The organism is Streptomyces sp. NPDC054770 (assembly GCF_053611985.1).
Window position 1 is genome coordinate 1 of the sequence record NZ_JBSHBL010000024.1, and the last position, 111,135, is coordinate 111,135.

General features: G+C 71.6%; 104 protein-coding genes and 2 pseudogenes (1 of these 106 only partly in view). 52 read left to right on the top strand and 54 right to left on the bottom strand.

Going from position 1 to position 111,135, the window contains the following annotated elements:
• The coding region (locus ACWGKQ_RS21660; protein WP_453293563.1) for a DnaJ C-terminal domain-containing protein at positions 1-201 on the top strand (201 nt) is incomplete at its 5' end.
• A 127-nt stretch (positions 202-328) separates the two neighbouring features.
• On the opposite strand, the gene ACWGKQ_RS21665 is transcribed toward ACWGKQ_RS21660, so the two are convergent.
• Together ACWGKQ_RS21665 and ACWGKQ_RS21670 are read right to left on the bottom strand one after the other, a co-directional pair.
• Positions 329-2,545, bottom strand: a complete 2,217-nt coding sequence (locus ACWGKQ_RS21665; RefSeq protein ID WP_453293564.1) for a transglycosylase domain-containing protein — start codon at positions 2,543-2,545, stop codon at positions 329-331.
• A gap of 472 nt (positions 2,546-3,017) precedes the next feature.
• Positions 3,018-4,223: a COG4705 family protein gene (locus tag ACWGKQ_RS21670; RefSeq protein WP_453293565.1), complete on the bottom strand. Its 1,206-nt coding sequence runs from the start codon at positions 4,221-4,223 to the stop codon at positions 3,018-3,020.
• A gap of 161 nt (positions 4,224-4,384) precedes the next feature.
• Here ACWGKQ_RS21670 and ACWGKQ_RS21675 point away from each other — a divergent pair, with 161 nt between their 5' ends.
• On the top strand, positions 4,385-4,603 hold the full coding sequence (locus ACWGKQ_RS21675; RefSeq protein ID WP_453293566.1) for a hypothetical protein: 219 nt from the start codon (positions 4,385-4,387) through the stop codon (positions 4,601-4,603).
• 107 nt (positions 4,604-4,710) lie between these two features.
• The gene (locus ACWGKQ_RS21680; RefSeq protein ID WP_453293567.1) at positions 4,711-5,325 is read left to right on the top strand and encodes a dihydrofolate reductase family protein; all 615 of its coding nucleotides are present in this window, start codon (positions 4,711-4,713) and stop codon (positions 5,323-5,325) included.
• 33 nt (positions 5,326-5,358) lie between these two features.
• Here ACWGKQ_RS21680 and ACWGKQ_RS21685 read toward each other — a convergent pair whose 3' ends face one another.
• From ACWGKQ_RS21685 to ACWGKQ_RS21700, 4 genes are read right to left on the bottom strand one after another with little or no spacing between them, the layout of a single operon-like run.
• Positions 5,359-6,738, bottom strand: a complete 1,380-nt coding sequence (locus ACWGKQ_RS21685) for an MFS transporter (RefSeq protein WP_453293568.1) — start codon at positions 6,736-6,738, stop codon at positions 5,359-5,361.
• The gene (locus ACWGKQ_RS21690) at positions 6,735-7,946 is read right to left on the bottom strand and encodes a type III PLP-dependent enzyme (RefSeq protein WP_453293569.1); all 1,212 of its coding nucleotides are present in this window, start codon (positions 7,944-7,946) and stop codon (positions 6,735-6,737) included. Before ACWGKQ_RS21690 ends, ACWGKQ_RS21685 begins: the two co-directional genes overlap by 4 nt.
• Positions 7,943-9,658, bottom strand: coding sequence for an IucA/IucC family protein (locus ACWGKQ_RS21695; RefSeq protein WP_453293570.1), 1,716 nt, complete (start codon positions 9,656-9,658; stop codon positions 7,943-7,945). Before ACWGKQ_RS21695 ends, ACWGKQ_RS21690 begins: the two co-directional genes overlap by 4 nt.
• 16 nt (positions 9,659-9,674) lie before the next feature.
• Positions 9,675-11,297 (bottom strand): IucA/IucC family protein, encoded by a 1,623-nt coding sequence (locus tag ACWGKQ_RS21700; protein WP_453293571.1) that lies wholly within the window; start codon positions 11,295-11,297, stop codon positions 9,675-9,677.
• A gap of 596 nt (positions 11,298-11,893) precedes the next feature.
• Here ACWGKQ_RS21700 and ACWGKQ_RS21705 point away from each other — a divergent pair.
• The 6 genes from ACWGKQ_RS21705 to ACWGKQ_RS21730 all read left to right on the top strand — a co-directional run bounded on the left by ACWGKQ_RS21705 (position 11,894) and on the right by ACWGKQ_RS21730 (position 17,806).
• Positions 11,894-12,655: a response regulator transcription factor gene (locus ACWGKQ_RS21705; protein ID WP_453293572.1), complete on the top strand. Its 762-nt coding sequence runs from the start codon at positions 11,894-11,896 to the stop codon at positions 12,653-12,655.
• Complete coding sequence (locus ACWGKQ_RS21710; protein WP_453293573.1) at positions 12,652-14,145, top strand: sensor histidine kinase; 1,494 nt, start codon at positions 12,652-12,654, stop codon at positions 14,143-14,145. Before ACWGKQ_RS21705 ends, ACWGKQ_RS21710 begins: the two co-directional genes overlap by 4 nt.
• A gap of 276 nt (positions 14,146-14,421) precedes the next feature.
• Complete coding sequence (locus ACWGKQ_RS21715) at positions 14,422-15,090, top strand: DedA family protein (RefSeq protein WP_453293574.1); 669 nt, start codon at positions 14,422-14,424, stop codon at positions 15,088-15,090.
• Positions 15,087-15,692 (top strand): phosphatase PAP2 family protein, encoded by a 606-nt coding sequence (locus tag ACWGKQ_RS21720; protein ID WP_453293575.1) that lies wholly within the window; start codon positions 15,087-15,089, stop codon positions 15,690-15,692. The genes ACWGKQ_RS21715 and ACWGKQ_RS21720 overlap by 4 nt, the downstream gene beginning before the upstream one ends.
• Before the next feature lie 75 nt (positions 15,693-15,767).
• Positions 15,768-16,430 (top strand): response regulator transcription factor, encoded by a 663-nt coding sequence (locus ACWGKQ_RS21725; RefSeq protein ID WP_453293576.1) that lies wholly within the window; start codon positions 15,768-15,770, stop codon positions 16,428-16,430.
• Positions 16,427-17,806, top strand: a complete 1,380-nt coding sequence (locus ACWGKQ_RS21730; protein ID WP_453293577.1) for a sensor histidine kinase — start codon at positions 16,427-16,429, stop codon at positions 17,804-17,806. The genes ACWGKQ_RS21725 and ACWGKQ_RS21730 overlap by 4 nt, the downstream gene beginning before the upstream one ends.
• Positions 17,807-17,896: 90 nt before the next feature.
• Here ACWGKQ_RS21730 and ACWGKQ_RS21735 read toward each other — a convergent pair whose 3' ends face one another.
• On the bottom strand, positions 17,897-18,733 hold the full coding sequence (locus tag ACWGKQ_RS21735; RefSeq protein ID WP_453293578.1) for a COG4705 family protein: 837 nt from the start codon (positions 18,731-18,733) through the stop codon (positions 17,897-17,899).
• A gap of 40 nt (positions 18,734-18,773) precedes the next feature.
• Positions 18,774-19,775, bottom strand: coding sequence for a hypothetical protein (locus tag ACWGKQ_RS21740; RefSeq protein WP_453293579.1), 1,002 nt, complete (start codon positions 19,773-19,775; stop codon positions 18,774-18,776).
• 82 nt (positions 19,776-19,857) lie between these two features.
• Here ACWGKQ_RS21740 and ACWGKQ_RS21745 point away from each other — a divergent pair, with 82 nt between their 5' ends.
• The 3 genes from ACWGKQ_RS21745 to ACWGKQ_RS21755 all read left to right on the top strand — a co-directional run bounded on the left by ACWGKQ_RS21745 (position 19,858) and on the right by ACWGKQ_RS21755 (position 21,763).
• Positions 19,858-20,169, top strand: a complete 312-nt coding sequence (locus ACWGKQ_RS21745; RefSeq protein ID WP_453293580.1) for a helix-turn-helix transcriptional regulator — start codon at positions 19,858-19,860, stop codon at positions 20,167-20,169.
• Complete coding sequence (locus ACWGKQ_RS21750; RefSeq protein WP_453293581.1) at positions 20,166-20,930, top strand: hypothetical protein; 765 nt, start codon at positions 20,166-20,168, stop codon at positions 20,928-20,930. Before ACWGKQ_RS21745 ends, ACWGKQ_RS21750 begins: the two co-directional genes overlap by 4 nt.
• Positions 20,931-21,016: 86 nt before the next feature.
• Positions 21,017-21,763 carry a polyprenol monophosphomannose synthase gene (locus ACWGKQ_RS21755; protein ID WP_453293582.1) on the top strand — a complete coding sequence of 249 codons (747 nt, stop codon included), beginning with the start codon at positions 21,017-21,019 and terminating at the stop codon, positions 21,761-21,763.
• 66 nt (positions 21,764-21,829) lie between these two features.
• Here ACWGKQ_RS21755 and ACWGKQ_RS21760 read toward each other — a convergent pair whose 3' ends face one another.
• On the bottom strand, positions 21,830-22,492 hold the full coding sequence (locus ACWGKQ_RS21760; protein WP_453293583.1) for a response regulator: 663 nt from the start codon (positions 22,490-22,492) through the stop codon (positions 21,830-21,832).
• Positions 22,489-23,652 (bottom strand): sensor histidine kinase, encoded by a 1,164-nt coding sequence (locus tag ACWGKQ_RS21765; RefSeq protein ID WP_453293584.1) that lies wholly within the window; start codon positions 23,650-23,652, stop codon positions 22,489-22,491. The genes ACWGKQ_RS21760 and ACWGKQ_RS21765 overlap by 4 nt, the downstream gene beginning before the upstream one ends.
• Before the next feature lie 204 nt (positions 23,653-23,856).
• On the opposite strand from ACWGKQ_RS21765, the gene ACWGKQ_RS21770 reads away from it, so the two are divergent.
• Positions 23,857-24,603: a COG4705 family protein gene (locus tag ACWGKQ_RS21770; RefSeq protein ID WP_453293585.1), complete on the top strand. Its 747-nt coding sequence runs from the start codon at positions 23,857-23,859 to the stop codon at positions 24,601-24,603.
• A gap of 6 nt (positions 24,604-24,609) precedes the next feature.
• Here the strand turns inward: ACWGKQ_RS21770 and ACWGKQ_RS21775 are convergent, their stop codons facing one another.
• Together ACWGKQ_RS21775 and ACWGKQ_RS21780 are read right to left on the bottom strand one after the other, a co-directional pair.
• Positions 24,610-25,299 (bottom strand): response regulator, encoded by a 690-nt coding sequence (locus ACWGKQ_RS21775; protein ID WP_453293586.1) that lies wholly within the window; start codon positions 25,297-25,299, stop codon positions 24,610-24,612.
• Positions 25,296-26,990, bottom strand: coding sequence for an ATP-binding protein (locus ACWGKQ_RS21780; protein WP_453293587.1), 1,695 nt, complete (start codon positions 26,988-26,990; stop codon positions 25,296-25,298). The genes ACWGKQ_RS21775 and ACWGKQ_RS21780 overlap by 4 nt, the downstream gene beginning before the upstream one ends.
• A 258-nt stretch (positions 26,991-27,248) precedes the next feature.
• On the opposite strand from ACWGKQ_RS21780, the gene ACWGKQ_RS21785 reads away from it, so the two are divergent.
• The 3 genes from ACWGKQ_RS21785 to ACWGKQ_RS21795 all read left to right on the top strand — a co-directional run bounded on the left by ACWGKQ_RS21785 (position 27,249) and on the right by ACWGKQ_RS21795 (position 30,143).
• Positions 27,249-28,109, top strand: coding sequence for an ABC transporter ATP-binding protein (locus ACWGKQ_RS21785; protein ID WP_453293588.1), 861 nt, complete (start codon positions 27,249-27,251; stop codon positions 28,107-28,109).
• A complete protein-coding gene (locus ACWGKQ_RS21790; RefSeq protein ID WP_453293589.1) occupies positions 28,106-28,987 on the top strand; it encodes an ABC transporter permease in 882 nt (293 codons plus the stop codon). The genes ACWGKQ_RS21785 and ACWGKQ_RS21790 overlap by 4 nt, the downstream gene beginning before the upstream one ends.
• 61 nt (positions 28,988-29,048) lie before the next feature.
• Positions 29,049-30,143: an ABC transporter substrate-binding protein gene (locus ACWGKQ_RS21795; protein WP_453293590.1), complete on the top strand. Its 1,095-nt coding sequence runs from the start codon at positions 29,049-29,051 to the stop codon at positions 30,141-30,143.
• Between the two features lie 58 nt (positions 30,144-30,201).
• Here ACWGKQ_RS21795 and ACWGKQ_RS21800 read toward each other — a convergent pair whose 3' ends face one another.
• Positions 30,202-31,524, bottom strand: coding sequence for a HAMP domain-containing sensor histidine kinase (locus tag ACWGKQ_RS21800; protein WP_453293591.1), 1,323 nt, complete (start codon positions 31,522-31,524; stop codon positions 30,202-30,204).
• Positions 31,525-31,677: 153 nt separating this feature from the next.
• On the opposite strand from ACWGKQ_RS21800, the gene ACWGKQ_RS21805 reads away from it, so the two are divergent.
• The 5 genes from ACWGKQ_RS21805 (at position 31,678) to ACWGKQ_RS21825 (ending at position 37,229) form a co-directional block, all read left to right on the top strand.
• On the top strand, positions 31,678-32,313 hold the full coding sequence (locus ACWGKQ_RS21805; RefSeq protein WP_453293592.1) for a hypothetical protein: 636 nt from the start codon (positions 31,678-31,680) through the stop codon (positions 32,311-32,313).
• Between the two features lie 7 nt (positions 32,314-32,320).
• Positions 32,321-33,058, top strand: a complete 738-nt coding sequence (locus ACWGKQ_RS21810) for an ABC transporter ATP-binding protein (protein ID WP_453293593.1) — start codon at positions 32,321-32,323, stop codon at positions 33,056-33,058.
• Positions 33,045-33,707 (top strand): ABC transporter ATP-binding protein, encoded by a 663-nt coding sequence (locus tag ACWGKQ_RS21815; protein ID WP_453293594.1) that lies wholly within the window; start codon positions 33,045-33,047, stop codon positions 33,705-33,707. The genes ACWGKQ_RS21810 and ACWGKQ_RS21815 overlap by 14 nt, the downstream gene beginning before the upstream one ends.
• A gap of 67 nt (positions 33,708-33,774) precedes the next feature.
• On the top strand, positions 33,775-36,426 hold the full coding sequence (locus ACWGKQ_RS21820) for an FtsX-like permease family protein (RefSeq protein ID WP_453293595.1): 2,652 nt from the start codon (positions 33,775-33,777) through the stop codon (positions 36,424-36,426).
• Positions 36,427-36,482: 56 nt separating this feature from the next.
• Positions 36,483-37,229, top strand: coding sequence for a response regulator transcription factor (locus tag ACWGKQ_RS21825; protein ID WP_453293596.1), 747 nt, complete (start codon positions 36,483-36,485; stop codon positions 37,227-37,229).
• Positions 37,230-37,274: 45 nt separating this feature from the next.
• Here the strand turns inward: ACWGKQ_RS21825 and ACWGKQ_RS21830 are convergent, their stop codons facing one another.
• Both ACWGKQ_RS21830 and ACWGKQ_RS21835 read right to left on the bottom strand, forming a co-directional pair.
• Positions 37,275-38,213: a lysylphosphatidylglycerol synthase transmembrane domain-containing protein gene (locus ACWGKQ_RS21830; protein ID WP_453293597.1), complete on the bottom strand. Its 939-nt coding sequence runs from the start codon at positions 38,211-38,213 to the stop codon at positions 37,275-37,277.
• A gap of 35 nt (positions 38,214-38,248) precedes the next feature.
• Positions 38,249-38,755 (bottom strand): annotated as a pseudogene (locus tag ACWGKQ_RS21835) (hypothetical protein); the annotation flags it as partial.
• Between the two features lie 368 nt (positions 38,756-39,123).
• On the opposite strand from ACWGKQ_RS21835, the gene dhaK reads away from it, so the two are divergent.
• From dhaK to ACWGKQ_RS21850, 3 genes are read left to right on the top strand one after another with little or no spacing between them, the layout of a single operon-like run.
• Positions 39,124-40,116 (top strand): dihydroxyacetone kinase subunit DhaK, encoded by a 993-nt coding sequence (dhaK, locus tag ACWGKQ_RS21840; protein ID WP_453293598.1) that lies wholly within the window; start codon positions 39,124-39,126, stop codon positions 40,114-40,116.
• Positions 40,117-40,165: 49 nt separating this feature from the next.
• Positions 40,166-40,765: a dihydroxyacetone kinase subunit DhaL gene (dhaL, locus tag ACWGKQ_RS21845; RefSeq protein ID WP_453293599.1), complete on the top strand. Its 600-nt coding sequence runs from the start codon at positions 40,166-40,168 to the stop codon at positions 40,763-40,765.
• Complete coding sequence (locus ACWGKQ_RS21850) at positions 40,758-41,168, top strand: PTS-dependent dihydroxyacetone kinase phosphotransferase subunit DhaM (RefSeq protein ID WP_453293600.1); 411 nt, start codon at positions 40,758-40,760, stop codon at positions 41,166-41,168. The genes dhaL and ACWGKQ_RS21850 overlap by 8 nt, the downstream gene beginning before the upstream one ends.
• 49 nt (positions 41,169-41,217) lie before the next feature.
• Here ACWGKQ_RS21850 and ACWGKQ_RS21855 read toward each other — a convergent pair whose 3' ends face one another.
• Positions 41,218-41,904 carry a glycoside hydrolase family 75 protein gene (locus ACWGKQ_RS21855; protein WP_453293601.1) on the bottom strand — a complete coding sequence of 229 codons (687 nt, stop codon included), beginning with the start codon at positions 41,902-41,904 and terminating at the stop codon, positions 41,218-41,220.
• Between the two features lie 395 nt (positions 41,905-42,299).
• Between ACWGKQ_RS21855 and ACWGKQ_RS21860 the strand changes: the two genes are divergently transcribed.
• A complete protein-coding gene (locus ACWGKQ_RS21860; RefSeq protein ID WP_453293602.1) occupies positions 42,300-43,262 on the top strand; it encodes a fibronectin type III domain-containing protein in 963 nt (320 codons plus the stop codon).
• Positions 43,263-43,432: 170 nt separating this feature from the next.
• Entirely contained in the window at positions 43,433-43,993 is a 561-nt protein-coding gene (locus tag ACWGKQ_RS21865; protein WP_453293603.1) for a hypothetical protein, read from the top strand.
• Here ACWGKQ_RS21865 and ACWGKQ_RS21870 read toward each other — a convergent pair.
• The 4 genes from ACWGKQ_RS21870 to ACWGKQ_RS21885 form a co-directional block, all read right to left on the bottom strand.
• A complete protein-coding gene (locus ACWGKQ_RS21870; RefSeq protein ID WP_453293604.1) occupies positions 43,990-44,535 on the bottom strand; it encodes a PadR family transcriptional regulator in 546 nt (181 codons plus the stop codon). The genes ACWGKQ_RS21865 and ACWGKQ_RS21870 overlap by 4 nt on opposite strands.
• 22 nt (positions 44,536-44,557) lie before the next feature.
• Positions 44,558-46,573, bottom strand: coding sequence for an FAD-dependent oxidoreductase (locus ACWGKQ_RS21875; RefSeq protein WP_453293605.1), 2,016 nt, complete (start codon positions 46,571-46,573; stop codon positions 44,558-44,560).
• A gap of 105 nt (positions 46,574-46,678) precedes the next feature.
• Complete coding sequence (locus ACWGKQ_RS21880; protein WP_453293606.1) at positions 46,679-47,047, bottom strand: hypothetical protein; 369 nt, start codon at positions 47,045-47,047, stop codon at positions 46,679-46,681.
• Between the two features lie 123 nt (positions 47,048-47,170).
• Positions 47,171-48,043, bottom strand: a complete 873-nt coding sequence (locus tag ACWGKQ_RS21885; protein WP_453293607.1) for a hypothetical protein — start codon at positions 48,041-48,043, stop codon at positions 47,171-47,173.
• Between the two features lie 275 nt (positions 48,044-48,318).
• On the opposite strand from ACWGKQ_RS21885, the gene ACWGKQ_RS21890 reads away from it, so the two are divergent.
• The 3 genes from ACWGKQ_RS21890 to ACWGKQ_RS21900 all read left to right on the top strand — a co-directional run bounded on the left by ACWGKQ_RS21890 (position 48,319) and on the right by ACWGKQ_RS21900 (position 52,078).
• Positions 48,319-50,397: a SpoIIE family protein phosphatase gene (locus tag ACWGKQ_RS21890; protein WP_453293608.1), complete on the top strand. Its 2,079-nt coding sequence runs from the start codon at positions 48,319-48,321 to the stop codon at positions 50,395-50,397.
• Positions 50,398-50,589: 192 nt separating this feature from the next.
• Positions 50,590-51,273 carry a hypothetical protein gene (locus ACWGKQ_RS21895; protein ID WP_453293609.1) on the top strand — a complete coding sequence of 228 codons (684 nt, stop codon included), beginning with the start codon at positions 50,590-50,592 and terminating at the stop codon, positions 51,271-51,273.
• A 226-nt stretch (positions 51,274-51,499) separates the two neighbouring features.
• Positions 51,500-52,078, top strand: a complete 579-nt coding sequence (locus ACWGKQ_RS21900; RefSeq protein WP_453293610.1) for a hypothetical protein — start codon at positions 51,500-51,502, stop codon at positions 52,076-52,078.
• A 165-nt stretch (positions 52,079-52,243) separates the two neighbouring features.
• On the opposite strand, the gene ACWGKQ_RS21905 is transcribed toward ACWGKQ_RS21900, so the two are convergent.
• The gene (locus ACWGKQ_RS21905; protein ID WP_453293611.1) at positions 52,244-53,680 is read right to left on the bottom strand and encodes an MFS transporter; all 1,437 of its coding nucleotides are present in this window, start codon (positions 53,678-53,680) and stop codon (positions 52,244-52,246) included.
• 209 nt (positions 53,681-53,889) lie between these two features.
• Here ACWGKQ_RS21905 and ACWGKQ_RS21910 point away from each other — a divergent pair, with 209 nt between their 5' ends.
• Together ACWGKQ_RS21910 and ACWGKQ_RS21915 are read left to right on the top strand one after the other, a co-directional pair.
• Positions 53,890-54,621: an MgtC/SapB family protein gene (locus ACWGKQ_RS21910; RefSeq protein ID WP_453293612.1), complete on the top strand. Its 732-nt coding sequence runs from the start codon at positions 53,890-53,892 to the stop codon at positions 54,619-54,621.
• A gap of 160 nt (positions 54,622-54,781) precedes the next feature.
• Entirely contained in the window at positions 54,782-55,396 is a 615-nt protein-coding gene (locus ACWGKQ_RS21915; RefSeq protein WP_453293613.1) for a TetR/AcrR family transcriptional regulator, read from the top strand.
• A 66-nt stretch (positions 55,397-55,462) separates the two neighbouring features.
• Here the strand turns inward: ACWGKQ_RS21915 and ACWGKQ_RS21920 are convergent, their stop codons facing one another.
• On the bottom strand, positions 55,463-56,803 hold the full coding sequence (locus ACWGKQ_RS21920; protein ID WP_453293614.1) for an FAD-dependent oxidoreductase: 1,341 nt from the start codon (positions 56,801-56,803) through the stop codon (positions 55,463-55,465).
• 69 nt (positions 56,804-56,872) lie between these two features.
• Complete coding sequence (locus tag ACWGKQ_RS21925; RefSeq protein WP_453293615.1) at positions 56,873-57,862, bottom strand: ornithine cyclodeaminase family protein; 990 nt, start codon at positions 57,860-57,862, stop codon at positions 56,873-56,875.
• A 196-nt stretch (positions 57,863-58,058) separates the two neighbouring features.
• Here ACWGKQ_RS21925 and ACWGKQ_RS21930 point away from each other — a divergent pair, with 196 nt between their 5' ends.
• A complete protein-coding gene (locus ACWGKQ_RS21930; protein WP_453293616.1) occupies positions 58,059-58,709 on the top strand; it encodes a DUF3566 domain-containing protein in 651 nt (216 codons plus the stop codon).
• Positions 58,710-58,765: 56 nt separating this feature from the next.
• Complete coding sequence (locus tag ACWGKQ_RS21935; RefSeq protein WP_453293617.1) at positions 58,766-59,515, top strand: hypothetical protein; 750 nt, start codon at positions 58,766-58,768, stop codon at positions 59,513-59,515.
• Between the two features lie 67 nt (positions 59,516-59,582).
• Here the strand turns inward: ACWGKQ_RS21935 and ACWGKQ_RS21940 are convergent, their stop codons facing one another.
• From ACWGKQ_RS21940 to ACWGKQ_RS21950, 3 genes are all read right to left on the bottom strand, one after another.
• Complete coding sequence (locus tag ACWGKQ_RS21940; RefSeq protein WP_453293618.1) at positions 59,583-60,509, bottom strand: aminoglycoside phosphotransferase family protein; 927 nt, start codon at positions 60,507-60,509, stop codon at positions 59,583-59,585.
• 38 nt (positions 60,510-60,547) lie between these two features.
• Positions 60,548-61,342: a putative protein N(5)-glutamine methyltransferase gene (locus ACWGKQ_RS21945; protein ID WP_453293619.1), complete on the bottom strand. Its 795-nt coding sequence runs from the start codon at positions 61,340-61,342 to the stop codon at positions 60,548-60,550.
• A 137-nt stretch (positions 61,343-61,479) separates the two neighbouring features.
• Positions 61,480-62,526, bottom strand: coding sequence for a hypothetical protein (locus tag ACWGKQ_RS21950; protein ID WP_453293620.1), 1,047 nt, complete (start codon positions 62,524-62,526; stop codon positions 61,480-61,482).
• A gap of 184 nt (positions 62,527-62,710) precedes the next feature.
• Here ACWGKQ_RS21950 and ACWGKQ_RS21955 point away from each other — a divergent pair, with 184 nt between their 5' ends.
• The gene (locus ACWGKQ_RS21955; RefSeq protein ID WP_453293679.1) at positions 62,711-63,112 is read left to right on the top strand and encodes a MarR family winged helix-turn-helix transcriptional regulator; all 402 of its coding nucleotides are present in this window, start codon (positions 62,711-62,713) and stop codon (positions 63,110-63,112) included.
• Here ACWGKQ_RS21955 and ACWGKQ_RS21960 read toward each other — a convergent pair.
• Together ACWGKQ_RS21960 and ACWGKQ_RS21965 are read right to left on the bottom strand one after the other, a co-directional pair.
• Positions 63,073-63,831 carry a GNAT family N-acetyltransferase gene (locus ACWGKQ_RS21960; RefSeq protein WP_453293621.1) on the bottom strand — a complete coding sequence of 253 codons (759 nt, stop codon included), beginning with the start codon at positions 63,829-63,831 and terminating at the stop codon, positions 63,073-63,075. The genes ACWGKQ_RS21955 and ACWGKQ_RS21960 overlap by 40 nt on opposite strands.
• On the bottom strand, positions 63,828-64,751 hold the full coding sequence (locus ACWGKQ_RS21965) for an NADP-dependent oxidoreductase (RefSeq protein ID WP_453293622.1): 924 nt from the start codon (positions 64,749-64,751) through the stop codon (positions 63,828-63,830). Before ACWGKQ_RS21965 ends, ACWGKQ_RS21960 begins: the two co-directional genes overlap by 4 nt.
• Positions 64,752-64,951: 200 nt before the next feature.
• Here ACWGKQ_RS21965 and ACWGKQ_RS21970 point away from each other — a divergent pair, with 200 nt between their 5' ends.
• Together ACWGKQ_RS21970 and ACWGKQ_RS21975 are read left to right on the top strand one after the other, a co-directional pair.
• Positions 64,952-65,509: a hypothetical protein gene (locus ACWGKQ_RS21970; protein ID WP_453293623.1), complete on the top strand. Its 558-nt coding sequence runs from the start codon at positions 64,952-64,954 to the stop codon at positions 65,507-65,509.
• A gap of 190 nt (positions 65,510-65,699) precedes the next feature.
• Complete coding sequence (locus ACWGKQ_RS21975; protein ID WP_453293624.1) at positions 65,700-66,287, top strand: Rv1733c family protein; 588 nt, start codon at positions 65,700-65,702, stop codon at positions 66,285-66,287.
• Between the two features lie 6 nt (positions 66,288-66,293).
• Here the strand turns inward: ACWGKQ_RS21975 and ACWGKQ_RS21980 are convergent, their stop codons facing one another.
• Positions 66,294-67,652 carry an 8-oxoguanine deaminase gene (locus ACWGKQ_RS21980; RefSeq protein WP_453293625.1) on the bottom strand — a complete coding sequence of 453 codons (1,359 nt, stop codon included), beginning with the start codon at positions 67,650-67,652 and terminating at the stop codon, positions 66,294-66,296.
• Between the two features lie 103 nt (positions 67,653-67,755).
• Here ACWGKQ_RS21980 and ACWGKQ_RS21985 point away from each other — a divergent pair, with 103 nt between their 5' ends.
• The 4 genes from ACWGKQ_RS21985 (at position 67,756) to ACWGKQ_RS22000 (ending at position 71,262) form a co-directional block, all read left to right on the top strand.
• Positions 67,756-68,724: an acetylxylan esterase gene (locus ACWGKQ_RS21985; RefSeq protein WP_453293626.1), complete on the top strand. Its 969-nt coding sequence runs from the start codon at positions 67,756-67,758 to the stop codon at positions 68,722-68,724.
• 13 nt (positions 68,725-68,737) lie between these two features.
• Entirely contained in the window at positions 68,738-69,142 is a 405-nt protein-coding gene (locus ACWGKQ_RS21990) for a nuclear transport factor 2 family protein (RefSeq protein ID WP_453293627.1), read from the top strand.
• Positions 69,143-69,231: 89 nt separating this feature from the next.
• Positions 69,232-70,398 carry a serine hydrolase domain-containing protein gene (locus tag ACWGKQ_RS21995; RefSeq protein WP_453293628.1) on the top strand — a complete coding sequence of 389 codons (1,167 nt, stop codon included), beginning with the start codon at positions 69,232-69,234 and terminating at the stop codon, positions 70,396-70,398.
• 120 nt (positions 70,399-70,518) lie between these two features.
• Entirely contained in the window at positions 70,519-71,262 is a 744-nt protein-coding gene (locus ACWGKQ_RS22000; protein ID WP_453293629.1) for a GntR family transcriptional regulator, read from the top strand.
• Here the strand turns inward: ACWGKQ_RS22000 and ACWGKQ_RS22005 are convergent.
• The 6 genes from ACWGKQ_RS22005 to ACWGKQ_RS22030 all read right to left on the bottom strand — a co-directional run bounded on the left by ACWGKQ_RS22005 (position 71,240) and on the right by ACWGKQ_RS22030 (position 78,275).
• The gene (locus ACWGKQ_RS22005) at positions 71,240-71,995 is read right to left on the bottom strand and encodes a class I SAM-dependent methyltransferase (protein WP_453293630.1); all 756 of its coding nucleotides are present in this window, start codon (positions 71,993-71,995) and stop codon (positions 71,240-71,242) included. The two genes, ACWGKQ_RS22000 and ACWGKQ_RS22005, sit on opposite strands and share 23 nt — an antisense overlap.
• A gap of 100 nt (positions 71,996-72,095) precedes the next feature.
• Positions 72,096-74,003: a hypothetical protein gene (locus tag ACWGKQ_RS22010; protein WP_453293631.1), complete on the bottom strand. Its 1,908-nt coding sequence runs from the start codon at positions 74,001-74,003 to the stop codon at positions 72,096-72,098.
• A 282-nt stretch (positions 74,004-74,285) separates the two neighbouring features.
• Positions 74,286-75,047: an SDR family NAD(P)-dependent oxidoreductase gene (locus ACWGKQ_RS22015; protein ID WP_453293632.1), complete on the bottom strand. Its 762-nt coding sequence runs from the start codon at positions 75,045-75,047 to the stop codon at positions 74,286-74,288.
• Positions 75,044-76,345 (bottom strand): histidinol dehydrogenase, encoded by a 1,302-nt coding sequence (gene hisD / locus ACWGKQ_RS22020; RefSeq protein ID WP_453293633.1) that lies wholly within the window; start codon positions 76,343-76,345, stop codon positions 75,044-75,046. The genes ACWGKQ_RS22015 and hisD overlap by 4 nt, the downstream gene beginning before the upstream one ends.
• 29 nt (positions 76,346-76,374) lie before the next feature.
• Positions 76,375-77,310, bottom strand: coding sequence for a VOC family protein (locus ACWGKQ_RS22025; protein WP_453293634.1), 936 nt, complete (start codon positions 77,308-77,310; stop codon positions 76,375-76,377).
• A complete protein-coding gene (locus tag ACWGKQ_RS22030; protein WP_453293635.1) occupies positions 77,307-78,275 on the bottom strand; it encodes a fumarylacetoacetate hydrolase family protein in 969 nt (322 codons plus the stop codon). Before ACWGKQ_RS22030 ends, ACWGKQ_RS22025 begins: the two co-directional genes overlap by 4 nt.
• A gap of 268 nt (positions 78,276-78,543) precedes the next feature.
• On the opposite strand from ACWGKQ_RS22030, the gene ACWGKQ_RS22035 reads away from it, so the two are divergent.
• From ACWGKQ_RS22035 to ACWGKQ_RS22070, 8 genes are all read left to right on the top strand, one after another.
• Positions 78,544-78,849 carry an antibiotic biosynthesis monooxygenase family protein gene (locus ACWGKQ_RS22035; RefSeq protein WP_453293636.1) on the top strand — a complete coding sequence of 102 codons (306 nt, stop codon included), beginning with the start codon at positions 78,544-78,546 and terminating at the stop codon, positions 78,847-78,849.
• 49 nt (positions 78,850-78,898) lie between these two features.
• The gene (locus ACWGKQ_RS22040; RefSeq protein ID WP_453293637.1) at positions 78,899-80,023 is read left to right on the top strand and encodes an FAD-dependent monooxygenase; all 1,125 of its coding nucleotides are present in this window, start codon (positions 78,899-78,901) and stop codon (positions 80,021-80,023) included.
• Positions 80,020-81,024: an amidohydrolase family protein gene (locus ACWGKQ_RS22045; protein WP_453293638.1), complete on the top strand. Its 1,005-nt coding sequence runs from the start codon at positions 80,020-80,022 to the stop codon at positions 81,022-81,024. The genes ACWGKQ_RS22040 and ACWGKQ_RS22045 overlap by 4 nt, the downstream gene beginning before the upstream one ends.
• Positions 81,021-81,890, top strand: coding sequence for a cyclase family protein (locus ACWGKQ_RS22050; RefSeq protein ID WP_453293639.1), 870 nt, complete (start codon positions 81,021-81,023; stop codon positions 81,888-81,890). The genes ACWGKQ_RS22045 and ACWGKQ_RS22050 overlap by 4 nt, the downstream gene beginning before the upstream one ends.
• 8 nt (positions 81,891-81,898) lie before the next feature.
• Positions 81,899-83,305, top strand: a complete 1,407-nt coding sequence (locus tag ACWGKQ_RS22055) for an FAD-binding oxidoreductase (protein WP_453293640.1) — start codon at positions 81,899-81,901, stop codon at positions 83,303-83,305.
• Between the two features lie 3 nt (positions 83,306-83,308).
• Positions 83,309-84,265, top strand: coding sequence for a fumarylacetoacetate hydrolase family protein (locus tag ACWGKQ_RS22060; RefSeq protein ID WP_453293641.1), 957 nt, complete (start codon positions 83,309-83,311; stop codon positions 84,263-84,265).
• Between the two features lie 184 nt (positions 84,266-84,449).
• On the top strand, positions 84,450-85,478 hold the full coding sequence (locus tag ACWGKQ_RS22065; protein ID WP_453293642.1) for a LysR family transcriptional regulator: 1,029 nt from the start codon (positions 84,450-84,452) through the stop codon (positions 85,476-85,478).
• Between the two features lie 42 nt (positions 85,479-85,520).
• The gene (locus ACWGKQ_RS22070) at positions 85,521-86,291 is read left to right on the top strand and encodes an SDR family NAD(P)-dependent oxidoreductase (protein WP_453293643.1); all 771 of its coding nucleotides are present in this window, start codon (positions 85,521-85,523) and stop codon (positions 86,289-86,291) included.
• Positions 86,292-86,294: 3 nt separating this feature from the next.
• Here the strand turns inward: ACWGKQ_RS22070 and ACWGKQ_RS22075 are convergent, their stop codons facing one another.
• From ACWGKQ_RS22075 to ACWGKQ_RS22090, 4 genes are all read right to left on the bottom strand, one after another.
• On the bottom strand, positions 86,295-87,227 hold the full coding sequence (locus ACWGKQ_RS22075) for a hypothetical protein (protein ID WP_453293644.1): 933 nt from the start codon (positions 87,225-87,227) through the stop codon (positions 86,295-86,297).
• 255 nt (positions 87,228-87,482) lie between these two features.
• Complete coding sequence (locus ACWGKQ_RS22080; protein ID WP_453293645.1) at positions 87,483-89,000, bottom strand: MFS transporter; 1,518 nt, start codon at positions 88,998-89,000, stop codon at positions 87,483-87,485.
• Positions 89,001-89,013: 13 nt separating this feature from the next.
• Positions 89,014-89,436, bottom strand: a complete 423-nt coding sequence (locus tag ACWGKQ_RS22085; protein ID WP_453293646.1) for a VOC family protein — start codon at positions 89,434-89,436, stop codon at positions 89,014-89,016.
• 6 nt (positions 89,437-89,442) lie between these two features.
• Positions 89,443-90,213, bottom strand: coding sequence for an SDR family NAD(P)-dependent oxidoreductase (locus ACWGKQ_RS22090; RefSeq protein WP_453293647.1), 771 nt, complete (start codon positions 90,211-90,213; stop codon positions 89,443-89,445).
• Positions 90,214-90,731: 518 nt separating this feature from the next.
• Here ACWGKQ_RS22090 and rho point away from each other — a divergent pair.
• Both rho and ACWGKQ_RS22100 read left to right on the top strand, forming a co-directional pair.
• Positions 90,732-91,880, top strand: coding sequence for a transcription termination factor Rho (rho, locus tag ACWGKQ_RS22095; RefSeq protein WP_453293648.1), 1,149 nt, complete (start codon positions 90,732-90,734; stop codon positions 91,878-91,880).
• 126 nt (positions 91,881-92,006) lie between these two features.
• A pseudogene (locus ACWGKQ_RS22100) lies at positions 92,007-92,852 on the top strand (D-alanyl-D-alanine carboxypeptidase family protein); the annotation flags it as partial.
• Between the two features lie 89 nt (positions 92,853-92,941).
• Here ACWGKQ_RS22100 and ACWGKQ_RS22105 read toward each other — a convergent pair.
• The gene (locus tag ACWGKQ_RS22105; protein ID WP_453293649.1) at positions 92,942-94,294 is read right to left on the bottom strand and encodes a glycosyltransferase 87 family protein; all 1,353 of its coding nucleotides are present in this window, start codon (positions 94,292-94,294) and stop codon (positions 92,942-92,944) included.
• The gene (gene mptB, locus ACWGKQ_RS22110; RefSeq protein WP_453293650.1) at positions 94,291-95,685 is read right to left on the bottom strand and encodes a polyprenol phosphomannose-dependent alpha 1,6 mannosyltransferase MptB; all 1,395 of its coding nucleotides are present in this window, start codon (positions 95,683-95,685) and stop codon (positions 94,291-94,293) included. The genes ACWGKQ_RS22105 and mptB overlap by 4 nt, the downstream gene beginning before the upstream one ends.
• Before the next feature lie 295 nt (positions 95,686-95,980).
• Between mptB and ACWGKQ_RS22115 the strand changes: the two genes are divergently transcribed.
• Positions 95,981-97,180 carry a cysteine desulfurase-like protein gene (locus tag ACWGKQ_RS22115; RefSeq protein ID WP_453293651.1) on the top strand — a complete coding sequence of 400 codons (1,200 nt, stop codon included), beginning with the start codon at positions 95,981-95,983 and terminating at the stop codon, positions 97,178-97,180.
• A gap of 80 nt (positions 97,181-97,260) precedes the next feature.
• On the opposite strand, the gene ACWGKQ_RS22120 is transcribed toward ACWGKQ_RS22115, so the two are convergent.
• The 13 genes from ACWGKQ_RS22120 to ACWGKQ_RS22180 form a co-directional block, all read right to left on the bottom strand.
• Complete coding sequence (locus ACWGKQ_RS22120) at positions 97,261-98,199, bottom strand: glutaminase (RefSeq protein ID WP_453293652.1); 939 nt, start codon at positions 98,197-98,199, stop codon at positions 97,261-97,263.
• A 36-nt stretch (positions 98,200-98,235) separates the two neighbouring features.
• Complete coding sequence (aspA, locus tag ACWGKQ_RS22125; RefSeq protein WP_453293653.1) at positions 98,236-99,651, bottom strand: aspartate ammonia-lyase; 1,416 nt, start codon at positions 99,649-99,651, stop codon at positions 98,236-98,238.
• 135 nt (positions 99,652-99,786) lie between these two features.
• On the bottom strand, positions 99,787-100,797 hold the full coding sequence (locus ACWGKQ_RS22130) for an asparaginase (RefSeq protein WP_453293654.1): 1,011 nt from the start codon (positions 100,795-100,797) through the stop codon (positions 99,787-99,789).
• A gap of 43 nt (positions 100,798-100,840) precedes the next feature.
• Positions 100,841-102,280 (bottom strand): amino acid permease, encoded by a 1,440-nt coding sequence (locus ACWGKQ_RS22135; protein ID WP_453293655.1) that lies wholly within the window; start codon positions 102,278-102,280, stop codon positions 100,841-100,843.
• A complete protein-coding gene (locus tag ACWGKQ_RS22140; protein WP_453293680.1) occupies positions 102,277-102,954 on the bottom strand; it encodes a FadR/GntR family transcriptional regulator in 678 nt (225 codons plus the stop codon). Before ACWGKQ_RS22140 ends, ACWGKQ_RS22135 begins: the two co-directional genes overlap by 4 nt.
• Positions 102,955-103,137: 183 nt before the next feature.
• Complete coding sequence (locus ACWGKQ_RS22145; protein WP_453293656.1) at positions 103,138-103,974, bottom strand: undecaprenyl-diphosphate phosphatase; 837 nt, start codon at positions 103,972-103,974, stop codon at positions 103,138-103,140.
• A gap of 72 nt (positions 103,975-104,046) precedes the next feature.
• Positions 104,047-104,421: a fluoride efflux transporter CrcB gene (crcB, locus tag ACWGKQ_RS22150; RefSeq protein WP_453293657.1), complete on the bottom strand. Its 375-nt coding sequence runs from the start codon at positions 104,419-104,421 to the stop codon at positions 104,047-104,049.
• The gene (locus tag ACWGKQ_RS22155; protein ID WP_453293658.1) at positions 104,418-104,798 is read right to left on the bottom strand and encodes a DUF190 domain-containing protein; all 381 of its coding nucleotides are present in this window, start codon (positions 104,796-104,798) and stop codon (positions 104,418-104,420) included. Before ACWGKQ_RS22155 ends, crcB (ACWGKQ_RS22150) begins: the two co-directional genes overlap by 4 nt.
• Positions 104,795-105,256 (bottom strand): fluoride efflux transporter CrcB, encoded by a 462-nt coding sequence (crcB, locus tag ACWGKQ_RS22160; RefSeq protein ID WP_453293659.1) that lies wholly within the window; start codon positions 105,254-105,256, stop codon positions 104,795-104,797. Before crcB (ACWGKQ_RS22160) ends, ACWGKQ_RS22155 begins: the two co-directional genes overlap by 4 nt.
• Positions 105,257-105,325: 69 nt before the next feature.
• A complete protein-coding gene (locus ACWGKQ_RS22165; RefSeq protein ID WP_453293660.1) occupies positions 105,326-106,279 on the bottom strand; it encodes an SMP-30/gluconolactonase/LRE family protein in 954 nt (317 codons plus the stop codon).
• A gap of 29 nt (positions 106,280-106,308) precedes the next feature.
• Entirely contained in the window at positions 106,309-106,581 is a 273-nt protein-coding gene (locus ACWGKQ_RS22170) for an ArsR family transcriptional regulator (RefSeq protein WP_453293661.1), read from the bottom strand.
• Positions 106,582-106,804: 223 nt separating this feature from the next.
• A complete protein-coding gene (locus ACWGKQ_RS22175) occupies positions 106,805-108,364 on the bottom strand; it encodes a glycosyl hydrolase 53 family protein (RefSeq protein WP_453293681.1) in 1,560 nt (519 codons plus the stop codon).
• A 132-nt stretch (positions 108,365-108,496) separates the two neighbouring features.
• Positions 108,497-110,518: a beta-galactosidase gene (locus ACWGKQ_RS22180; RefSeq protein WP_453293662.1), complete on the bottom strand. Its 2,022-nt coding sequence runs from the start codon at positions 110,516-110,518 to the stop codon at positions 108,497-108,499.
• A 249-nt stretch (positions 110,519-110,767) separates the two neighbouring features.
• Here ACWGKQ_RS22180 and ACWGKQ_RS22185 point away from each other — a divergent pair, with 249 nt between their 5' ends.
• A protein-coding gene (locus ACWGKQ_RS22185) for an ABC transporter substrate-binding protein (protein ID WP_453293663.1) crosses the window boundary here: on the top strand, positions 110,768-111,135 show its 5' end (the start). Its footprint extends 952 nt past the window's final position; the window shows 368 of its 1,320 coding nt (coding positions 1-368); it begins with the start codon at positions 110,768-110,770; the stop codon falls past the right edge of the window.

Genomic DNA, 111,135 nt, shown 5'->3' on the forward strand with positions numbered 1-111,135 from the left:
CTGCAGATGCCCGGCGGCAAGCCGCTGACCGTGCGCACCCCGATCGGCGTCAAGGACGGACAGAAGATCCGACTGGCCGGCAAGGGCAAGCAGAGCCCGAACGGCGGCGATCCCGGTGACGTCCAGCCCCGTTCGACGAACTCCGCGAAGACGTACTCGAAGTGGGGGAGGCGACCGCGACGAGGCGATCGCAACCACTGACCTTGGCAGCGTCAGCCTGAACGGATCCTGAACGGCCGCCGCGTGCCTGTTCAGACCGCGTGGCGCGCGGTCTGCCGCGGCCGCCCCTTGCGCGGGAACAAGGTGCCCGAGGCCACCGTGACGCGGCTCAACGCCCTGGGCGGGTACCGGCCGGGGCCGATGAGCTGGTCGTCGGTGAGGGTGAGATGTTTCCGCCGGTTGTGCCGCCGAGCAGCCCGCCGCCGGTGCCGGCGGTGGTGCCGGTGGTGTCGGTCGGACTCGGGCTGACGCAGTGCCTCCTGTGCCGGTGGCACGGTGTGGTGGTGGGGGTCGGGGAGGCCGGTGCGGTCGGGGTGGCCGTGGGGGTGCTCTGGGGTGCGGTGGCGGAGGGGGTGGGCGAGGGTGCGCCGTATTCGTCCGTGCCCTCGCCCAGCTGGGGTGCGGGCGGGAACTGCTGGACGGGTTGTCCCTGGAGGGCGGCGGTCATGTAGCCGGTCCACACCTCGGTGGGCATGTCGGCGCCGAAGACCTTGGCGTAGCCGCCGACGCCCTGCATGGACTGCAGGCCGGCGTTCTTCGAGTCCTCCTTGAACATGCTCACCGCCGTGGTCAGCTGCGGGGTGTAGCCGATGAACCAGGCGGACTTGTAGTCGTCGGTCGTACCGGTCTTGCCGGCCACCGGGCGGCCCAGGGCCTGGGCGTTGGTGCCGGTGCCGTTCTTGACGACGCCGCGCAGGACGTCGGTGACGGTGTCGGCGGTCTCGGCGGGCATGGCCACGGTGCCCTTGGGTTTGTCGAAGCCGGGCAGCTGCTGGCCGTCGGCGACGACCTTGGTGACCGAGTACGGCTCGTGCTGGATCCCGCCGTCGTCGAAGGTGGCGTACGCGTCCGCCATGCGGATCGCCGACGGTGTGGAGGTACCGATGTAGAAGCCCGGGGTGTCGTACTGCAGGGTCGTGCGCAGGAGCCCCGCTTTCAGGGCCTCGCTCTCCACGTTGTCGTAGCCGACGTACTCGCCGAGTTGGACGTAGGGGGTGTTGACCGACTGCTCCATCGCCTTGCGCAGGGTGATGTATCCCCACTTCGTGGAGACGTCGTTGCGCTGGTGCAGGAGTCCTGTGGGGTCGTTCGAGTCCGGCAGTTCCTGGCCCTGCTGGTTCTTGATGGTGATGCCGTCGTCGCCGTTGAACTTCGAGGCGGGGGTGATCGGTGAGGCCGGCTGCCCCGGGGAGAGGACGGCGCCGTGGTCGAGGGCGGCGGCCAGGTCGATGGGTTTGAAGGTGGAGCCGACCGGCACACCGGTCGCGTCCGCGTTGTCCGTCCAGTGGCCCTTGTTCCAGCCGGCCCCGCCGTACAGCGCCACGATCGCCCCGGTGGACGGACTGATCGACGCCGCGCCGACCTGGACGTCCTTGTCGGCCGAGCGGTGCTGCGGGTCGAGGTGCCGGTGCTCCATGGCCGCGACGGACGCCGACAGCGCGTTCACCTTCTTCTTGTCGAAGGTCGTGTAGATCTGGTAGCCGCCACGCTCCAGCTGCTGGTCCGTGAGGGAGGTGTGGGCTTCGACGTACTTCGCCGCGGCCTGCATCAGGTAACCGGTCTGCCCGGACGTTCCCGCCGACGGCGCGTACGGCTTGGGCGTGGGGAACCCCTGCGCCAGGTAGCGCTGTTCCTGCGCGCCGGTGATCTCGTGGATCTTGGCCATCCGGTCCAGCACGTACTTCCAGCGTGCCTTGGCCTGGGCCTTGGCCTGCGGATCGGTGTCGGCGTGCATCAGCAGGCTCGGCTCGTTGACCGTGGCGGCGATGAATGCCCCCTGGCTGACGTTCAGCTGGAAGGCATGCACGTGGTAGTAGGTACGGGCCGCCGCTTCGATCCCGTAGGCGTCCCGGCCGTAGAAGCAGGTGTTGAGGTAGCCCTGCAGTATCTCCTGCTTGGACATCTGGCCACCGATCTTCAGGGAGATCATGATCTCCCTGAGCTTGCGGCTGACCGACTGGTCCTGGCTGAGGTAGGTGTTCTTCACGAACTGCTGGGTGATGGTGGACCCCGACTGCACCTCACCGCCCGTGGCCATGTGGTAGACGGCGCGGAGCATGCCCTGCGTGTCGACGCCCGGATCGGAGTAGAAGGTCGCGTTCTCCGCGGCGAGGAAGTCCCACTGGACCAGTTTCGGGACCTGCGCGAGATCGACGTTCTGCCGGTTGGTCGACCCCTGGGTGGCCATCACCGAGCCGTCCGACCAGTAGTAGGTGTTGCTCTGCGCCTGCGTACTGGGGTTCGCGCCGGGGATCGTCGTCGTGGCGTAGGCATAGCCGAACAGGCCCAGCACGCCGCCGACGAACAGCAGGAAGGTGCCGGACACCAGCTTCCACGAAGGCAGCCACCGCCGGACGCCGCGCCTGCCCGCCCGCGGGTAGTCGATGAGACGGCGCCGACCTGAACGTCCGGCGTCCGTACCCCGCGGGCCCCCCGCGCGGCGGGCGCGGCCGCCCCGGGCCTGGGCAGCCCTGCGTGCCGCGGCCCGGCCGCCGGCCGGCACACCGCCAGAGCCGGATGGTATGCCGGACGGTGCGGTCCTCCCCGACGATCGGCGCCGGTGTTCGCTCATTCTCGCCACTCCTCAGCCAAGGACACGGCCCCGCAATCGCCGCGAGACCGTCCACCGGGTGCCTCATGGGGGTCTGCCCTGGACACGCCGACACCCTCCCCGGAAACTCCTACAAGTCGTAAGAGTAAGTCGCACTCGCAAAAGGCAGGCAACCGCCCACCCGAAGAACGGACGCTCACTGCCCCGGCGCCTGGGATGCGTCGGGGCAGTGCGTCGTCCTGGTCGGTCAGCCGAGTGAGGTGAGGAGGGTGTTGAGTGCCTTGACCTCGGTGGCCTTGTCGGGGCTCTGGGCGCGTAGCGCCGTCAGGACCTGGTCGATCTCGCTGTCGAGGAAGTGCCAGGACTGCTCGCTCTTGGGCTCAAGGGCGGACTGGTCCTTGTCCCAGGAGGTCTCGAGGTCGGTCACTCGGGCGGTCGCGGCTGACTGGTTGCCCGCATTGAGCTTCGCCAGGGTGTCGGCGGCGATCGTGCGGAACTTCGCGATCTCAGCCGGAGGGAACGGCGACGTCGCCTGCTTCGGGGTGAGATGGGTGGTCACGGGCGCGGGGGCGTCGTCCTCGCCGGCCGCGGCCGCGTGGGGCTGGTGGTGCGCCCAGACGAGAAGCGCCGCGGTTGCGACCGCTACGACGGCGTAGTAACCGAGCATGATCCGCTCACGCGCCGGGTTCAGCGCTCGCGGGGCATGGGAGAGATCGTGGGTCTCGATGACATCGCTGCGGCTGACCGTGAGGTACACCACCGTGGCGAGGATCGCGCCCAGGAAGATCACGCTGGTCATCGCGGTGCCGAGACCCAGGCCGCCGTCGCCGCTGGGCGAGCCGAGCCAGTCGCCGAGGTTGGCACCGAGCGGGCGGGTGAGGATGTAGGCGAGCCAGAAGGAGAGCACCGCGCCCGCGCCGAGGCGCCATCCCAGGACGATCGCGACGATCAACCCGAGCGGCAGGAACACGGAGACACCCGGCGTCCAGCCGGTCAGTTCCAGGGTCCAGTCGCCGGTCGCGGTGCCGAGGGCGAAAGTGACCAGGACCGCGAGCCAGTAGAAGAGTTCACGGGGACGGGTGGTGATCGTGTGGACCGACAGGGTCCGCTCGCGGGCGTACCAGATCCCGAAGACGACGGCCAGCAGGCCGGCGAACACGCTGCTGCTCAACGCGAGGGGAACGCCCTGGCTGTCGGTGAGGATGTCGGTGTAGAGGGTGCCGGTCACACTCACCACCACGACGGTGAGCCAGTACACGAACGGGACGTAGCGCTTGGTGGTGAGCTGCCAGCCCATGACGCCCGCCAGAACCACGGTGAAGATCAATGCCGTGTTGATCAGGCCGACGCCGAGGTTCATATTGATCCAGTCGGCGAAGCTCTCACCGACCGTGGTGCACAGGATCTTGATGATCCAGAACCAGATCGTGACCTCGGGAACCTTGTTCAGCATCTGCCTGGCAGACGTCCGAAGGCCCTCGGTCGTCGTCTCTGTTGTCATGAAACCCTCGCATGGAACGAGTGACAGCACGGAGGGGCGACCCTCACGTCTGCGGGACGGTAATTATCTGGAAATGCATTGCCAAGGGTTCTAATTCTCTTGGAGGCAATACGATGGCGATGACGCCGCTGGTGGGAGCAGCCGAGGTGAAGAGACTCGATGCCGTGGTCACCAGCATGCGAGCACAGACAGCGCCCATGCCGGTCGACCGGAAAGGCTCCTATTTCCTGGCCGGCTCAGTGAAACCGTGGAGTAAATTCCAACCCTGGTCAGCAGACGTTTCATCGCTCATGCTGCCCGACTGTGCCAGCTGGAACCTGAACATATCCTGACTGCCACCGTGCGTATCACTCGCTCTACTCGGCCCTGGGGGGCATCCGGCACGCACGCGCCTGATTCTGAGCGATGAGTTCTGCGGGCGGATCGGGTCGGCCCTGGCATGACACGCATCATCGCTGACATCTCGGTCTCCCTCGACGGCTTCGTCACCGGGCCCGACCCCGGCCCGGACAACGGTCTGGGCACCGGCGGCGAGGCCCTGCACACCTGGGCGTTCTCCGACGACCCCGAGGATCACCGGATCCTGCGGGAGGGGACCGTCCGCTCGGGCGCCGTCGTCCTCGGCCGCCGCCTCTTCGACATCGTCGACGGACCGAACGGCTGGGACGGCACGACCGGCTACGGCGCCGGCGAGGTCGGCAAGCCCGCCTTCGTCGTCGTGACGAGCTCACCGCCGCAGTCGGTACGGCTCACCGACCTCGACTGGACGTTCGTCACGACCGGCCTGCGCGACGCCGTCACCGCCGCGCGCGAGCGTGCCGAGGCGGCGGCGTCGGGCAGCGGGCAGGACCTCGACGTCATCCTCATGGGCGGCGGCGCCACGGTCGGCTCGGCGCTCGACGCCGGCCTGGTCGACGTGCTGTCCCTGCACCTCGCGCCCGTCGTGCTGGGCAGTGGGACACCGCTGTTCACCGGCGCAGCGCCGCGCACGCTGGTGCAGCGGAGCGTGACCGCGACATCGACCGCGACACACCTGGTCTACGACGTCCTCTGACGACCCGAACGGTCGGTCCCGCCGTCTCCCCCTTCAGCCCGGCCACGGCCCGCTTCTGCTGCTGCTGCGGCTCCGGGACGGGCTGGTCAGGGCCTCGCCGACGGTGCCGACCGACGTGTCGCGAGCCTCGGCGAGCGGCGGACCGGCCGGGCCCGGCGCCGTCAGCCGCGGATTCGCTCGGTGCCGCTTGGCGGTCCAGGCCGTGAGAGCGAGCGCGGAGGCCGCTGAGATCACGCCGCCGAGGACCAGGGCGGAGCGGGGGCCGAGGGCGTCGGAGGCGACGCCGACGAGGGGGGCGCCGATGGGGGTGCCGCCCAGGAGCACGAGGAAGTAGACGGACAGCACACGGCCACGCAGCTGCGGGTCGACGTGCAGCTGTGTCAGGGCGTTGGCGGTCGTGGTGACGATCACCGCGGCGAGGCCGACGGGGACCAGCAGGGCCGTGAAGGTGCCGTAGCCGGGCATCAGGCCCAGCACCGCCTCCAGTACGCCGAAGGCGACCGTGGCCGTGAGCAGACGTCGTGCGGTGGGCGGTCGCTTCCCGCCGGCTGTGAGGAGCGCGCCGGCGAGGCTGCCCGCGGCGTAGGTGGCGGAGAGGCAGCCGAAGGCCGCCGCGCCGGAGTGGAAGACGGTGATGGCCACGAGGGAGATGGTGACCTGGAAGTTGAGTCCGAAGGTGCCGACGACGGCGACGAGCGTGATCGGCAGGAGGAGTTCCGGAGTGGCGGCGATGTGACGGAAGGCGTCGGACAGCCGCTTGTCGCCGGGTCGGTGTCGGCCGGGGTGGCGGGGTTCACCGGACGGGATCGTGCACAACCCGTACAGGACCGCCAGGTAGGAGACCGTGTTGATCAGGAACACCGGGCCGGTGCCGACGGCGGCCGCGGTCAGGCCCGCGGCGGCGGGACCGAGGATGCGGGCGACGTTGAACTGGGCCGAGTTGAGGCTGACCGCGGCGGCCACCTGCTCGTGGGCGACCAGTTCCGATATCAGGGCGTTGCGGGCGGGACTGTCCACGGCGGTGGCGGTGCCGAGGGCCACGGCCAGGGCGTAGACGGAGGACAGGCTCACCGTGCCCGTGACGGTCAGGACGCCGAGCAGCAGTGACTGCGCCGCCATGGTGGTCTGGGTGATCAGCAGCAGCCGGCGCCTGGGGTAGCGGTCGGCGAGGGCTCCCCCGGTGAGGCCGAACAGGGTCTGGGGCAGGAACTGCAGTGCGGTCACGATGCCGACCGCCCTGCCGCTGTTGCCGGTGAGGTGGAGGACCAGCAGGTCCTGGGCGGCTCGCTGCATCCAGGTGCCGATGTTGGAGGTCAGCTGGCCGAGCAGGTAGCGGCGGAAGGCCCGGACGGTGAGGGCGGCGATCGCCGAACCGTGTTCTCTTTCGCGTGGCGGGCGGCAGTGCATGCTCATGTCGCTCGGCCCGCGTACGCGTCCGCGACGGGCACGTCCAGGTCGTCGATGTGGTGGAAGGTCGGGTGGGGGTGCATGAGAAATGCCTGGTGGGAGATGTTCCACGCATAGGCGCCGGCCATGGCGAACGCGATCCGGTCGCCGGTCCGCAGCCGGTCGACGACGACGCGGCGGGCCAGGACGTCCTTGGGGGTGCAGAGCTGCCCGACCAGTGTCACCGGCTCGCCGTGGACTTCCGGGCGGGTCCAGGAGTGGTGCCAGGACTGGTCGGGGACGATCTCGAAGGGCTGGTCGTGCTGTTTCGCGGCCGGTGTGCGCAGGTGGTGGGTGCCGCCGCGCAGGACGGCGAACGCCTGGCTGCGGCTGCGTTTGAGGTCCAGGACCTGGGTGACGTACCAGCCGCAGTAGGCCGTGACCGAGCGGCCCGGTTCGATCCGCAGCGTGACCCGGGGGTGGCGCTCCAGCGTCCGGCGCAGCCCGACACCGAACGCGGCCCAGTCGAAGACTTCGTGGGGGCGGGCGTAGTCGACGCCCATTCCGCCACCGAGGTTGACCTCGGCGAGCGCGATCTTCTGTTGCTGCGCCCAGCGGTCCGCCCAGCCCATGACCTGGGCGACGAGGGACAGGTGAGCGCGCGCGTCGAGGCCGCTGGCCACGTGGACGTGCAGCCCGCGCAGCCGGATGCGGCCGTCGGCCGAGATGATCTCCAGGCAGCGGTCCAGCTGAGCGGGGTCCAGACCGAAAGGGCTGGGACAACCGCCCATGACCAGTGAGACCGAACGGAGCATCACCGGTACGTTGACACGCAGCAGCACGTCGACCGTGCGGTCGCCCAGCACGGTCGTCAGCGTGCGCAGTTCGTGCTCGCTCTCGACATGCAGGCGCTCCACGCCCGCGTCCAGGGCCTCGGCCAGTTCCCCCGGGGTCTTGCCGGGGCCGCCGAAGGCGATCCGCGCTTCCGGAAAGAGACCGCGGATGTGGCGGATCTCGCCGCCGGAGGCGACCTCGAACCCGTCGACGTGCCCGGCCAGGGTCTGCAGCAGGCGGGGGTCGGAGTTGGCCTTGGCCGCATACAGCAGTTCGACGCGGCGGGGCATCGCGGCCCGGACGGCACGGACGTGCTCGCGCAGGCCGGGCAGGTCGTAGAGGTAGGCGGGCAGGTCGTCGTCGGCCAACCGGCGGACGTGGTGCAGAAGTGCGGGCCTCACGGCGTCACCTCGCGGGGGAAGTCCGCGCCGAGCGGGCTGGGCAGGGGGACGTAGTGGGCGTGCCGGTCGGCCTGGCGTGACCAGCGCAGCAGGAGGTTGGCCTTGGCGGGCAGCGGGACGCCGGAGAGCAGGGCACGCAGGCGGGGCGGTGCACCGGCGGTACGGGCGTAGGCGTCGATGCGGTCACGGACCAGGCCCCACAGCGCGGGTTCCAGCGTCGGCCGAAGGTCGGCCAGGGCGCCGAGCACCTCGGCGACATGGTTGACCAGCAGGCAGTACGCGACCCGGTTCCAGCCGCGTTCGGCGTCGTAGGTCAACGGCCCGCGGACGTCCTCCGGCAGCGTGGACAGAAAGCGCTCGTGATGGCGGGGCAGGAGCTTGGTGCCCTCCAGGTCGCGGAACAGCATCTGCGCGGGCATGCCGTCCGCGCTCACGCCGACGACGACGTTCTGCAGGTGGGGTTCCAGGACGATGCCGTGTTCGAAGTACGCGGCCAGCACGGGTGGCAGCAGCAACCCGAGATACGCCTCCCACCAGGCCAGGAGGTCTCCGCTACCTCGGGTCAGCAGGTGGGAGACGTGGGCCTGGCTGGTGGGGTACTCGTCCGCGATCGCGGCGGCGAGCAGGGGTGTCACGCCCGATCGGAGGTGGGGCCGCAGGCCGGAGCGCACGATGACGCCGAAACCCTCGATCAGGTCGGTGTCGCCGCCGGCGGCGAGTGTGCGGTAGCCGGGCTCGGCGAGCACCGCGCAGCCGGGGAAGCGGTCGGCGAGCCGGGTCATGACGGGCTGGACCAGCCGGTTCAGGGCGACGGCCCCCGACAGTTCGTAACCGGCGTTCTTGCGCAGGCAGTTGGTGATGCGGACGTTCAGGCTGAACTTCAGGAAGGTGTCCGCGTCCGGCTGGTAGAGCGTGCGCACCGACGCGGTGGGCACCCATGCGGGCCCGCTGACGCCCGCGTCCACGACGGCGCCTTCTGCCATCGCCGCACACAGCCCCTCGTGCCCGCGCAGCAAACGGAACTGCCAGGGATGCACCGGGAGCGTCACGTAGTCCGGGTCCACCGGCGGAAACAGGCTGTCCAGCTCGTCCGACTCGCCCTCTTCCCGCACCAGTTCGCGGCGTACGGCCAGATGGCGCAGGCGGATACGGGCTCCGGTCTCCGGTCCGTACGCCAACCAGTCCGCCGGGTCTCCGCTGCGGGCCTTGGGGGTGGGGTGGAAGCGGTGTCCGAACACCAGCGCCTGCTCCGAAGCCAGATAGAGGTCAGGACACAGGTCCGGTTGCGGTGCCGGACGGGCCCGGTGTTCCAGGGTGGTGCGGATCGTCTCGTGGCTGTCGGCCATCTGGTCCAGGAACTCGTCGTTGGCCGTGCCGGTACGCAGTTCCAGTTCCTCCTGGACGTAGCCGGCCAGTTCCCGCCAGTCGACCGTGACCCATGCGTCGTCGTGGAGTCTTTGGACGGGGCCCTGGAAGCGGTGGGCGCCGATCATCGAGACTCGCCGAAGTCGGGCCCGCAGCAGCAGGTCCCGGTGGGGCAGGCGCAGCAGGAGGTGGTCGTGGTCGACGGTCACCTGGTGCTCGGGGGCGGACACCTCGCGGACGAGGCAGTTGAGCAGGGTGTGGGCGGTGACGGCGTCGGCGGTCTCGTCCGAGTGGCCGGTCCGCGCTGCGGTCGTGGTGGTGCTGGACGCGACGGCTGAGGTGGTCACGGGGGGCTCCAGTGCGTCAGAAGGGGCGGTGCCGGGCGAGGGGATTGGGGATCGCAACCCACTGGGCCTTGCCGGGGTCGTCGGCCAGCCGCATCGCGACGGTGGCCTTCAACGGCAGGGTGTCGCCGAAGAAGACGGCCTCGTCCCCGTGGTCCGGCAGGTCGGCGTATGCCCGGCGGCCGGCCTCGGCGACCGTCTCCCACAGCGTCCCGGGGTCGGTGGCACGGGTGCGGGCGACGACGTCGACCAGTTCGCTGAAGACGCCGCTGACCAGCGCGCCGAACAGCTTGGTGCGCAGCGCGTCCAGGTCGTCGCCCGCCCGGGTGCCGGCCAGGGGCGGCAGGGTGAATCCCCAGGAGGCCAGCCTGCGCGGGCTGATGCGGACCCCGTCCAGGTCCCGGTAGAGCACGCGGACCGGTTTCCCGTCCCGGAGGACGACCAGGGTGTTCTGGCCGTGGGCCTCCAGCGCGACTCCCATGGACAGCAGAGCCAACGCGGGCGGCAGTACCAGCGTGGCGAAGTCCCGCAGCCAGCGCACCGGATCGCCCGTCACGACGGCGGCGCCGGTCGCGTGCACCGCCGTCAGCGGGACGGCGATCTCGCCGTCGCCGAGGTGGGAGTCGGTGGACTCCCTGACCATCGCGGCCAGGCTGTCGGAGGCTCGCCCACCTACCCGGACCGCGCCGCCGCCCAGTTCACGGAGCACCCGCAGGCTCGCACCGAACCCGGCTTTGTCGACGACCGCCGAGACCAGATCCGACAGGGCCGGTCCGTCGGCCACCTCTGCCGGCGAGATGGTCCTCCGGTAGTTGGTGACCTGCACATCGAGGGCGGTCTTGATGTGATGGCCGGGCAGGTCGGCCACCGGTGCGAGGGTACGCAGCGACAGCAGCGGCCGGGCCGGGATCGTCTGCCCCGTCACGGCGAGGTCGCGGTGGCGCCTCAGTACGTGGTCCCGCTGCCAGGGGTGGACCGGGACCAGGAACGTATCGCCGTCCCGCAGCTCGGCGGGCCAGGTGCCCGCGCTCTGCCAGCGGTCGGCCGGGACGGGCAGCAGGGCCAGCTCGATCACCGGGTGGTGCTCGGGCGCGTAGGCCAGGACCTCGGCGACGGACATGCCGGTACGGGTACGGCAGCACGGGTGCTGCGGGTGGCCGTCGACCACCGCCTGCTCCGCATCGGCCGAATCCCGCAGCCTGCCGGGCCCATCGGCCGAATCCCGCGCACCGCCGGGCCCTTCGGGATTCGCGGCGCGGGCCAGCGCGAGGTTGACGACGCTGTTGTCCAGCTCGGCGGCGAGCCGCCCTACGGCCGATCCGGACAGCCCCAGCCGGGCGAGGAGTTGCGCCGGCCCGCGAACCGGCCCCGCGGGCCCCGACACGGTGAAGTCCTCGGGCGGCCGGGCGAACCGCTGGGCGCAGGCGTCGGGCGCCGTGAGCCGATCACCGTTCCGCACCGTGACGACCAGCGTGTCCGCCTCGTGCCGCCGGGCGGTCACGCCGGGCAGCGGCTCCCGCGCGAGAGCGCCCCACAGCCGCCCCAGGACGGTGGCCCGCGCTCCGGGGAAGGCTGCCGCGAACGGCTCCACCAGATCCGGGCGCACCCGCCGCAGTTCGCCGATCGTCCTCTCGTCGGGCATCGCATCGCTTCTTCCCTGCGGGAAGGGAGGACTCATGGACATGTGGGGGCTACCTGAGGGCATGGCGGATTCCCGGAAGTCGAGTGGTTTTTCCAGCACGCGGTGCACCTGGCTCAGACCGCACGTCGGACACTACGGGAAGGCGTGTAAGCGCTGATCAAACAGAAATACAGGCAGTTCCCGGAAACCCTGCGGCGAATACCCCGCAGTGCCCGAAGACCAGGGCCGTGCATGAATTTTCCCGCGGACTTCGACGGACGAACGACCAGGCCCCCAGTACGCAGCAGCCATGCCTGTCACATCGCAAGTCGCAGGTCATGGGCCACTCCTGCCTGCCTGCGACACGCACCTCCGCCCCGTCACAGCGAGCCTGCCGTCCTGTTTCCTAACCATTTCCTAACCGTGAGCTGGCAGCACACTGGATGTCCCGGAAAAGACCTCGTCCGCGAGTGCGCCATCCGGCTGCATTCCGCCCGTTCCCATCGATGACCGTGTGCGTGCCGCCGTCACATGGGAAACCCGAGGGGTCACTGATACGAGGGAATGGTGCGGCGGTTGTACAACGCGGTACGGCCGCTGTTTGTGAGCCTGTCGCCATGCATCTGCTGCTGATCGAGGACGACGACCGGGTGGCCGGGCCCCTGCTGGAGGGGCTGGGCCGTTTCGGGTTCACCGTGGAACACGCGCGCACCGGTGCCGACGGCCTGTCCGCCGCGGAGCCGGCGATGGTGCTCCTGGACCTGGGGCTCCCCGACATGGACGGCATCGACGTGTGCCGGGAGCTACGAGCCCGCTCCCCGGTCCCGATCATCATGATCACCGCGCGGGACTCCGAGACCGACCGGGTGCTCGGTCTGGAGCTGGGCGCGGACGACTACGTGTCGAAGCCGTTCGGCGTCCGGGAGTTGGTGGCGCGGATCCGGGCGGTGGCCCGCCGGACCCGGGCCGTGCCCGGCGACGCGGGCGATACGGTCACCGGAGCCTCCGGCAGCCGGGACCTGGCCGGTGCGGCCGGCGCCCAGCGGATCGGCCCGCTCAGCGTCGACCGCCGGACCCGTCGGGTCCACGTGGGCCGGGTGCCGATCGCCCTGGCTCCCAAGGAGTTCTCCCTGCTCGTCTGCCTCGCCGAGGATCCCGGAGCCGTCTTCTCACGCCAGCAGATCCTCGACACGGTATGGGAGCCGGACTATTTCGGTCCCACGAAGACCCTCGATGTGCACATCGCCGCCCTGCGCCGCAAACTCGGGGACCCCGCCTGGATCGAGAACATCCGCGGCATCGGGTTCCGTCTTGTTCCGCCCACCGGCCCGGATACGTCCCCGATGGCACCGGATCAGCCGCGCAGAGGCGCCCGATGACCCGCCGTCTGCTGCTCAGCTACCTCAGCCTCATGGCTCTCGTCCTGCTGGCCCTGGAGGTTCCGTTCGGCTTCGTCTACGCCCGCAACGAGCTGAACCGCTTCTCCCACACCGCGGAGCTGGGCGCGGTGACGCTCGCCTCCGTGTGCGAGGAGAAACTCGAGCACGGGCGGGCGTCGGACCTGCCGGAGTTCGCCCGCGACTACGCCCGACGCACCGGCAGCAGTGTGGTCATCACCGACCGGGGTGGCACGGTCCTCGCCGACTCCGCCGACGCCACCGCCGTGGGCAGCAACCTCTCCTCCCAGTCGGACATCGCCACCGCCCTCCACGACCGGCCCGCCACCGGGATCCGCGACGACCTCGTCCCGGGCGTCAAGGTCCTGTTCGCGACCGTGCCGGGCGGGTCCGGCGACGCTGTCCCGTGCGCCGTCCGGACCCTCTACCCGCTGGCCCCGATCGCCGAGAAGGTGCATGCCACCTGGGTCGCGCTCGGCGTCGTCGGCCTGGGCGTGCTGGCGGTGGTCGCGCTGATCGGTTTCGCGCTCGCCCGCTGGATCACCCGCCCGCTCCGGGCTCTGGAGCGGGCCACGACGCAACTTGCCGACGGCCGCCTGACCGACCCTCCGGCCACCGACCGCGGGCCGCCCGAACTACGCCGGGTGACGGCCTCGTTCACCCGCACGGCAACCCGGCTCCAGCACCTGCTGCATGCCCAGCAAGCCTTCGCCTCCGAGGCGTCGCACCAGCTCAAGACCCCTCTGACCTCGCTGCGCCTGCGTCTGGAGAACTTCGAACCCCACCTCGCCGCCTGCGCCCAGGACAGTCTCGGCGACGCGATCGACGAAGTCGCCCGCCTCAGCCGCATGGTCCAGGGGCTGCTCGCCCTCGCCCGGCTGGAGAACTCGGCGACCACCCCGGAGATCGTGGACCTCGACGCCGTCGTCGCCGACCGCGCCGCCATCTGGACGGCGTTCGCCGGCGATCAGCGCGTCGGCATCGCGGTGGGCGGCCCGAAAGCCGGCCAGGTGTGGGCGGTCGCGGGCGCACTCGAACAGATCCTCGACAATCTGCTGTCCAATGCCCTGAACGTCTCCCCGCCCGGCAGCACCATCACCCTGGCGACCACCACCACGACGACAGAAGACGGTTGCACGGTCGAACTACATGTGATCGACGAGGGCCCTGGCATGACCGAAACCGACCGGCAACGGGCCTTCGACCGCTTCTGGCGTGCCGCCGACGCCCACCACGACGGCACCGGCCTGGGCCTTTCCATGGTTCAGCGGCTCACCCAGGCCGGCGGCGGGGACGTCTCCCTGAACGCGGCGCCGGGCGGCGGCCTGGACGCCGTCGTCAAGCTGCGGCCCGCGCCGGCAGTCCGCGCCCGGATCCATTCCGCGGCCCACCGCAGGATCCCACCGCTGCGCACCAACGGAGCGACAGGCAACCGGCCGATCACCGAGACCGTCTCGGGCGGAGACCCGTGATTGCCGGTAACGCGGCCACGGAGAGGCTCGTGCGGGGCACGTCCCCCGACGCCCCGGCACGCCAGCGCGACGAACTCGCGCCGACGCCGGCCGACCGCGTGACCACGGATGGCCCGGTCACACCGGGGAGCAGGACATTCACCCTGCCGGTGGCAGTGCTTCAGATCACTGATCGCCGTTAGGCCCCGCAGGAACGCTCCTCGCTCGCCGTTCGTCTACAGTTCACGGAGCATCCGTCTACAAGACTGTAGTCATTCTCAGAAAGGCCCGCGGCCTATGACCACACCCCTGCACCTCGCCTCGCAACTGGCCGTCAACGTCCTGGACGCCCGGTCGCTGCTGGCCGCGTTCGGCGTCCTGGGGGTGGGTGTGGTGATGTTCGCGGAGACGGGGCTGCTGGTCGGGTTCTTCCTTCCCGGGGACTCGCTGCTGTTCACGGCGGGTCTGCTGGGCGCGGGCCCGGCCGGCCAGGCCGTCCACCTCTCGCTGGGGCCGTTGCTGGTCGCGGCAGCCTTCGGAGCTCTGGCCGGTGCGCAGTGCGGCTACCTGCTCGGCCGGAAGGCCGGCGGGGCGCTCCTCGCGCGCAGCCGCTCCACGCGGCTGCGGGAGGGGGCACAGCGGGCGGAGGAACTGCTGGAGCGCTACGGATACGCGAAGGCCGTCGTCCTGGCCCGCTTCGTGCCGGTGGTCCGTACGGTGCTCAATCCGATGGCGGGCGCGCTCGGCGTGCCGGTCCGGACGTTCACCGTGTGGCAGGTGGCCGGCGGGCTGGTGTGGAGTCTCGGCCTGACGCTCGCCGGTTACGCACTCGGCTCCTCGATCCCGAACGTCGACCGCTACCTGCTGCCGCTGGTCGCGTTGATCGTCGTCGTGTCACTGATCCCCCTGCTGGTCGAGCTCCTTCGCTCCCGCCGTGCCGCCGGTGCGTCTCAGGAGCGCGCATGACCTCGGCCTTCGACGGGTCCTCGATCGACGGATCCGGCTACCTCGACGTGGTGCGTCTGGCCCAGCACTCGCCGGGCTGGCTGGACGACCTGGTGCTGTTCTGGTCGACGTACGGACTCGCGTTCTTCGCCGTCCTCGCTGCGGTCGGCTGGTGGCGGGCCCGGCGGACAGGACCCGCGGCCGCGATGGAGGCGCTGGCGGTACCGGCGGTCGTCGTCGCCGCGTACGGTGTCGACTCCGTGCTGAAGCTGGTGGTGCGTGAGGACCGCCCGTGCCAGAGCCTGCACGTGAGAGTACTGGAGGCGTGCCCGGCACCCGGCGACTGGTCCTTCCCCAGCAACCACGCGGCGATCGCGGCCGCCGCCGCGGCGGCGCTGCTGTTCGTGTCACGGCGACTGGGTGCGATCGGGGCAGCGGCCGCCCTGGTCATGGCCGTCGCACGGGTCTGGGTCGGCGCGCACTACCCGCACGACATCGTCGCCGGGCTCGCCGTCGGCGCCCTCACCGGACTGTCGCTGATGACGGTCGTGCGCGGACGGTCGGAAGCCCTGGCCCGGTGGATCGCATCCGGACGACTGCGCCCCCTGCTCGTTGCCCACTGATGCCCGTTGCCCCCTGAACCAATCGACCGTCGCAGGGCCCAGGCCGCCGCGTCGCCGAGGAGTCGCCGGAAGATCATGCGCAAGAAGATCCTGGTCGTCGAGGACGACAACGCTCTGCGCGATGTGCTGCGCCGTGGCCTGGCCGAGGACGGCTTCGACCCCGTCCTCGCCGCCGACGGCGCGACAGCCCTGCGGCTGGCCACCACCGACTGCGCGGCAGCGGTTCTGGACATCGGGCTGCCCGACGCCGACGGCCGGGACGTGTGCCAGGCCATACGCGCCAACGGCTTCGTCGCTCCCGTGATCTTCCTGACCGCCCGGCACGGGCTCACGGACCGGCTGTCCGGCTTCTCCGCAGGCGGCGACGACTACCTGCCCAAGCCCTTCCACCTCGCCGAGCTCACCGCACGCCTGCGAGCGGCCCTCAGACGAGCCGCGCCGGCTCCGACAGCCACGGCCGGGGACCTTGTCCTGGACCCGGTCGGGCACACCGTCACCGTGCGCGGGGATCGCGTCGCGCTGACTCCGACCGAGTTCCGGCTGCTCGCGGCGCTCGGCACCGCGGCAGGCTCCACCGTGCCCCGCCGCGAGCTGATCAGGGCGGCCTGGCCCGAAGGCGCGCGCGTGAGCGACAACACCCTGGACCAGTATCTGACGCGGCTGCGTCGCAAGCTGCGCGAGGCCGGGAGCACGGTGACGATCGGCACGGCACGAGGGATCGGACACCACCTGTCATGACGTTCGACCGTGTCCTTCGCCGTCCGGCGCCCCGCACCCTGCGCGGCCGGCTCTCTCTCGTGGCACTGACCACCGCCGCCCTGTTGATCACCGTCCTGACCGTGGCGTTCAACGTGGTGATGGACCGGCATCTGCAGCATCAGGCCGACGACGAACTGCGCACCCGGGCCGCCGCCGTCGCCACGACCGTCGACACGAGCGGCCCCCGGGTGCGCGTTCTGGAGACCTCCAACGACGGTCTCCTCGATGCGAACGTGTGGATCTACTCGGGCACCCGACTGCTCGAACACCCTCCGTCGGCCACGGCCGGCGGACGGCTGACGCAGACCGCGGACCGGCTGGCCGCACGGCGCGGGCCGGCCTGCACGACCACCCGGGCCCACGACCGGCCCGTCCGGCTCTGCTCCCGGCCCCTGACCGGCCGTCACGCCACCGCGACGGTCGTCACCGCCCTGGACCTCGGCCCCTACCGCAGTTCGGCCAAGACCCTGCTGCTGGCATCTCTGGTCCTGGACGCGGTCATGCTCGCATGCACCTATGTGCTCACGCGTCTCGCGGTCGGCCGGGCACTGCGCCCGGTACGGACGATGACCGACCAGGCCACCCAGTGGAGTGCGGTGGGCTCCGACGAGCGCTTCGGCGCCGAGGAACACCCGGCCGAGCTGGCCCGCCTGGGCGCCTCCCTGGACGAGCTCCTGGACCGCATCCGCACCGTGCTGCGCCACGAACGACAGCTCACCGGCGAGCTGTCCCACGAACTGCGCACCCCCCTCACCCGGATCGTCATGGAACTCGACTGGTGGCAGGGCCGCTCCCGCTCGGAAGCCGAGACCCGCGCCACCCACGAAGTGATCGCCGAGGCCACCCGGTCCATGCGCACGATCTGCGACACGCTCCTGACCGACGCCCGTGACAACGCCCTGAACCCGCCCACGGCCCCCGGAACGACCGACGTCCTTCCCGTGCTGGATCGGATGATCCAGGGTCTCGACACCCCGGGCCAGGTGAAGGCCACGGTCGAGAGCGAGACCGAGGTCCTGGAGGCAGGGGTGGCGCCCGCTCTCCTCGAACGCATCGTCAGTCCCCTTCTGACCAACGCCGCCCGTTACGCCCGCTCCACCGTGACCGTGTCCACGCAGCGCGTCCAGGGCGCCGTGCGGATCGACGTCGTCGACGACGGTCCCGGCGTGCCGGAGGGATTCACCGGCGAACTGTTCCAGCCCGGCAGACGTGCCGACGACGGCGACGGCCATGACGGCGCGGGCCTCGGGCTGCCGCTCGCGCGACGCCTCGCCCGGGCCGTCGGCGGCGACGTCTCACACGACCCCGCGCACCACCCGGGTGCACGGTTCACGGTCAGCCTGCCTGCCGGATGACCACCAGAGCGGACGGGCGGCGCGTCGCGTCCTGGGCGCCAGTTTCCCCCGTGGTCCGATCGATGCGTCGGACCGTCGGGGAGTCGCAGGTCAGACGGCGGATACCGCTGCGCGCTCCGGTTCTGTGACGTCCCTGCGGGTGGCGGCCAGGTAGACGACCAGACCGAGGATGACCGCCAGGAACGCGGCGCTGGTCACGACGGTGCCGAGGCCCAGGCCGCCGTCGCGGGTGGGCTGGGAGAGGTAGTCGCCGATGGAGGCGCCGAGGGGGCGGGTGAGGATGTAGGCGATCCAGAAGCTCCACACCGCGTCCAGGCCCAGCGCGAAGTGTGCGATGGCCACGGCGGCGATGGTCGCCGCGAACAGCAGGGCGGACAGCCAGTACCCGAGGTCCAGGCGCTCGGACACCAGGTCACCGGCAGCGGTGCCGAGGGCGAAGGTGAACAACACCGCCAGCCAGTAGAAGGACTCGCGGCTGATGGTGTCGATGTGATGGACGGACAGGGTTCGCTCGCGCCGGTACCAGACCACGAACACGACCGCGAGGACGATCGCGAAGACGGTGGTGCTGGTCTCCAGCGGGACGCCCATGTTGTCGGTGAGGTTGTCGCTGATCAGTGTGCCGACGACGCTGATCAGGGCGACGGCCGTCCAGTACACGCCCGCCCGGTAGGCGCTCGTGCGGAACTGGACCACCAGGACGACGGCCAGCAGGACGCTCATCAGCGCCGAGACACCGGTCAGCCCGAGGCCGGCCCTCTCGTTCAGCAGGTCGGCGGCGGTCTCGCCGACCGTCGTACACAGGACCTTGATGATCCAGAAGTAGACGGTGAGTTCGGGCACCTTGTTCCAGCGCGGGCGCCGACCCGAAGCGGCTGACTGGCCGGCCTCCGGAACCACCTGGCTCTCAGACGTTTCGTAGGTCACGCTGCCCGACGATGCCAGCCCGTTCCTGAACACATCCTGACTACCGCCGCGCATCACCCGCCCTGCGGCGGCCCGATCGGGAGGGGTCGTGCGGGAAGCACGCGAGCAGGAGAGCTGCCGTGACCACGGACATGGCCGGACCGGCGCCGAGCGTGAGGGAAGCCACGGCCGGAACGGACGTCAGTGATCCTGTCCCGAACACCGGCCACAGTGCGTCACGGAACGCCGTCGCCGCACTGATCGCGACGCATCCGGCCACCACCGACACCTCGGTGATGCGACGGGTCCGGGTGCGCGGCGGCCGGGCGATGAATCCGGCGACCGCGTTGCTGATCACGCAGAACGCGAGATCGGAGGTCGCCGCGACGATCAGAAACCAGGCGATGAGCAGCGGATCCGTCCAGCCTTCGCCGACGGCCTGTGCACCGGTGACGGCCGCCGCGGCCAGCGTGCTCAGCGTGACGAACACGGTCATCGCGCGACGGCGTACCCAGGCTGCGGCAGCCGGACCGGCCCAGCGCCGCAGTACGGGAATCCGCCGGCAGACGAAGAGGGCGTCGCCGAGCCAGTCGTAGCGCCACCTGCCGGACGGGCCCCGCCGGCGCCGCCATCGCACGAGCAGCACCGCTGACACCGCGGTGAGTATCGAAGTGGCGGCCAGCCCGGTGACCAGCACTGATGGCCAGGCCCCCGACACCGGGGCCGGCACCTCGGCGATGACCGCGGCCCACTCGGACGCCACAGTGAGCCCGACCAGCGCGGTCATCGCTGCCACGGCACGCACGGTCTGCCGCGCCCGGTCCGCACCGCCTGGCGCCTGCCACGCGAACAGCCGCAACACGATCACCAAGGCGAGCATGGGCACCGTGAACCGGGTCAGGGAGACCACCACGTCATACGGATCGTCCTGCCAGGGGCTGACCGCCCTGACCGTCTTGTCCTGCGTCGCCAGCAGGGTCAACGCCTCGAAGACTCCGGCCGTGCCGAGACTCACCAGAACCACGGCCGACGTGGCCCGGCCGTTCTCCTCCGCATGTTCCATGGGGCGCCATAGTACGCGTCTCGTACTACGTGACAAGTAGTATCACGCCTCGTAGTATGCGGATCTGGAGGCAAGGAGACCCATGCACAGCAACGACGCCCAGATGCTCGTGCTCACCGTCCTCGCGGACGGCCCTCTGCACGGATACGCCATCAACACCGCGATCGAAGAGCTCACGGGCCGCAAACTCGGCCCCGGCAGTCTCTACGGAGCGCTGTCCCGGCTGGAGGCACGCGAGCTGATCCGGCCTGCGGACGAGGCGGCCGAGACCCAGGAACGCCACCGCACCATGCAGATCACCGACGCGGGCCGCGACCAACTGCGCACCGAACTCCAGCAGATGGCCCGCATCTCCGCAGCCGGCCTGCGCGCGCTCGGGATCACCCCGGCATGAACGCGGCCGCACTCCTGACCCGCCTGTACCCACCGGCCATTCGCGAGCGATGGGGCGACGACATCAGCCACGAGGTGTCCGCATCGGGCATCCGCTCATGGCCCGACACGCTTGTGGGGGCCGCGCGGCTCTGGCTCCACCCCGGCGACTGGCCCGAGACGGCGACCGGCCAGACCCGCCGCGTCCTGACCGTCGCACTGTTCGCGCTCACCGCGAACACCGGGCTGCTGCTGCGCTCGGCCGAGCCCTCCACCGCCCTGACGGCCGACATCCGTCAGCCCGCCACCAGCCTCTGGCTCGCCCCCCTCCTGCTCGGCATCGCCCTCGCCGCGCCGCTTCCCCCGCTTCGAGGCGAAGCCCTCCGCCGCCTGACCGCCGCGGCGGTCCGCATCCTGGCGGCCCCTGCCGCCGCGGTCGCGGCCCTGTGCCTGATCGCATGGAGCGGCATGACCGACCACCTCACCGGCTTCGCCGACGCCGCCGCGGTCCTCTACTACTGGCTCACGCTCGGATTCGTCGCGCTGCGCCTGTGCACCGTCGTCGCCCGCGTCACCCGGACCGCTCCCCTGCCGTCCACACGTCGGCTGTCCGTGGCCTTGCTGCACATCGGGACGGCACTGGCCCTCGCGGCAGGCCAGAACCTCTTCGCCGTCCTCCGGACCGTCCCTCGCCCGGGCTCCCTCACCGAGACCCTGGCGCTGGGCCTCCTGGCCGCCGCGGCCATCAGCGCCGGCCACGACCTGCGGCGCAGGAGGGCATAGCCCCAGCAGGAACGCAAGGGTGCTGTTCGACCGCCGGGCGACCGGCACCGCTGATCCTTTCCTACCCCCTCCCGAGGAAATCGCCGATGGCTGTCTCGTCCCCGAAGGTTGTTGTCGTCGTACCGACCTACAACGAGAGCGACAACCTGCCCGTCCTCGCCGGCCTGCTCGCGGACCTGCCGGTGCCCAACCTGCATCTGCTCGTGGTCGACGACAACTCACCCGACGGCACGGGGGAAGTCGCCGACAGCCTGGCAGCCGAGTCGCCGGACAGTGTGGGCGTGCTGCACCGCACCGCGAAGGACGGGCTAGGCCGCGCCTACCTCGCCGGAATGACCCGTGCGCTGGATGAAGGCGCCGACGTCGTGCTCCAGATGGACGCCGATCTCTCCCACCCGGCCTCGGTGATCCCTGCCATGGTCGACACCCTGCTGACGAGGAACGCCGCCGTCGTCATCGGCTCCCGCTACGTGGCCGGCGGCTCGACCGCCACCGAATGGCCGTGGCACCGCAAGGCCCTGTCGGCCTGGGCCAACTGGTACGTCAACGCCATCCTGCGCCTGGGTGTGAAGGACTCCACCGCAGGATTCAAGGCATGGCGAGCCGAGGCACTGCGCGCGATCGACCTGCCGTCGGTCCACAGCAACGGGTACTCCTTCCAGGTCGAGATGAACCACCGCACCGTCAAGCGCGGGCTGACCATCCTCGAAGTACCGATCCAGTTCGAAGAACGAGCGAAAGGAACCTCGAAGATGAGCCTCCATGTACAGCTCGAATCCGCACTCACCCCGTGGCAGCTGCGCTTCGGCAGGCAGGACCGCCACCGCCTGTGAGCGGTTTTCTGCCTACGACGGCGAAGGGATCCCGGGAGGAACCCTCACTCTTGCGGGCGCGACCGGTCAGGCTCCGTGCGGGCGCAGTCGGTGCTCGTAGGCGAAGATCACGACCTGCACCCGGTCCCGGAGCTGCAGCTTGGCCAGGATGCGTGTGATGTGGGTCTTGACCGTGGCCTCGGTGAGGTGGAGGCGCTGGGCGATCTCCGCGTTCGTCAGGCCGGTGGCGATGAGGTGGAAGACGTCCCGTTCCCTGGCCGTCAGCTGGGCGAACAGCGCGCCGGCCGCCTCGTCACGGGGCCAGGGCGCGGCCTTGGCGAAGCGGTCGACGAGGTCGCGGGTGATGCGCGGGGTGAGTACCGCGTCACCGCCGGCCACGGCCCGGATCGCCTCGTGCAGCACGGCCGGGACGACGTCCTTGAGGAGGAATCCGCAGGCTCCCGCCCGTAGCCCCTCGAACGCGTACTCGTCGAGGTCGAAGGTGGTCAGGATGAGGACGCGGCACGGCGAGGCGCTCGTGATCCGGCGGGTCGCCTCGATGCCGTCCATCATGGGCATGCGGACGTCCATAAGGACCACGTCCGGTGCCGTCCGCCGGACGAGGTCGACGGCCTCCCGGCCGTCGGCGGCCTCCGCGACGACCGTGATGTCGGGCATCGTGCCGAGCAGGCTGCGGAACGCCATGCGGACTAGCGCCTGGTCGTCGGCGAGGAGGACCTTGATGGTCATCGCGGCTCGCTCAGCCTCAGTTCACCGGAGACCGTCCAGCCCGTGGCGGTGGGTCCCACGGTCAGGTCGCCGTCGAACAGGGCGACCCGCTCCCGCATCCCGGTCAGACCGTTGCCGGTGGAGCCGCCTGGGCGGGGGCCGGGGGCCGGTCTGCCGTCGTCGGTGACGGTGAACGCGACCCGGTGGGGATCGCGGTCCAGGACGATGTCGACCTTCGACGCCTCCGTCGCGTGCTTGACGACGTTCGTGAGTGACTCCTGCACGATCCGGTAGAGGGTGGTCTGCACCTCGGCGTCCAACTGCTGCTCGGTGCCGGTCTCGGTCAGCCGAACGTCCAGGCCGGTGCGGCGGGTCTCGTCCACCAGGGTCTTGAGCGAGCCCAGGTCCGGCTGCGGTGCCCGGTCGGCCCCGTCCTCCGCCCGCAGTACGCCGAGCAGGCGGCGCATGCCGGTCAGGGACTGCCGGCCGGTCGAGGCGGCCTGGAGCATCTGGTAGCGGGCGCCGTCCGGATCGCTCGCCGTCGTGGCCGCGGCGGCCTCGGCGAGGGCGACCACGACGACCAGCCCGTGGGCGACGATGTCATGCATCTCCCGTGCGATACGGGTGCGTTCGGCCGCCGCGGCGAGCCGGGACTGCTGGGCGCGCTCCTGCTCCAGCCGCTGGGCGCGGTCTTCCACGGAGAGCAGGTAGCGGCTCTGCGCCCGCACCGTCGTACCCAGGAAGAAGGCCGCCGCGGCCAGGCCGGTGAGCACCACCACGACGTCGTTCACGCTGCCCGGCGGCCCGAACCGCACCGCCACCACCCCGGCACCGGCCGCGACGGCGACCGCCGCGCTCAGCGAGTACCGGAGGCCGCGCTCGGCGGCGACGGTGTACAGGGCGACGAGGACGGCCAGCTCGGCGAGCGACACGGTGCCCAGGGCCCAGGTCAGCACAGCCACCACCCAGCAGCACCAGAAGACGGCGACCGGGGCCCGGCGGCGCAGCACCAGCGGCGCGATCACCGCCGCCGCCAGTGTCCAGTCCACCGCGCCGGCCCTGTTGTAGAGCAGTTCGTGGACCGCGAGGGCGGCGCAGACCAGGGGCGGCCCGAACACCAGCAGAGGCGCGAGGGCCGGCCGGCGCACACGCTCCAGGAATTCCGGGCCGATCGAAATCACGCTCCCGAGGCTACGGGACACCGGCGCACGGGACATCAACCGAAGGTCGTACACCTGCGGAAAGTAGCGACCATCGACTGACGCGCCGTTCCCACCCGCATTTCTAACCTCACCGGAAGGACACCCCGAGTACGACACAGATAAATCACAGAAAGCAGAAGTCGGGAAATGGAAAAGAAATCACCGGCGAATACGCCGACGAAAGTGGCCGAGGCCACCGCGCTCTTCTGGATCGTCAAGGTCCTCACCACCGGCATGGGTGAGGCCACCTCCGACTTTCTCGGTCAGTGGAGCCTGTGGCTGTCCGCCGGGACGAGTGCCGCCGCCCTGGTGGGCGCCTTCTGGTGGCAGTTCCGCTCCTCGCGGTACCACCCCGCGCCGTACTGGTTCACCGTCGCGATGATCGCGGTCTTCGGCACCGCCGCCGCGGACTGCTTCCGCGTCGGACTGCACGTACCCCTGCCGGTCACGACCACCGGGTATGCGATCGCCCTGGCCGGGTGCTTCGCCGCCTGGTACGCGACCGAACACACGCTGTCGATCCACACCGTCACCACGCGCCGTCGCGAGGTCTTCTACTGGCTGACCGTGCTGCTCACCTTCGCCCTGGGCACCGCCGCCGGCGACCTCACCGGCTTCTACCTCGACCTCGGATTCGTGCACTCCGCGCTGCTGTTCGGCGCGGCCATCCTCGTGCCGTGGCTGCTGCACCGCTTCGCCGGGCTCAACGCCGTCGCCGCGTTCTGGTCCTCGTACGTCCTCACCCGCCCCCTCGGTGCCTCACTCGCCGACTGGCTCGGCATGGACAAGCCGCTCGGCGTCGGCGTCGGCTTCGGCACCACGGCGATCCTGGCCGCGCTGGTGTGCGCCGCACTGGTCGGCTACCTCGCCCTGTGCCACCCGCGCGACGACCACGACACCCCGGCGCTCACTCCCGCCGCCCTGCCCTGATCCGGATCAGTGCGCGGCGCGGTAACGGTGCTCGGGGCGTCCGGTGGCTCCGTAACGCAGTTCGAGCCGGACCATGCCCTCCTTGACGAGGTAGGACAGATAGCGCTGAGCGGTGGCACGGGAGACCCCGGTGCGTTCGGCGGCCTCCGCTGCCGACAGGGCGTCGTGGGCGGTGCGCAGGGTCTGGTGCAGCAGGGCCAGCGTCGGGGCGGAGTGGCCCTTGGCGGGGACGCGGGGCACGGCCGGCGGGCGGGCGGCGCTGAACAGGGCGTCCACATCGGCCTGGTGGGTCTCCGGGACCGTACCGAGGGCGTCCATGCGGTGCTGGAGCTCGCGGTAGGCGGTGAGTCGTTCGGCGAGGTCGGGCGCGCCGAAGGGTTTGACCAGGTAGCCGACGGCGCCGAGTTTCATCGCGATCCGCACCGACGTGATGTCCCGGTCGGCGGTGATCATGATGGCGTCGGGGCGGTCGCCGCCCTCGTCCCCGCTCAGCCGGCGCAGCACGTCGAGCCCGCTGCCGTCCGGCAGGAAGATGTCCAGCAGCAGCAGGTCCGGCTGGAGGGTGCGCACCGCGCCGAGCGCCGCGTCCACGGTCGCCGCCTGGCCGACCACCTCGAAGCCCTTGACTCGGGACGCGTAGTCGCAGTGGATGCGGCTGACCCGGAAGTCGTCGTCCACCACCAGGGTCCGGATCACCAGCGGTCACCTCCTGCGATGCCGTCCGGCGCGCCGACCGGCACCGGCGGAGCCGTGGTGAACAGAGCGCCCAGCGGCGCCGGGGCGGTGTCGGGCACGGGCAACGTCACGGTGAAGACCGCACCAGGCCCCTCGCTGACCGTGATCGTGCCGCCGTGCCGCTGCGCCAGCCGGTGGACGAGGGCGAGTCCGAGACCGCGCCGCGCGGTGCCGCGGTCCGGGCGGGTCGACCAGCCGTCCTCGAAGATCGACTCAGCGGTGCCCGGAGTGATGCCCGGCCCGGTGTCGGCCACCTCCACCCGCACCGCGTCGACGGCCTCGATCAACGACAGCCGCACCGCACAGCCGCCCGGCCGCGCCGGTCCGATCGCCGACGCGTCGATCGCGTTGTCCAGGAGGTTGCCGACGATGGTCAGCAGCCGACGCAGATGCGGCGGGTCCTCGCCCAGCGCGGAATCGTCGCTGAGGACGATCCGTACCCCGCGTTCCGCGGCCACCGTGATCTTGGCGACGATCAGTCCCACGAGCAGCGGGTTGCCGATCCGTTCCCGTACGGACTCGGTCAGCGCCTGCTCGGCGCCGGCCGTCTCGACGGCGAACTCGTAGGCGGCGTCGTGATCGCCGATGTCCAGCAGCCCGGCCACCGTGTGCATCCGGTTGGTGAACTCGTGCTGCTGGGCGCGCAGCGCGTCGGTGAGCCCGCGCACCGAGTCCAGTTCGCGCAGCAGCCCGATGAGCTCGGTGCGGTCGCGCACGGTGACCACGGCGCCCAGTTCACGGCCGTGCAGGGCCACCGGCATCCGGTTGACGACCAGGCAGTGGTCGTCGGTGAGCACGCTGACGTCGCTGCCGGTCAGGGTGCCGTCCAGGGCGCGGCGCAGCCGCCCGTCCGGCAGCACCTCCGCCAGCGTGCTGCCGAGGGCGGTGCCGAGGCCGAGCAGGTCGCGGGCCTCGTCGTTGACGACCGTGATCCTGCCGCCGGGGTCGAAGGCGACAACTCCCTCACGGATGCCGTGCAGCATCGCCTCCCGGTCCTGCAGCAACCCGGCGATCTCCTCCAGTTCCAGCCCGAACGTCGTCCGCTTGAGCCGTCCGGCCAGCAGGAACGCGGCAGCCGAGCCGAGCGCGACAGCGATGGCGCTGTACAGGCCGAAGGTCGGCAGCTCGCGCCACAGCTCGCCCAGCACATAGTGCTCCGGGATGCCCGCGGACACCTCGCCGACCAGCTTGCCGGTGGGCCCGTACAGCGGAGCCTTGCCGTTGGCGGAACGCCCGGTCGCGCCCTGGTCGGTACCGACGTGGGGCCTGCCGTCCAGCACCACGATCGGATCGCCCGTCGGGTCGCCGATCAGCGTCGGGTCGGGGTGGGAGTGGCGGATGCCGCGCAGGTCGAGCACGACCACGTACGACGCCCCCGACGCCTTGCGGATCCGTTCGGCCACGGTCTGCACCACGTCGCCGCCGCCCCCGTACTCCATGGCGTGCCGGATCTGCGGTTCGGCGGCCGTGGTCTGCGCGATGTCGAGCGCCCGCTGCTCGTAGGCACGGTCGATCTCGCCCCGCTGCGCGAAGGCGAACAGCACGAAGCCGATCAGCCCGGTCAGCGCCAGGATGGCCAGCTGGTTGGCCAGAATCCGCGCGGAGAGCCGCCCCTTCCCGCCACGGCCGACCGGGATACGGATGGGTTTCAACGGTGTCCCTCGCGTCTCTCGCCTGTCGTACGGCTGCCGGGCTCGGCCCCTGTGCCGTACCCGTGGTGGCGCGATTGTGCCCCCGCCCTCGGCCTTCTGCCCACCCCCGGATCGCTGAGCAGAACGAGCAGAACTCCGGCTTACACGGCTAACGCGGGATACGGATGAAACAGCGACGTAACACCCGGCGGCCTCTAGCGTCTGCCTTCCTCGACCCCCGAGGTTCGACCCCCGAGGTTAGGAAGGAGACGGCCTCAGATGGCTTCGCGAAACGATGCCGCGGTGAGTCCGGTCGCCGACAGGACCGGCCAGGACAGCGCGCGAGTCGAGATCTCCGGGCTCACCAAACGTTTTCTGACCCCTGCCGGTGAGGTGTTCACGGCACTGCGGGACGTTTCGTTCACCGTGGAGCCCGGCCAGTTCTGCGCGGTGGTGGGCCCGACCGGCTGCGGCAAGTCCACGACGCTGGGCATGGTGTCCGGGCTCGACCGGCCCAGCGAGGGCTCGGTCAGGGTCGGCGGCCGTGAGGTGGACGGCGTCACCGACGGCGTCAGCTTCATGTTCCAGGCCGACGCGCTACTGCCCTGGAAGACCGTGCTCGGCAACGTCTTGATGGGCCCCGTCTTCCGTGGGGTGCCCAAGCGGCAGGCCCAGGTCTCGGCGCGCGACTGGCTGCGCCGGGTGGGCCTCGCGGGGTTCGAGGACCGCTATCCGCACCAGCTCTCCGGCGGTATGCGCAAGCGCGTGGCGATGGCCGCGGCGCTGATCAACGAACCCCGGATCCTGATCATGGACGAGCCGTTCGGTGCCCTGGACGTGCAGACCAAGGCGATCATGTCCACCGAACTGCTCGGCCTGTGGGAGCAGATCCGGCCTTCGGTCATATTCATCACCCACGACCTCGACGAGGCCGTGGCGCTCGCCGACCGGGTCGTCGTCATGACGTCCAGCCCCGGGTCGGTCAAGGCGGTCTTCGACATCGATCTGCCGCGCCCGCGCGGCTCGGTCCAGGAGATCCGCTTCCAGCCCCGCTTCATCGAACTTCAGCACCGGATCTGGGACTCGCTGCGCGAGGAGGTGGAGCGCGCCTACGCACGCACCGCAGGAGGTACGGCATGAGCACGACGTCCGCTGTTTCCCCCGCTCCCGTCAGGGGCGGCGCACCGCTCTCGGCCGGGGCGGCCGCCAAGCGCGCCCGCCGGCGCCGCATCGCCCTGGTGTGGGCGGGCCGCATCGGTCTCGCGGTGCTCGTCCTCGGTGGCTGGCAGGCGTTCACCACCTGGGGGATCGTCGACCCGTTCTTCTTCGGGCAGCCCTCGGGCATCGCCAGGCGGCTGGCCGACCTCTTCCGGCACGGCACCGAGTTCGGGTCCTTCTACGCGAACATCTGGACGACGATCCAGGAGGCACTCGTCGGCTTCGCCGTCGGGGCCGTCGCCGGCGTGGTCTTCGGTGTCGCGCTGGGCCAGAGCCGCTTCCTCGCGGACGTCCTCGGCCCCTACATCAAGATGGTCAACGCGATCCCGCGGATCGTCCTCGGCTCGATCTTCATCGTCGCGTTCGGCATCGGCGTGCTGCCGAAGATCCTGCTCGCCGCGGTGCTGGTGTTCTTCATCGTCTTCTTCAACGCCTTCCAGGGCGTGCGCGAGGTCGACCGCAACATCCTCGCCAACGCCAGGGTGCTCGGCGCCTCACAGCTGCAGATCATCCGGCATGTCACCGTGCCCTCCGCGCTCACGTGGATCATCGCCAGCCTGCACAGCGCCTTCGGCTTCGCCATCGTCGGCGCGCTCGTCGGGGAGGTGCTCGGCGCGCAGAGCGGCCTGGGCCTGGTCATCAAGACCGCGCAGAACAACTTCGACCCCAACGGCGTGTTCGCCACGATGCTCGTCATCTCGGTCATCGTGCTCGGTGCCGAGTGGGTGATCGGCAAGCTCGAACGCCGGCTGCTGTCCTGGCGTCCGCCGGCCCCGTCCGAGGCGTCGAACGCCCTCTGACCCGCCCCCTCCCCTCCCTCGCTCTTCCCTGTTCGACCTCAGAAAAGGAATGTGGCCAGCCATGTCCAGACGACCCGCCACCGTCGCCGCGTCTCTCCTCACCGTTCTCGCCCTCGGCGCGGTCAGCGCCTGTTCCGGCAACTCCGGCAGCACCACCGCGACCAGCGGCTCCGGCGGCACACCGACGGTCAAGCTCATGGTCGGCGGTATCGACAAGCAGATCTACCTGCCCTACCAGCTCGCCCAGAACCTCGGCTTCTACAAGAAGTACGGCGTCGACGTCCAGCTCAGCACGGAGCAGGACGGCGGTGTCGGCGCGGAGGAGGCCATGGCCTCGGGGCAGGTGGACATGGCGGGTGCCTGGTACAACCACACGATCGAGTTCCAGGCCAAGGGCAAGGCGGTGGAGGACGTCGTCCAGCTCTCCGGCGCACCGGGCGAGCGGGAGATGTGCACCAGGAAGTCGGGCGTCGCCTCGGGCGCCGACTTCAAGGGCAAGACCCTGGGCGTCACCGACCTGGGCTCGGGCACCGACACGCTCACCCAGTTCCTGGCCGCCAAGAAGGGCGTCAAGACGAGTCAGTTCCACCGGATCGGGGTCGGCGCGGGCTCCACGGCCATCGCCGCCCTGCAGAACGGCAAGGTCGACTGCGTGATGACGACGCAGCCGACGGTCGCCGCGATCCAGAAGAAGGGTGTCGGCACCTCCGCGATCGACCTGGCCACCACGCAGGGCGCCACAGCGGCGATGGGCGGCGCCTACCCCGCGGCCAGTGTGCTCGCCCGCACCGACTGGGTGAACGCGCACAAGGACACGGTGCAGAAGGTCGTCGACGCGCTGGTCGCCACCATGCACTGGATCAACACGCACAGCGCGGCCGACATCGCGAACAAACTGCCGGCGTCGTTCGTCTCGAACCAGCTGGTGACCAAGGCCGACTACATCAGCGCTCTGACCGAGGACAAGGGCCAGTTCCTCCCGGACGGCATCATGCCGGCCGGCGGTCCGAAGACCTCTCTGGCGACGGAGCAGCTGGTCGGCAATGTGAAGGGTTCGGTGGACCTCAGTAAGACGTTCACCAACGAGTTCGCTCTCCAGGCCGACAAGACCGAGGGGTTCAAGACCACCACGACCCCGGCAGGACCGACCGGCTGATCCCCGCCGGACACGGGGCCGCTCCGGTGCCGGCCACCGGGGTGGCCCCGCGGGATGCTCACCCACCTGTCCCCGCCCCTTGTGTCCCGTCGTGGCCGACAGGAAGGAGCAGGGTGAACGTGGCGGGGTGGCGGCTGGTCAGGGAGAGCCTGCCGCCGAGGGAGACGGCCAGGTCGCGGGCGAGGGCCAGGCCGATGCCCGTTCCGTGCCCGTTCCCGGTACGGCCGCGGTCGAAGAGCCGGGACGGCTCGCCCGTCACGGCACCCTCGTCGCTCACGTCGAGCGCGAGGGCGTCCTCCAGGTCCCGCACCGCCACCCGGACCGTGCCGCGCCCGTGCACCCGGGCGTTGTCCAGCAGGATGCCGAGCACCTCCGACACGGACGCGCCCGGAACACGGACGTCGGCAGGCGCGTCCTCGCCGGCGCACTCCAGACGCCTGCCGTCCTGGGCGAAGAGGCCGTGCCACCGCTCCTCCGTCTCCCGCAGCAGCTGTCGTACGCCGATCGTCCCGGCCGTGGGGCGAGCCGTCTTACCGGAGCGGGACAGGCGCAGCACCTCCTCCACCGTGTGATGCAGGCGCTCGGTGGTGGCCAGCGCCTCGGCCAGTACGGGCCGCAGCCGGGCGTCGTCGTCCTGGGCGAGGCCCGCTTCCAGGGTGAGCTGCAGGCCGGTGAGCGGGGTGCGCAGCTGGTGGGAGGCGTTGGCGGTGAAGTCACGTTCACGGCGCAGGAGTTCGGCGAGGCTGTGCAGCATCTCGTTGTGCGTGCGGGCGACCTGGTCGATCTCGGCGACGCTGCTCGGGGCGGCCCGTGCGGTCAGGTCGCCCTCGGTCACCGCCCGGCAGTGCCGGGAGAGGTCCTCCAGCGGCGCGGCCAGCGCCCGGGCCTGGCGGCGGGCGACGAGGACGGCGACGACCAGCGCGATCACGGCCACGCCGAGCAGCAGCGTCCAGGCGGCGACCACCCGGTCGCGTACGGCGTCGGCGGGGGTGGAAGCCCGTACGACGCCGATCACCTTCTCGGCGTGGGAGACGGGCACGGCCACCACCAGGTCGGCCCCCGCCCGGCCCCGTACCGCCGCACCGCCCAGGGCCTGCCGGACCGGGATGTCTCCGGGCCGCGGGCCGCTGCCCGCGCGCAGGCGCAGTCGAGAGTCGTACAGGCCCAGCCGCCCGCCGGCCGGGGGTGCGGGCAGTTCCACCGGGTCGCCGGTCACGAAGTCCGGACTCACCCGTACGGCCGCGGCCAGGGCCGACCGTTCCAGGGTGTCGCGCTGGTCGGCGTACAGGGACGACCTGATCGCCAGGGCCAGCGGGACGGCGAGGAGGACGACGGCGACCAGAGCGGCGGTCAGGGCGACTCGCACCACGCGCTGTCTCATGCCCTCATGATGCGGGCCGCTCACCTGGGCGGATGCGCTGCGCCACACGCTTTTGCCGTCGTCTAACCCTCGGCGGGCGGGGCGTTAACCGGCCGCTTCCTAGCGTCGGTGCCATGACCGTCCGGTCCGAGGCTCCTCTGGAGGGCAGTGGCCATGGCAGCACACACAAGGACGTACGCGGGCGTCGGGCTGGCCCTCGTGGCGGCGGTGACCGCCGGCTGTTCCGGCTCCGGGTCGCACGCCGGCTCCGGTGGCCCGGCTTCCGGGTCGACGACCGTGAGCGGCCGGAACCAGCCGGCGCCCAGCGATTCCAACCCGCCCGGCGACATCCCCGACAACCAGGTGTACGTCCCCTACCGGCCGGCCGGCGGTTCCTTCACCGGCTTCACCCTGAAGGTGCCCGAGGGCTGGGCCCGCACCGGCCAGGGCGGCACCACCGCGTTCACCGACAAGCTCAACACCGTGACGATCACCGCCGCTTCCGCCTCCGGCGCGCCCACGGTCGGCTCGGTCACCAACACGGTCGTACCCCAACTCCGCTCCCAGGTCGCGAAGTTCTCCTCGCCCAAGGTGAGTGAGGTGACCCGGCACGCCGGCCGCGTGGTCCTGCTGACCTATCAGGGCGACTCGGCGAGGGACCCGGTCACCGGCAAGGTGGTGCGGGACGCTTTCGAGCGGTACGCGTTCTACCGCGCGGGACACGAGGTGGCCCTGACCCTGTCGGGGCCGGTCAAGGCCGACAACGTCGACCCGTGGCGCATCGTCAGCGACTCCTTCGCCTGGCGGTGAGTGCGTCATGTCCGACGGCACACAGACGGGGGGCGCCGCCGCCGACGTCGTCCTCACGGCCCGCGAGCTGTACCGCTTCTACCGGGCCGGGGAGGAGGAGACGCTCGCGCTGCGCGGGGTGTCCTTGAAGGTGCGGCACGGTGAGACGGTCGCGGTCGTGGGTCCGTCCGGGGCCGGCAAGTCGACGCTGCTGGCGTGCCTGGCCGGACTCGACGAGCCCTCCGGCGGCGAGGTCCGCGTCGACGGCGTGCGGATCAGCCACCGGCCCGAGACCGAGCGGGCCCGGTTGCGGGCCCGGCACATCGGCGTCCTGTTGCAGTCCCGCAACCTGCTGCCGCACCTGAGCGTGCGGGACAACGTCCGTCTGCCGCAGCGGGCGCGGGGCCGCAGGGCCCCCGTCCCGGCCGGGGAACTGCTGGCCCGGGTGGGGCTGGCCGACCGGGCGCACGCCCTGCCGCGCGAGCTGTCCGGCGGCGAGCTGGCGCGGGCCGGGCTCGCCGTGGCGCTGGCCAACGCGCCCGCCGTGCTGCTCGCCGACGAACCGACCGGCGAACTGGACGGCGAGACCGAGCGGTTGGTGCTGTCGATGCTGCGGGAGCGGGCCGCGGAGGGGTGCGCGGTGCTGATCGTCACGCACAGCCGGGAAGCCGTCCGCATCGCGGACCGGGTGATCACCCTGACGGACGGGAAGGCCACCGAGGCCCCGCGGCCGGATCGCGAGGAGGCGTCCGATGCCGTCGGATGAGGTGCTCGTCAGCTGCGCGGACGCGGCCCTGACCTTCGGTCGGGGACCTCAGGCGGTCGTGGCCGTGCACGGGGCCGACCTGGAGATCCGGGCCGGGGACCGGCTCGCGGTCGTCGGCCCCTCGGGGTCGGGCAAGAGCTCGCTGCTGCACCTGCTCGCCGGACTCGAACAGCCCACCGGCGGGACCGTCACCCGGGCCGCCTCGCTCGGGCCGTACGACATCGGCCTGGTGTTCCAGGGCGACAGCCTGATCCCGGCCCTGGACGTGGCGGAGAACACCGCTCTGCCCCTGGTCCTCGCCGATCGTCCGGAGGGCGAGGCGCGACGGTGCGCGCTCGCGGCACTCGCCCTGGTGGACGCCGCCGACCTGGCCGACCGGCTCCCGGAGGAGATCTCCGGCGGCCAGGCGCAGCGGGTGGCCGCCGCCCGGGTCCTGGCCCAGGCGCCCCGCCTGATCCTGGCCGACGAACCCACCGGCCGCCTCGACCACGCCACCGGCGCCCGCGTCCTGGACGCCCTGCTGACGGCCGCCGATCACACCGGCGCGGCACTCGTCGTCACGACCCACGACCCGGCCGTCGCCGCCCGGCTCACCGTCCGCCGCGGCATGCGCGACGGGCGGCTGCTCGCACCCGAGGAGGTTCCGTGACCACCGCCCGGGCGCGGGGACCGCTCCGGCGCCGCACCGGAACCCTGCCGACCGCGGAGGAGATGCCATGATCGCCGCCTGGGCCCGCGGCCTGGCCCGCCACCGCGCCGGACGGCTCCTGGCCGCCCTGACCGGCATCGCGCTGGCGGTCGCCCTGGTCGCCGCGCTCGGCTCCTTCCTCACCGCGTCGAAGGCGACCATGACCCAGCGCGCCGTGCGCTCGGTCGCCGTGGACTGGCAGGTCCAGGTGCAGCCCGGGGCCGACCCGCACACGATCCTGTCCCTGGTGGCCGGGACCCCGGGCACCCGCGCCGCGCTGCCCGTCGGCTTCGCGCACACCGGCGGCTTCACCGCTCGGGTGCAGGGAAGCACCCAGACCACCGGCCCGGGCATGGCCCTCGGCCTGCCCGACGGCTACCGTGCCCGCTTCCCCGACGCCGTCCGCACGCTCTCCGGCTCGTCCACCGGTGTCCTGCTGGCCCAGCAGACCGCCTCCAACCTGCACGCGGCCCCCGGCGACACCATCGGTGTCCGGTTCCCCGGTGCCGGTCCGCGCCAGGTGAAGGTGGACGGTGTGGTCGACCTGCCCCAGGCCGACTCCCTCTTCCAGACCGTCGGCGCCCCCAGCCAGTCCCAGCCGACGGCGCCCCCGGACAACGTCGTCCTGCTGCCCGCCGCCCGGTTCGCCGACCTCACCCGCGGCGCCACCGGTGTCACCACCCAGATCCACACCGCTCGCGACAACGCCCGGCTGCCCTCCGACCCGGCCTCGGCGTACTCCGCCGTCACCGGCGCCGCCCACCACCTCGAAGCCCGCTCCTCGGGCACCGCCCTGGTCGGCGACAACGTCGGCGCGGCTCTCGACTCGGCCCGCCAGGACGCCCTGTACGCCCAGATCCTCTTCCTCTTCCTCGGGGTGCCGGGCGCGGTGCTGGCCGCCACGCTGACGGCGGCGGTCGCCTCGGCCGGCGGCGAACGGCGCCGCCAGGAACAGGGGCTGCTGCGGCTGCGCGGCCTGCGACCCCGTCAGATCACCGCACTCGCCGGTCTGGAGGCCGCCCTGATCGGCCTCGCGGGAGGGCTGGCCGGGCTGGGCATCGCCGCCCTCACCGGCCGTCTCGCCTTCGGCACCGCCTCCTTCGGAGCGAGCGCTGCGACCTGGTCCGTCTGGTACGCCGTCGCCTTCGTCCTCGGAGCCGCGGTGGCCGCGGGCGCCGTGCTCCTCCCCGCCGTGCGGGACCTGCGCACGGTCACCGTCGCCGACACCCGCAGGCAGGAGGACGTACGATGCTCCCGATCGCCGTGGTGGATGCGGTACGGCCTGGACTTCGCCCTGCTGATCGGCTCCTGGCTCGTCTTCCGCGCCTCCTCCGGCAACCAGTACGCACTCGTCCTCGCGCCCGAGGGCGTCCCCAGCATCTCCGTGTCGTACTGGGCGTTCCTCGGCCCCGCCCTGCTGTGGATCGGCGCGGCCCTGCTGCTGTGGCGCCTCACCCTGCTCGCCCTCGCCCACGGCCGCCCCGCCCTGGCCCGGCTGGTCCGGCCGCTGACCGCGACCCTGGCCGGCACCACCGCCGCCGTCCTGGCCCGGCGCCGCCGCCCGTTCGCCCGGTCGGTGGTGCTGCTCGCCCTCGCCGTCTCCTTCGCGATCTCCACCGCAGTCTTCAACGCCACCTACCGCCAGCAGGCCGAGGTCGACGCCCGGCTGACCAACGGCGCCGACGTCACCGTCACCGAACCACCCGGCGCCCAGCTCCCGCCCACCGCCGGGGCAGCACTGAAGATCCCCGGCGTACGGCACGTCGAGCCCCTCCAGCACCGCTTCGCCTACGTCGGGTCCGACCTCCAGGACCTCTACGGCGTCCGCCCCGGCACCATCGCGCGGGCCACCTCGCTCCAGGACGCCTACTTCGCGGGCGGCACCGCCGACCGGCTGATGCGCCGCCTCGCCCAGCGCCCGGACAACCTCCTCGTCAGCGTCGAGACCGTGAACGACTTCCAGCTCTCCCCCGGCGACACCCTCAACCTGCGCATCCAGGACGCCCGCACCAAGTCCCTGCGCGTCGTCCCCTTCCACTACGCCGGCATCGCCAAGGAGTTCCCCACCGCCCCCAAGGACAGCTTCTTCGTCGCCAACGCCTCCTACATCGCCAGGGCCACCGGGGACGACTCGGCCGGCGCCTTCCTCCTCGACACCGATGGCACGAACCAGCAGCGGATCGCGGCACAGCTGCGCCGACAGCTCGGTACCCGGGCCACCGTCACCGACCTCACCCAGACCCGCGGCACCGTCGGCACCAGTCTGACCTCCGTCGACCTGGCCGGCCTCACCCGCATCGAGCTGGCCTTCGCCGTCCTGCTCGCCGCCGGGGCGGGCGGCCTGGTCCTCGGCCTCGGACTCGCCGAACGCCGCCGCACGTTCGCCATCGCCGGCGTCCTCGGCGCGCGACCGCGCCACCTGCGCGGCATGGTCCTCTCCGAGGCCCTGTTGCTGGCCGCCGGCGGCCTGGCCGGAGGCACCCTGATCGGCTGGGCCCTGTCGGAGATGCTGGTCAAGGTTCTGACCGGCGTCTTCGATCCGCCACCCGCGGTCCTGTCGATCCCCGGCGCCTACCTGGCACTCACCGGGGCGACCGCCGTCGCAGCCGTCCTCGCCGCGGCCCTCAACGGCATCCGCGGCAGCCACCGCCCCGCGGTGGAGGAGCTCCGGGACCTGTGAACTCGGCGTGCGCCGACGACGGGCCTCCTGCTCCGGCGGCTCCTAGGCTGTCGACCATGCGCACGCCTGCCGTACCGGACCGCAGCCGACTGCGCGTCCTCGTCGTCGAGGACGACGACACCATCGGCCGCCACCTGGAAACCGGCCTGCGCGGCCACGACTACGCGCCGACGTGGTGCCGCACCGGAGCGGGCGCACTGACGGAGGCCGGGCGGGCGCCGTACGAGGTACTGCTGCTGGACCTGGGGCTGCCGGACATGGACGGCCTGGACGTCGCCCGGCAGCTGCGCGCCCGCCTCCCCGACCTGTTGATCGTCGTCCTGACGGCACGGACCGACGACATCGACATCATCGCCGGGCTGGACGCCGGGGCCGACGACTACCTGGTCAAGCCGTTCAGTCTGACCGTGCTGCTGGCCCGGCTGCGGGCTCATCTCAGGCGGCACGCGGTGGCCGCGCCGGCCCGGGAGCCGGTGCGGCTGGGCGATCTGGCCGTCGACGTGACGGCCCGGCGCTGCGCCCTGTTCGGTGTCGAAGTCCCGCTGCGGGCCAAGGAGTTCGACCTGCTCGCGGTACTGGCCGAGCGGGTCGGCGAGGCGGTCTCGCGCGAGACTCTGATGGCGGAGGTGTGGGACGAGAACTGGTTCGGCTCCACCAAGACCCTCGACGTGACGCTGGCGGGCCTGCGCCGCAGACTTGCCGAGGCGGCACAGGCGAGCGGGCGGCAGGCCCGGCTGCCCCGCATCACCACGTTGCGGGGGCACGGGTACCGGCTGGAGCAGCAACCTGACCCGCCGGATTGAGGACGTGCGCACGGCACCTCCCGGTGCGGCGAACACCTCGCCGGTTCACAAGGCCGAGCGGCGGGCCAGCAGCGCCAGGACCAGCAGGCCGGGGACCATCGGCAGCCACCCGGTCAGCAGGCGGTAGCCGAGGACCGCCGAGACCGCCGCCGGTCCCGGAGCGCCGGCCGCCGTGAGCGCCAGGGCGAGCGCGGCGTCCAGCGATCCCAGTCCGCCCGGCGTGGGCAGCAGCGCCGCCGCGCCGCTGGCGACCAGGTAGGCCATGACCACCCGGCTCGCGGGGAGGCCCAGACCGATCGCATGGACCACGGCGACGATCACCCCGGCATGCAACAGAGCGAACGCGACCGATCCGCCCCACAGCGCACAGGCCCGCGCCCGGCACCGGTGCACCTCCCGTACGTCGGCGAAGGCCCGGCTCAGCTCTCCTCTGAGGCGGCCGCTGATCGCGACCGCCACGGCGACGGCTCCGGCCGCCACCGGCAGCAGGACCAGCACGTGCGGGATCCGCGCGGAGAGGCGGACCGTGCCGGGCGAGGCGAGGAGCAGGGCCACACCCAGCGCGCACCGGACAGTTCCGCCGACGGCCGCCTTCACCGCCAGCGCGGTCGCCGAGCGCCGGGTGGACAGCCCGCATCGGGTCAGGAACCGCAGGTTGACCAGCGTCGCTCCGGCCCCCGCCGGAAGAAGGTGGTTGGCGGCGCCGGCCGCGAACTGCGCCGCCACCAGCCGCCCCCTGGGCAGCCGTTCGACCACCGCCCCCTGCTGCGCCACGGCCGCGCACACCCAGGTGGCCAGGGCGGCGAGGCAGGCGACCACCAGCCACTCCCCGTCGGCGGCGGCCAGCCGGTCGGTGCCGCTGTCGAGCGTCGCCCGGTGCGCGGCAAGCAGAGCGCCGGCGGCGGCGAGCACCACCAGGGTGATGCCCAACTGGACGTACAGGCTCCTGCCGCCGGTGATCGGCGGGCTGTCGGCCGTGGTCACGGCGGCTACCTCCCCTGCCGTACGTCAGGTCCCAGGCAGCCGGCGCAGGCCAGGGCACCGATGGCGACCCAGTAGTTGGGCATGGCCTGAAGACCGTGGAACAGCGTCACCCACAGGGAGGCGAACAGGCCGCCGGCCAGGGCCAGGACACCGGGACCGAAGTGGCCCCGCCACACACGCACGGCGAGGTAGAGGGCCAGGCCGGAGAGAACGGCCAGGTAGACCCGGAGCAGGACGGTGGAATCGGACCACGACGCGACCGGGGCGACCAGGAACGAGATGCCACGGGAACGGGGCGCGCTGAAGTAGGCGGCGGGAACATGCCCGCTGACCTGGCTGACATAGACGGTCTCGTCCCAGCCGAGACCCAGACCCGGCCGCACGAGGACCAGCTGGGCGAGCGTGAAGGCGACCGCGACCGCCCCGAGCCAGGGCTCGCCCCGCACCCGCCGGGACCGCACGGCCCGCACAGCCCGCACAGCCCGCACCGGGAGACCGGTGCGCGGAACACCGGTCGTCGTGGCGTTCGAGCCGTCGGCCATCTCGCACCTCTCCTCGTCACACGCCACGGAGCCGGAACCTCCTACAGCTCGTAGGAGGACATCCCACCCTACGGTTTGTAGGGTTAGAGGCGAGTGAGAAGACGGCCGTTCCCTTCAGCCCGCCGTTTCCCTTCAGCGCCGCAGCACAGATGACCTTCACTGCCGCAAGGTCGATACTGATGAGCAGGACGCCCGCCCACCCACCCCAAGGGATCCCCGGAGAAACTGATGACCCGTCAGTTCAGTCGGCATCGGTACCGCCGGGACCCGCCGCCAAGCGCCTGAGACCGCCAAGATCAATACCAGGTTACATCTCGCTCGAACAGGAAAAACGCCGGTCAGAGAGCTACGCTTCCGAGGAGACAGGCATGAAGATGCTGATCAACGTTCCCGAGACCGTGGTGGCGGACGCGCTGCGGGGCATGGCGGCGGCCTATCCCGACCTCACCGTGGACGTGGAGAACCGGGTGATCGTACGACGGGACGCCCCCGTCGCCGGGCAGGTCGCGCTGGTCTCGGGCGGCGGCTCCGGGCACGAGCCGCTGCACGGCGGCTTCGTGGGCCCCGGGATGCTGTCGGCCGCCTGCCCCGGCGAGGTGTTCACGTCCCCGGTGCCGGACCAGATGGCCCGGGCCGCCGCGGCGGTGGACAGCGGGGCCGGCGTGCTGTTCATCGTGAAGAACTACACCGGCGACGTGCTCAACTTCGACATGGCCGCGGAACTCGCCGAGGACGAGGGCATCCAGGTGGCGAAGGTGCTCGTCAACGACGACGTGGCCGTCACCGACAGCCTCTACACCGCGGGCCGGCGCGGCACCGGCGCCACCCTGTTCGTGGAGAAGATCGCCGGCGCGGCCGCCGCCGAGGGGCAGCCGCTGGAGCGGGTGGAGGCCGTCGGGCGCCAGGTGAACGAGAACTCCCGCAGCTTCGGTTTCGCGCTGAGCGCCGTCACCACCCCGGCCAAGGGCACCCCGACCTTCGATCTGCCGCCCGGCGAGCTGGAGTTGGGCATCGGCATCCACGGCGAGCCGGGCCGGGAGCGGCGCGCCATGATGACGTCCGGCGAGATCGCCGACTTCGCGGTCAACGCCGTCCTGGAGGACATGCCCCCGCGCAACCCGGTCCTCGTCCTGGTCAACGGCATGGGTGCGACCCCGCTCCTCGAGCTGTACGGGTTCAACGCCGAGGTTCAGCGGGTGCTCGCCGAGCGCGGTGTGATCGTGGCCCGCACACTGGTCGGCAACTACGTCACCTCGCTGGACATGGCCGGCGCCTCGGTCACGCTCTGCCAGGCCGACGAGGAGCTGCTGCGGCTGTGGGACGCACCGGTGAAGACACCGGCGCTCCGCTGGGGCATGTGAGGAAGAGACAGCACCGACCCGCGTCCGTACCGCAACGCAAGGAGATCCAGTGCTCGACGCCGACTTCTTCCGCCGCTGGATGGCGGCGACCGCCGCCTCCGTCGACCGCGAGGCGGAGCGGCTCACCGCCCTCGACTCCCCCATCGGGGACGCCGACCACGGCAGCAACCTCCAGCGCGGGTTCAAGGCGGTGGTGGCCGTGCTGGAGAAGGATGCGCCCGCCACCCCGGGTGCCGTGCTGACGCTCGCCGGGCGTCAGCTGATCTCCACGGTCGGCGGCGCCTCGGGGCCGCTGTACGGCACGCTGCTGCGCAGCACAGGCAAGGCGCTCGGCGACGCGGCCGAGGTCAGCGAGGCGCAGTTCGCCGAGGCGCTGCGGGCGGGGGTGGACAAGGTCATGGCGCTCGGCGGGGCCGCGCCCGGGGACAAGACCATGATCGACGCGCTGGTGCCCGCGGTCGACGCGCTCGGCGAGGGTTTCGGCGCGGCGCGCACCGCGGCCGAGCAGGGCGCCGAGGCGACGATCCCGTTGCAGGCCCGCAAGGGCCGGGCGAGCTATCTCGGCGAGCGCAGCATCGGCCACCAGGACCCGGGCGCCACCTCGTCGGCGCTGCTGGTCGCGGGACTCGCGGAGGCGGCCGGTGAGTGACGACAAGCTGGTCGGGATCGTGCTGGTGTCGCACAGCGCGGAGGTCGCGACGGCCGTCGCGGAGCTGGCCAAGGGGCTGGCGGGCGGCGCCACGGCGGTGCCGCTCGCCCCGGCGGGCGGCACCGAGGGCGGCGGGCTCGGCACCAGCGCCGAGCTGATCGCCGCGGCTGCGGCGTCCGTGGACCGGGGCGCTGGGGTCGCCGTCCTCACCGACCTCGGCAGCGCGGTCCTCACCGTGAAGGCGCTGCTCGCCGAGGGCGACGAACTCCCGGACGGCACCCGCCTGATCGACGCCCCGTTCGTGGAGGGCGCGGTCGCCGCGGTCGTCACGGCGGTCACCGGGGCCGACCTGGACGCGGTGGAGGCGGCTGCCGCCGAGGCGTACACCTACCGCAAGGTCTGAGAACCCCTGGGCGAGGCCCGCCGCCGCCGAGGGCGGCCGACCGGCCCGGTCAGCCGCCCTCGGCGAACTGCGCCGCCAGCCGCTCCCCCTCCGCCTCCGCCGCCGCGCGGTCCTCGATGGGCTGGACCGCGGAGTCCTTGAAGACGATGTAGGTGACGCCGGACGGCACCCCGCCGACCTGCGGGTCGGGGTTCACGCCCAGCGCCTTCGCGGTGGCGTACGAGGCCTCCCCGATGATGTCGCACGGCCCGGTGTCGCCGACGACGGCGAACTGCACCCGGTCCTTGTAGATCACCGCGGCGACCGCGCCGCCCCGGATACCCGACCTCCGGTGGTTCCACCGGCCGCTGGGGCCGGGTACGACGACGTAGGGCAGCTTCTCGGCGTTGAGCTGGCGGCCGTTGGACTGCTGGTAGGCGGTGGCGGCGGAGAACGCCGGGTCGGCGTGGTGGTTGCAGTGGGCGGTGACCTGGCCGTCGCAGTCGATGTCGAGGTCGGCCTTCCAGTAGACGACCTGCCGGTTGCCGCACACGGGGACGGTGGCGGCGGTACCGGCGTCGGAGCGGTAGCGGCCCCTGGAGACCTGGGCGCAGTCCCGCACCCGGGCCAGCAGGTCGGTGGCGGTGATCCGGTGCCGGTCACCGGGGACGGCGAACGAGGCGGCGGGGACGGGCAGGGCGGCAGGGGCGAGCAGGGCGGCGCCGGCCGCGGCCAGCGTCAGCGACTGGACACGCACGATGAGGGACCCTTTTCGTGGGGGACATGGAGTCACCCGGAACAATGTGGTGCGGCTCCGGCGGCCGGGCCAGCACATGGAGTCCGTACAGGGCCGTTCGGCGCAACGAAACTGACACATCGTGAGCGGTGGCCGAAGGCCGGGGCGCTGAGCCGGTGCCGGCCCAGAGCGCCCCGGCCACCCGTGCCGGCGCGGCATCAGCGACGACAGCGTTCCGCGCCACAGGCGCGAACTCCCCCGCTCTCCAGGGAAGTTCGACCGCAGGGCCCTCAGCATACGTAACTCTCCCCCGTCGTCTCCAATACGGCCCTCTTGATGTCCGCATCCCGGGCAGGCCATATTGAATGCGATTGGTCCGGACCATTGCCGTGCTGCCGTCCCGGAGAGGCGGAACCGTGCGCCGAGTTGCCGTCGTCGTCTGCGTCCTGCTGTTCGTGACGTCCTGCGGCTGGGGCGGGGCCGCCGACGGCGACAGCGGCCGGCTGCCCGGTGCCCCGACGGGGGTCACCGCGGCGGCCGGCAGCGCCACCAGCGTGCACGTCATGTGGAACGCGCTGCCGGACGGTTCCGGAATCCGCGGCTACGAGGTGTATCGCGGCACCACGAAGGTCGAGGAAGTGCCCGGGTCCGAGCACATGGTGGACGTGACCAGGCTCAGGCCGTCCACGGCGTATGCGTTCTCCGTGCGGGCCCGCGGCGGGGACGGCAGTCTCGGGCCGCGCAGCCGCTCGGTGCGGGCGACCACACCGGCGATGGTCGCGGCGGACCGCTCGGCGCCGACCCGTCCGGGCCGGCCGGGCGGCCGGGCCGTGGGCAGCCGTGCGGTACAGCTGTCCTGGGGCGCCTCGAAGGACGACCGGGCGGTGGTGTCGTACGACATCTGGCAGGGCGGTGCCAAGATCCACAGTGTGGGCGGAAACCAGACCGCCACCGTGGTCACGGGGCTGCGGCCGGGCACCCGCTATGTCTTCACCGTCCGGGCCCGGGACGCGGCCGACAACCTCTCGCCCGCGAGTACGGCGGTGCGGCTCACCACGCCGGGCACCGACGACGGCCGGGACACCGCGCCGGCCGCGTTCACCGCGAGGACCCACCGGGAGAGCGGGGCCTACTACCTCGATCTGGCCTGGGACCCGCCGCGGGTGGACGGTGTGGTCACGGAGTACCAGATCCTGCTCGACCGCGGTACGACCACCTCCCTGGTGTGGGGAGGCATCCCACCGAAGGGCCGCTCGGCCTACAGCTTCTATGTGGGCCGGGACCATGGTGTCGTGCACCATGTGCGGCTCCGGGCGCGGCTGCCGGACGGCACCTGGGGCGGCTGGTCGGTGGAGCGGACCGTCACCACGGGGGCCTGACACGCATCCGGGCCTGGGCCGGACAGGGGAAGAAGTCACCTGCCCGGTCGCCCTCCGGGTGCGGGACATGCCGGGGCCCCTTTCGCTGAACCTGTGGCAGCACGGGCGTTTCCCGACCCTCGGCGGCGCAAGGGACGTTCCGCCAACCGTGCCGCCGGAGGACACAGCCCATGCGCACTACACGACTTCTCCTCCGCTCCGGCCTGACCCTGGCGGCCGCCGCCGCGTTCCCGACCTGGCTCGCCGGGCCGTCCGCCGCGCTCTCGGGGATCTCGGTGAGCACCATCGGCACCACGGTCTCGGTGGTCACCAGCGCCTGCACCCAGAGCAACGGCAGCTGGGGCAACGCCTCGCTGCTCAACAGCGGTCAGACCGCCTTCGCCCAGGGGCGGCAGGTGGCCCTGGCGGGCACCACCGTGAGCCAGTCCGCGGCCTGGTCGGGGGTGTCGCCGGGCACCTACACGGTGGTCGTCGTCTGCTCCAACGGCGGCACGGCGGGCACCCAGTCGGTGATCGTGTCCGGAGCCAACGCGAACACGGCACCGACGACCTCCTCCACCACCAGATCGGCCGCGCCGGCCGCGCCCTCCCGGGGCGTGCTGGGCGGCCTGGGCGGCGCCGCCCGCGACTACGGCCCGCTCACGCTGGGCATCGGCGCGGCACTGGCCGGCTCGGGCGTCATCGCCACGGGCTGGTACCTGCGCAAGCGCTCGAAGCCGTACCGGCTCTAGGACGGGCCGGGGAGTTCGGCGAACTCCTCCAGGGCGTGGCCGAGCCACTGGGTCCAGAAGGTCTCCAGGTCGATGCCGGCCCGGAGGACCAGGTGCCGCAGCCGGTCCTCGGGGGCGTCCTTGCCCGGTGGGAAGTCGCGGCGCTGGATCTCCTCGTACTCGGCCAACTGCCGCCGGTGCAGCTCCAGATGGCGGCGCAGGTCGGCTTCGAGGCCGTCGGTGCCGACGACCGCGGCCGCGCGCAGCCGCAGCAGGAGCGTGTCCCGCAGCGGCCGGGGGTCCTGGGAGGCGGCGGTCCAGCGGGCCAGTTCGGCGCGGCCCGCGGGCAGGACCTCGTAGCTCTTCTTCTGCCCGCGGGCCGGCTGCTCGGCCGGCAGGGTGCGGATGTAGCCCTCGGCCTCCAGTTTTCCGAGCTCGCGATAGATCTGCTGGTGCGTGGCGGACCAGAAGTACCCGATCGACCTGTCGAACCTGCGGGTCAGCTCAAGCCCCGACGACGGTCTTTCGAGCAGGGCGGTGAGGATCGCGTGCGGGAGTGACATGGGCTCATCCTAGGGACGGCCGCTACAGGGCGGCGGCCAGCTCGGTGCCCTGCTTGATGGCCCGCTTGGCGTCCAGCTCGGCGGCGATGTCGGCACCGCCGATGAGGTGCGCGCTGCACCCGGCCGCGACCAGCTCCTCGTACAGGCCCCGGCGCGGTTCCTGCCCGGTGCACAGCACGACGGTGTCGACCTCCAGGACCGTGCTCTCCCCGTCGACGGTGACGTGCAGTCCGGCGTCGTCGATCAGGTCGTACCGCACGCCCGGGACCATGGTGACGCCGCGGTGCTTGAGTTCGGTGCGGTGGATCCAGCCGGTGGTCTTGCCGAGTCCGGCGCCTACCTTGCCGGTCTTGCGCTGGAGCAGGTGGACGGTGCGCGGAGGCGCCGGGCGCTCGGGGGCGGTCAGCCCGCCGGGGCCCCGGTAGTCCAGGTCGACGCCCCAGTGCCTGAAGTACGTCGACGGGTCCTCGTTCGCCTTGTCGCCGCCGTCGGTGAGGTACTCGGCGACGTCGAAGCCGATGCCGCCGGCGCCGAGGATCGCGACCCGGTCGCCGACGGGGGCGCCGTCGCGCAGCACGTCGAGGTAGCCGAGGACGCGGGGGTGGTCGACGCCGGGGATGTCGGGGGTGCGCGGGGTGACGCCGGTGGCGACCACGACCTCGTCGTAGCCGGTGACGTCCTCGGGCTCGACCGTGGTGTTCAGGCGTACGTCCACGCCGTGGGCGTCGAGCTGGTGGCGGAAGTAGCGCAGGGTCTCGTCGAACTCCTGCTTGCCGGGGACCTTGCGGGCGACGTTCAGCTGGCCGCCGATCTCACTCGCGGCGTCGAACAGGGTGACGTCGTGGCCGCGTTCGGCGGCGGACACCGCGCAGGCGAGGCCGGCCGGTCCTGCGCCGACCACCGCGACGCGCTTCTTCAGCCGGGTCGGGGCGAGGACCAGTTCGGTCTCGTGGCAGGCGCGCGGGTTGACCAGGCAGGAGGTGATCTTGCCGCCGAAGGTGTGGTCGAGGCAGGCCTGGTTGCAGCCGATGCAGGTGTTGATGGCCTCGGGCGTGCCGGCCGCGGCCTTGTTGACGAAGTCGGGGTCCGCGAGCATCGGGCGGGCCATGGAGACCATGTCGGCGTAGCCCTCGGCGAGCAGTTCCTCGGCGACTTCCGGGGTGTTGATGCGGTTGGTGGTGATCAGCGGGACGGACACCGCGCCCATCAGCTTCCTGGTGACCCAGGTGTAGGCGCCGCGCGGCACGGAGGTGGCGATGGTGGGGATGCGGGCCTCGTGCCAGCCGATGCCGGTGTTGATGATGGTCGCCCCGGCCGCCTCGACGGCCTTGGCGAGGGTGATCACCTCGTCCAGCGTCGACCCGCCGGGGACCAGGTCCAGCATGGACAGCCGGTAGACGATGATGAAGTCGTCGCCGACGGCCTCGCGCACCCGGCGGACGATCTCGACGGGGAACCGCATCCGGTTCTCGTACGAGCCGCCCCAGCGGTCGGTGCGCCGGTTGGTCGGGGCGGCGATGAACTCGTTGATGAGGTAGCCCTCGGAGCCCATGATCTCGACGCCGTCGTAGCCGGCCTGCCGGGCCAGGCGGGCGGCGCGGACGTAGTCCTCGATGGTGCGCTCGACGTCGGCGTCGGTCAGCTCGCGGGGCGGGAAGGGGCTGATCGGGGCCTGGAGGGGGCTCGGGGCGACCAGGTCGCGGTGGTAGGCGTACCGGCCGAAGTGCAGGATCTGCATCGCGATCCGGCCGCCCTCGCGGTGCACGGCCTCGGTGACGGCCCGGTGCTGCTCGGCCTCCTCCTCGGTGGTGAGCTTGGCGCCGCCCTCGTACGGCCGACCCTCGTCGTTGGGCGCGATGCCGCCGGTGACGATGAGGCCCACTCCCCCGCGGGCCCGGGCGGCGTAGAACTCCGCCATCCGTTCGAAGCCGCGCTCGGCCTCCTCCAGGCCCACGTGCATGGAGCCCATGAGCACGCGGTTGGGCAGCGTGGTGAAGCCGAGGTCGAGGGGTTGCAGCAGGTGTGGGTAACGGCTCATGGGGGCCTCCGTGCGCGGTGTCGTCACCGTAGTTGTAGAGGACCGCGCACGGATTATGCAACTAGTTGCAGAAAGGCTCCGGTGTGACGTGTCTCAGATCACCTGTCACCGGCTTTCGAGCAGGACGTGCAGTTCCCTCTCCTGGTCGCCCGAGGCGGAGGACAGGTTGCGTACGGCGAACAGGGAGTCGAGGGTCGTATGGAGCCGGCTGATCGCCCAGTAGCCGCCCTGCGCGTCGGCCTCGACCGTGGCCGAGAGCCGGGGCGGCGGGGTGCACTCATGGGTGTCGGTGACCTCGAACGTGCCGAGCCACACCATCGGGCGGGTCTCATGGAGCTGTTGCGGCACGTCCTCGGCGGCGCGGTCGGACTCGAAGCACTGGCGCAGCGCGTCGAACACGATCCGGGCGTCCTCCTTGTTGCATCCGCTGATCTCCAGCGAGACGGGTTCCTCGTGCAGTCGCTCAGGGACCATCGTGATCGCTCCTCTCATGGCGATGGCGCGGTACCACGGGTTCCCCCGCGAACCACGCCATGCCAACAGAAAAGCACCGATTCCCGGGCGGTGCACCACCCGTCGGGAGCAGCCGCGGAGGGGTCAGCTCCGGGTGAACTTGTAGGTCTTGCTGTCCGTGAGGATGCAGATGCTGGGCGACATCACGATGACGCGCAGGGTGCCGGTGCGCCGGTCGTAGTCGATGCCCTCGGCCTCGAAGGTGCCCGAGCAGGAGCTGCGCAGCGGGAGCTGGCGCAGCGCGGTGACATGCCCGGTGACGTCGGCGGAGCCGGGCTGGGCGGACAGGTCGATCTGCAGGAGCGGCTTGGTGTAGCCGAAGAGGCTGCCGTCCGGGTCGTCCGAGGAGCACAGCAGCGTGGTGGCGCTGGAGAAGTCGCAGCCCTGCACGTCGCGCACGGCGTGGTCCAGGTTGACGACGGAGGCGAGCGGGAGGTTCGCGGACGGCGAGGTGCTCCTGTTGGCGCCCGGCGTCGGGAAGACCAGGAAGCGGGTCATCGTGCCGTACTCGCCGGAGAGCATGTACTGGCTGTCGGGCGTGATGGCGGACCAGGAGTTGTTGAGGGCCTCGCCGGGGGCGAGCGTGTGGACGTACTCCGACCAGGTGCCGTCGGGGGCCTGCACCCGGTACATCTTGGCGGTGCCGGAGTCCGCCTGGTAGGGCTCGACGTAGTAGCCGTCGTAGGACTCGTCGGGGTCGCCGACGTGGTTCCAGCCGCGGCTGGAGACGCTGAGGGGGATGGTGCCGATGCCGGTGTACCGGTTGGGGCTGTTGGCCGGGACCTCGACCGAGGTCAGGCCCTGGCTCTCGGTGAGCGCATCGGCGTGGTCGGAGCCGGTCTCGGTCCAGGTGTCGGCGGCGGAGGCCGGGGCGGCGGTCGCGAGGACCATGGTGGTGGCGAGGGCGACCAGGGCGGTCAGGCCTGCGCGACAACGTTGCCGGGTGGACGCGGGCATGGAAGCCTACTCCTCGGTATCAGGGGGGTGGGACGCGCGTGCGCCGGTCAGTCTGGCGTGGGCCCGCCGGACATGTACAGACCAATGACGGGACGGGAAAGTGAACTCACACCCCTGCCGCCCCTCAGGTCGCTTCGCCATACGGATGCCGCCTTGTTGAGAGATGGTGGAAAAGTCGGCGGCGGCGTCGGAGAGTCGGGTGTGAGCGCGGTAGAACAAGGGGAGTCGGCACGGGGGACGACGTGCCGTGCAGAGGTTCGAAGGCGGTGCGTGCGATGAGTCCAGCCGAGGCTTCGGCGCCGGGGGGCCGGGAGCCCGTGCGCGGACCGGTGCGCCCGGGCGGGCTGCTGGACGTCCTGAGCGTGGCCTCGGTGGTGCTGGACGCCAAGGGCCGCATCGTGCTGTGGAGCCCGCAGGCGGAGGAGCTGTTCGGCTACTCGGCGCGGGAGGCGCTGGGCCAGTACGCGGCCCGGCTGATGGTGGACGAGCGCCACATCGAGCTGGTCGGCAAGCTGTTCGCGGACGTGATGAGCACCGGGCGGAGCTGGGCCGGCGGTTTCCCGATCCGGCACAAGGACGGCACCACCCATGTGGTCGAGTTCCGCAACATGCGGCTCATGGACGACAGCGGCGACGTGTTCGCGCTGGGTCTGGCCGCCGACCAGTCCACGGTGCGCCGGCTGGAGCAGGACGTGGCGCTGTCCGAGCGGATCGTGAAGCAGTCGCCGATCGGACTGGCCGTCTTCGACACGGAGCTGCGGTTCGTGTCGGTCAACCCGGCCATGGAACAGATGAACGGCGTCCCGGCCGAGGAGCATGTGGGACGGACGATCCGCGAGGTGCTGCCCTCGCTGGACGCCGACGCCCTGGAATCGGCGTACCTGCAGGTGCTGCGGACCGGTGAGCCGGTCATCGACGAGTCGGCGGTGGGCCGTACCCCGGCCGACCCGGACGAGGAGCACATCTGGTCGGTGTCGGTCTACCGGCTGGAGGACGCGCTGGACAACGTGCTCGGGGTGGCCACGTCGGTGGTGGACATCACCGAGCCGTACCGGGCCGGCGTCGAGGCCGAGAACGCCCGCCGCCGCCTGGCCCTGATCGCCGACGCCTCGGCCCGTATCGGCACCACCCTGGACCTGGACCGCATCGCCCGGGAGCTGGCCGACGTGGCCGTGCCGGAGCTCGCCGACGTGGCGGCCGTGGACCTGCTGGACACGGTGGTCGAGGGCCGGCCCAGCACGCTCGGCCCCGGCGAGCCGGCCGTGCTCCGGCCACTCGCCGTACGCGCGGGACAGGAGTCGGACGCGGTCCAGGCCGCCGACGCGCCCGGCGCCGTCGCCCGGTACGCGCCGGACCACCTGATCACCAAGTGCGTACGGACCGGGGAGGCCGTCGTCGTCCCGCAGGTCAAGGACGAGGACCTGGCGCGGATCGCCCCTTCCGGCGAGGCCGCGGTACTGCTGGGCCGGGCCGGGGTGCACTCGTATCTGGCCGTGCCGCTGATCGCGCGCGGCGAGGTGCTGGGCGCCCTCGACCTCAGGCGCACCCGCAATCCGGCGCCCTTCGACGACGACGATCTGCTGCTGGCCCGGGAACTGGCGGGGCGGGCGGCCGTGCAGATCGACAACGCCCGCTGGTACCAGAGCGCCCGCACCACCGCCCTGACCCTCCAGCGCAGCCTGCTGCCCACGCATCCCCGGGTCACCTTCGGCCTGGAGGTCGCCTCCCGCTACCAGCCGGCCGGCGCCACCGTCGAGGTGGGCGGCGACTGGTTCGACGTCATCCCGCTGGAGGGCGGCAGAACGGCCCTGGTGGTGGGCGACGTGATGGGCAGCGGCATCAACGCGGCCGCGACGATGGGCCGGCTGCGCACCGCGACGACCACCCTGGCCGCGCTCGGCCTCGATCCGGCGGTGCTCCTCGAACACCTGGACAAGACCACCTCGGGCCTCGACCACTCCATCGCGACCTGCGTGTACGCCGTGTACGACCCGCATCTGCGCCGGTGCCGGATCGCCAACGCCGGCCATCTGCCCCCGGCCCGGGTCCGCCCCGGCAGGCCGCCGGAACTCCTCGACCTGCCCACCGGGGTCCCGCTGGGCGTCGGCGGGGTCCCTTTCGCCACCACCACCGTCGACTTCGAACCCGGCGACGAGCTGGTGTTCTACACCGACGGCCTGGTCGAGACCCGCACCCACTCCCTGGACGAACGGCTGGACGAACTGCTGTCCCTGCTCGACGATCCCGCCCGTCCGCTGGAGGAGGCCTGCGACCTGCTGCTGCGGGAGCTGCACCACCCCGACAACCACGACGACGTGGCCCTGCTCATCGCGCGGGCACAGGAGCTGCCGTAACCGGATTCATCGAATTCACAGGAACTGATTACCAGGTTCTTATCGGCGGACTCCCACAATTCACAGAGAGGCATGCATCGCGCGATGCCCCGTGCCGTTCGCCGATGGGAGCGAGCCGTGACGCACGAACCGGAGCAGGAACCCCGCCGTGACGTCGACGGAACCGAACCGTCGATCCCCCCGATCCCTCCGATGCCCGACCGCCCCCCGCAGGCCGCCGCCCCGGAGTGGGAAGCCCCGTCGGAAGTCCTGTCGGGACCGGACCGTGAGCCGGGCGCGCCGCTGCGCGACCTGTGGCGCCGCCAGTCGTTCCGCGTACGCGCGGTGACCGTGGCCTTCGTCGCCGGGGCGCTCGCCCTGGGCGGCACGGTGGCGTTCGCCGCCGGCTCCGGCAGCAGCGGCTCCGCGACGCCCCCGGCCGCCTCCGGTGCGCCGTCGGCGCGGCCCTCGGCGCCGGACGGCCGCGGACCCGGGCACGGCTGGTTCGGCATGGGCGGCGGCATGGGCGTGCACGGCGAGGCCACCGTCAAGGACCCGGACACCGGCAAGTACGTGGTACGGGTCTGGCAGCGGGGCACGGTCCAGAAGGTGGACGGCGACCAGGTCACGGTCAAGAGCGACGACGGCACGTCGTGGACATGGACCGTCGGCTCGGACGTCAAGGTGCGGGGCGACTCCGACGCGCTGAAGAAGGACGCGACGGCCTTCCTGATCGGCACCCGCGGCGACGGCGGCAAGCCGACCGCGTCCGGCGCGTTCTCGGGCGACTTCCCGGGCATGGGCCGCGGCGGCCCACGCGACCACGGCGGCCCGTGGCAGCGCCCCGGAGACCGCTCCCCGTCCCCGAGCCCTTCGGGAAGCGGAGCCACCACGTAGAACTCCTGACGGAACCATCCTTCGCGTCAGGAGCCGATCTCGCACCAGGTGCCCCGCCCACCTGTGACGGTGCAACAGTCCGTACACAGCAACAAGTCGGTGCCGTGAGCCCGGACAAGCGCCCGGTGCCGACGGTCACGTGATGCCTCGTCAGGAGCGCCAGGTCTCCGGCCGTGCGCTGACAACAGCTGGCTCGCGCCGTGTCCCGTGCCTCACAATTCTCGGCGTGGCGGACACGGCACCTACTGAAGAAGAGAAGCCCGACGGGCTGCTGGGCTGGTGCCTGGTGGCCAACGTGGCGCGCGAGACCGCGCACGGCGAGAGCGGCCTCGACATCCAGCGCGGTACGAAGCACTTCCCCGCAGGCGCCCTGCTGTGGATCCCGCCCCTCCGCTGGGGCCCTGGACGCCGGCGCTGGCCCGCGGTGGGCCGGCACCGAGGCAACGGCCGCCGGTACGTCAACATGGTCGTACGCGGGGAGGACCTGGAGAACTTCCGAGTCAAGGGTGTCTACAGCGAAGCTCTCGTCCGCAGTCTGAACGGCTATCTGCACGACCCGGCCGCCCCGCTGACCCTGCAGAACCCGTGGACCCGTGAGCGGGCCCGGAACTGGGCGGACAGCTGGAACCAACCCCGGGAACCCGTCCGCATCGACGGCCGGTCTCACCCGCGGATCTCCGTTTCCAACCCTCCGCCGGCAGAGCTCCAGGTCGACGGTGCAACCCTGCACCTCGCCCACTACGGCACCGGTGGAGCCCACTACAGCCGCACACCTCCTCCCGTGGAACGCGTCCCCGAACTCTGAGCGGGACTGGTCAACGGCACCCCCGAACCAATGAGGGAGACAGCCGAGCAGCCGAGCCGGGGATTGGTGTGGGTCATCGACGATGTTGTCCGCGGTCGACAGCACGTGCTCCAGAGCGAGCAAGGCGGCGTGTTCTGCTTCGGGAGGTCTTGCGACGCCTCGGCATCAGTGATCCGAACGAGGTCCCCCCGTCCTTTTCGGCATCGCCGGCACGCACAGCCACGCGAGACCTGCCGCGGTCAGGTAGGCGAGCGCGCCGATGGCCATGCTGACGCACAGGCCGGTGTTGTAGTCGGTGGCCGTGGCGAGCAGGCTGCCGCCGAGCGCCACACCGGTGGCGCTGCCGATCTGACGGGTGGTGTTGAACAGGGCGGAGGCGGCGCCCGAGTACGCCGAAGGCGCGGCGCCCATCACGGTGGCGGTCGAACCGGTGAGGGCGAAGGAGGTACCGAATCCCGCGGCCATCATCGGGGCCACCAGCAACGGGTAGGCGGGGTCGGCGCCCGCCGCGGCCCAGCCGGCCAGCCCCAGGCCGGCCAGGAGCATGCCGGAGATCACCAGCGGACGATCGCCGGTGCGGCGGGTCAGTCGCCCGGACAGGACGGAGGCGAACATGGTCATCGCCACCGCCGGGAACAGCGCCAGCCCGGTGCCGAGGGCGCTGAAGCCGCGCTGGTGCTGGAATTCCAGACTGGCGGTGAACACCATGCCGTAGAAGCCGAAGTTGAACAGCAGGCCGATGGCGGCTCCACCGCTCATCGCACGGGAGCGCAGCAGGCTCGGCGGCAGGACGGGAGAGCGGGCCAGCCGCTCGCGCACCGCGAACGCCGCGGCGGCCAGCACGGCCAGACCCACCCCGGCGAGAACAGCGGGATCGGACCAGCCCCGTCGTCCGGCCTCGTTGAGCGCCGCGGTCAGCAGCGCCGCTGCCGCCACCACCGCGCACTGCGCCGGCCAGTCCAGGGCCCGGGCGGCGCGCCGGGGCGAGCGTTCCACATGCCGCATCGTCAGGACCAGGCAGGCCACGCCGACGGGCAGGTTGACGAGGAACACCCAGCGCCAGCCCAACGTGGAGACGAGCAGTCCACCCAGCAGCGGGCCGGCAGCGGCCGCGATGCCCGCCATCGAACCCCACAGTCCGAAGGCCCGCGAGCGTGCGGCCGACGCCGGGTAGGCCTGCTGGAGCAGGGCCAGGGAACCCGGCACGATCAGAGCCGCACCGAGCCCCTCCGCCAGCCGGGCCGCAACCAGGAACGGGGTGTTCGGCGCGAGCGCGCACGCGGCCGAGGACAGCGTGAACACCGCGACGCCCGAGCAGAAGATCCGGCGGTTGCCCAGCCGGTCGCCCAGCGCGCCACCGGTCAGCAGGAACCCGGCGAAGACCAGGGTGTACCCATCGGTGATCCATTGGATACCGGTGAGCGATGCCGTCAGTTGCCGGCCGATCACCGGCACGGCGACGTTGATGGCCGTGACGTCCAGGATCACCATGAAATACCCGGCGCACACCGCCAGCAGCGGCGCCCAGGACCGTCGCCCGGGCTCCGGGACCGCACCGGGAGAGGACACCGGCTCGCCCCCGGCCGACTCCGCGAACGCCACGGCCCCAACTCCATCTCATCCGCCGAGAAGCGACTCCAAAAACGCCACAATAATGGACATTAAGACGACTTTTGACGATAGCTCGCGGAGCGATCCGGTTTCCCGGTCGCGGCGAGTCGTACACACGCTTCAGCGGTGGCCGAGGCATCGGTGGCCTGTCGCCGGCATGGCTGCCGTGAGCGGGGTAGAAGCCGTAGCTGGAGGTGTGCATGTCCGCTATGGCGGCTCCGTTGTGGGACACGGGAAACGGGCAAGGGCTGCGTCAGCTGGTCGAGCTGGGGCTCGCCCTGCTGTTGTCGACCCTCATCGGCTGGGAACGCGCGGCGCACCAGAAGAGCGCCGGCCTGCGCACCCATACCCTCGTCGGCATCGCCAGCGCGCTGATGATGGAAGTCTCCCAGCACGGCTTCACCAACGTGCTCGGCCTGGACAACGTCTCCTTCGACCCCTCGCGCGTGGCAGCGCAGATCGTTTCCGGTATCGGCTTCATCGGCGGCGGGCTGATCTTCGTACGACGGGACGCCGTCCGTGGCCTGACCACGGCCGCGACGATCTGGCTCACCTGTGCCGTGGGCATGGCCTGCGGGGGCGGGCTGCCGCTTCTCGCGATGGCCGTCACGGCCCTGCACTTCCTCGTGGTCCGCGGCTATCCCCTGCTCGCCGGCCGCCTCATGCCCGAGGCCACGGCAGCCACCTACGAACTACGCATGACCTACCGCACCGGTACCGCCCTGCTACCCCAGCTCCTGGAGACCTGTACGCGCAGCGGCTTCCGCCTCACCCAGGTCAAGGTCGATCGGCTGCCGGGCGAGACCGACCCGGCCGCACGCGTCCTGCTGTCCCTCGAAGGCACCGCCGACATCAGCCGGCTGACCGCGGAGCTGTTCCGCAACGACGGAGTGACCGGCGTCGACCTGAACGCGTCCACGGACGACGACTAGGGCGGCCCCGCCGGGCGAGCCGGGGCGCACCGTCCTTCGACGCCCTTTCCGCCGCGCCGGCCCCGGTGTCGGCTCCGCGGCCGACCACGAGAGTGCCGCCGCGACCGTTTGGTACGGTACGTTCGCGAGTGAATGTAAGTGCTGGAGAGCGGGAAAACGCATGGGAGACCCACCGGTCAAGGCCCGGCGGACTCAGGTTGAGCGCCGTGCGTACACGCGCGCGACGCTGATCGAGTCGGCGGTGGAGTGCATCAACTGCGTGGGTGCGGCCTCGGTGAGCGCCGCCCAGATCGCCGCCGCGGCCGGTGTGACGCGCGGAGCGGTCCAGCACCACTTCGGTTCGGCCGAAGGGCTCTACCTCGCCGTGGTGACACACGGCTGGGAGGAGATCACGGCCACGTACCGCGAGGCGCCCGGTCCGGATGTCCCGCTGGACCGACGGATCACCGGCTGGGGCAGGACGATGGCCGAGGCGTACACCCGTCCTGCCGCGCTGGCCGGCTACGAGATGCTCGTCCACTACCGCGGCGACGCCGACTTCGTCGCCGCGCACACGCCGGTCGCACTGGCCGCGGAACAGCAGCTTGACGAGGTGTGGGTGGCCGCGTTCACCGACACCGGGCTCAGCCGGCCCAGTCTCGCCGGTGTCCGGCACACGATGCGGACGTTCATGCTCGGCGCCGTGGCCCGCCGCTTCGTGATCCCCGGGACCGACACCCGCCTCCAGGGCGAAACCACCGACCTGCTCCGCGCCTTGCTATCCGCTCGCCGGTAGAGCGGAGGGCGCCGCCCGGCCGAGGCCGGCTGCCACCTTGGGCGTTGAGCGGTGCACAGCCGTCGATCACGATGGACTGCCGGTGGCGTTCGGCTGCGGAGGTCCTGTCGGTTCCTTCGGGAGGTGGGGCGGCTGAGGGGGTGCGACGGGGCGGTGCGGACGGCGCCGGAAGCGGGTGGGCGCGAAGGGGTGCAGCAGCGGCGGCACCGGCGCGCTCCGGGGGCCGGTGGTCAGCTCGGCCACGGCCCGGCCGGTGACCGGTGCGAGGGTGATGCCGAGCATGGCGTGGCCGGTGGCCACGGTCAGGTTCGACCGTTCGGAGGCCGGCCCGATGGCCGGGAGGCCGTCAGGTGTCATCGGGCGCATCCCCGACCACGGCCGTGCGTCAGGAACGGGCTCGAAGGCCGGGAGGTAGTGGCGTGTCGAGGTGACGACGCCCCGGGCCCGGGTGTGGCTGACCGGGCGGTGCGCGCTGCCGAATTCCATGGTCCCGGCGGCACGCAGGCGGCCGGGGAGGGGTGTGAGTGCGACCTTGTGGTCGGTCAGGTAGATCGCCCGTCGGGTGAGCGGTTCGGTGCACTCGACGTCGTACCCGTATCCGCGTCCGCCCTGCATGGGCAGGTCGAGTCCGACCGATCCGGCCAGCCGCGCGGAGTCCAGACCGGCGGCGAGGACGAACCTGTCGCCGCGCCACCGCCGGCTGCCGCGGGCCGCGGTCACCTGGTCGCCGTGGCACTCGAAGTGCGTGATCGTCTCGTCGTCGACGATCTCGACGCCCAAGTCACGGCACTTGAGGACCAGGGCGGCGACGAACCGGCTCGGGTCCAGGTGGCGTTCGTCGGGGCACAGGATGCCGGCCTTGACGTCACCGCTCAGTCGGGGCTCCAGCACCCGGATCCGATCGGCGTCGACGATGCGCGGGGACGGTTTGCCGAACTCCGTCATCGCCTCCAGGTGCGGGATGTACCCGGCCGCGGCGCGAGCGTCGAGGAAGGCGTAGAGGACCCCGTCGCGATGCAGGTCGAAATCGAGTCCGCCGCGCACGAGTTCCTCGTAGGCCGCGCGGGTCTCCTCGTTCAGCCGGGCCGTTGCCCGCAGGCCGTGGTCGAACCGGCCGGGGCGCGATGCCAGCAGCATCCGGCCGAGGAACGCCAGGCAGGAGGGGCTCAGCGAGACTCCCACGTGCAGCGGGCTGTCGGCCTTGAGCAGCCAGCGCAGTGCCTTCGACACGGCGGCGGGTGAGGGCACCGGGTCGCTCATCGTGGGCACCACCCACCCGGCGTTGGTGGTTGACGCGCCTTCCCCGGGTGTCCGGCGGTCCAGAACGGTGACTTCGGCGCCCGCCTTGGCGCAGTAGTACGCACAGCAGAGACCGATCGCGCCGGCGCCGACGATGACGACCTTCATCGGCTCACCCCGTCGGCCATGGCGACGCCGGCGCGGTCCGCGGTCTGGCGGAACCCGTCACAGAACCCGTCACAGGTCAAGGTGCCGCCCCCAGCCCAGCTCGTCGGCACCGGCGATGAGCTCGTCCATCACCGCGGCGTCCTGGAGGCCGATCCCGACGCTGTTGTAGTAGACGATCTCCTCGGCGCTGCTCCTTGCAGGGGTTCGGCCGGCCAGCACCGAGCCCAGTGCGTGGAGGTCGGTGTGTCGGACGGTTCCCTCGGCGAGGGCCTTGACGATCGGCCCGGCCTGAGCGACGGCGGTGGGGATGTCGTCGACGACGAGCCTGGCGGAGGACACGATGTCGCCGCCGATCTCGCACCGGTCGGCGGCGAAGCTGCCGATGCTGATCACGGTGGCGCCCGTTCGCAGCCACGACCGCTCGAGCACCGGAGTCCTGCTGGTGGTGCAGGAGAACACCACGTCGGCACCGCGGACGGCCGCCGCGGCGGAGTCGCTGGTGCGGACCGTGGCGCTTCCGGTGTCGCGAAGGCCGGCGGCGAACTGCTCCAGGTCCGGGTCGTGCGGCGACCAGAGGGTCACCGTCGAGGGTGCCAGGTGCCGGATGGCCCAGGCGGCGTGCAGGCGGCCCTGCCGGCCGCTGCCCAGCACTGCGATGTCCTCCGTGGCGGAGGCCAGCGCGGTGGCGGCCAGGATGCCGGCGGCCACCGTGCGGGCTTCCGTCACGGCTTCGCCGTCGGCGATCGCGCGCGGGCGGCCGGTGACCGGGTCGAGCGCGACCACGATCGCGGAGACCGCCGGCAGTCCCCGGTCCCGGTTGCCGGGGACCACGCTTCCGAACTTGGTCACGGGTGCGGCCGAGGTGTTCATCCGGGCGGCGTAGGAGAAGACGACCGAGTCGCCTTCTCCGGCGAGGATGACGCGGGCACCGAGTTGGGCGGTGCCGTCCTCGAGAGCGAGGAACGCACGTCGTTGGGTGTCGATGACCGCGTCGTCGCCGAGCCGTCGTACGTCGTCGGCACCGAAGATCACGAGCCCGCGGTCGCTGTGTCGAGTCATCGCAACATACAATCACGAATGTATGTATCTGTGAACGGGCGCGAGATGTTTCGTGTCGCGGCCGGGCGGACCGGGCGCCGGCATCCGCCCCGAACGGAGGTCGGCCGGGCTCCCGTTCACTCACCGTCACCGCCGGGGATGCGCGGCCACACACCTCCACATAACGTCGCAGGTGAGGACCAGCCAGGGAGCGGACATGAGCCGAACCAAGCACAGCAGGACCCGCAGCACTGCCCGCAGGCGGACGCCGAGGATCTCGTCACGCATCGTGACGGCACCGACGGCGCCCACCCCGGCGAGACCCGAACCCGGCGCACCGCAGCCGACGCCGACGCGTGATCACACCCTGCCGCACGCTCCACCGGGCGGGCCGAGCCACCTGCGCATATCCGAGACCAACCCCTGGTCGGTCACGGTGATGAGCTTCTTCTTCCTGGCGGGCCTGGGGGTGTGCGTCCTCGGCGCCGCGTTCGCCACGTCGGTGACCCTGGCCGTCGCGGCCCCGGGCGAGTGGCCGACGCCGTGGGAGACGGTGGTCATCGCCACCGGGGTCGTCACGCTGGAGATCGTCCTGGGTACCGCCCTGGCGTGCCTGTGCAGCTTCATGTACAACTACACCGCGCGGTTCAGCGGCGGCGTCGAAGTGGCCCTGACCGACGATCTCAGCGATCCGACACCGGCCGCCCGGGCCCTCCAGCTCATGACGCGGCTGCACGTCCGCGTCCGGCAGCCGCTGCGTGCCCGTCTGCCCGTCAACCCCTTTGCCGGGAAGCGCCTTTACCGCCGGCGTGCCGACAACGCCTCCCCACCCGCTGCCGAGACCGACCACCGACCCCGACAGCCGTAGCCTCGTGAGTACGAGCACTCATGTGCGCGGTCATCAGCATCCTGCATGGTGCGTGCATGCGATCGACATCCCTCCCCAAGCCCGTGCTGGTGGCCGTCCTCGGCTGCCTGCTCCTGTCCGGCTGCGGCACTCGGAACGGCACCACCGATCAGACCCCGGCAGGCGGCGGCGTCTCGGCTGCAACCCCGCCGGCCGCTCCGTCGAGGGTGAGCGAACGGCAGACGCGGTTCCTTGCCCTGCTGACCCGCATCACACACAGCTGCGCTCCCGACGCCCCCGGCGACATCGGCAGCGGTGGCGTGCCCGAGCCCGAGGACCTGCCGGGCTGGGAGGGCGCGAACTCACCGAGATACGGGCCGGGTGAGACCCCGTCGGGTGTTCCGGACGCCGCTGGAGACATACCGGTTCCCGTGGACGGCCCCACGCCGACGCAGCCGGCCCCTGCCCCCACCGAGGCCGAGCCGGTCGAGGAGGTGCCGCTGACCGGTATCGAGAAGTGCACCGGCGGCGAGCACGCGCAGCGCATCAGCGAGGCGTTCAAGGACGCGAGGACGACCGGCTACGAGACCTTGCGCAAGAAGCTGTCGGACCTGGACTACCCGGAGTCGCGGATTCACCGGATGCCGAACAAGGCGGGCGCGCCCCGGGCAAGGCTGGACCTGCGCATGATCGGCAGCCACCTGGCTCTGGAGGTCACCGGGTCCGGCAGCGGGGTGACCGTCGACGCGTTCGGGGCTCCGGAGACGGAGGGCGTGAACGTGACCGATGTGCAGCGGAAGCCGAAGCCGGACGCGCCCACGTCCTGACCGGACCGCACGGGACCCGTGGTCGTCGAACACCTCCCGAACCGGCTTCGGAATGCTGTCCGTTCACCTATACGCGAGAGGGCCGGCCCGAGCCGGATGTCAGAACACGGTCGAGCGCCGCCCGGCCCGCGGGTCCCCATGCCGGCTTGCCGCCGGGAAGGCCCCGGTCTCCGTTCTGGCCCATGAGGATGAGGAAAAGGCTCTTCACGACGGCCAGCCCTCGGGCGCGCCGGATCATCGCGTCGTCCGCATCCGCGTACCCCTCGAAGAACCGGGGGACAGCGTCCGAAGGAAGCAGCACCCATGCGGCGGCGAGGTCCCACGCCGGATCGCCGGCGAACATGGCATCGAAATCGATCACGCCCGCGAGCGTCCCGTCCGCGACGACGACATTCGCGGGATGGAGGTCACCGTGCACCCATACCGGCCGGCCCTCGTACTCGGGGGCCGCAACCGCATCGTCCCAGACGGCCCGAACGGCCGCGACGTCGGCGGCAAACCCGCCGGGGGCGATGGCCTGCAAGAAGTTCTCGAAGCCGTCCGAGTGCTCCTTGGGGTGACCGCCGCGGTCCGAACCGGCCGGTGCGTCGGCGGGAGCCTCCACATGGAGCGCCCTGAGGAAGCCCGCCAGAGTGTCGGCCGCGTGGTCGCCGCGGCTGATCGAGGAGTGGTCCAGCGGCTCGCCGGGGACCCATGTCATCACGGTCCAGTGCTTGGGGAAGCGCTCGGACGGTTCTCCCGACCGCACCGGGGTCGGCACCGGGAGCGGCAGGCGCGGGGCCAGCACGGGCAGCCACCGCCGCTCGTTGAGCTGCAGTTCCGGGGTGGGGTGCATGCGCTGCATACGCACGGCCAACTCGTCCCCGAGGCGCCACATCTGGTTGCCCCAGCCGCCCGCCACCTCGCGGATGGCCAGCTCTGCGAGGTCTGGATGCTGCTCGCGCAGCAGGTCGCGGACCAGGTCTGCGGTGATCTCGATCCCTGAGTCGGTCATGCGGAGCCACAGTACGTGATCAGATGGTCCGGCCGGTCTCAGTCGCGCACGCCCAGCACGACGTTGGCGTACAGCTCCTCGGAGACGGCGAGCCGGGTGGCCAGGCCTGCGTGGCGGAAGGCGGCGACGGCGTGCTCGGCCTGGCGTTCGCTCGTCTCGACCAGGACGCAGCCGCCGGGGGCGAGCCACTCCCGTGCTCCGGCGGCGACCCTGCGCAGCACGTCGAGACCGTCGCCGCCGCCGTCGAGGGCCACCAGCGGCTCGTGCTCGCGGGCCTCGGCGGGCAGCAGCCCGACCTCCTCGCTGGGGACGTAGGGCACGTTGGCCGCGAGGATGCCGGTCCGGCCGCGCAGCGCGGCGGGCAGGGCGTCGAACAGGTCGCCGACGTGGGCGTGGCCGCCGTAGGGGGCGATGTTGCGGCGGGCGCAGCCGACCGCTGCCGGGTCGATGTCGGCGGCGTGCAGTTCGACGTCCCCGAGGGCGGCCGCGAGGGCCGCGCCGACCGCACCGGAGCCGCAGCACAGGTCCACGACGACGGACGCGCCGGGGACCTGGGCCAGAGCCTGGTCGACCAGGAACTCGGTACGGCGCCGGGGCACGAAGACGCCGGGTCCCACGAGGACTCGCAGCCCGTGGAACTCGGCCCAGCCGAGGACGTGTTCGAGGGGCTGTCCGGCGGCGCGCCGGTCCACCAGCGCGGCCAGTTCGTCCGGGGTGCGGGCGGTGGCGAGGATCAGCTCCGCCTCGTCCTCGGCGAAGACGCAACCGGCGGCGCGCAGCGCGGAGACGACCGCGGTGGTGGTGTCGGAATCGGAATCGGAGAGTGAAGTCATCAGCGGGGAGCCTATCCGGACGCGGGGCGCCGGCCGGACGGATTACCGGCGGACGGCCGGACGGTCTACCGCGGCGGACGGCCGGACGGTCTGCCCGGCGGCCGGTCCGCCGGACAGACCGTCCGCCGGTCGGGTGGTCAGACGCCGACCGTCTCCTCGGTCTCCTCCTCGGCCTCCGCGACCAGTTCGGCAGGGGAGTCGGGTACGGCCACGGAGGCGGCCTGGGCCGTCCCGGGCCGCTCGTGGGCCGCGGCGATCGCGGTGACCGCGAGTCCGGCCAGCAGCCAGACCGCGAGGGTCCACACGTTGCGGCTCAGGCCGTCGCTGCCGAAGTACAGCAGGCTGCGGACGCCCTCGACGAAGCCGGCCCCGTTCCAGAAGGCGTGCAGGGTGCCGAAGAAGCCGTTCTGCAACTCGGGGCGGAACAACCCGCCGGAGCTGGTGAAGTTGAGCATCACGAACAGCACCATCATGGTCAGCGTGGTCCACCGCTTGAGGAAGGTGTGCAGGCCGACGCCGATGAAGAGGATGCCGGCGGAGTAGAGCCAGGCCATGCCCCAGACACCGGCCAGGTCGTGGTGGGCGAGGCGGAACACCGGTCCGGCGAGCAGGGCGCCGATGCCGCTGACGACGGCGGAGACGCCGAGCGCCAGCAGGGCGCGTATCCGCATGGGGAGCTCCGCGCCGGCCGCGCCGAGAGCGGCGACCGAGGCGTAGGAGCCGATGCTCAGGGCGATGAGCAGGAAGAAGAGGCCCTGTCCTGTGGGGTCGTCGGCGACCGGCTTCGCCACGTCGGTGACCTTGAGGGCCACGCCCTCCTGGTCGGCGAGCGGGGTGAAGGCCTTCTCGACGGCCGTGGCGCCCATGTCGGAGGCGGCGCTGGCGACGATCAGTTCCGGCGCCTTGGCGCTCGGCACATAGGCGCCGGTCACAGTACGGGACCTGAGCAGGTCGACGGCCGCGGCGCGGGTGGGGACGGTACGGACGCCGAGCTTGTCGCCGGCGGTGTCCTTGATGGTCTGCGCCAACACCTTCGCTTCCGGTCCGGCCCCGACCACGGCCACGGGCAGGTGGTTCGGCTCCGGGTGGACGAACGCACCCATGTAGGCGAGCCCCATGCCCAGGCACATCAGCAGCGGGGTGATCAGGTGCGTGAGCACATGGCGCAGTGCCGGTGACCTCATCGCGTACGACCTCCAGATCCTTGCGGCCAAACTAGTTGGCTTATACAACTCACGGGCAAGTTGTACTATACAACTAGACCGTCGGAGGAGGTATTCCCGTGAGGGCGTTGCGGTGGAAGGCGCGGCCGTCGAAGGTGTTCCCGTGACCGCGGCGGAGACGGCAGTCGAGACGATCCAGCGTGAGATGACGACCTTCGCGCGCCGGGCCCGGGCATCGGCCGGACGTATGCACCCCGAGCTGTCGCTGGTGTCGTACACGCTGCTCGGGCATCTGGAGGAGCGCGGCGGCTGCCGGGCCACCGATCTGGCCGCGCACTACGCGCTGGACAAGTCGACGGTCAGCCGGCAGGTGGCGGCGCTGGAGCAGGCGGGGCTGGTCGAGCGGCGCCTGGACCCGGAGGACCACCGGGTCCAGGTGCTGCATCTGACGGAGGCCGGGCAGGAGATCCTGGCCCAGGTCACGCGGAGCCGCCGGGCCGCCTTCCGGGAGCGGCTGGCGGACTGGCCGGAGGAGGACCTGGTCAGGTTCGCCGGATACCTGGAGCGCTACAACGCCGGGGCCCCGGCGGGCTCCGCCGACGACTGACCCAGCTGCTCGGGCACCCTGACCGCGAGGAAGGCGGTGCGGCGGCGCAGGCGGAAGCCGAGCGACTCGTACAGCCGGATCGCGGTGGTGTTCTCGGCGCCGGTGTGCAGGAAGGGTGTCTCGCCGCGTTCCCGGATGCCGTGCGCGACCGCGCGGATGAGCCGGGTCGCGAGGCCCTCGCCGCGGTGGGCCTGGTCGGTGCAGACCGCGCTGATCTCGGTCCAGCCCGGCGGGTGCAGCCGCTCCCCCGCCATCGCGATCAGCTTGCCGTCGCGGCGGATGCCCAGATAGGTGCCGAGTTCGATGGTGCGGGGCAGGAACGGGCCGGGGCGGGTGCGCGCGACCAGGTCGAGAATCTCCGGTACGTCGGCCGGACCGAGCCGGATCGCCTCCGGCTCCGGAGCCGCCGCCATGCCCTCGTCCACCAGCTGCACGCCCGCGATGTTCATCGTGAGCTCCCAGCCGTCCGGGAGCTCTCCGAGGTAGCCGGCCAGCCCGATCTCCGTGCCGGGGCCGGCCAGGGCGGCGAGATCCGCCCAGTCGTCGGCGTTCGGGGCCTCCGGCAGCGCCAGCCACGGGGAGACGTCGACCGGGTAGCGCAGGATCCGGCCGCGCCGCTCGGCGAAGCGGGCGTGCGGGCCGGTGAGCGAGGCGCGGGCGGCGTTGTCCAGGACGTGCGGGGCGCCCTCGCGGGCCTCGCGGGAGTTCGGGACGCTCATCCGGCGACCTCGATCACGATCTTGCCGAGGGCGTGCCCGTCCTCGACGGTACGCAGCGCCTCGTCGGCCCTGTCCAGCGGGAAGGTCCGCGAGACATGGGGGTCCAGTTCACCGGCGACGACGAGTTCGGCCACCTCGTCCAGGACCGCGGCGGTCCTGGCGCGTTCCACCCGGGCGCCGCCCAGCGCGGCGACGGTCTGCGGCGGGGCACCCGCGGTGATCAGCTTGGTGCGGTCGGCGAGGAGCCCGGCCGCCTCGGTGAGCACCTCGCCGCCGACCAGGTCGTAGACGCCGTCCACGCCCCCGGGCGCGGCCGCCCGCACCCGGTCGGCCCACCCCGGGCCGGAGGGCACGTGCACGGCGCCCAACGACTCCACGACGTCCTTCTTGGCCTCGCTCGCCACGCCCAGCACCCGCAGCCCCCAGGCACGGGCGACCTGGAGGGCCGCCGCGCCGACCCCGCCGCCCGCACCGGTGACCAGCAGGGTCGCGCCCTCGGGCAGGTCGAGCTGGCGTACGCCGTCGTAGGCGGTGGCCGCGGCCACGGGCAGGGTGGCGGCGTCGGTGAAGGACAGCGCGGCGGGCTTGTGCGCCGTCACGGACGCCGTCAGCAGGGCGTACTCGGCGAACGCGCCGCTGGGCGTGTTGCCGAAGACCTCGTCGCCGGCCGCGAACCCGGTCACGCCCGCGCCGGTCTCCTCGACCACACCGGCGGCCTCGCTGCCCAGGACGACCGGGAAGCGCGCCTCCCCCTCGCCGGGGCGGCGGAAGCCGTTGCGCAGCTTCCAGTCGACGGGGTTGACCCCCGCCGCGCGGACCGAGATCAGCAGTTCACCGGGGCCGGGAACGGGCCGGTCGACGTCGGCGAAGGCCTCCGTCTCGGGCCCGCCGTGCCTGGTGTAGACGTACGCCTTGGGCATCGTGTTTCCTCGCTCTCTGGTGCCTCACCGGTGTCCCGGCGGCCGCAATCAGCGCCAAGGACGGGCACGCGGCCGCTATTCCCGCGCGCGTGGATCGTTCATACGGCCGCAATGATCGGGGTCCTGACCTGGGTTCTTCACTCCCCTTCTGCGGCGCCCGGCACTACGATGCGCGGGCTCGCCCGTCGAGGGCAGGGGGGATGATGCAGCCGACGCTGACGCTGAGGTACGTCCCGGAGGCCGACGACCTCCTCGAAGTGCTCACCCGCGCGCCCGTGCTGCGGCGTCTGCGCGGGCGGGCACTGGGCCAGGCGGTCGTCGTTCTCGTGGCCCTGTGGAGCCTGGTGGTGTTGCTGGCCGTCGCCGGACCGGCCTGGCAGTGGTGGATTCCCGCCCTGGTGCTCGCGATGGTTCTGGTCCGCTTCGTCGTCAGGTCGTTCGCCGTCACCTCGCGGCAGAGTCTGCGCCGCAGGGCGCGCGCGATCCGGCGGCGCTCACCGAGAATGCGGCTGGCGCACGAGACGGAGATCGGACCGGACGCCCTGACGATCAGCATGGAGGGGCGGACCGTTGTCCATGCCTGGTCCCAGTTCGGTTCGTTCACGGAATCCGACAGACAGTTCGTCCTCCTGGACCCCGCGGGCCATGCCACCGTCCTCCTGCCCAAACGCGGCCTGTCGGACCCGGCGCTCGCGCCGGTCTGCCGCGACCTCCTCACCCGGTACATCGCAGGCACCTCCGCCTCATCTGGTGCCTGACCGGCGCCCGGCCGGGGCGCGCGGCGGAACCTGTGCTTCAGCCGCTGACGCATCCGGGGACTCCGGGGAGAGCGGGTGCTCCGTTCGGGGTACCACTCCCGTGTGGACGCTCGCATGCGAGCGGGGGCACGCTGGGAGCTGCGGACCGGCTGTCCGGCCCTCCGGCTCTTGTGGCGGCGAGGAGGTCGACATGCGTATCCGGGTGCGTGACTGGCGCTGGCGGCAGAACCCGCTGCGGCGCAAGTCCGACGTGGTGGAGGCGTGGATCGCGCTGGCCGTCGTGGCCCTGCTGTGCGTGGGCGCGCCCCTGGTCGGGGCGGTCGCCGGGTTGTGGGCCCATGAGCAGGCGCGGTCGGTGGCGGCGGCGGAGCGAGCCCAGCGGCACATGGTGAGGGCCGTGGTGGTCGGCGGCACCCCGGAGCAGCTGCCCTCGGTGCAGGGCGGCGACCGGGCGCACGCCTACCAGACGAGTGTCCGCTGGACCGTGCCCGGAACGGGGACGAGGACCGCCCTGGCCCTGGTTCCGGCCGGGACCAGGACCGGTGATGTGGTGGACGTGTGGTTCGACCGGCAGGGGCACGGCGTCGCCCCGCCGCCCGACGACGTCGCCGTCTGGCAGCACACGGTCACCGTGGGCCTGTGCGGGGCGGCCGGCGCGGCGGCCGTGGTGCTGATCGGCCACGGTGTCGTACGCCGGGTGGCCCTGCGCCACCGGCTCGCCGAGTGGGAGCAGGAGTGGGCCCGCACCGGACCGGACTGGACCCGGGGGCGCGCCTGAAATCTCCTAGCCGACCATCTGGATGCGGCGGGCCACGCGCGCGTGGGTGCGCAGTGCGTCGGTGAGTCCGGGCAGGACGGGCTCGCCCGTGTCGACCAGTACCCGGCCGGCCACCACCGTCGTCCACGCCCGTGCGGGTCCGCAGCGCAGCCAGGCCTCGACGGGGTCGGTGAGGGCGCCGGCCAGGGCGACCTCGTGGAGGTCCCAGACGACCAGGTCGGCGCAGGCGCCGGGGCGCAGGTGGCCGAGTTCGTCGGCGCGGCCCAGGCAGCGGGCCGAGCCGCGGGTGGCGATGTCCAGGGCGTCCCGGGCGGTCATGGCGGCGGGTCCGCCCCGGTAGCGGCCGAGCAGCAGGGCGTTGCGGGTCTCCATCCAGAGCGAGGCGTGATCCGTGGAGGCCGAGCCGTCGCAGCCGATCCCGACGGGCAGTCCGAGGTCGCGCATCTCGCGCACCCGGGCGGTGCCGCCGCCGATGAGCATGTTGGAGCTGGGGCAGTGCGCCACGCCGACGCCCGCGGCCGCGAGGCGCCCCAGTTCGGCGTCGTTCGGGTAGATGCAGTGGGCGACCCAGGTGCGGTCGCTCATCCAGCCGCAGTCCTCGAAGTACTCGACGGGACGGCAGCCGTAGGTCTCCAGGCAGTAGGTGTCCTCGTCACGGTCCTCGGCGAGGTGGGTGTGCAGCCGGACGTCGTACCGCTCGGCGAGTTCGGCGGTCGCGGTCATCACCTCCTTGGTCACCGAGAAGGGCGAGCAGGGGGCGAGCGCGACCCGGATCAGGGCACCCGGTTCGGGGTCGTGGTGGGCCTTGACGAGCCGTTCGCTGTCGGCGAGGACCTCGTCGGTGGTCTGGGTGACGCTCCTTGGCGGCAGTCCGCCGTCCTCGACTGAGCGGGTCATCGAACCGCGGGTGGCGTGGAAGCGGAAGCCGATGTCGCGGGCCGCGCGGATCTCGGCGTCGACCAGGCCGGGGCGCGGATGCACATAGAGGTGGTCGGAGGAGGTGGTGCAGCCGCCCATGAGGAGTTCCGCCATGCCTACGTACGCGGAGACGTAGGCGGCCTCCTCGTCGAGGGCCGCCCACAGGGGGTAGAGGGTGGTCAGCCAGTCGAAGAGGGAGCCGCCCACGGCGGGGGCGTAGGAGCGGGTGAGGTTCTGGTAGATGTGGTGGTGGGTGTTGACGAGGCCGGGGGTGACGAGCCGTCCGGAGGCGGAGCGGACCGTACGGGCCTCGGGTTCGGTGCCCGCGGTGCCGACCGCGGTGACCCGACCACCGGCTATGGCCACCCAGCCGCCCGGGATCTCCTGCCCGCCGTCCACGACGAGCAGTCCGGCGTCCCTGACCAGCAGATCAACGGCAGACGGCATGGCCTCATCGTAGGCGCCGGGCGACGCAGAGGCCTGGCGACTCGTCGGACCACCCACGTACGGTGTGATCATCCGCACCTACCCTTCACAAAGGCGGTTGTCGATGGCCCTGTTCGACCTTCCCCTGGACGAGCTCCGCGAACACCGCAGCGAGTCGGTGGCGCCCGACGACTTCGACGCCTTCTGGTCAAAGACGCTCCAGGAGGCCCGCGAACACGATCTCGACGCCCGCTTCGAGCCGGTCGACACCGGGCTGTCCACGGTGGACGTCTACGACGTGACGTTCGCCGGGTTCGGCGGCCACCCGGTCAAGGGCTGGCTGCGGCTGCCGGCCGGTGCCACCGAACCGCTGCCGCTGGTCGTGGAGTTCGTCGGGTACGGCGGCGGCCGCGGGCTGCCGCACGAGAACCTGCTCTGGGCGTCGACGGGACGGGCGCACTTCACCATGGACACCCGCGGCCAGGGCAGCGCCTGGGGCGGCGGGGGCGGCACCGCGGACCCGGTGGGCGGCGCACCGGCGTACCCCGGGTTCATGACCCGGGGCATCGAGGCGCCGGAGAACTACTACTACCGGCGGGTGTTCACGGACGCGGTACGGGCGGTGGAGGCGGCCCGTTCGCACCCGCTGACCGACGCCACGCGGACCGCGGCGCTCGGGGCCAGCCAGGGCGGCGGGATCACCGTGGCCGTCGGCGGTCTGGTCCCGGACCTGGTGGCGGTCGCGCCGGACGTGCCGTTCCTGTGCGACTTCCCGCGCGCCACCACGCTGACGGACCGTCACCCGTACCGGGAGATCGCCCTGTTCCTCAAGACCCATCGCGGCCGCTCGGCGGATGTGCAGCGCACCCTCTCCTACTTCGACGGGGTGCACTTCGCGGCGCGCGGCCGGGCCCCGGCGCTGTTCTCGGCGGGCCTGGAGGACCAGACCTGCCCGCCGTCCACGGTCTTCGCGGCCTTCAACTCCTGGGCGCACGAGGACAAGACGATCGAGGTGTACGACTACAACGACCACGAGGGCGGCGGCCCGTACCAGGAGGCGGCGAAGCTGCGCTGGCTGCGCTCGTACGTCTGAGGAGGCGGCGGAGATGGACACGCGCGAGGCCGCCGAGCGGTTCGTCCGGGTCTGGGAGCGGGGCTGGGCCGCGCACGACGTGGAGGCGCTGCTCGCCCTGTACGCCGAGGACTGCGTGCACCGCTCGATGCCGTTCCGCGAACCGCACCGGGGGCGGGACGCGCTCGCCGCCTATCTGCGCTGGTCGTTCGAGGCCGAGCGGGTGCCGGACGTGAGGTTCTCGGCCCCGCTGGTGGGTCCGGACGGGGTCGCGGCGGCGGAGTTCCGGGTGCGGTCCGAGGAGGGCGGTACGGCGGCCACGCTGGCGGGGTGCGTTTTCGTGCGGTTCGACGCGCGGGGTCTGGCGGTGGAGTCCCGCGACTACTGGCACGGCACCGAGGGGCATCAGGAGCCGGCCGGGCGGCTCTTCCTGCTCTGATCTTCCCTCCGGTCCGACCAGTCGGTACGTTCGGGGTGCCCGGACCGCAGCGTCGCGGTCCGGGTTTTCCGGCGTACGACGGAGGACGCATGTCCGAGCACGAGCCACAGGTCCACGGCCACTGCGCACCGCGTTTCGCGGCGGTGCGGGAGGCGTTCGAGGAGAACTTCCGGGACCGGGAGGAACTGGGCGCCGCCGTCGCGGTGACGGTCGGCGGCGAGACCGTGGTGGACCTCTGGGGCGGCTGGGCGGATCCGGCACACCGCCGGCCGTGGGAGCGCGACACCCTGGTCAACGTCTGGTCCACCACCAAGGGGCCGGTGGCCCTGTGCGCGCACCTCCTCGCCGACCGGGGACTGCTCGACCTCGACGCGCCGGTGGCCGACTACTGGCCCGAGTTCGCGGCGGCCGGCAAGGAGCGGGTGCTGGTCCGCCATCTGCTCTCGCACCGGGCCGGACTGTCCGGCCTGCGCGAGCCGCACTCGCTCCAGGACCTCTACGACTGGGAGCTGACGACCGCGCGGCTGGCGGCGACGGAGCCCTGGTGGGAGCCGGGGACCGGGTCCGGTTACCACGCGCTGACCTACGGCTTCCTGGTCGGCGAGGTGGTGCGGCGGGTGTCGGGGCTGCGCCCGGGCGCCTTCCTGGAGCGGGAGGTCACCAGGCCGCTCGGGATCGACTTCACCGTCGGACTGCCGGAGAAGGAATCGGGCCGGGCGGCCGAACTGGTGCATCCCCGGGTCCTGTCGGACAGTGAACAGGCTGCGATCTTCAGCCAGTTGACGCCCGTCGCCGTCGCCGCGCTGGCCAACCCGGGCGTGGGCGCGAGCGCGGCCAACACCCCCGAGTGGCGGGCGGCCGAGATCCCGGCGGCCAACGGGCACGGCACGGCCCGCGCGGTAGCGGCGCTGTACGGGGTGTTCGCCGGCCGGGGCGAGTACGGCGGCCTGCGCGTGCTGTCCCCGGCGGCCGCCGAGCGGGTGCGGGAGGGCCAGGGCAGCTGCCGTGACCTGGTGCTGGGGGCGGGTTTCGAGCACGACACCGAAATCGGGCTGGGGCTGTGGCTGAGCGGGCGGAACGGCTCGTACGGTCCGAACCCGCGGGCCTTCGGGCACGACGGGTTCGGCGGCTCCTGCGGGTTGGCCGACCCGGAAGCAGGCGTCTCCCTCGGCTACGTCATGAACCGCATGGGACCGCGGATCGCGGACGACCCCCGAAAGACGGCCCTGGTCAACGCCGTTTACGCGAGTCTGTGAGGCCCGCACGGTTTCGGCCGAACCCGTCGGCCGCTCTTCCCTCATGGTTTAGACCAATGCTAGATGTGGTCGCGGAACGAACCCGCACGGCTACTTCTTGTCACCCCCAGGAGGAGCGGCATGGCCCGCACCACCCCGCACGAGCACTCCGAGACCGAAGGGCAGCCCCTGTACTGGCGGATCGCGACACAACTCCTCGGCGAACTGCGCGACGGCACCCTGCCGCCGGGTGAACGGCTTCCCGCGGAACGGCAGTTGGCGCAGCACTTCGGCGTCAGCCGGGAGACCGTCCGGCAGGCGCTGGAGGTGCTGCGGCACAGCGGACTGGTGGCCACCGACCGGCGCGGCAGCCATGCGACCCTGCACGGCCGTCCGGTGGAGAGCCCGGTCTCCCTGGCCTTCCCGGTGGGCGCCGGAGCCATGGAACACGGCGCGGTCGACCGGGCCACGGTGACCTGGGAGGAGCCACCGCCCGAGCACGCGGCGGCGCTGGGGCTGGCCCCGCACCGGCCGACCCTGGTGCACCGCTACGAGTCCGCCTCCCCCGACGGGCACGCCCTGCGCACCGCCGTGACCTCCTTCTCGGCGGTGGCCCTGACCGAGGTCGAGGAACTGGGCCGCTACCGGGACCGGGCCGACGGCAGTGCCGCGGCGCAGCTGCGCCGGGCCTACGACTGGATGCGCAAGGCAGGCCTCACCCTGCACCACCGGGACTCCATCACCCAGGTCGCGGACGCATCCTCGGTCCGGGTGACCCGCCGGGTGCACGACCAGTACGCCCGGCCGCTGGAGATCACCGACCTGGTGGTGGACGCCCAGCAGGACGCGCTGGTCTACGAGTTCACGGTGCCGGCCGCGGGTTGACGGCGTCGGGCTGACGGCGTCGGGCCACGACCAGCCGGGCGCGCGGGCTGCCGTCGTCGCGCTCGCCGAACTCGGGCAGCGCGGACAGTTCCACGGCGAACCCCGCCCGTGCCAACTCCCCCAGTACCAGGCTGAGTCGGAAGGCCCGGTAGTACATGACGAACGGCGGCCGCCACAGGGTGTTGCGCACCCGCATCACGGCGTCGAAGCCCAGCAGCATCCAGAACCCGGGGCGGGTGGGCCGCGGCGGCGCGAGCACCGGGAAGGCGAAGGTGCCGCCCGGCCGCAGTACCGCGTGCACCTGGTCGAAGAGGCCGGGCAGCTCCCGGGGCAGGAAGTGCCCGAACGCCCCGAAGCTGACGACCAGGTCGAAGGCGGGTCCGAACGGCAGGGCCCGGGCGTCGCCGCGCACGTAGGTGACGTCCGGGCCTTCGGGCGGGGCCTGCCGGCGGGCGACCTCCAGCATGCCGGCGCTGAAGTCGACCCCGGTGACGCTGTGCCGGCACACCTGGGCCAGCACGTCGGTGCCGGCTCCGGTCCCGCAGCACAGGTCGAGGCCGTCCTCGAAGGGGCCGAGCGGGGTGAGCGCCTTCGCGACCGCTTCCAGGACCGGGTCGGGGGTCCGGAAGGGGGTGTGGTCGAACTTCGGGGCCAGCAGGTCGTATCCGCGCTCGACGGAGGACAGGGCCTGGACGGTGAGTTCACGGAGGCTCGGGCCTTCGGGGCTGAACATCCGGCCAGCTTACGGGAGCTTCTGCCGCCGGACACGGAGGAGGCGCGGACCGTGGAAGAGACCGCGCCTCCTGTCCGGTGTCACGTTACGGCGCCGGACATCAGGCCACGGTGAGTGTGAGGGCGCCCGTGTAGCTGGAGCCGGCCGTGATCGCCGTTTCGGTGCCGTCGACCGTCAGCTTGACCGACTTGCCGCGCGGTGCCCGCACGGCCGCGTCGGCCGCGAGGGTGAGGCTGGTCAGGTACGACGTCCCGGTGACCGTCCAGGTGGAGCCGCTGTTCAGCTTCACCACCACGCCGTTGTTGACGGCGGCCTGCACGGTGTTGGTGACGATGCCCAGCTCGTAGAAGGTGGACGAGTCGATGGAGGACACCCGGTGCTTGGCCCTGGTCGCCGAGATGACGCCCTCGACGGACGCGTCCTCGAAGGTGAGGACCATGTTCTTGCCGTTGCGCATGCCGTTGTAGAAGTCGCCCTTCAGCCTGATGGAGCTGAAGGTGGCGGCGCCGTCGGTGGCGTGCACGGCGGTGACGTCGAACGAGGAGTTCTTGGTCGGGTCGGTGGTGGGCTCGGTGTAGACGCCGATGTTCATCATCTTGCCGTTGACGGGGACCGGGCCCGGGTCGTCCAGCTCGATCATCTGGAGGATGACGCCGTCCCGCGGGTTGAGCCTGGCGCCCTGCGAGCCGTCGACCGAAATGGTGGTCTGCTGGCCCTTGTTGAGGAAGGTGGCCCGCTCGGAGTTGATGACGGTGCCGCCGTCCAGGGTGAGTTGCCCGGCGCCGAAGAACATGTAGCCGAAGTGACCGGAGTTCACCACCGTGCTTCGTTCCGGGATGCTCCGCAACTCGGCGTTGGACAGGCCCAGTTCCAGCTCGGTGTTGAGGGCGGCGACGGCGTCGCGGGTGCTGTCGCCGTAGTGCACGACGGCGGCCGGCCCGGCGATGATCGTCGCGTAGGAGCCGACGTCGAAGCGGGAGCCGAGGACGCGCACGGTGGCGTCGCCGATGGCGTAGGTGCCGTAGCCGTAGTCACCGGTGTTGCCGACGTGGGAGTTGATCGCGGTCAGCTTCAGGCCGCTGCCGCCCTCGACCGACAGCGCGCCCCAGGTTTCCGAGAACACGGTCGAGTTGAGGTAGGTGGCGATGCTGCCCGCGCCGATCAGGTTGGTGGCGCGGACGTTGCCGTCCAGGCCCAGCATCCAGGGCACCGACTCCATGTACGGGGTCTCGACGGTGGCCTGGTAGTCGGCGGGCAGGACGCCGTTGCGGGCCCGCAGGAAGGAGTCCCTGACGAGGACGTTGGCGCCGCCGTTGGCGATGACGGTGGTGCGGACCACGCCCTTGTTGCTGATCCGGGCGCCGTCCACGACCAGCCTGGTCGCGGAGCCGTCGCCGACCACGGCCGCGCCGTACCCGGCGAAGTCCGAACGGCCGTTGCCGTCGAGGGTGATGGTGGGGCTCTGCAGGGTGTAGCTGCCGCTCTCGACGTAGACGCCGTTGAAGCACTCGCCGGTGGACGCGATCGACACGTTCCGGGCGGCTGTGTCGGTGACCTTGCCGCCGCGTACGGCGGACAGTACGGACTTCGCGGAGTCGACCCCGCCCGAACCGACGTACAGGGCCTGCCGGAACGGGAAGGTGAGGGTCTGGTAGGTGACGTCGTTGGACTCGGCGACCGTGAGGACGACGTCACCGCGGTAGGTGCCGGCCTGGACGAGGGTCCCGGTGGCTCCGGTCGCGGTGAGCAGCTGGCCGGTCTCCACGCCGTCGACGGTGAGGCTGATGTCGTACCCGTCCGGGGCGACGATCCTGCCGCCGTCGCCGATGGTCAACTGGCTGACCTTGGTGGTCGCGGCGAGTTCGTAGGTCTCCCCCGCGGCGACGGAGATCGTGCTGCCCGGCGCCTTCGGCGCTGCGGTGGCGGTGCCGGAGGCGACCGGGACGAGCACGGCCGCTGTCGCGGCGGAACCGGCGATCAGGAACGAGCGTCGGGATGTCAGCGTCATTGCAGGCCTTTCCACGGGTGGAGTGCGCCATCGCGCAGAGTCACTAGTCGCCGGTCGGAACCAGGGCGACGAAGGCACCGGAGGTGCGCAGGTTGGAGTGAATCAGCCGTGGTAAACCCCGGACAGCCATTGCACACACGCATCCCGGAACCCGATGCCTTCGATCGTGCGGCCCACTTCATGGCGCTCACACAGAGTGGCCACAGTCCCGGACTCTGACCACGCACGACGGCGAGGCGGACGGCCCGCGCACCGTCCACCTCGCCGTACTCGGCCCGGTGCCTACGCCGGTGCGATCATCCCCGCCGACAGGTCGATGTCCGCCCCGCACAGTCCGGGCATCGCCAGCATGGCGACGAGTGCCCGCGCGACCTCGTCCTCCTCCACCAGCCGGCCGAGCGCGGCCCGGGAGGCGAAGTCCCGTTCCGCCTCCTCGACGGTGCAGCCGGTGAGTTCGGCGGTGAGCCGGAAGTTGCGGTCCATGCGGGGCCCCCGGACCGGGCCCGGGGAAAGGGAGTTGACCGCGACACCGGACGGGCCCACCTCGCCGGCCAGGGTCCGGGTGAGGCCGATCAGCGCCATCTTGGAGGCGGTGTAGGGCGTGCGGTTGAGCAGCGGGCGCTTGCCGCTGACCGAGGCGACGTTGACGATGTCGCCCCGTCCGGCGGCGAGCATGGGCGGCAGGAACGCCCGGCACATGAGGTAGACGCCGCGTACGTTGGCGGCGAACACGTCGTCCCACTCGTCGGGTTCGATGTCGACGAGCGGCCGCACCGGTCCGGCGACACCCGCGTTGTTGACGAGCAACGACACCTCCTCGTCGGCGAGTCCGGCGGCCAGCGCGCGCACGGCGGCCGGGTCGGAGACGTCGCACACCGCCGTACGGGCCGCTTCGCCGACCTTGGCCGCCGCCTCCGTGAGGGCCTGCTCGTTCCGGCCGACGAGGATCACCCGGGCCCCGGCGTCGGCGAGCGCCAGCGCGAAGGCCCGGCCCAGCGGCCCTCCCCCGCCGGTGACCAGGGCCGTACGGCCGTCCAGGCTCACGCTTCGTTCCACGGCAGCGCGTCGCCCGCGGCCCTCGCGGCCCGTACGTCACCCGAGCGGGCGTGCCCCTCGAACAGCTCGACCCGGGACGCGCGCCCGCACAGCCGCCCGAGCAGGGCCTGCGAGGCGGTGTCGGTGACCTCCTGGTAGGTGACCGTCTTGAGGTACTTCCCCACCCACAGGCCGCCGGTGTAGCGGGCGGCACCACGTGTGGGCAGCACATGGTTGGTGCCGATGACCTTGTCGCCGAACGACACACAGGTGCCCTCGCCGAGGAACAGGGCGCCGTACTGGGTCATCCGCTCCAGCGCGAGGCGCGGTTCGGCGGTCAGTACCTCGACGTGTTCGAAGGCGAACGCGTCGGCGAGTTCGTAGAGTTCGTCGATCGAGCCGACGACGTGCACCTGGCCGTGGTTGCGCCAGGCGGGCTCCGCGTAGTCGCGGGTGGGCATGCCGGGCAGAAGGCGTTCGACCTCGGCGACGGTCCGCTCGGCGATCTCGCGGGAGGTGGTGATAAGGACCGCCGGGGAGTCCGGGCCGTGCTCGGCCTGGGAGAGCAGGTCGACCGCGCAGACGAACGGGTCGGCCCGGTCGTCGGCGAGGACCAGGATCTCGGTGGGTCCGGCGAACAGGTCGATGCCGATCTCGCCGAACAGCTGGCGCTTGGCCTCGGCGACATACGCGTTGCCGGGTCCTGCGATGAGGTTGACCGGCTCCATGGTGTCGGTGCCCACGGCCATCGCGGCCACCGCCTGGACGCCGCCGAGCAGCCAGATCTCGTCGGCACCGGCCAGGTGCATGGCGGCGACGGTGGCGGCGGGGATCTCGCCGTGGATCGGTGGGGTGCAGGCGACCACCCGTGGCACGCCCGCCACCTTGGCGGTGACGATGGTCATGTGGGCGGAGGCGGTGAGCGGGTAACGGCCGCCGGGGATGTAGGCGCCGGCCGCCTGCACGGGGATGTGCTTCTGGCCCAGCCGCACGCCCGGCAGCGTCTCCACCTCGAACTCGCCCATCGAGTCCAGCTGGTGGCGGGCGAAGTTACGGACCTGCTCCTGCACGAACCTGATGTCGTCGATGACCTGCTGCGGCACCGAGGCGACGATCTTCTCGACCTCCTCCGTGCTCAGCCGGAAGGAGTCCGGGCTCCACTTGTCGAACTTCTCGGAGTACGCGCGCACGGCCGCGTCACCGCGCTCGCGGATGTCCGCGATGACGCCGGCGACGGTCTCGCGCACCTGGCCGAGGGAGGCGGCCACCTCGGCCTTGGGCACGGCGTGCTTCAGGATCTCTGCCACAACTGCGGCCTTTCTCGGGAGGATCGGGGTTACACCGGGGGCGCTTCGAAGAGCACGTCGGGGTCGTTGAACTGCTCCTTGGCGACCGACTCGCTCATCGGGTCGGCGGTGCCCCACTGGTCCTGGGTGATCGGGTCGTCCACGTCGTGCCGGCCGGGGTGCCACAGGTCCTCTTCGAGGACGGCGAGCTCGGTGGTGTACTCGACGGTGTTGCCGTGCGGGTCGTGGAAGTAGGAGAAGGTGTTGTCGCCCGCCAGGTGCCGACCGGGGCCCCAGGTGAGCCGGGTCCCGGCGCGCAGCGCCCGCCCGGTGCCGCGCATGTACTCCTCCACCCCCCGCATCTCGAAAGAGGCGTGGTGCAGCGACACATGGGGGCCGCGCGCGATGGCGAAGGAGTGGTGCAGTGGGCTGCACCGCAGGAAGTACATGAGGTCACCCATGTGCGTGGAGTACAGGGTGTCGGTGAGCCGGAAGCCGAGGTTCTGGATGTAGAAGTCTCGCAGTCCCTCCGGGTCCTGGGAGTTGACCACGCAGTGCGAGAGCCGTACCGGGACGGCCTCGCGCTCCTCGATCCTGCGGTGGGTGCGGGTGGCGACGTCGGCCGAGACCTCGACCACCCGTCCGTCGGGGTCGAAGAAGCGCAGCCCGTAGCCGCCGCCGGGGGTGTCCAGTGCCCGCGGCTCGTGGACGATCTGCACTCCGGCCCGCCCCAGCCGGACCGCGAGTTCGTCCACCGCCGCCGGTGAGACCGCGCCGAAGGCGACGAGGTCCATCCGCTTCCGCTCGTCCTCGCGGATGCGCACGATGTACTGCTCGGGGCTGCCCTCGGCGGCGAAGAACGCGATGCCGCTGTCGTTCGCGACCTCGGTCAGGCCCCAGGTGGTGCCGTAGAAGGCCCGCTGGGTGGCGAAGTCCGGTACGGCCAGGTCGACATGGCGCAGATGGGTGATGGGCTGGAAGCTCATGCGTGGCTCCTGACGGTGTTGCTCTGATGACCGAGGCCGGTGATCTCCGCGTCGATCACGTCTCCGGGCCCCAGGAAGACCCCCCAGTGCGCACCGTTACCGGCCGGGGAGCCGGTGAGCAGCAGGTCGCCGGGGCGCAGGGTGGTGGTCGTGGAGGCGTAGGCGATCAGCCGCGGGATGTCGAAGATCATGTCCTTGGTGGACTCGTCCTGCCGGACCACCCCGTTGTGCCGCAGCGTGATCCGCAGGTCGCCGGGGTCGCCGACGAAGTCCGCGGGGACCAGGAACGGCCCGGTCGGCAGGAAGGTGTCGGCGTTCTTCGCGGTGAACCAGTCGGTGCCGATGGCCTTCAGGTCGGGCCGGTAGAGCCGGTCCCGGGTGGTGAGGTCGTTGCTGATCGTGTAGCCGGCGACGTACGACATCGCCTCCGAGGCCGGGATGTCCTTCCCCGACCTGCCGATGACCAGGGCGAGTTCGAGCTCCCAGTCGTGCTGCTCGCCGAGCGCGGGCAGCACGATGTCGTCGTACGGCCCGCACAGGGCGCGCGGAGAGCCGAGGAAGATGTAGGGGACGCCGTCGCGGATCCGCTCGTCCATCATCTTCTCGGCGTCGGCGCGGGCCTCCTCGGGGGTGGCGCCGTGCACGCTCTCCTTCTCGGCGGCGACCAGATCGACCACGTGCTTGCGGTAGTTGGCGCCGCTCTGCAGGATCTGGCCCGGTTCGATCGGCGTCAGGACCCGCAGGCCGGCCAGGTCGTGCCAGGTGCCGTCGGTGGCGGCGGCCAGCTCGTGCAGGCGGGGCAGCCAGGTGTCCCAGTCCTCGACCAGCGCGCGTACCGACGCCACCAGGCCGGAGAGGTCGCGGACCCGGGTGCCGGCGACCAGGCCGGGGAAGGTGGCGGCTGTGCCGCCGCTGAAGGTGCCGAGCGCGAAGGGTCCGGCGTGGGCGGGGGAAGGTTCGGGCACGGGCGGCTCTCCTCGTACGGGTGGGGGCTCGCCTTCGACGCTAGGCATCGTGCCCGGTCGGCGGAAATGGCCGTTCACGATGGCTGCCATCGCTCGCGCACTCCGCCTGGGCCTGCGCCGATGTCCGGCTGCGCCGGGCGGTACCGCCGGGTGGGACCGCCATCGCCGTCGGGGATGGATGACGTCCCCCTTGTCGATGCCTCGATCCGTTGACCCTGCACCTACCGCCGATCAGGCTCGATGCCACCCCGAACCCGAGGAGCACACCGTGGTAGTCGAGCACGCCGAGCTGACCGTCGAGGAAGGCCGGGAGGCGGAATTCGAGGAGGCCTTCGGCAAAGCCCGTGAGGTGCTCGCCGAGGCGGACGGGTTCCGCTGGGCCGAACTGCTGCGCTGCGACGAGCGGCCGCGGACGTTTCTCCTGCTCGTCGGCTGGGAGTCGGTCGAGGCGCACACGGTCGGCTTCCGGGAGTCGGAGCGGTTCGCGCGCTGGCGGTCCCTGATCGGCCCGTTCTTCGCGGCGCCGCCGGCCGTCGAGCACTACCACGAGCTGGGTCCCCGGTTCACCGGCTGAAAGCTGCTGACCCCCACCATCTGACTTTCTACTTTCGCAAGGATCGCCCATGCCCGTGAACAAGGTGCTCGTCGTCGGCGGCGGCATCACCGGAAGCGTGCTGTGTCTCGCTCTCGCCCAGCGCGGGGTCGAGGTGGAGCTCGTCGAGGTCTCGCCCCAGTGGTTCGGGGTGGGCCATGGCATCACCATCCAGGGCAACGCGCTCAAGGCGCTGCGTTCGGTCGGCGTGCTGGACCGGGTGCTGGCCCGGGCGGTGCCGTTCGACCTCATGCGGCTGCGCCGGGCGGACGGCGGTCTGATCACCGAGCTGGAGACCCCGCACACCGGTGGCGCCGATCTGCCGTCCACGGCGGGCGCGCTCCGCTCGGACCTCCAGAACGCGCTGTGCGACGCGGTGTACGCGCACGGCGTCACCGTCCGCCTGGGCCTGAGCGTGCGCGGCCTCGACCAGGCGGCCGGCCATGTGGACGTGACGTTCACCGACGGCTCCGCCGGCCGCTACGACCTGGTGGTCGGCGCGGACGGCATCAACTCGGCCGTGCGCGCGCTCATCGGTATCTCGGTGAAACCGCGCCCCGTCGGTATGTCGATCTTCCGGGTGGTGGCGCGGCGGCCCGCCGAGATGGACTGCGCCGAGGTGTACTACGGCGGTCCCCGCTACAAGGCCGGCTACAGCCCGATCTCCGACGACCGGTGCTACGCCTACCTCCTGGACGAGAACCTGGACGCCGCCCTGATCGGCCCGCGTGCCTCGCTGGACCTGCTGCGCGCGCGTGGCGCCGGGTACGGCGGCACCTGGGGGAGGATACTCGCCTCGCTGCCGGACGACACGCCGGTGGACTACCGCTGGATCGAGGCGGTGCTGGTGGACGAGGACTGGCACCGGGGCCGGGCCATGGTGATCGGCGACGCGGCGCACGCCTGCCCGCCGCTGATCGCGCAAGGTGCCGCGATGTGCATGGAGGACGCGGTGCTGCTGGCCGAGCTGGTCACCGCCGACGAGCCGGTGGACAGGGCGCTGGCACGGTTCATGGCCCGGCGGCTGCCCCGCGTCCGCATGGTGCTGGACAACTCCCTCCAGCTCGCCGAGTGGGAGATCCACCCGGACACCCCGGGCGCCGACCCGGCCCGGATCATGTCGGAGACCCTCGCTTCCCTGACGGTGGCCGCATGAGCGCGCCCGTCGTCGACTTCCACGGGCATCTAGCAGTGCCCGAGGCCGACGCCCTGGTGGCCGGCACCGCGGGCCTCGCGGCCGAGCTGGCCGCCGAGCAGCGCGCCCACTCCCCCGAGTCACTGGCCGCCAACCGGGCCCAACTCCAGCGTCTGGCATGGAAGTTGACGGACGTTGACGTCCGGCTCGCCGACCTCGACGAGATGGGCGTCGACATCCAGGTGGTCGGCCCGATGCCCATGCACCACTACTGGGCCGGCCCCGGACCGGCGGTGCGGCTGGCCCGTACCGTCAACGAGGCGGTGGCCGCGCACTGCGCCGCCGCGCCCGGCCGGCTCTACGGCCTCGGCACGGTACCGCTGCAGCACCCGGACCTCGCGGTCGCCCTGCTGGACCAGGCGGTGACCGAGCTGGGCCTGTACGGCATCAGTGTCTCCACCAGTGTCGAGGGCCGGGAGCTGGCGGATCCCGCGCACGACGACGTGTGGCTGAAGGCCGAGGAGCTGGGCGCGGTCGTCTTCGTGCACCCCTGGGGCTGCTCGCTCGGCGAGCGGCTCGCCTCGAACTACCTGGGCAACACGGTCGGCCAGCCCACCGAGACCACGGTCGCGCTCTCGCATCTGATCTTCACGGGAGTCCTGGACCGTTTCCCGCGTCTGAAGCTGGTGGCCGCGCACGGCGGCGGCTATCTGCCGACGTACATCGGCCGTTCCGACCACGCCTGGCAGGTCAGGCCGGACGCGCGCGGCTGCGCCGAGCCGCCCAGCTCGTATCTGCGGCGGATGTGGTTCGACGCGCTCGTCTACACGCCTCGCGCGCTGCGCCATCTGGTCGAGGAGGTGGGCGCGGACCGGGTGGTGCTCGGCACCGACCACCCCTTCGACATGGGCATGACCGATCCGGTGGCCCGCCTGGACGCGGCCGGCCTCGACCCGGCCGCACGGGACGCGATCGCTGGGGGCAACGCCCTCGATCTGCTGCTGAAAGGACACACCCGATGACCCTGGGTCCCCTTGAGGAAGAGCTGGCCAAGGCCCGTGCCGCCCACCGCAACCGGGGCCGCTGGGGCGAGGACGACGTGCTGGGCACGCTCAACTTCATCGACGACGCGATCCGCGCGCACGCGGCGAGTCTGGTCCGGCGCGGCCGCTCCTTCTCGCTGGCCCAGGGGTTCGACACAGCCGGCGCCCGGGCATCGACGCGGTGGGACGGGTTGGGCCACGGCCACGACACCGAGCAGGCCTGGCACGGCCGTTCGTGCGGCGACGGCGACAGCGACAGCGACAGCGACAGCGACAGCGACAGCGACAGCGATGGTGTGACCGGCGTCGAGCACCTGCGGGACGCCTTCACCGGCCGCGGGGTGCTGCTCGACGTCGGCCGGGCGTTCGGTGACGCGCGGGGTGAACTCCCCGACGGCTACCCGGTATCGGAGGAGCACCTGCGGGACACCGTCGACGCGCAGGGTGCCACCTCCGGTGTGCGCCGGGGCGACATCGTTCTCGTCCGCACCGGACAGCTCCGCCGGGTACGGCGGCTCGGCGCCTGGGACGGGTACGCGGCCGGGGACGCGCCCGGCCTGTCCTTCACCACCCTCGGCTGGCTGCACCGCACGGAGATCGCGGCCGTCGCCACCGACACCTGGGGCCTGGAGGTGCGGCCGTCCGGGTTCGCCGAGCCGGCGACCGAGCCGCTGCACCGGATCGCCGTCCCCCACCTGGGCCTGCCGCTGGGCGAGCTGTGGGACCTGGAGGCCCTCGCGGAGGACTGCGCGGCCGACGGTGTCTACGAGTTCCTGCTGGTCGCGGCCCCCCTGCCGGTGACCGGCGCGGTCGGTACCCCCGTCAACCCCATCGCAGTCAAGTGAGCCGCCCCGTGTCTGCAATCCATCGGGGGACGCCCACCGAACCCCCGAACGAGAACCGATTCTCCGGCACCCTCCACCTCCCGGGTGACGAGGACTTCGAGGAGGCCGTGTACGGCAGGGTCTTCAACGCCCGCCGCCCCGCCGACCGCACCCCCGCCGCCGTACTGAGGGCGGTCTCCGAGCAGGATGTCGTGGAGGGCGTACGGCTCGCCCTGGAGCGCGGCTGGCAGGTCGCCGTCCGCTCCGGCGGGCACAGCTGGGCCGCCTGGTCGGTGCGCCGGGACGCGCTGCTGATCGACCTCGGCGGCTTCCGCGAGATGGCGTACGACGAGACCACCGGGATCGTCACGGCCACCCCCAGCGTCAAGGGCGGCGACGAACTCAACCCGTTTCTTGGCGAGTTCGGGCGGTTCTTCAACGGCGGGCACTGCCCGTCCGTCGGCATCGGCGGCTTCCTGCTCCAGGGCGGGCAGGGCTGGAACGCGCGCGGCTGGGGCTGGGCGGCCGAGAACATCGTGGCGATCGACGTCGTCACGGCCGACGGCGAGCTGGTCCGTGCCGACGAGACGCGGCACAGCGACCTGTTCTGGGCGGCGCGCGGGGCGGGGCCCGGTTTCTTCGGCGTCGTCACCCGCTTCCACCTGCGCACCCGCCCACTCCCTGGGCATCTCGCGCACACCGTGCACGCCTACCCGCTGGACCTCTTCGACGAGGTCATGACCTGGCTGCACGGCATCCACCACACGGTCTCCGACCTGGTGGAGATCGTCGCCCTCACCCAGACCCCGCCCGACCTCGACGAACCGGTGCTGCTGGTCACCGGTGTCTCGATGACCGACACCCCGGAGCAGGCGGCCGAGGCGCTCGCGCCGCTGCACGCCAATCCCCACGCCGACCGGGCCCTGTTCCGCATCGAGGCGCAGCCCACCACGCTCGCCGAGCAGTTGGCCGGACAGCGCACCGCCAACCCGGAAGGCCACCGCTACCTCGTCGACAACGCCTGGCTGACCGGCACCGCCGCGGAGGTCGTCCCGGCGATCCGCAAGGCGTTCACCGAGCACCCGACCCGGCAGACCTTCACCATCTGGTTCTCCATGGCGCCGTTGCGGCAACTGCCCGACATGGCTTTCTCGTTGCAGTCGGAGATCTACTGCGCCAGCTATGTCGTGTACGACGACCCCGGGCGGGACGCGGAGCTGCGCGGCTGGCTGGACGAGGCGATGGCGGCGATGCGGCCGGTGACCGCGGGCCAGTACCTCGGCGACTCCGACTTCACGGTACGGCAGCTGAGGTTCATGGGTGACGAGCAGTGGCGGCGGCTGAACGGGATCAGGGCCGCCCGTGACCCCAAGGGCGTGTTCGCCGGCCATCTGAGCGCCGGCACCGTCACCAACACCAACCACTGGGAGCAGTGAGCCATGCGTTTCGCGACCTACGAGCACGACGGCGAGGAGCGCGCCGGTGTGGTGCGGGACGGGGTGATCCACCCGCTGCCCGACCAAGTGAGCGTCCTGACGCTCGTCGAGGCGGGCGTGCTGTCCGCGGCCGGCCTCGAAGCACTGGAGACACCAAGTCAGTTGACGGTGGATCAGGTCCGGTTGCTGCCGCCGCTGAAGCCGCCGTCCATCCGGGACTTCGTCGGGTTCGAGGCGCACATCGAGGGCGTGTCGAAGTCGCTGGACGGCCTGGAGCACGTCCCGGAGGAGTGGTACCGGGCGCCCAACTTCTATTTCACCAACCCGCACGCTGCCTACGGCGCCCATGACGACGTGCCGGTCCCGGCGGGCTGCTCGGTGCTGGACTTCGAGCTGGAGGTCGGTGCGGTCATCGGCCGCAGCGGCCGGGACCTCACCCCGGAGCAGGCGAGGGACCACATCGTCGGGTACCTGGTCTTCAACGACTGGTCGGCGCGGGATCTCCAGAAGCCGGAGAAGAACCTGGGCCTGGGCTTCTCCAAGGGCAAGGACTTCGCCAACACGCTCGGTCCCTGCCTGGTCACCGCCGACGAGGTCGAGGACCGGCGGGACGCGGACGGTTTCCTGGACCTGGAGATGACGGTCACCCTGAACGGCGAGCTGATCGGCCGGGACACCCTCGCCAACGTCTCCTGGACCTTCGAGGAGATGATCGCCTACGCCAGCCGGGACGCCTGGGTGCGCCCCGGTGACATCCTCGGCTCGGGCACCTGCGGCTGGGGCGCGCTCGCGGAGTTCTGGGGGCGGCTCGGGGAGCGGACCCCGCCCCCGCTGAAGCCCGGCGACGAGGTGACGCTGACCGTGGAGCGGCTGGGCACGCTCGCCAACCGGATCGTGCCGGGGCGGGCGGACGCATACCTTCCGCGGGCCCGCAAGAGGGGTCGTACGCCTCGCCCCTAGCACCCGAAGCTGTGGGGGGCCTGTGGTGCGCGCAGGCCCCCCACCTGCGGGTATCCGGTGCCGGAATGCCTGGCATCGCATCTTCCTGAGAGTCGCCCCGACCCCCTTCCTCGACGGGCGTCCGCTGGTTAACCTCGCGTTTCACCGAAGCTTCAAGGACGTGGCCGGCCGGAAGGGGACACTCGTGGGTCTCGGAGCGATCGATCTCAATCTTCTGGTGGCACTGGAAGCACTCCTGGAGGAGAAGAACGTCACCCACGCCGGTGTACGGCTGTCCACCAGCCAGTCCGCGATGAGCGGCTCGCTGGCCCGGCTGCGCCGGCACTTCAACGACGAGCTGCTGATCAGAGTGGGCCGCGAGTACGAGCTGACGCCGCTCGCGGAGCGGCTGCTGCCGGTCGTCCAGGGCTCGCTGCAGAAGGCCGAGGAGGCGCTGTCGCTGACCCGGCACTTCGATCCGGCCCGCAGCCGCCAGCGGTTCTCCGTGGTCATGTCGGACTACGTGATGACGGTGTTCGTGGAGCCGCTGCTGCGGGTCATCGCGGCCGAGGCGCCGGGGGTGCGGATCGACTTCCACCCGATCGTGGACGGGCAGCTGGAGACGGAGACGCATCTGCGCTGCCACGACCTGATGATCGTGCCGCTCGGCTACCAGCTCCCCGGGGTCAGCGAGGCCGTGATGCACGACCGGTTCGTGTGCATCGTGGACCCGGACAACCCGCGGCTGGTGGACGGCCGGCTCACGCTGCGCGACCTCGCGGAGATGCCGCACGCGGCCTGCGCCATCGGCAAGAGCCACACCCCCGCCGAACGCCAGCTGGAGACCCTCGGGATCACCCCGAAGGTGCAGGTCAGCACGCCCGGCTTCAGTGTGCTGCCGTTCCTGGTGAGCGGTACGGACCTGGTGGCCATGGTCCCGGAGCGGCTGGCCCGCCGCTACGAGGGCTTCGCGCGCTGTGCGGTCGTACCGGCGCCGTTCCCGGACGTGCCGCTGGTGGAGGCCATGTACTGGCACCACAACCGGCACGCGGACCCGGCGCACCGCTGGCTGCGGGACACGGTCCGCAGGGTCGGGGCGGCGCTGGGCGAGGAAGTACAGGACGCGGGGGCACCGGACGAGAGGGCGCTGGGCGACGGGCCGCCGGCGGAGATCGCCGACGTGGATGCCACCCATCCCGAGAGCGCGTTTCCGGAGCTGTCCGCCGCTTCCTAGCGTGGACGGGAGACCCTCTCCCGTACCCCCTTGGAGGATGCCGTGAGCCGCACGCGCCTGGCGGGCCGTACCGTCGTCGTCACCGGAGCAGCGCAGGGCCAGGGCGCCGCGGAGGCGGCCGCGGCCGCCCGGGAGGGCGCGACGGTGATCGCGACGGACGTGCTGGACGAGGCCGGCGAGAAGCTCGCCGCGTCCCTGCGCGCCGACGGCCTCGACGTCCGGTACGTCCGCCTGGACGTGACCTCGCCGGCGGACTGGGCAGCCCTGGCGGCTTCCCTCGACGTGGTGCACGGCCTCGTGAACAACGCCGGCATCCCGATGCGGGCAAGGCTCGGCCACGTCGAACTCGCCGACTGGAACCGGGCGTTCGCCGTGAACACCACCGGCGCCCTGCTCGGTATCCAGGCCCTGGCACCGCTGATGCCGGCCGGTTCCTCGATCGTGAACGTCGGCTCGGTCGCCGGGCTCACCGCGCACCACGCGGTGGCGTACACGACCAGCAAGTGGGCGCTGCGGGGCCTGTCCCGGGTGGCGTCCCTGGAACTGGCCCCGCGCGGCATCCGGACGAACATCGTCCACCCCGGCTTCATCGAGACCCCGCTGATGGCCACCGCCAACCCGGTGTTCGTCGCCGCCCACCTCGCCATGACGCCCCAGGGCCGCCCGGGCACGGTCGACGAGGTGGCGCCGCTGGTCGTCTATCTCCTCTCCGACGAGGCCTCGTACGTCAACGGCGCGGAGATCACCGTCGACGGCGGCTACGCGGCGCACGGACCGGTGAAGGCGATCACCGACGCCCTCGACCAGGACTGAGCGTCAGTCCTTGAGCTGCTCCAGGGTGGACTTGGTGTCGGTCTTCAGCCAGCCGGTCACGGAGTCGAGGGTCGGCGGGTCGGTGTCGCTGTCGTACGAGGAGAAGTACGCGCTGTAGTACATGGTGTAGGTCATCCAGCCGTCCCGCACCGCGAGGGTGGCGTACCGCGAACCGCTGGTGGTGGAGCCGTTGCTGGTGTCCTGGGTGACCAGGTAGGCCTCGTCGCCGATGCCCTGCACGGGCGTCACGTCGTAGTCGGTGTGGCTGTCACCGTAGTTCTTCCAGGTGGCCGTGAACTCCGGTGCCGGGTCGGTCTTCTTGTGCAGGTCGATCTGCATGGTGAGGTAGGCGTCCCCGTAGCTGGTGCTGGTCTTCTTGAGGCTGAGACTGCAGTAGCTCTCGTCCAGCGCCGGGTCCTTCATCGCGTTCTTCGTCGGGGCCGAGTCGGCCACGGGGTACTCGTCCTTGAACGACGAGTAGTCCGCGCTGGAGCAGAGGTTCGCGGGCGCCCGGTAGCCGCGCAGGTCCGCGCTGCCGCCGAAGCCCCCGGTCAGGAAGAGACCGCCCGCCCAGGCCGCGGAGGCGACCACCGCGCCCACGACGGCCCACAGCACGGCTCTCCCGGCCGCGTTCCCGCCGGTCGCCGACGGCGGTACGGCCGGCGGCGGATAGCCGTAACCGGGCTGCACGGCATAGGGGTTGGCCTGCTGCGGCGCGGCGGGCTGGGCGTAGGGGTTCTGCGGGGGCGGGGGCGGCGACTGCGGGTTCGGATACGGGTACGCGGTCGGCTGGGGCGAGACCGCGGGGGGCTGCTGCTGTGGCGGCGGTGCGGGCTGCTGCGGCGGCGTGGGCGCCTGCTGGGCGGCAATGGTGTCCTGCGGAGCGGGCTCTGGTTGCTGTGGAGCGGACGGAGGCTGCTGCGGTGGCGTGGACATGTCGTGAAGATAAGGCATAACCAGGCATCAAGTCCCGTGCTGGTCAGGACCGTTATGGATTGCGGACATCCGTCGCAGACACGGGACTTGCCGCCCAGGGGGCCACGGACTCTTCGTGCGCGAGTGCGGGGCCGCCGTGGCCGGTCGCGCAGTTCCCCGCGCCCCTCAGGGGGCTGCAGCGGTCCCCCTCAAGGAGCACGCGGGGCGTGCGTGAAGGCCGGGGCGTGGGCCCCGGCCTTCACGGTGTGCTGTGGGTCAGGCGGATGCCGGCTGCACCGGCGCCTGGGCCGTCGCCCGTGCGGTGTTCTTGCGGACCAGCAGCAGGGTCACCACCGCGCCGAGCAGCGAGGCGCAGCCGCAGATCACCACGCCCAGGGCCATGCCGTGCGCGAGGGCGTCCTGCGCGGCGGCCCGGGCGCTGTCGCTGCCCGCGTTGACCACCGCGAGCGGTCCGGCCGCGGCCTCCATTCCGGCGTCGGAGCCGCTCAGCTTGCCGACCAGCGCGGAGGAGGCCGCGCTCATCGCGATGGTGCTGATCACGGCCGGGCCGAGGCCCTGGCCGAACTCGCGGACCAGGCTGGTCGCACCGCTCGCCATGCCGGTCATCTCGATCGGCACGGCGTTCACCGCGGCCGAGGTCAGCGAGGAGACCACGCAGATGAAGCCGATGCCGAGCAGCAGCACCGGGCCGATGAAGGCCGCGAGGGAGGTGGTGGTGATGGGCAGCGCGGCGATCCAGAACTGGCCGGCGGCCATCGGCAGCAGACCGCCCATCAGCAGCCAGCGCGGCTCGACGCGGGTGAGCATCCTGCTGAGCACCGGCGCGAGGAGCAGCGGGATCAGCTGGAGGATCACGAACGGCATACCGGCGCGCAGGGCGCTGAGGTGCATCACCGCGCCGAGCCGGATGGAGACGCAGTAGGCGGTGCCGATGAAGCCGAACATACCGGTCAGGGCGACCACCGCGGCCGCCGCGAACGACGGGATCCTCAGCAGCTCCAGGTTGAACATCGGGGACGCGGCGCGCCGCTCCGCCATCACGAAGCCGGCCAGGGCCACCGCGGCGAGGGTCAGCGCGAAGACGATCGAGGGGCTGCTCCAGCCCCGGTCGCCGCCCTCGATGATGCCCCACAGCAGGGCGGTCAGACCGACGGCGATGCTGATCTGTCCCGGCCAGTCCAGGGCGCGGCCCTCGGGCGCCTTGGAGTCGGTGACCAGCGCCCAGCAGGCGAAGCCGACCACGACACCGAGGACGACCGGCGGGACGAACGCCCAGCGGAAGTCGGCGACGGTGGCCAGGATGCCGGAGGAGAGCGGGCCCACGGCGGAGGCGAGGGAAATGCTCAGCGCCCAGATCGAGACCGCCCTGGCGCGGTCCTTCTCCCCGGGCGTCGCAGCCGCGATCACGGCGAGGGAGCTGGGGAAGAGCGCGGCGGCCCCGACGCCGGCGAGGGCCTGGCCGATCCAGAGCATGGTGATGTTCTGGGAGGTGGCGTTGAGGAGTTCACCGATCGCCAGCACGAATCCGCCGAGGACCAGCAGCCGCTTTCGGCCGAACAGGTCGCCCACCACACCGAAATTAAGTTCCAGAATCGCGGTGGGCAGAATGAATGCGGAGGTGACCCAGGCGACCTGCGACCCCGAGGCTCCGAATGCGCTCTGGATTTCCCCGTTGATGGGCGAGGGGACGGTAATGCACAGCTGCGCGGCGGCAACTGCCAGACAGCAGGCTATGAGCGTGCCCACGTCCAGTTTCTTCACAGCGTTGGTCATTCCGTACTCCATCTCACGGGTCAACAGTGGTGCCGCGCTCTATGAGTTCGATGAGATTTCCCTCGGGGTCCTTGACCCAGGCCATCCGCACCCCGGGTTCGGGGGACGGGCCGGGGGCGAGCACCTCGCCCGCCCCGTGCGCCACCAACGCGGTGTACACGGGGTCGAGTTCGGGGGTGGTGACCGCGAAGTGCCCGTACCCCTCGGTGAGGGCGGCGGTCATCGGGTCCGGTGCCCTGAGGCCGGGCGCGGACCCGGGCCTGGCGAGCAGTTCGAGCCGCCAGCCGTGCGGGTGTTCCAGGACGACGCCGGTCAGGCCGGGGCCGTCGAGACGGAACTCGAAGACGGTCTTCAGGCCGAAGGCCGTTCGGTACCAGATGAGTTGCGCGGGCAGGTCGCGTACGTTGACGCCCACGTGGTCTAGTCGTGCGTGCATGCGCGCTCAGCCCGCCATCGCGCTGTCGCCGCCGTCGACCATGAGGTTGGCGCCGTTGACGAAGGCCGCCTCGTCGGAGCAGAGGAAGGCCGCCGCGCGGGCGATGTCCTCGGGCTGTCCGACCCGGCCGACCGGGATCCGCGCCTCCAGCTGCGCCTTCGGGCCGTTCGGGTCGTCGAGGAAGGGTGCGGTGGCAGCGGTGCGGGTCATGCCGGGGGCGATGGTGTTGACCCGGATGCGGTGCGGGGCGCCGGCCGCGCACAGGTGCTTGCTCATGGCCAGGACCCCGCCCTTGGCGGCGCCGTGCGGGACCATCGGCATGAACGGCGCGCCGCGCACGGCGGCCACGGAGGCGACGTTCAGGACGGCTCCGCCACCGCGTGCGATCAGGTGCGGCCAGGCCGCCTGCGTGCAGAAGTAGGGGATGTCCAGCTCGTTCCTGATGGTGAAGTACCAGTCCTCGGCGGGCATCGTCTCGAAGGGACCGTTCCGCAGGGCGGAGGCGTTGTTGTAGAGGATGTCGATCCCGCCGAACTCCGCGATCCCGGCCTCGATCCACTCCCGCGCCCCGGCCTCGGTGGAAAGGTCGACCGGCGCCAGGGAACGCATGACACCGCCGGCTTTCTCGACGAGTTCCACGGTTTCCGCGGCGTTCTTCTCGTCGATGTCGCAGCCGAATACCGTGGCCCCCTCGGCCGCGAACACCTGTGCCGCGGACCGGCCGATTCCAGCCCCCGTTCCACTGATGAAAGCGATTTTTCCGGCCAGTCGACCCATGATTGCCAAGTCCCTTGTCCATGCCCGCCGAAGTGCGGTGGTGGCAGCGTAGGTAGGGCCTTTGGCCAGAACAAGAAATGCGTCAGGGAAACGCCATCGGGGGTTCGTATGGCTGGTATGCGCCGCAGCCGCCGGGCCGTGCCGGGCGCAGGCGCACGCTGCCGCCGACGGAACCGGCCGACCGGACGAGGCTGTCGCCGGGGACGCTGCGGACCGGCGGCGGGGGGAATATCGGCGGCCGGTGCCATGTTGACGATCCGGGAACCCTGGGTATAGTGCGATCAGCACGTGTGAGCGCCCCTCTACCGGGCGCCGAGTGCCGGTTCCACTCCTCCAGCCGTATCGCCCGTCGTTTCCCGACCGGCCGCCGGCTTCTCAGCACCACCTCGTGGCCTGGGTCTTTCCGCCGTTCCCGAGGTGCCGTTCCCCGCCGCACGGAGGCTTGCGCACCCGCCCTCCCGCTCGCGGCCCACTCCCCCCTTCACTCATGTCTTCCGTCCTCGAAAGGACCACCTCTCATGACCACCACACTCGAACCCCCTGTACAGCAGCAGGACCGGCCCGTCGGCCGGTCCGTCACCGGTGTCCTCGACATCGACTCGGGCGGGAAGGGCCGGCTGCGGGCCCCGGACTGCCAGTCCTCCCCCGCCGACCTGCAGGTCTCCCCGGCGCTGATCCGCCGTCACGGCCTGCGCAAGGGCGATCTCGTCGAGGGCGTCCGCGGCGACGGGCGCACGCTGACCGAGATCACGCGCGTCAACGGCCGTACGCCCGAGGAGCTGCGCGACCGCCGGAACTTCCGCGATCTGACCCCGCTGCACCCGCACGAGCGGATCCGCCTCGAACATCCCGCCGCCGGGCTCGCCGGACGGGTCGCCGACCTGTTCTCGCCGGTCGGCAAGGGGCAGCGCGGGCTGATCGTGGCCCCGCCTAAGACCGGCAAGACGGTGCTGCTCCAGCAGTTCGCGGCCGCCGTCGCCGGCAACCACCCGGAGTGCCACCTGATGGTGCTGCTGCTCGACGAGCGCCCCGAGGAAGTCACCGACATGCGGCGCTCGGTGCGCGGCGAGGTGTACGCCTCCACCTTCGACCGGCCCGCCAAGGAACACATCGCCCTCGCCGAACTCGTGGTCGAGCGCGCCAAGCGGCTCGTCGAGGACGGCCAGGACGTCGTCATCCTTCTTGACTCCCTGACCCGGCTGTGCCGGGCCCACAACAACGCGGCCGCCTCCAACGGCCGTACCCTCAGCGGCGGTGTGGACGCCGCCGCGCTGCTCGGCCCCAAGCGGTTCTTCGGTGCCGCCCGCAAGGCCGAGGAAGGCGGCTCGCTCACCATCCTGGCCACCGTCCTGGTGGACACCGGCTCCCGGGCCGACGGCTACTTCTTCGAGGAGCTGAAGAGCACCGGCAACATGGAGCTGCGCCTGGACCGCGAGCTGGCCTCCCGGCGGGTCTTCCCGGCCGTGGACATCGCCCCCTCCGGCACCCGCCGCGAGGAACTCCTGCTCACCCCGGCCGAGTTGACCACCGTCCGCGGACTGCGCCGGGCCCTGCAGAGCCGCGAGGGCACCCCGAGCGGCCTGGAGACGCTCCTGGAGCGGCTGCGGGAGACCTCGGACAACGCCACCTTCCTGCGGCGCGTACAGCCGACCCTGCCGACCGGCTGACACCGGGGCGTCCGGGCCGGCGCGCCGGGACCGGAGCCGGGCGTACGGCAGCCATCCGGGTTGCTCACGTCATCCGACCGGCCCCGGCAGCGCGCTGGACACCGGCCCCATTCCTACGTTGATCATATGACGATCGGATTCCCTGACCGATTCCCTCGGCGAACGGCGGTGACGACCTGCTCCGTCTGCCTGGCAGGCCTGCTGGCGCTGACGCCCGGCACGGCCGCCGCCGGCACCGGGGCACGCGACCCGGCCCCGCCTCCGAGGGCGGTGGTGCCCGGCCCGTCGCTGCTCTACCAGTCCGGCCCGCAGGTGCGGCCGCACCCCGGGGCCCCGGAACTCCCGGACCTCTCCGCGCTCTCCTGGCTGGTCGCCGACGCGGGCACCGGCCAGGTGCTGGCGGCGAACCACGCCCACCTCGGACTGCCGCCGGCGAGCACTCTCAAGACCCTGTTCGCGCTCACCGTGCTGCCGGTCCTGCCCGCGGATCTCCCGCACCGGGTGACGTCCGAGGAGCTGGCGGACGTCGCCGAGGGCAGCAGCCTGGTCGGCGTCGAGGAGGGCCGCACCTACCGGGTGGCCGACCTGTGGCGCGGGGTCTTCCTCAGCTCCGGCAACGACGCCGTGCACGTGCTGGCCGCGCTCGACGGGGGCTGGGACCGCACCGCCACCCGGATGCAGGCCAACGCCCGCTCCCTGGGCGCCCTCGACACCCGCGTCAAGTCCCCCGACGGCTACGACGCGCCGGGCCAGGTCTCCTCCGCGTTCGACCTGGCGGTGTTCGGCCGGGAGGGGCTGCGCAACCCCGACTTCGCCCGGTACTGCTCCACCGCCGAGGCCCGCTTCCCCGACGGCGCCGGCTGGTCGTTCGGCATCGAGAACACCAACCGGCTGCTGACCGGCGAGGACGGCGTGGCCCGGTACCCCGGCCTGATCGGGATCAAGAACGGCTACACCAGCAACGCCGGCAACACGCTCGTGGCCGCCGCCCGGCGCGGCGGGCGCACTCTGCTGGTCACCGTGATGAACCCGCAGGACGGCGGCGTGTACGACGAGGCCCGTCAGCTGCTCGACTGGGGTTTCGCGGCGGCCGGCCGGGTCGACCCGGTCGGCTCGCTGGACGCTCTGCGGGCCAAACCGCGGCCCCGGCCCGGCCCGAGCACCGTACCGATGGCGGCGGCCACCGCACCCGAGGACGACTCCGACTGGTCGCAGACCGCCATCGCCGCGGGCTTCGCGGTACTCGGCGCCGGCGCCGTGAGCCTGGCGCTGCGGCTCAGGGGCGACCGCTCCGGGCGGGGCTGACCGACCGGCAGGCCCAGCAGCAGACCCAGCGTGATCCAGGTGTAGAGGTTGCTGCCGAGGAACCCGTCGATACCGGACGCGTCGTCGAACCACAGCCACACCACGCTGGTGCACATCACCGCGTAGAGGGCCCCCGCGACCCGCGGGCGCCCGGCGCGGGCCAGCAGGACGAACGACGGCAGCACCCACACCAGGTGGTGTACCCAGGTGATCGGGCTGACCAGGCAGGCCGCGAGACCGGTGAGCGCGAAGGCGGACGTCCAGTCACCGGCCGCCACGGCCCGGCGGGTCCGCCACGCCCACACGGCCAGCGTGAGCAGCACCACGATCGCCCACAGCGGCTTGTCCGGATGGCCGAGCCGGGCCAGCACGCCCTGGAGCGACTGGTTGGAGACGTAGTCGAGCCGGCCGACCCTGCCGGTGTCCCAGAGCGCCTCGGTCCAGTAGAAGCGGGACGCCTTCGGATCGGCCCAGGCCGCGAGCGCGGTCGCGGCGAGCGCCACGGCCGTGGCGACACCGGCCGCCCGCCACTTGCGGCCGATCAGCAGCATGCCGATGAACAGCGCGGGCGTGAGCTTGATCGCGGCGGCGAGCCCGATGCCGGCCCCGGCCCAGCGGCCCCGCCCGCTGCGCAGCAGACAGCAGTCCCCGAGCACCAGGGCGAGCAGTATCAGGTTCACCTGGCCGAAGCTGAAGGTGTCCCGCAACGGCTCGAACAGCGCCAGCGCGCACAGCGTCAGCGCCCAGCGGTACCAGCCCCAGCGCCGCCAGCCCGGCCCGGCCAGGACGCGCAGCACGAACGCCAGCGCGGCCAGGTTCAGCAGCAGCGAGGCCGCGATGGCCAGGTGCAGCCCCACCAGCGCCATGGGGAGCATGCCGACGGCGGCGAACGGCGGATACGTGAAGCCGTAGGTCGTCCCGGGCACCCGGTAGTCGTAGATCCGCCCGCCGTGGTGCACCCAGGTGTGCACGGTGCCGTAGTACACGCGCAGGTCGAACCAGTCGCGCAGCAGCGGCACGGTGGCCGTGAAGACGGTCACGGCGGCGACCAGGACCAGGACGAGCAGCAGTCTCCCCCGCTCGGTGCGCGGCCCTCTCGGGTCCCTCATGCCGTATGTCCCACGGCCGGGGCCTGCGCGGCCTGGTGCGCCTGCCACAGCACGACCACGCCGAGCACCCCGCCGGAGACGGCGAGGACCAGCTGGCCGACATCGGCGGGGCCGCCGCTGGGCAGCACGGCGAGCGCGAGCACCCCGGTGACGGCGGCCACCCGGTGCCGTACCGAGGTGCTGGGCGCGGCGGCCGCGATCAGGAACAGGCCCCAGATGGCGTACCAGGGGCGGATCGCCGGCCCGAAGGCGGCGACCGCGGCCAGGCTCAGGCCGAGGGCGTAGACCGGGCGGGGCCGCAGCCGGACCCATATCAGCAGCACGGTCACTCCGGTGAGCACGAGCCCGAACAGGTGCCAGGCCGGGACGGCCAGCGGCGCCAGATCACTGCCGAGGTGTTCGAGGAGTGCGCCCGTGGCCCGGCCGAGCAGGCTGCTGAGCGCCCAGTTGTGCGCGGACACCGGCGTGTCGAGCGCCCTGATCCACCCGTAGCCCGTCCCGGCGACGGCGGTCGCCGCCACCGTCGTCGCCCCCGACGCGACCACCGTCGTCAGGGTGGCCCGCACCGGACTTCGTCCCTTGCGCACCTGTACGACGATCACCGCCAGCAGCCCGAGCGCCGCGGGTGCCTTCACCAGCGCCGCGAGCGTGACCAGTACGGCCCCCAGGACCGGCCAGCGACCGAGCGCCGCGACCAGGCCGAGGCCCAGCAGCCCGAGCATGATCGCGTCGTTGTGGGCGCCGGCGACCAGGTGCAGCAGCACCAGCGGGTTGAGAGCGCCGAGCCAGAGCGCGGCGGCCGGGTCGGCGCCGCTGTGCCGGGCGAGCCGGGGCAGCGCGGCCGCCATCAGACCGACGCCGAGCAGGGCGACCAGGCGCATCCCGAAGAGCCCGGCGGGGAGTTCACCGCGGGTCAGCCCGGACAGCAGCGAGGCCACGGCCATGAACGCGGGGCCGTAGGGGGCGGCGGTGTTCTGCCACACCGGCGCGACCTCGTCGGCCAGCGGGCCGCCGAGCTGGGCGGGTCCCGACGTGTAGACGTCCATGTGCTCGTCGACCATGGCGCCCTGCGCGAGATAGCTGTACACGTCCCGGCTGAACAGCGGGGGTGCGAGCAGCAGCGGGGCCGCCCAGACGGCGAGGACCAGCAGCAGCTGGCGCGGGGTGGGCGGCGAGGCGCTGCGCACGAGGCGGCCGAGCAGCAGCCATGCCGCGATCAGCAGGACGACGCCGAAGTAGACGCCGACCAGACCGAACGCCGCCTGCACCGAGCTGGGTGCGAGCAGGTCCTCCACCGGGAGGGCGCCGGCTGTCTCACCGCCCAGGGCGAGGAAGGCGGTGCCGGCCAGGCCGAGTACCTGGCAGCGGCGGAGATCGACGGGGAAAGCCATGGCCAACACTGGGTCAGCGTGTCAAGGGTGGGTGGCCGGGAAGCGACGGGGCGCTTTCCTGGGAGGGGCCTGGTTGTTACCTGTGGGTGGTGGATCGTGGTCGGGTGCGTCAGTCGCCCACGTGTTCACCGTTGTGCACGACGGCCAGGAAAGTAACCAGGAGCTTCGGAACCGGCTGGAACCTGACGGTTCATGAAATTTCTCTTCGGGATCCATCGCTTTACGTGTCCCGAGGTCGGCACCCAGAGTAAAGGCAGCGCGACACCAGGCACTCCGCCCGACAGAAAGCAGAGACATGGCCATCGACCTCACCGCCCTGCGGGCCCACTTCCCCTCCCTCGCCACCGGACTCGCCTTCTTCGACGGTCCGGGGGGAACGCAGACGCCCCGCCCCGTGGCCGACGCCATCGCCGCGACGCTCACCGGCCCCCTGTCCAACCGGGGCACCGTCAGCCCATCCGAACTCAATGCCGAGCGCGCCGTCACGGACTTCCGCGCCGCCTGCTCCGACCTGCTGAACGTGCCCGCACACGGCGTCGTCCACGGCCGCAGCGCCACGCAGCTCACCTACGACTTCTCCCGCCACCTCGCCAGGACCTGGAACGCGGGCGACGAGATCGTCCTCAGCCGCCTCGACCACGACGCCAACGTCCGCCCCTGGGTCCAGGCCGCCGAGCGCTCCGGAGTGAGGGTCCGCTGGATCGAGATCGACCCGGAGACCACGGAGCTCGATCCCGACTCGTACGAGCAGGCACTGACGCCCCGGACCCGGCTGGTCGCGGTCACGGCGGCCTCGAACGTGCTGGGCACCAAGCCGCCCGTCCGCCGGATCGCCGACCGCGCCCACGAAGCCGGCGCCCTGGTGTACGTGGACGGCGTCCACTACGCCGCGCACCACCTCGTGGACGTGCCCGCCCTCGGGGCCGACCTGTTCGTCTGCTCGCCGTACAAGTTCCTCGGACCGCACTGCGGGGTGCTGGCGGCGGCGCCCGGGTTCCTCGAGACCCTGCGCCCCGACAAGCTCCTGCCCTCCCCCGACACGGTGCCCGAACGCTTCGAGTTCGGCACGCTGCCGTACGAGGTGCTGGCGGGCACCACCGCCGCCGTGGACTTCCTCGCCGAGCTGGACCCGGGCACCGGGGCCTCACGCAGAGATCGCCTCACCCGCTCCCTGGAGTCCCTGCACACGCACGAACTGAGACTGCGGGCACGGCTGGAGGAGGGCCTGGGCTCCCTGGGTGACACCCTCACCGTGCACTCGAAGGCCCCCGACCGCACCCCGACGCTCCTCATGACCCTCGAAGGCCGCGACGCGCGCGAGGCCCAGGCGCATCTGGCCGCGCGCGGCGTGGTGGCTCCGGCCGGGTCGTTCTACGCCTGCGAACCGTTCACCGCCCTCAAGCTCGAAGACCCCGCCCTGCGCGCGGGCCTGGCCCCCTACAACACCGCCGACGACGTGGACCGCTTCCTCGACGGGCTCGCCTCTTTCCTGTGACCCCGCCGGATCGGGCCCGGCGCCGGCCGCCTGGACCTGCTCCCGGCCGGTACACCACCGGCTCCAAAGGCAACAGGGTCCTAGAACACCGACAGACCCGTGAGAGTCGTGAACCTGTCCAGCGCCGCCACTCCCGCCACCGAGTTGCCGCGCTCGTCCAGGCCGGGGCTCCATACGCACAGCGCACAGCGGCCCGGTACCACCGCGATGATGCCACCGCCGACCCCACTCTTGCCCGGCAGGCCGACCCGGTACGCGAAGTCGCCCGCCGCGTCGTATGTGCCGCAGGTCAGCATCACGGCGTTGACCTGTTTCGCCTGGCTTCTGGTCAGCAGGCGGGTGCCGTCGGCGCGGATGCCGTGGCGGGCCAGGAAGGTGGTGGCCAGGGCGAGGTCGGCGCAGGAGGCGGTGACGGAGCACTGGCGGAAGTACTGGTCGAGGAGGACCGGGATCTCGTTGTCGATGTTGCCGTAGGAGGCCATGAAGTGCGCGAGGGCGGCGTTGCGGTCGCCGTGCTGGGACTCGGAGGCGGCGACCCCCTTGTCGAAGTCCAGCGCCGCGTTGCCGCTCTCGGCGCGCAGGAAGGCCAGCAGTTCGCCGGCCGCGTCGCCGGTACGGGTCTGGAGGCGGTCGGTGACGACGAGGGCGCCGGCGTTGATGAAGGGGTTGCGCGGGATGCCCTGCTCGTACTCCAGCTGGACCAGGGAGTTGAAGGGGTTGCCGGAGGGTTCGCGGCCGACGTGTTCCCAGAGTTCGTCGCCCTCGCGGGCCAGGTCGAGGGCGAGGGTGAAGACCTTGGTGATGGACTGCGTGGAGAACGGCTGCCGCCAGTCGCCGACGCCGTAGACCGTGCCGTCGAGCTCGGCGACCGCCATGCCGAAGCTGCGCGGATCGCAGGCCGCGAGCGCCGGGATGTAGTCGGCCGGGCGGCCGCGGCCCGGTGTACGGCCTATCTCCTCGGCGATGCGCTCCAGGACCGGCAGGAAGGCTTGGGACGACGTCATTGTCATGATCACCATTGTGCCTCCGGGCCGGTCCTGGTGCGTGCGCGCAGGTCAGGCGAGGGGTGAGCCGCTGCCGGCGACGACCTCGGGCCGCAGCAGGTCGGCGAGCCGTTCGGCGGGCAGCAGGCCCTTCTCCAGGACGAGTTCGGCCACGCCCCGGCCGGTGACGAGCGCCTCCTTGGCGATGTCGGTGGCCGCCGTGTACCCGATGTACGGGTTGAGGGCGGTGACCAGGCCGATGGAGTTCTCGACGGTGGCCCGCAGCACCTCGGTGTTGGCGGTGATGCCGTCGACGCACCGCTCGGCCAGCGTCAGGCAGGCGTTGCGCAGGTGCGTGATGCTCTCCGACAGGGAGTGCAGGATGATCGGCTCGAAGGCGTTGAGCTGGAGCTGCCCGGCCTCGGCGGCCATGGTGATGGCGACGTCGTTGCCGATCACCTCGAAGGCGACCTGGTTGACGACCTCGGGGATGACCGGGTTGACCTTGCCGGGCATGATCGACGAACCGGCCTGCACGGGCGGCAGGTTGATCTCGCCGAGCCCCGCACGCGGCCCGGACGACAGCAGCCGCAGGTCGTTGCAGCTCTTGGAGAGCTTCACGGCGATCCGCTTGAGCACGCCGGACATCTGGACGAACGCCCCGCAGTCCTGGGTCGCCTCGACCAGGTTGGCGGCGGTGACCAGCGGCAGCCCGGTGATCTCGGCGAGGTGGCGGCGGGCCGACTCGGCGTATCCGGCGGGCGCGTTGAGCCCGGTCCCGATCGCCGTCGCCCCGAGGTTGATCTCGTGGATCAGCTCGACGGCCTCGGCGAGCCGGCTGCGGTCCTCGTCCAGCATGACGGCGAAGGTGGAGAACTCCTGCCCGAGCGTCATCGGAACCGCGTCCTGCAACTGCGTACGGCCCATCTTGAGCACGTCCCGGAACTCGACGGCCTTGCGCCCGAAGGAGTCCTGGAGCACGGCCATCGCCCGGAGCAGCCCGCGCACCGCGAAGACGGTCGCGATCTTGACGGCCGTCGGGTAGACGTCGTTGGTGGACTGGCCGAGGTTGACGTCCTCGTTGGGGTGCAGGTACCGGTACTCCCCCTTCCGGTGCCCCATCAGCTCCAGCGCCCGGTTGGCGACGACCTCGTTGGCGTTCATGTTGGTCGACGTCCCGGCACCGCCCTGGATGACGTCGACGACGAACTGGTCGTGCAGCTTGCCGGCCCGTATCTCCCGGCAGGCGGCCGCGATCGCGGCGGCCTTCTCCGGCGCCAGCAGCCCCAGTTCCTCGTTGGCGAGGGCGGCGGCCTCCTTGACGGCGGCGAGGGCGTCGATCAGATGCGGATAGGCGGAGATCGGCGTACCGGTGATCGGAAAGTTCTCGGTGGCACGCAGACTGTGCACACCCCAGTAGGCGTCGCCGGGGACATCACGGTCGCCGAGCAGGTCGTGTTCGCTACGGGTGACGAGGGCGGTGGTCATGAGGGTAGGAATTCCTCTTTCGGAGGTAGTGAAGTTTTCAAGCCCGGAACTACAGCGCCCCGTCAGGGGCGCGGGGAACTGCGCGACCAGCCACGGACGACTCGCAGGCCGCCCACGACATGGCCACCCAGCCCTCTAGGCGCAGACCGAAACCGGCTCCAGGGAACGAACGGGCCGCACACGCCCGACCTCCCTGCCACCGCCGAGCAGCGCCTCCCCGGCGAACCCGGTCAGCAGCTCCGGGTCAACCCCGGCCCTCTCCAATGCGGCCGCAGCGACCGGCACCCGCGCCCGGTTCGCCCCGTCCGCGATCTTCACGGCGACCGCCCGCCCGTCCGGCAGCGCCGCGACCTCGACGCCCTCGAAGCCGTCCTTGGCCAGCAGCCCCGGCACGGCCGCCATCAACGCGGCCACGTCACGCCCCGCACCGGACGCCATCTCCGCGTGCTCCCGCATCGCGTCGGCGACCCGCGCCTCCGGTGTACCCGGCGCGGCGGACACGATCCGCGACACCGCACGCGCCAGCCCGTGCAGGGAGATGGAGAACAGCGGCGCCCCGCAGCCGTCCACGGTCGTCGCCGCCACCCGCTGCCCGGTCAGGTCATCGACGATCTCGGCGATGGCCTGCTGGAGCGGGTGCTCCGGCTCCAGGTAGTCCTCCAGGGACCACCCGTTGAGCTTCGCGGTCCACAGCATCGCCGCATGCTTGCCGGAGCAGTTCTGGGCGAGCCGCGACGGCTGCCGGCCCGCGCGGATCCAGGTGTCGCGCACGGCGGGGTCGTACGGCATGTCGGGCACGTTGCGCAGGTCGGCTTCGGTGAGCCCGGCGAGGTCGAGGATGCGCCGGGTCCCGGCGAGGTGCCGCTCCTCGCCGGAGTGGCTGGCGGCGGCCAGCGAGAGCAGCTCGCCGTCGAGGGGCAGCCCGGCCCGCAGCATGGCCACGGCCTGGACGGGCTTGAGGGCCGAGCGCGGGTAGAACGCGGCCTCGATGTCGCCGAGCTGGAACTGGACCTCGCCGTCGGCGCCGAGGACGACGACGGAACCGTAGTGGATGCCCTCGACGACCCCGCCGCGGATGAGGTGGGCGACGGGGGCGTGGAGGGGCTCACGGACGATGGGTGCGGCCGCGGGGGAACTGCTGTACATCACTGCCTGGTCTCGGGTGAGGTGGGACGGACCGGGGCGCGGTTCACGCGTCGGATCCGGTGGACGTGCGCGCGATGCGGCCGCGGATGGCGTACCAGCCGGCGACCAGCGCGGCGACGATCAGCGGCAGGCACAGCACGGTGGTGCGTCCGGCGCCGCCGTCGGCGTACATGAGGACCAGGACGGCGGCGAGGAACGCCAGCGTCACGATCTCGGTCCAGGGGGAGCCCGGCAGTCGGTAGCCGGGGCGGGTGAGTTCGCCGTTCTGGGTCTTCCGCCAGAACAGCAGGTGACAGAGCATGATCATGCCCCAGGTGGAGATGATGCCGATCGCCGCGAAGTTGAGGACGATCTCGAACGCGTCGGCGGGGACCACGAAGTTGAGGCCGACGCCGAGGACGCAGATACCGCTGGTCAGCAGGATGCCGCCGTACGGGACCTGGGTGCGGCTCATCTTCGCGGTGAACCTGGGGGCGGAGCCGTTGACGGCCATGGAGCGCAGGATGCGGCCGGTGGAGTAGAGGCCGGAGTTGAGCGAGGACATGGCCGCGGTGAGGACGACGAGGTTCATCACGCCGCCGGCCGCCGGGACGCCGATGTGCGAGAGGACGGTGACGAAGGGGCTCTGTCCCGCCGAGTACTTGTTCCAGGGCAGCAGCATCGACAGCAGGATCACCGAGCCGACGTAGAACAGGCCCACACGCCACATGATCGAGTTGATCGCCTTGGGCATGATCTTCTCGGGGTTCTCGGTCTCGCCCGCGGCGACGCCGACCAGTTCGACCGAGGCGTAGGCGAAGACGACGCCCTGGATGATCAGCAGCATCGGCAGCAGGCCGTTGGGGAAGACGCCGCCGTTGTCGGTGATGAGGGACGGACCGGGGGTGGTGCCGTCCACGGGGTGCTGGGTGACCAGCAGGAAGATGCCGATGACCATGAAGATCACCAGGGCACTGACCTTGACGATCGCGAACCAGAACTCCAGTTCGCCGAAGATCTTGACCGAGATCAGGTTCACGGTCAGGACGACGGCCAGGGCGATCAGCGCGATCACCCACTGGGGTATGTCGGAGAACATGCCCCAGTAGTGGGTGTAGGTGGCGACCGCGGTGATGTCGGCGATGCCGGTGGTCGCCCAGTTCAGGAAGTACATCCAGCCGGCGGTGTAGGCGCCCTTCTCGCCCAGGAACTCCCGGGCGTACGAGACGAAGGCGCCGGAGGACGGGCGGTACAGGACGAGTTCGCCGAGGGCGCGCACGACGAGGAAGGCGAAGACTCCGCAGACCGCGTACGCGACGAAGAGGGAGGGTCCCGCGTCGGCGAGGCGGCCGCCGGCACCGAGGAAGAGGCCGGTGCCGATGGCGCCGCCGATGGCGATCATGTTGACGTGCCGGTGCTTCAGCGACTTGCTGTAGCCGTGGTCTCCGGCGTCGACGTGACGGGACGAGGGGCGCGTCTCGTCTTTGAGGTGCTGTTCGCTCACGCCTCGGTTCCGCCTTCCTTGTGCTGGTCCGTGCGCGCGGGGCGCACGATGTGGGTGAGGGTGGTCTCGACGCGGTCCAGGTGGTGGCTCATGGCGTCCACGGCGTCGGTCTCGGAACCGTCCGTCAGCGCTTCGACGATGGCCCGGTGCTCCCGGTTGGACTGCTCGCGGCGGCCGCCCAGTTCGTTGAGGAAGGCCGACTGACGCGCCAGTGCGTCCCGGATCTCCTCGATGACCCGGCGGAACACCGGGTTCTGGGCGGCCTCGGCCACGGCCAGGTGGAAGAGGGTGTCCATCGCGACCCACGCGGTGGTGTCCGTCTCCCGCTCCATGCGGTCGAGCAGATGGGCCAGGTGGTCCAGGTTCTCCGGGGTGCGGCGCAGCGCCGCGTACCCGGCGACCGGGATCTCGATGTGGCGGCGCACTTCGAGCAGGTCGCTGGCCGCGTAGTCGCCGAAGGTGGGGTCCTCGACGGCGCTCGCGACCACGAAGGTGCCCTTGCCGGTCTTGGAGACGGTCAGGCCCATCGTCTGCAGGGCCCGCAGGGCCTCGCGCAGGACGGGCCTGCTGATCTCCAGGGTGCGGCAGAGCTCCGCCTCGGAGGGAAGCTTGTCGCCCACGGCGTACTCGCCGCGCTCGATGGCGGCGCGCAGATGCGCCAGTACCGCCTCCATGGCGCTCACGCGCCGCGGGGGCTGTCCGGCTGTCGGGCTGTCTGACAGGTTCACGGGTCAGATGTTCCGGGTTGCGGGACGAGGCTGTCAAGGTGTCGCGAAAGGAAACATTCACGGGGTGCGACGCCTGAATGCAGGCATCACACCCCGTGGTGGAGCGGTGACTCGTGGAACGGCGACCGGTCAGGCGTTGATGGTGCCCGTCGCGAGCAGGCCGAAGACCGCCAGGCCGATCACGATCCGGTAGATCACGAACGCGTTGAAGGAGTGCTTGGCGACGAACTTCAGCAGCCAGGCGATGGACGCGTAGGCGACCACGAAGGAGACGATCGTGCCGACGGCCAGCGGGGCGGCGCCCACGCCCGCGCCGAGCGCGTCCTTGAGCTCGTAGATGCCGGCGCCGGTCAGGGCCGGGATGCCGAGGAAGAAGGAGAGGCGGGTGGCGGCGACCCGGTCCAGGTCCAGGATGAGCGCGGTGGACATGGTGGCACCGGAGCGGGAGAAGCCGGGGAAGAGCAGGGCGAGGATCTGCGAGCAGCCGACCAGCATCGCGTCCTTGAACGAGGTGTCGTCCTCACCGCGCTTGTGGCGGCCCATCTGGTCCGCGCACCACATCACGCCCGAGCCGACGATCAGCGAGCCGGCGACCACCCAGAGCGAGGCCAGCGGGCCGTCGATCAGCGGCTTGGCGGCGAGGCCGACCAGGACGATCGGAATGGTCGCGTAGATGACCCACCAGGCGAACTTGTAGTCGTGGTGGTAGCGCTCGTTCTTGTTGACCAGTCCCCGGCCCCATGCGGAGACGATCCGCTTGATGTCCTTGAAGAAGTACACGAGCACGGCGGCGATGGCGCCGACCTGGATGACGGCGGAGAACCCGACGACGGACTGGTCGTCGACGGGGATGTTCATGAGCCCCTCGGTGATCTTCAGGTGGCCGGTGGAGGACACCGGGAGGAACTCGGTCACCCCCTCGACTACCCCGAGGACGGCGGCCTGACCGACAGAGATGGCGCTCATGGGATCCAGTTCTGCAGAGTTTGGTCGACAGTGCTGTAGACAGTGTTACAGCGGACGGTTGAGAGGCAAGTCCTAGCCCCAGACGGCCTGGGCGATCGCCACCCCGGCGAAGGCCGCCCCGAGCCCCGCCACGAGGCTCGCGGCGACGTTGGCGGCAGCGTAGAGCCCGGCGCCGGTCTCGGTAAGCCTGAGCGTCTCGTACGAGAACGTCGAGTACGTCGTCAGCGCCCCGCACAGCCCGGCGCCCAGGAGCAGCTGGAGGTGCGGGCCCGCCGCCCCCGCCGAGGCGGCGCCGGTCAGCAGGCCCAGGATCAGGCAGCCGGTGACGTTCACCACGAAGGTGCCCCAGGGGAAGACGGAGTCGTGCCTGGCCTGGACGGCGCGGTCGGTGAGGTGGCGGAGCGGAGCACCGACGACGGCCCCGAGGACCACCAACAGCCAGTTCACAACGACTTCTTACCCTTCACGTCCGTTTCGCCGGTTTCGTGGGTCCGGCCGACATACCGGATGACCTCGCAGTCGTCCAAGGTCACGAGCCCTTCGGTCACCAGTTCGTCCAACTGTGGCAGGAACGCCCGGACCCGCTCCTCCGTGTCCACGACGACCACCGCCACCGGCAGGTCCTCGCTCAGGGAGAGCAGCCGGGAGGTGTGGATCCGGGAGGAGGCGCCGAAGCCCTCGATCCCCCGGAAGACGCCGGCGCCGGCCAGCCCGGCCGTGTGCGCGCGGTGCACGATCTCCGTGTAGAGGGGCTTGTGGTGCCAGGTGTCGTCCTCGCCGATGTAAACGGTCGGGCGCAGGGCACGGCCGGTCAGTCTCGTCATCGCTGCCTCCGGGCGAGGACACGACGGGTCACGGTCGCGGCGCACCACACCGCCGCGAGGGCCGCGCACAGGGTCGCGGCGAGGTAGGCGAGGCCCGTGCCGGGCCGGCCGTGGTCGACCAGCTTCTGGATGTCGACGGTGTAGGTGGAGAAGGTGGTGAATCCGCCGAGGACGCCGGTGCCGAAGAAGGGGCGGACCAGGCGGTGCGCCGGGAGCCCTTCGGTGATCAGGACCAGGAACGCGCCGATCACCGTGCAGCCGATGACATTCGTCCAGAAGGTCGCCCAGGGGAATCCCCCGGTGGCCGTGGGCAGGGCCAGCGCGAGGGCGTAGCGGGCCACGGCGCCGATCGCGCCGCCGGCGGCGACCACCGCGACGACCGGTGCCTGCGCACGCCACTCGGACCGCCGCTGGGGGGTCGGCTGGACTCGGAGGCTCTCGGCTTCCGGGGCTGTCATGGTCGTTCGTCTCCTGTTCGGCACCGCCCCTGACGGGTGCCTCAGGGTACCGCCGGGCGTACCCGGCGGTCACTTCGCGGTGGGTGCCTCGCAGACCGCGACGCCGGGCTCCCAGACGCTGCCGAGGATCAGGTGCCGGCCGGTCCGGCAGACGCTGGTGGCCATGCGGAACCCGGAGTTGCCGCGGGCCAGGTGGTGGACGACCCTGCCGTGGTCGTCGAGCGCCACCACGGCGATGGTTCCGACGGGACGGTAGGGGGCGTGTACGGCGGCCCGGGCGGCGGCTCGGCGGACGGCGAGCGGGGCGCGGTGGAGGAGGTCGAGCGGCGGGTTGCGCGGGCCGGCCAGGGCGACCCAGATGAGGTCGCCGTCGCGCCAGATGTTGTCGGGCATGCCGGGGAGCTCCGCGAAGAGCTCGGCGCGACCGGTGCGCGGGCCGGTGAGCCAGTAGCGGGTGAGGCGGTATCCGCCGGTCTCCGCGACGACCAGGAAGGTGCCGTCACCGCTCACGGTCAGGCCGTTGGCGAACTGGAAGCCCTCCCAGGCCACTTCGGCCGTGTCCGCACCCGGTTCGAGGCGCAGCAGGCGGCCGGTGCCGCTGTGCTCGACGATGTCGCCGATCCACTGGTCGAGCGGGAAACGGCGGCTGGAAGTGGTCAGGTACACGGTGCCGTCGGGCAGGGCGGTCACGTTGCTCGCGAACCGCAGCGGCTCGCCCTCGACCGTGTCGGCGAGGACCCGGACGCTGCCGTCGGCGAGGCCGACACGCAGCAGGCCGCGCTCCGCGTCGCAGACCAGCAGGTCGCCGTCCGGGAGGAGGTCGAGCCCGAGCGGGCGTCCGCCGGTCCGGGCGAGCGTCGCGACCCGGGCGGTGTCCGGGTCGCCGAGCCCGTCCAGGCGCAGGATGCGGCCGTCCTCGACGCCGGTCAGGACCCGGCCGTCCGGATCCGTGACCACGTCCTCCGGGCCCCGGCCGCCGACGGCGACGTAGTGGAGGGGGACGAGGCGCGCGGGTCGGTCCATGAGTCCCATGGTGACAGGCGGAACGGGTCTCACCAGCCCTTCTCGAACATCCGGGCCACTTCGGCGATCCGGATCTCGTCGCGCCGGTAGTAGACGCGGTGGCGGATGCGCTTGGTGCGGAGCAGGCCGAGGCGGGCCAGCAGCCCCAGATGGGTCCCGGCGACCTTGCGGGAGACCCCGAGCTTGGCGGCGACGGCCCGGACGGTGACGCCGTCCTCGGCGAGGTCGGCGTGGCGCTGGGGCGGGAAGTGGGCCGCCGGATCCTTGAGCCAGTCCAGAATCTCCAGACGGCTTGCGCTCATGGCGTTCCTCAGCATCCGACCAGCCTCCGTCCCTGCCTCCTCGCAGTGTGTGTTCCCACTGTCCCGCAGCCGAAGCCCCCACGTCGGAGAGTCGGGGCGCGTTGTCCGAGATCGAACGGCGGTACGCGGTCGGCCGGTTGGGGAAGTTGCCTGAGCAACATGGTCCGGGCGGCACGGAGGGGCCCGGCCGTCCCCTAACGGCCGGGCCCCCGTCAGTGGTGGTTCAGCGGTGGCTGAACCACGCCATGGAGGACAGCGCCTTGTCGTCGTAGCCGAACAGGGCCTGGTTCTCCCAGCCGTTGCCGGAGGTGGCGTCGGTCGGGTCCCAGCCGTTGCCGGTGACGGCGGTCCAGGTCGCCTCCCAGTAGAAGACGCCGAGGCCACGGCCGTTCGGGACCGCCTCGACGATGTTCGCGACGGCGTTCATCCAGGCCAGCTGGCCGGCGGCGGTGGCCGGGTAGCCGGTGACCAGTTCGCTGCTGGTGTCGATCTGGTTCTCCAGCGAGTCGTCCTGGGCGAGGGTGAACGGGTAGGCGGTCTCGGCGATGAAGACCGGCTTGGCGTAGCGGGAGGCCACGTCGTCCAGGGTGGTCTGGGCGGCGGCCAGCGAGCCGTGCCAGTAGCCGTAGTACGACAGGCCGATCACGTCGTAGTTGATGCCGTAGGTCTTGGCGTTGTCGAACCACCAGCGGACCGTGGCGTCGTCGCCCGCGTTGGCCAGGTGCAGGGCGACCTGGGTGGCGGAGGAGACCGCCTTGGCCGCGCTGTAGCCGGAGTTGATCAGGCCGGCGAGCTGGGACCAGTTGTCGGTGGAGCCCTCGGACCAGAGCATGCCGCCGTTGATCTCGTTGCCGATCTGGACCATGTCGGCGGTGGTGCCCTGGGCCTTCAGCGCGTTGAGGACGTCGTAGGTGTGGTTGTAGACGTCGGTCTTGAGCTGGCTGTAGGAGTGGCCGGACCAGGCGGCGGGCTTGGTCTGCTTGCCCGGGTCGGCCCAGCTGTCCGAGTAGTGGAAGTCGACCAGCAGCTTCATGCCGGCCGCCTTGACGCGCTTGGCCATGGCCAGCACGTGCGCCTTGTCGTTGTAGCCGTCGGCCGGGTTCACCCAGACCTTCAGGCGCGCGTAGTTCATGCCGGCGCTCCTGAGGATGGTGACCGCGTCCCCGGTGGTGCCGGAGCTGGTCTTGTAGACCCCGCCCTTGGCCTCGCTCTTGGCCAGTGACGAGATGTCAGCGCCCTTGATCGACAGGCCGGTCGACCCGGAGGCGAAGGTCAGGTCGTCGACGTTGATCCAGTTGCCCGCGTTGGCGTCGGAGTAGACGCTGATCGTGCACTGGTTGTTGGTGACCGCGATCGAGGTGACGATCCGCACCCAGCTGCTGGTGGAGACCGGCAGGTCGGTCCGCTGCTCCGAACTGCCGCAGTTCTTGAGGGATATGTAGGCGGAGTTCTGCCCGCCGCTGGAGCGGGTCCAGGCGGTGAGGGTGTAGGTGCCGTTGGTCAGTCCCGACAGGTACTGGTAGGTCTCCACCTTGTAGGCGGAGGCCGAGTAGTGGCTCAGTCGGTAACTGCCGCTGTGGCCGCCGGACTCGGTGTAGGAGGCGCCCGTGTCGCCGTACTCCGACCAGCCGGTGGGCGTGGCCACGCCCGCACCGTCCGACTCGAAGCCGCCGTTGGTGAGGGTGCTCGCCGCCTGGGCGGTCTGGGCGGGGAGGGCGGTGAGGGCGAGTCCGGCCAGGAGCGGCAGCAGCAGGGCTCTGATGGTGCGTCTGGGATGGAACATCATCGTCCGTCGTCCCTTCGACGTGACTGGGGGTGGAGGAGAGCCCCTCCGCCCGCGGCTCTCGTGGCACGCGCGGACGGAGGGGAGTCGCGGTGGGCGCGGGCACGGCGGCCCCGGGGCCCGCGCCGTGGTTCAGCCGTCGAGTCGTACGACCCGTACGGCGCCCGCCGGGACCGCGAGGCGGCCCGCGGCGCGTTCGCCCGTCAGCAGTTCGGTGCCGTGCGCCTCCAGGGGCACCTTGGCGTCGGTGGCGGTGTGGTTGATCGCGAAGAGGAAGGTGCCGGACTCGCCGGTGCGGCGGACGACCTCGACGTCGCGGGGCAGTTCGGCGCGGGGCGCGATCCGGGCGTCCTCGGCGGCCCAGCCGAGCAGGGCGTCCAGGCCGTGCGCGTCCAGGCGGGTGGACACGTACCAGGCGGTGCCCTCCCCCAGCCGGTGCCGGGTGACCGCCGGGTGGCCGGCGGTGAGGCCGTCGGCGTAGCTCCAGACGGTCTCGGCGGCGCCCGGGACGACGAACTCGGTCCACACGTCGCCGGTCAGCTCGGAGCCGTCGGGGCCGGTCAGCCGCACCCGCTGGTCCTTCAGCAGGGGCGAGAACTCCTCGACGGTGAGGCCGAGGGTCTCGCGCAGGGTGCCCGGGTAGGCGCCCTCGTGCACCGCGTCGTGCTCGTCGACGATCCCGGAGAAGTACGACACGACCAGGGTGCCGCCGTTCTCGACGTACTCGCGGAGGTTGTTCCCGGCGGCCTCCGTCATCAGGTACAGGGCCGGTACGACGACAAGGGGATAGGCCGACAAGTCGCTTTCGGGGTGGGCGAAGTCGACCGTGAGGTGGCGGTCGTAGAGGGCCTCGTAGAAGGCGTCGGCACGCTCGCGCGGGTCGTGGTCCTCGCTGGGGCGCCACTGGAGGTTCTGCGCCCACCAGGACTGCCAGTCCCACAGGACGGCCACGTCGGCCCGGGTGCGGGTGCCCTGGATCTGGCTCAACGAGTCCAGGGAGGCGCCGAGTTCGACGACCTCGCGCCACACCCGGGTTCCGGTGCCGCCGTGCGGGAGCATCGCCGAGTGGAACTTCTCGGCGCCGCGCCGGGACTGCCGCCACTGGAAGAACAGCGCGCCGTCGGAGCCGCGGGCCACGTGGGCGAGGGAGTTGCGGGCCATCTGGCCGGGCGCCTTGGCGGGGTTGCGGGGCTGCCAGTTGACGCCCGAGGTGGAGTGTTCGAGCAGCAGCCAGGGGGCGCCGCCGGCCACCGAGCGGGTGAGGTCGGCGGCCATCGCGAGGTTGACGTGGGTGCGGCGGCCGTCGGTGATCAGGTAGTGGTCGTTGGTGACCAGGTCGACCTCGCGGCCCCAGGCCCAGTAGTCCATGGAGTCGCACTGGCTGAGGGCGGTCATGAAGTTGGTGGTCACCGGGACGCCCGGCGAGAGGCGGTGCAGGATGTCCCGTTCCATGCGGAAGTTCTCGCGGATGGTGGCGTCGGCGAACCGCTTGTAGTCGAGGGTCTGCCCCGGGTTCCCCACCGTGGGGGTCACGCGCGGCGGGTTGATCTGCGCCAGGTCCGTGTAGTGCTGGCCCCAGAAGGCCGTGCCCCAGGCCTCGTTGACGGCGTCGACGGTGCCGTAGGTGGCGGCGAGCCAGCGGCGGAAGTGGGCGGCGCAGGAGTCGCAGTAGCAGGCCGAGACGGGGACGCCGTACTCGTTGTGCACGTGCCACAGCGCGAGCGCCGGGTGGTGGCCGTAGCGCTCGCCGAGGCGGGTGGTGATGTCGGCCGCGGCCGCGCGGTAGTCGGCGTTGGAGTGGCAGATGGCTCCGCGGGAGCCGAACTCGTAGCGCACGCCCTCCGCGGTCACCGGCAGGGCCTCGGGGTGGGCGCGGTAGAACCAGGCGGGCGGCGACACGGTGGGGGTGCCGAGGTCGACGCGGATGCCGTTCTCGTGGAGCAGGTCGAGGACCCGGTCGAGCCATCCGAAGTCGTACTCCCCCGGGGCCGGCTCCAGCAGGGCCCAGGAGAAGATCCCGACGCTCACCATCGTGACCCCGGCCTCGCGCATCAGCCGGACGTCCTCGTGCCAGACGCTTTCCGGCCACTGCTCGGGGTTGTAGTCACCGCCGAAGGCGAGCCTGGTCAGGCCCCTGGGGGTGGTGTCCGGCATGGATCTCTCCCGTTTAATCGATCATTTGGGAACGTTCACACACATCGATCGTGGCGTGAGCCCAACATAACCGCACAGCAACAACCATTGACAAGTGTCCGGGATGTTTCTCTACTGTGAACGCTCACAGAGCATGACACGGACTCGCGACGGGCGATGATCCGGGTCTGTGTTGTCTGGAAAGCTCACACATTCATCTGCATGGCAGGTCCCCGCGACAAGCGGGGACCCAGGTCAGGGGAGAGATCCATGCCGCACACGAAGCGCCGTCGCCTCGTGACAACCGCCGTCGCCATCTCGCTCGGCGCCACCGCCCTCGCCGCCTGCGGCTCGTCCGACGACGACAGCAAGGCCGACTCCGGTCCGGTCTCGCTGACGTACTGGGCCTGGGCGCCCGGTATGGACAAGGTCGTCGACCTGTGGAACAAGGGCGAGGGCAAGAAGGACCAGATCACCGTCACGGTGAAGAAGCAGGCGTCCGGCGACACGCTGGTCACCAAGATCCTCACCGCGCACAAGGCGAAGAACGGCCCCGACCTGGTGCAGGCCGAGTACCAGGCGCTGCCCACGCTGGTCAGCAACGACGCGGTCGCCGACATATCGAAGAGCGTCGGCGA

What these genes read in the sequence shown, in the direction of transcription:
- ACWGKQ_RS21670 (WP_453293565.1), bottom strand. Translation starts at nt 4,223, where the DNA reads ATGCTGAACAAGGTTCCCGAGGTCACGATCTGGTTCTGGATCATCAAG.
- ACWGKQ_RS21675 (WP_453293566.1), top strand. Translation starts at nt 4,385, where the DNA reads ATGGCGATGACGCCGCTGGTGGGAGCAGCCGAGGTGAAGAGACTCGAT.
- ACWGKQ_RS21680 (WP_453293567.1), top strand. Translation starts at nt 4,711, where the DNA reads ATGACACGCATCATCGCTGACATCTCGGTCTCCCTCGACGGCTTCGTC.
- ACWGKQ_RS21685 (WP_453293568.1), bottom strand. Translation starts at nt 6,738, where the DNA reads ATGAGCATGCACTGCCGCCCGCCACGCGAAAGAGAACACGGTTCGGCG.
- ACWGKQ_RS21700 (WP_453293571.1), bottom strand. Translation starts at nt 11,297, where the DNA reads ATGCCCGACGAGAGGACGATCGGCGAACTGCGGCGGGTGCGCCCGGAT.
- ACWGKQ_RS21705 (WP_453293572.1), top strand. Translation starts at nt 11,894, where the DNA reads ATGCATCTGCTGCTGATCGAGGACGACGACCGGGTGGCCGGGCCCCTG.
- ACWGKQ_RS21710 (WP_453293573.1), top strand. Translation starts at nt 12,652, where the DNA reads ATGACCCGCCGTCTGCTGCTCAGCTACCTCAGCCTCATGGCTCTCGTC.
- ACWGKQ_RS21715 (WP_453293574.1), top strand. Translation starts at nt 14,422, where the DNA reads ATGACCACACCCCTGCACCTCGCCTCGCAACTGGCCGTCAACGTCCTG.
- ACWGKQ_RS21720 (WP_453293575.1), top strand. Translation starts at nt 15,087, where the DNA reads ATGACCTCGGCCTTCGACGGGTCCTCGATCGACGGATCCGGCTACCTC.
- ACWGKQ_RS21725 (WP_453293576.1), top strand. Translation starts at nt 15,768, where the DNA reads ATGCGCAAGAAGATCCTGGTCGTCGAGGACGACAACGCTCTGCGCGAT.
- ACWGKQ_RS21730 (WP_453293577.1), top strand. Translation starts at nt 16,427, where the DNA reads ATGACGTTCGACCGTGTCCTTCGCCGTCCGGCGCCCCGCACCCTGCGC.
- ACWGKQ_RS21740 (WP_453293579.1), bottom strand. Translation starts at nt 19,775, where the DNA reads ATGGAACATGCGGAGGAGAACGGCCGGGCCACGTCGGCCGTGGTTCTG.
- ACWGKQ_RS21745 (WP_453293580.1), top strand. Translation starts at nt 19,858, where the DNA reads ATGCACAGCAACGACGCCCAGATGCTCGTGCTCACCGTCCTCGCGGAC.
- ACWGKQ_RS21750 (WP_453293581.1), top strand. Translation starts at nt 20,166, where the DNA reads ATGAACGCGGCCGCACTCCTGACCCGCCTGTACCCACCGGCCATTCGC.
- ACWGKQ_RS21755 (WP_453293582.1), top strand. Translation starts at nt 21,017, where the DNA reads ATGGCTGTCTCGTCCCCGAAGGTTGTTGTCGTCGTACCGACCTACAAC.
- ACWGKQ_RS21760 (WP_453293583.1), bottom strand. Translation starts at nt 22,492, where the DNA reads ATGACCATCAAGGTCCTCCTCGCCGACGACCAGGCGCTAGTCCGCATG.
- ACWGKQ_RS21785 (WP_453293588.1), top strand. Translation starts at nt 27,249, where the DNA reads ATGGCTTCGCGAAACGATGCCGCGGTGAGTCCGGTCGCCGACAGGACC.
- ACWGKQ_RS21790 (WP_453293589.1), top strand. Translation starts at nt 28,106, where the DNA reads ATGAGCACGACGTCCGCTGTTTCCCCCGCTCCCGTCAGGGGCGGCGCA.
- ACWGKQ_RS21795 (WP_453293590.1), top strand. Translation starts at nt 29,049, where the DNA reads ATGTCCAGACGACCCGCCACCGTCGCCGCGTCTCTCCTCACCGTTCTC.
- ACWGKQ_RS21800 (WP_453293591.1), bottom strand. Translation starts at nt 31,524, where the DNA reads ATGAGACAGCGCGTGGTGCGAGTCGCCCTGACCGCCGCTCTGGTCGCC.
- ACWGKQ_RS21805 (WP_453293592.1), top strand. Translation starts at nt 31,678, where the DNA reads ATGGCAGCACACACAAGGACGTACGCGGGCGTCGGGCTGGCCCTCGTG.
- ACWGKQ_RS21810 (WP_453293593.1), top strand. Translation starts at nt 32,321, where the DNA reads ATGTCCGACGGCACACAGACGGGGGGCGCCGCCGCCGACGTCGTCCTC.
- ACWGKQ_RS21815 (WP_453293594.1), top strand. Translation starts at nt 33,045, where the DNA reads ATGCCGTCGGATGAGGTGCTCGTCAGCTGCGCGGACGCGGCCCTGACC.
- ACWGKQ_RS21820 (WP_453293595.1), top strand. Translation starts at nt 33,775, where the DNA reads ATGATCGCCGCCTGGGCCCGCGGCCTGGCCCGCCACCGCGCCGGACGG.
- ACWGKQ_RS21825 (WP_453293596.1), top strand. Translation starts at nt 36,483, where the DNA reads ATGCGCACGCCTGCCGTACCGGACCGCAGCCGACTGCGCGTCCTCGTC.
- dhaK (WP_453293598.1), top strand. Translation starts at nt 39,124, where the DNA reads ATGAAGATGCTGATCAACGTTCCCGAGACCGTGGTGGCGGACGCGCTG.
- ACWGKQ_RS21865 (WP_453293603.1), top strand. Translation starts at nt 43,433, where the DNA reads ATGCGCACTACACGACTTCTCCTCCGCTCCGGCCTGACCCTGGCGGCC.
- ACWGKQ_RS21870 (WP_453293604.1), bottom strand. Translation starts at nt 44,535, where the DNA reads ATGTCACTCCCGCACGCGATCCTCACCGCCCTGCTCGAAAGACCGTCG.
- ACWGKQ_RS21875 (WP_453293605.1), bottom strand. Translation starts at nt 46,573, where the DNA reads ATGAGCCGTTACCCACACCTGCTGCAACCCCTCGACCTCGGCTTCACC.
- ACWGKQ_RS21880 (WP_453293606.1), bottom strand. Translation starts at nt 47,047, where the DNA reads ATGGTCCCTGAGCGACTGCACGAGGAACCCGTCTCGCTGGAGATCAGC.
- ACWGKQ_RS21885 (WP_453293607.1), bottom strand. Translation starts at nt 48,043, where the DNA reads ATGCCCGCGTCCACCCGGCAACGTTGTCGCGCAGGCCTGACCGCCCTG.
- ACWGKQ_RS21890 (WP_453293608.1), top strand. Translation starts at nt 48,319, where the DNA reads ATGAGTCCAGCCGAGGCTTCGGCGCCGGGGGGCCGGGAGCCCGTGCGC.
- ACWGKQ_RS21895 (WP_453293609.1), top strand. Translation starts at nt 50,590, where the DNA reads ATGCCCGACCGCCCCCCGCAGGCCGCCGCCCCGGAGTGGGAAGCCCCG.
- ACWGKQ_RS21910 (WP_453293612.1), top strand. Translation starts at nt 53,890, where the DNA reads ATGTCCGCTATGGCGGCTCCGTTGTGGGACACGGGAAACGGGCAAGGG.
- ACWGKQ_RS21915 (WP_453293613.1), top strand. Translation starts at nt 54,782, where the DNA reads ATGGGAGACCCACCGGTCAAGGCCCGGCGGACTCAGGTTGAGCGCCGT.
- ACWGKQ_RS21920 (WP_453293614.1), bottom strand. Translation starts at nt 56,803, where the DNA reads ATGAAGGTCGTCATCGTCGGCGCCGGCGCGATCGGTCTCTGCTGTGCG.
- ACWGKQ_RS21925 (WP_453293615.1), bottom strand. Translation starts at nt 57,862, where the DNA reads ATGACTCGACACAGCGACCGCGGGCTCGTGATCTTCGGTGCCGACGAC.
- ACWGKQ_RS21930 (WP_453293616.1), top strand. Translation starts at nt 58,059, where the DNA reads ATGAGCCGAACCAAGCACAGCAGGACCCGCAGCACTGCCCGCAGGCGG.
- ACWGKQ_RS21935 (WP_453293617.1), top strand. Translation starts at nt 58,766, where the DNA reads ATGCGATCGACATCCCTCCCCAAGCCCGTGCTGGTGGCCGTCCTCGGC.
- ACWGKQ_RS21940 (WP_453293618.1), bottom strand. Translation starts at nt 60,509, where the DNA reads ATGACCGACTCAGGGATCGAGATCACCGCAGACCTGGTCCGCGACCTG.
- ACWGKQ_RS21945 (WP_453293619.1), bottom strand. Translation starts at nt 61,342, where the DNA reads ATGACTTCACTCTCCGATTCCGATTCCGACACCACCACCGCGGTCGTC.
- ACWGKQ_RS21950 (WP_453293620.1), bottom strand. Translation starts at nt 62,526, where the DNA reads ATGAGGTCACCGGCACTGCGCCATGTGCTCACGCACCTGATCACCCCG.
- ACWGKQ_RS21955 (WP_453293679.1), top strand. Translation starts at nt 62,711, where the DNA reads ATGACGACCTTCGCGCGCCGGGCCCGGGCATCGGCCGGACGTATGCAC.
- ACWGKQ_RS21960 (WP_453293621.1), bottom strand. Translation starts at nt 63,831, where the DNA reads ATGAGCGTCCCGAACTCCCGCGAGGCCCGCGAGGGCGCCCCGCACGTC.
- ACWGKQ_RS21965 (WP_453293622.1), bottom strand. Translation starts at nt 64,751, where the DNA reads ATGCCCAAGGCGTACGTCTACACCAGGCACGGCGGGCCCGAGACGGAG.
- ACWGKQ_RS21970 (WP_453293623.1), top strand. Translation starts at nt 64,952, where the DNA reads ATGATGCAGCCGACGCTGACGCTGAGGTACGTCCCGGAGGCCGACGAC.
- ACWGKQ_RS21975 (WP_453293624.1), top strand. Translation starts at nt 65,700, where the DNA reads ATGCGTATCCGGGTGCGTGACTGGCGCTGGCGGCAGAACCCGCTGCGG.
- ACWGKQ_RS21980 (WP_453293625.1), bottom strand. Translation starts at nt 67,652, where the DNA reads ATGCCGTCTGCCGTTGATCTGCTGGTCAGGGACGCCGGACTGCTCGTC.
- ACWGKQ_RS21985 (WP_453293626.1), top strand. Translation starts at nt 67,756, where the DNA reads ATGGCCCTGTTCGACCTTCCCCTGGACGAGCTCCGCGAACACCGCAGC.
- ACWGKQ_RS21990 (WP_453293627.1), top strand. Translation starts at nt 68,738, where the DNA reads ATGGACACGCGCGAGGCCGCCGAGCGGTTCGTCCGGGTCTGGGAGCGG.
- ACWGKQ_RS21995 (WP_453293628.1), top strand. Translation starts at nt 69,232, where the DNA reads ATGTCCGAGCACGAGCCACAGGTCCACGGCCACTGCGCACCGCGTTTC.
- ACWGKQ_RS22000 (WP_453293629.1), top strand. Translation starts at nt 70,519, where the DNA reads ATGGCCCGCACCACCCCGCACGAGCACTCCGAGACCGAAGGGCAGCCC.
- ACWGKQ_RS22005 (WP_453293630.1), bottom strand. Translation starts at nt 71,995, where the DNA reads ATGTTCAGCCCCGAAGGCCCGAGCCTCCGTGAACTCACCGTCCAGGCC.
- ACWGKQ_RS22010 (WP_453293631.1), bottom strand. Translation starts at nt 74,003, where the DNA reads ATGACGCTGACATCCCGACGCTCGTTCCTGATCGCCGGTTCCGCCGCG.
- ACWGKQ_RS22025 (WP_453293634.1), bottom strand. Translation starts at nt 77,310, where the DNA reads ATGAGCTTCCAGCCCATCACCCATCTGCGCCATGTCGACCTGGCCGTA.
- ACWGKQ_RS22040 (WP_453293637.1), top strand. Translation starts at nt 78,899, where the DNA reads ATGCCCGTGAACAAGGTGCTCGTCGTCGGCGGCGGCATCACCGGAAGC.
- ACWGKQ_RS22045 (WP_453293638.1), top strand. Translation starts at nt 80,020, where the DNA reads ATGAGCGCGCCCGTCGTCGACTTCCACGGGCATCTAGCAGTGCCCGAG.
- ACWGKQ_RS22050 (WP_453293639.1), top strand. Translation starts at nt 81,021, where the DNA reads ATGACCCTGGGTCCCCTTGAGGAAGAGCTGGCCAAGGCCCGTGCCGCC.
- ACWGKQ_RS22060 (WP_453293641.1), top strand. Translation starts at nt 83,309, where the DNA reads ATGCGTTTCGCGACCTACGAGCACGACGGCGAGGAGCGCGCCGGTGTG.
- ACWGKQ_RS22075 (WP_453293644.1), bottom strand. Translation starts at nt 87,227, where the DNA reads ATGTCCACGCCACCGCAGCAGCCTCCGTCCGCTCCACAGCAACCAGAG.
- ACWGKQ_RS22080 (WP_453293645.1), bottom strand. Translation starts at nt 89,000, where the DNA reads ATGACCAACGCTGTGAAGAAACTGGACGTGGGCACGCTCATAGCCTGC.
- ACWGKQ_RS22085 (WP_453293646.1), bottom strand. Translation starts at nt 89,436, where the DNA reads ATGCACGCACGACTAGACCACGTGGGCGTCAACGTACGCGACCTGCCC.
- ACWGKQ_RS22090 (WP_453293647.1), bottom strand. Translation starts at nt 90,213, where the DNA reads ATGGGTCGACTGGCCGGAAAAATCGCTTTCATCAGTGGAACGGGGGCT.
- rho (WP_453293648.1), top strand. Translation starts at nt 90,732, where the DNA reads ATGACCACCACACTCGAACCCCCTGTACAGCAGCAGGACCGGCCCGTC.
- ACWGKQ_RS22105 (WP_453293649.1), bottom strand. Translation starts at nt 94,294, where the DNA reads ATGAGGGACCCGAGAGGGCCGCGCACCGAGCGGGGGAGACTGCTGCTC.
- mptB (WP_453293650.1), bottom strand. Translation starts at nt 95,685, where the DNA reads ATGGCTTTCCCCGTCGATCTCCGCCGCTGCCAGGTACTCGGCCTGGCC.
- ACWGKQ_RS22115 (WP_453293651.1), top strand. Translation starts at nt 95,981, where the DNA reads ATGGCCATCGACCTCACCGCCCTGCGGGCCCACTTCCCCTCCCTCGCC.
- ACWGKQ_RS22120 (WP_453293652.1), bottom strand. Translation starts at nt 98,199, where the DNA reads ATGGTGATCATGACAATGACGTCGTCCCAAGCCTTCCTGCCGGTCCTG.
- aspA (WP_453293653.1), bottom strand. Translation starts at nt 99,651, where the DNA reads ATGACCACCGCCCTCGTCACCCGTAGCGAACACGACCTGCTCGGCGAC.
- ACWGKQ_RS22130 (WP_453293654.1), bottom strand. Translation starts at nt 100,797, where the DNA reads ATGTACAGCAGTTCCCCCGCGGCCGCACCCATCGTCCGTGAGCCCCTC.
- ACWGKQ_RS22140 (WP_453293680.1), bottom strand. Translation starts at nt 102,954, where the DNA reads ATGGAGGCGGTACTGGCGCATCTGCGCGCCGCCATCGAGCGCGGCGAG.
- ACWGKQ_RS22145 (WP_453293656.1), bottom strand. Translation starts at nt 103,974, where the DNA reads ATGAGCGCCATCTCTGTCGGTCAGGCCGCCGTCCTCGGGGTAGTCGAG.
- ACWGKQ_RS22155 (WP_453293658.1), bottom strand. Translation starts at nt 104,798, where the DNA reads ATGACGAGACTGACCGGCCGTGCCCTGCGCCCGACCGTTTACATCGGC.
- crcB (WP_453293659.1), bottom strand. Translation starts at nt 105,256, where the DNA reads ATGACAGCCCCGGAAGCCGAGAGCCTCCGAGTCCAGCCGACCCCCCAG.
- ACWGKQ_RS22165 (WP_453293660.1), bottom strand. Translation starts at nt 106,279, where the DNA reads ATGGACCGACCCGCGCGCCTCGTCCCCCTCCACTACGTCGCCGTCGGC.
- ACWGKQ_RS22170 (WP_453293661.1), bottom strand. Translation starts at nt 106,581, where the DNA reads ATGAGCGCAAGCCGTCTGGAGATTCTGGACTGGCTCAAGGATCCGGCG.
- ACWGKQ_RS22175 (WP_453293681.1), bottom strand. Translation starts at nt 108,364, where the DNA reads ATGTTCCATCCCAGACGCACCATCAGAGCCCTGCTGCTGCCGCTCCTG.
- ACWGKQ_RS22180 (WP_453293662.1), bottom strand. Translation starts at nt 110,518, where the DNA reads ATGCCGGACACCACCCCCAGGGGCCTGACCAGGCTCGCCTTCGGCGGT.